The sequence below is a fragment of the Hymenobacter gummosus genome (assembly GCF_003970915.1).
GTDB classification, from domain to species: Bacteria; Bacteroidota; Bacteroidia; order Cytophagales; family Hymenobacteraceae; genus Solirubrum; species Solirubrum gummosum.
In genome coordinates this window covers 55,506-170,848 of the sequence record NZ_RXOF01000005.1, presented here as the reverse complement: position 1 = coordinate 170,848, position 115,343 = coordinate 55,506, and the positions used below count along the sequence as shown (strand labels likewise).

The 115,343-nt window shown below is 64.4% G+C and carries 88 protein-coding genes (2 of these 88 cut by a window edge); 34 read left to right on the top strand and 54 right to left on the bottom strand.

Features of this window, described 5'->3' with window-relative positions; all coding sequences use genetic code 11:
* Together mltG and EJV47_RS28395 are read right to left on the bottom strand one after the other, a co-directional pair.
* Positions 1-989: the 5' portion of an endolytic transglycosylase MltG gene (gene mltG / locus EJV47_RS10740; RefSeq protein WP_126693156.1), read on the bottom strand. Its footprint begins 82 nt before the window's first position; 989 of the gene's 1,071 nt are visible here — the first part of the coding sequence; it begins with the start codon at positions 987-989; the stop codon falls past the left edge of the window.
* A 155-nt stretch (positions 990-1,144) separates the two neighbouring features.
* Complete coding sequence (locus EJV47_RS28395; protein ID WP_207895876.1) at positions 1,145-2,623, bottom strand: helix-turn-helix domain-containing protein; 1,479 nt, start codon at positions 2,621-2,623, stop codon at positions 1,145-1,147.
* A gap of 204 nt (positions 2,624-2,827) precedes the next feature.
* Here EJV47_RS28395 and aceB point away from each other — a divergent pair, with 204 nt between their 5' ends.
* Entirely contained in the window at positions 2,828-4,456 is a 1,629-nt protein-coding gene (gene aceB / locus EJV47_RS10730) for a malate synthase A (protein ID WP_126693154.1), read from the top strand.
* A 255-nt stretch (positions 4,457-4,711) separates the two neighbouring features.
* Positions 4,712-6,010, top strand: coding sequence for an isocitrate lyase (gene aceA, locus EJV47_RS10725; RefSeq protein WP_126693153.1), 1,299 nt, complete (start codon positions 4,712-4,714; stop codon positions 6,008-6,010).
* Positions 6,011-6,324: 314 nt separating this feature from the next.
* On the opposite strand, the gene EJV47_RS10720 is transcribed toward aceA, so the two are convergent.
* Positions 6,325-7,512 (bottom strand): ribonuclease D, encoded by a 1,188-nt coding sequence (locus tag EJV47_RS10720; RefSeq protein ID WP_126693152.1) that lies wholly within the window; start codon positions 7,510-7,512, stop codon positions 6,325-6,327.
* Between the two features lie 414 nt (positions 7,513-7,926).
* On the opposite strand from EJV47_RS10720, the gene EJV47_RS10715 reads away from it, so the two are divergent.
* Together EJV47_RS10715 and EJV47_RS10710 are read left to right on the top strand one after the other, a co-directional pair.
* The gene (locus EJV47_RS10715) at positions 7,927-10,992 is read left to right on the top strand and encodes a SusC/RagA family TonB-linked outer membrane protein (RefSeq protein ID WP_126693151.1); all 3,066 of its coding nucleotides are present in this window, start codon (positions 7,927-7,929) and stop codon (positions 10,990-10,992) included.
* Positions 10,993-11,003: 11 nt separating this feature from the next.
* On the top strand, positions 11,004-12,407 hold the full coding sequence (locus tag EJV47_RS10710) for a RagB/SusD family nutrient uptake outer membrane protein (RefSeq protein ID WP_126693150.1): 1,404 nt from the start codon (positions 11,004-11,006) through the stop codon (positions 12,405-12,407).
* Between the two features lie 74 nt (positions 12,408-12,481).
* Here EJV47_RS10710 and EJV47_RS10705 read toward each other — a convergent pair whose 3' ends face one another.
* Complete coding sequence (locus EJV47_RS10705) at positions 12,482-12,952, bottom strand: hypothetical protein (RefSeq protein WP_126693149.1); 471 nt, start codon at positions 12,950-12,952, stop codon at positions 12,482-12,484.
* Positions 12,953-13,089: 137 nt separating this feature from the next.
* Between EJV47_RS10705 and EJV47_RS10700 the strand changes: the two genes are divergently transcribed.
* Both EJV47_RS10700 and EJV47_RS10695 read left to right on the top strand, forming a co-directional pair.
* Positions 13,090-13,350, top strand: a complete 261-nt coding sequence (locus tag EJV47_RS10700) for a hypothetical protein (RefSeq protein ID WP_126693148.1) — start codon at positions 13,090-13,092, stop codon at positions 13,348-13,350.
* A gap of 444 nt (positions 13,351-13,794) precedes the next feature.
* On the top strand, positions 13,795-16,374 hold the full coding sequence (locus tag EJV47_RS10695; RefSeq protein ID WP_126693147.1) for a M14 family metallopeptidase: 2,580 nt from the start codon (positions 13,795-13,797) through the stop codon (positions 16,372-16,374).
* 132 nt (positions 16,375-16,506) lie between these two features.
* On the opposite strand, the gene EJV47_RS10690 is transcribed toward EJV47_RS10695, so the two are convergent.
* The 4 genes from EJV47_RS10690 to EJV47_RS10675 all read right to left on the bottom strand — a co-directional run bounded on the left by EJV47_RS10690 (position 16,507) and on the right by EJV47_RS10675 (position 19,901).
* The gene (locus EJV47_RS10690) at positions 16,507-16,869 is read right to left on the bottom strand and encodes a hypothetical protein (RefSeq protein ID WP_126693146.1); all 363 of its coding nucleotides are present in this window, start codon (positions 16,867-16,869) and stop codon (positions 16,507-16,509) included.
* A 275-nt stretch (positions 16,870-17,144) separates the two neighbouring features.
* Positions 17,145-17,414, bottom strand: a complete 270-nt coding sequence (locus EJV47_RS10685; RefSeq protein WP_126693145.1) for a hypothetical protein — start codon at positions 17,412-17,414, stop codon at positions 17,145-17,147.
* 114 nt (positions 17,415-17,528) lie between these two features.
* Entirely contained in the window at positions 17,529-18,758 is a 1,230-nt protein-coding gene (locus EJV47_RS10680; RefSeq protein ID WP_126693144.1) for an S-adenosylmethionine:tRNA ribosyltransferase-isomerase, read from the bottom strand.
* Positions 18,759-19,118: 360 nt separating this feature from the next.
* Positions 19,119-19,901 (bottom strand): class I SAM-dependent methyltransferase, encoded by a 783-nt coding sequence (locus tag EJV47_RS10675; RefSeq protein ID WP_126693143.1) that lies wholly within the window; start codon positions 19,899-19,901, stop codon positions 19,119-19,121.
* A gap of 195 nt (positions 19,902-20,096) precedes the next feature.
* Here EJV47_RS10675 and EJV47_RS27990 point away from each other — a divergent pair, with 195 nt between their 5' ends.
* Positions 20,097-20,660, top strand: a complete 564-nt coding sequence (locus EJV47_RS27990) for a hypothetical protein (RefSeq protein WP_165903696.1) — start codon at positions 20,097-20,099, stop codon at positions 20,658-20,660.
* A 69-nt stretch (positions 20,661-20,729) separates the two neighbouring features.
* Here EJV47_RS27990 and EJV47_RS28660 read toward each other — a convergent pair whose 3' ends face one another.
* The 7 genes from EJV47_RS28660 to rpsF form a co-directional block, all read right to left on the bottom strand.
* A complete protein-coding gene (locus tag EJV47_RS28660) occupies positions 20,730-21,326 on the bottom strand; it encodes a TM2 domain-containing protein (RefSeq protein ID WP_243651108.1) in 597 nt (198 codons plus the stop codon).
* 270 nt (positions 21,327-21,596) lie between these two features.
* Entirely contained in the window at positions 21,597-24,164 is a 2,568-nt protein-coding gene (gene priA, locus EJV47_RS10655) for a replication restart helicase PriA (protein WP_126693140.1), read from the bottom strand.
* A gap of 159 nt (positions 24,165-24,323) precedes the next feature.
* Positions 24,324-26,387: a thioredoxin domain-containing protein gene (locus tag EJV47_RS10650; protein WP_126693139.1), complete on the bottom strand. Its 2,064-nt coding sequence runs from the start codon at positions 26,385-26,387 to the stop codon at positions 24,324-24,326.
* Positions 26,388-26,489: 102 nt separating this feature from the next.
* A complete protein-coding gene (locus EJV47_RS10645) occupies positions 26,490-28,676 on the bottom strand; it encodes a GSCFA domain-containing protein (protein WP_165903695.1) in 2,187 nt (728 codons plus the stop codon).
* 220 nt (positions 28,677-28,896) lie between these two features.
* Positions 28,897-29,340: a 50S ribosomal protein L9 gene (rplI, locus tag EJV47_RS10640; RefSeq protein ID WP_126693137.1), complete on the bottom strand. Its 444-nt coding sequence runs from the start codon at positions 29,338-29,340 to the stop codon at positions 28,897-28,899.
* A 29-nt stretch (positions 29,341-29,369) separates the two neighbouring features.
* Positions 29,370-29,621 (bottom strand): 30S ribosomal protein S18, encoded by a 252-nt coding sequence (gene rpsR / locus EJV47_RS10635; RefSeq protein WP_078012240.1) that lies wholly within the window; start codon positions 29,619-29,621, stop codon positions 29,370-29,372.
* A 4-nt stretch (positions 29,622-29,625) separates the two neighbouring features.
* Positions 29,626-30,000: a 30S ribosomal protein S6 gene (gene rpsF / locus EJV47_RS10630; protein WP_078012241.1), complete on the bottom strand. Its 375-nt coding sequence runs from the start codon at positions 29,998-30,000 to the stop codon at positions 29,626-29,628.
* A 391-nt stretch (positions 30,001-30,391) separates the two neighbouring features.
* Here rpsF and EJV47_RS10625 point away from each other — a divergent pair, with 391 nt between their 5' ends.
* From EJV47_RS10625 to EJV47_RS10605, 5 genes are all read left to right on the top strand, one after another.
* Positions 30,392-31,723, top strand: coding sequence for a cytochrome c3 family protein (locus EJV47_RS10625; RefSeq protein ID WP_126693136.1), 1,332 nt, complete (start codon positions 30,392-30,394; stop codon positions 31,721-31,723).
* Positions 31,724-31,885: 162 nt separating this feature from the next.
* Positions 31,886-34,936 carry a TAT-variant-translocated molybdopterin oxidoreductase gene (locus EJV47_RS10620; RefSeq protein WP_126693135.1) on the top strand — a complete coding sequence of 1,017 codons (3,051 nt, stop codon included), beginning with the start codon at positions 31,886-31,888 and terminating at the stop codon, positions 34,934-34,936.
* Positions 34,937-34,965: 29 nt separating this feature from the next.
* The gene (nrfD, locus tag EJV47_RS10615) at positions 34,966-36,420 is read left to right on the top strand and encodes an NrfD/PsrC family molybdoenzyme membrane anchor subunit (RefSeq protein ID WP_126693134.1); all 1,455 of its coding nucleotides are present in this window, start codon (positions 34,966-34,968) and stop codon (positions 36,418-36,420) included.
* Positions 36,413-36,937 carry a DUF3341 domain-containing protein gene (locus EJV47_RS10610; RefSeq protein WP_126693133.1) on the top strand — a complete coding sequence of 175 codons (525 nt, stop codon included), beginning with the start codon at positions 36,413-36,415 and terminating at the stop codon, positions 36,935-36,937. Before nrfD ends, EJV47_RS10610 begins: the two co-directional genes overlap by 8 nt.
* Positions 36,937-37,659 carry a c-type cytochrome gene (locus EJV47_RS10605; protein ID WP_126693132.1) on the top strand — a complete coding sequence of 241 codons (723 nt, stop codon included), beginning with the start codon at positions 36,937-36,939 and terminating at the stop codon, positions 37,657-37,659. Before EJV47_RS10610 ends, EJV47_RS10605 begins: the two co-directional genes overlap by 1 nt.
* Positions 37,660-37,712: 53 nt before the next feature.
* Here EJV47_RS10605 and EJV47_RS28655 read toward each other — a convergent pair whose 3' ends face one another.
* The gene (locus EJV47_RS28655; RefSeq protein WP_243651107.1) at positions 37,713-37,889 is read right to left on the bottom strand and encodes a hypothetical protein; all 177 of its coding nucleotides are present in this window, start codon (positions 37,887-37,889) and stop codon (positions 37,713-37,715) included.
* A gap of 12 nt (positions 37,890-37,901) precedes the next feature.
* Here EJV47_RS28655 and EJV47_RS10600 point away from each other — a divergent pair, with 12 nt between their 5' ends.
* The 16 genes from EJV47_RS10600 (at position 37,902) to EJV47_RS10525 (ending at position 59,909) form a co-directional block, all read left to right on the top strand.
* A complete protein-coding gene (locus tag EJV47_RS10600; protein ID WP_243651105.1) occupies positions 37,902-39,008 on the top strand; it encodes a quinol:cytochrome C oxidoreductase in 1,107 nt (368 codons plus the stop codon).
* Positions 39,009-39,051: 43 nt separating this feature from the next.
* Entirely contained in the window at positions 39,052-40,125 is a 1,074-nt protein-coding gene (locus tag EJV47_RS10595) for a cytochrome c oxidase subunit II (RefSeq protein ID WP_126693131.1), read from the top strand.
* Between the two features lie 24 nt (positions 40,126-40,149).
* The gene (locus EJV47_RS10590) at positions 40,150-42,012 is read left to right on the top strand and encodes a cytochrome c oxidase subunit I (RefSeq protein ID WP_126693130.1); all 1,863 of its coding nucleotides are present in this window, start codon (positions 40,150-40,152) and stop codon (positions 42,010-42,012) included.
* Positions 42,013-42,120: 108 nt separating this feature from the next.
* Positions 42,121-43,200, top strand: a complete 1,080-nt coding sequence (locus EJV47_RS10585; protein WP_126693129.1) for a COX15/CtaA family protein — start codon at positions 42,121-42,123, stop codon at positions 43,198-43,200.
* Positions 43,201-43,252: 52 nt separating this feature from the next.
* Positions 43,253-44,116 (top strand): heme o synthase, encoded by an 864-nt coding sequence (cyoE, locus tag EJV47_RS10580; RefSeq protein WP_126693128.1) that lies wholly within the window; start codon positions 43,253-43,255, stop codon positions 44,114-44,116.
* Between the two features lie 99 nt (positions 44,117-44,215).
* Positions 44,216-44,800 carry a cytochrome c oxidase subunit 3 gene (locus EJV47_RS10575; RefSeq protein WP_126693127.1) on the top strand — a complete coding sequence of 195 codons (585 nt, stop codon included), beginning with the start codon at positions 44,216-44,218 and terminating at the stop codon, positions 44,798-44,800.
* A 22-nt stretch (positions 44,801-44,822) separates the two neighbouring features.
* Positions 44,823-45,590, top strand: a complete 768-nt coding sequence (locus tag EJV47_RS10570) for a cytochrome c oxidase subunit 3 (RefSeq protein WP_165903694.1) — start codon at positions 44,823-44,825, stop codon at positions 45,588-45,590.
* Between the two features lie 91 nt (positions 45,591-45,681).
* Complete coding sequence (locus EJV47_RS10565) at positions 45,682-46,032, top strand: cytochrome C oxidase subunit IV family protein (protein ID WP_126693126.1); 351 nt, start codon at positions 45,682-45,684, stop codon at positions 46,030-46,032.
* Between the two features lie 45 nt (positions 46,033-46,077).
* Entirely contained in the window at positions 46,078-46,710 is a 633-nt protein-coding gene (locus EJV47_RS10560; protein ID WP_165903693.1) for an SCO family protein, read from the top strand.
* Positions 46,697-47,260 carry a DUF420 domain-containing protein gene (locus EJV47_RS10555; RefSeq protein ID WP_126693124.1) on the top strand — a complete coding sequence of 188 codons (564 nt, stop codon included), beginning with the start codon at positions 46,697-46,699 and terminating at the stop codon, positions 47,258-47,260. The genes EJV47_RS10560 and EJV47_RS10555 overlap by 14 nt, the downstream gene beginning before the upstream one ends.
* Before the next feature lie 47 nt (positions 47,261-47,307).
* Complete coding sequence (locus tag EJV47_RS10550) at positions 47,308-47,565, top strand: hypothetical protein (protein WP_126693123.1); 258 nt, start codon at positions 47,308-47,310, stop codon at positions 47,563-47,565.
* A 254-nt stretch (positions 47,566-47,819) separates the two neighbouring features.
* Positions 47,820-51,518, top strand: a complete 3,699-nt coding sequence (locus EJV47_RS10545) for a sensor histidine kinase (RefSeq protein ID WP_126693122.1) — start codon at positions 47,820-47,822, stop codon at positions 51,516-51,518.
* Between the two features lie 204 nt (positions 51,519-51,722).
* Positions 51,723-55,568 (top strand): hypothetical protein, encoded by a 3,846-nt coding sequence (locus EJV47_RS10540; protein ID WP_126693121.1) that lies wholly within the window; start codon positions 51,723-51,725, stop codon positions 55,566-55,568.
* A gap of 258 nt (positions 55,569-55,826) precedes the next feature.
* Positions 55,827-57,356, top strand: coding sequence for a hypothetical protein (locus tag EJV47_RS10535; protein WP_126693120.1), 1,530 nt, complete (start codon positions 55,827-55,829; stop codon positions 57,354-57,356).
* Between the two features lie 563 nt (positions 57,357-57,919).
* Positions 57,920-58,804 carry a hypothetical protein gene (locus EJV47_RS10530; RefSeq protein ID WP_126693119.1) on the top strand — a complete coding sequence of 295 codons (885 nt, stop codon included), beginning with the start codon at positions 57,920-57,922 and terminating at the stop codon, positions 58,802-58,804.
* Between the two features lie 367 nt (positions 58,805-59,171).
* A complete protein-coding gene (locus EJV47_RS10525; RefSeq protein ID WP_126693118.1) occupies positions 59,172-59,909 on the top strand; it encodes a hypothetical protein in 738 nt (245 codons plus the stop codon).
* A gap of 138 nt (positions 59,910-60,047) precedes the next feature.
* Here the strand turns inward: EJV47_RS10525 and EJV47_RS10520 are convergent, their stop codons facing one another.
* The 12 genes from EJV47_RS10520 to allB all read right to left on the bottom strand — a co-directional run bounded on the left by EJV47_RS10520 (position 60,048) and on the right by allB (position 71,813).
* Positions 60,048-60,800: an SDR family NAD(P)-dependent oxidoreductase gene (locus tag EJV47_RS10520; RefSeq protein WP_126693117.1), complete on the bottom strand. Its 753-nt coding sequence runs from the start codon at positions 60,798-60,800 to the stop codon at positions 60,048-60,050.
* A gap of 94 nt (positions 60,801-60,894) precedes the next feature.
* Positions 60,895-61,839: a helix-turn-helix domain-containing protein gene (locus EJV47_RS10515; RefSeq protein ID WP_126693116.1), complete on the bottom strand. Its 945-nt coding sequence runs from the start codon at positions 61,837-61,839 to the stop codon at positions 60,895-60,897.
* A gap of 70 nt (positions 61,840-61,909) precedes the next feature.
* Positions 61,910-62,362, bottom strand: a complete 453-nt coding sequence (locus EJV47_RS10510) for a hypothetical protein (protein ID WP_126693115.1) — start codon at positions 62,360-62,362, stop codon at positions 61,910-61,912.
* 30 nt (positions 62,363-62,392) lie between these two features.
* The gene (locus tag EJV47_RS10505; RefSeq protein ID WP_165903692.1) at positions 62,393-63,013 is read right to left on the bottom strand and encodes a 3'-5' exonuclease; all 621 of its coding nucleotides are present in this window, start codon (positions 63,011-63,013) and stop codon (positions 62,393-62,395) included.
* A 279-nt stretch (positions 63,014-63,292) separates the two neighbouring features.
* On the bottom strand, positions 63,293-64,582 hold the full coding sequence (locus EJV47_RS10500; protein WP_207895875.1) for a tetratricopeptide repeat protein: 1,290 nt from the start codon (positions 64,580-64,582) through the stop codon (positions 63,293-63,295).
* Positions 64,583-64,899: 317 nt separating this feature from the next.
* Complete coding sequence (locus EJV47_RS10495) at positions 64,900-65,448, bottom strand: hypothetical protein (protein WP_165903691.1); 549 nt, start codon at positions 65,446-65,448, stop codon at positions 64,900-64,902.
* Positions 65,449-65,648: 200 nt separating this feature from the next.
* Positions 65,649-67,091 carry a DUF6986 family protein gene (locus EJV47_RS10490; RefSeq protein WP_126693112.1) on the bottom strand — a complete coding sequence of 481 codons (1,443 nt, stop codon included), beginning with the start codon at positions 67,089-67,091 and terminating at the stop codon, positions 65,649-65,651.
* 141 nt (positions 67,092-67,232) lie between these two features.
* Positions 67,233-67,574 carry a hydroxyisourate hydrolase gene (gene uraH / locus EJV47_RS10485; RefSeq protein WP_126693111.1) on the bottom strand — a complete coding sequence of 114 codons (342 nt, stop codon included), beginning with the start codon at positions 67,572-67,574 and terminating at the stop codon, positions 67,233-67,235.
* Positions 67,575-67,684: 110 nt separating this feature from the next.
* Positions 67,685-68,188 carry a 2-oxo-4-hydroxy-4-carboxy-5-ureidoimidazoline decarboxylase gene (gene uraD, locus EJV47_RS10480; RefSeq protein WP_126693110.1) on the bottom strand — a complete coding sequence of 168 codons (504 nt, stop codon included), beginning with the start codon at positions 68,186-68,188 and terminating at the stop codon, positions 67,685-67,687.
* 148 nt (positions 68,189-68,336) lie between these two features.
* Entirely contained in the window at positions 68,337-69,083 is a 747-nt protein-coding gene (gene allE / locus EJV47_RS10475; protein ID WP_126693109.1) for a (S)-ureidoglycine aminohydrolase, read from the bottom strand.
* Positions 69,084-69,233: 150 nt separating this feature from the next.
* Entirely contained in the window at positions 69,234-70,478 is a 1,245-nt protein-coding gene (locus EJV47_RS10470) for an allantoate amidohydrolase (RefSeq protein WP_126693108.1), read from the bottom strand.
* A gap of 3 nt (positions 70,479-70,481) precedes the next feature.
* A complete protein-coding gene (allB, locus tag EJV47_RS10465) occupies positions 70,482-71,813 on the bottom strand; it encodes an allantoinase AllB (protein WP_126693107.1) in 1,332 nt (443 codons plus the stop codon).
* Between the two features lie 264 nt (positions 71,814-72,077).
* Here allB and EJV47_RS10460 point away from each other — a divergent pair, with 264 nt between their 5' ends.
* Positions 72,078-73,487, top strand: a complete 1,410-nt coding sequence (locus EJV47_RS10460; RefSeq protein ID WP_207895874.1) for a urate hydroxylase PuuD — start codon at positions 72,078-72,080, stop codon at positions 73,485-73,487.
* 227 nt (positions 73,488-73,714) lie between these two features.
* On the opposite strand, the gene EJV47_RS10455 is transcribed toward EJV47_RS10460, so the two are convergent.
* The 3 genes from EJV47_RS10455 to EJV47_RS10445 all read right to left on the bottom strand — a co-directional run bounded on the left by EJV47_RS10455 (position 73,715) and on the right by EJV47_RS10445 (position 77,755).
* On the bottom strand, positions 73,715-74,611 hold the full coding sequence (locus EJV47_RS10455) for a hypothetical protein (RefSeq protein ID WP_126693106.1): 897 nt from the start codon (positions 74,609-74,611) through the stop codon (positions 73,715-73,717).
* A 71-nt stretch (positions 74,612-74,682) separates the two neighbouring features.
* Positions 74,683-75,591 (bottom strand): hypothetical protein, encoded by a 909-nt coding sequence (locus EJV47_RS10450; protein ID WP_126693105.1) that lies wholly within the window; start codon positions 75,589-75,591, stop codon positions 74,683-74,685.
* Between the two features lie 88 nt (positions 75,592-75,679).
* Positions 75,680-77,755, bottom strand: a complete 2,076-nt coding sequence (locus EJV47_RS10445) for a beta-N-acetylhexosaminidase (RefSeq protein ID WP_126693104.1) — start codon at positions 77,753-77,755, stop codon at positions 75,680-75,682.
* Between the two features lie 341 nt (positions 77,756-78,096).
* Here EJV47_RS10445 and EJV47_RS10440 point away from each other — a divergent pair, with 341 nt between their 5' ends.
* On the top strand, positions 78,097-79,923 hold the full coding sequence (locus tag EJV47_RS10440; protein WP_126693103.1) for an ArnT family glycosyltransferase: 1,827 nt from the start codon (positions 78,097-78,099) through the stop codon (positions 79,921-79,923).
* A 270-nt stretch (positions 79,924-80,193) separates the two neighbouring features.
* On the opposite strand, the gene EJV47_RS10435 is transcribed toward EJV47_RS10440, so the two are convergent.
* The 7 genes from EJV47_RS10435 to EJV47_RS10405 form a co-directional block, all read right to left on the bottom strand.
* A complete protein-coding gene (locus tag EJV47_RS10435; RefSeq protein WP_126693102.1) occupies positions 80,194-81,546 on the bottom strand; it encodes a DUF58 domain-containing protein in 1,353 nt (450 codons plus the stop codon).
* A gap of 156 nt (positions 81,547-81,702) precedes the next feature.
* Positions 81,703-82,815, bottom strand: a complete 1,113-nt coding sequence (locus EJV47_RS10430) for an AAA family ATPase (RefSeq protein WP_126693101.1) — start codon at positions 82,813-82,815, stop codon at positions 81,703-81,705.
* A gap of 263 nt (positions 82,816-83,078) precedes the next feature.
* A complete protein-coding gene (locus EJV47_RS10425; protein WP_126693100.1) occupies positions 83,079-84,320 on the bottom strand; it encodes a DUF4350 domain-containing protein in 1,242 nt (413 codons plus the stop codon).
* Positions 84,320-85,141, bottom strand: coding sequence for a DUF4129 domain-containing protein (locus EJV47_RS10420; RefSeq protein ID WP_126693099.1), 822 nt, complete (start codon positions 85,139-85,141; stop codon positions 84,320-84,322). Before EJV47_RS10420 ends, EJV47_RS10425 begins: the two co-directional genes overlap by 1 nt.
* Positions 85,141-86,100 carry a hypothetical protein gene (locus tag EJV47_RS10415; RefSeq protein ID WP_126693098.1) on the bottom strand — a complete coding sequence of 320 codons (960 nt, stop codon included), beginning with the start codon at positions 86,098-86,100 and terminating at the stop codon, positions 85,141-85,143. Before EJV47_RS10415 ends, EJV47_RS10420 begins: the two co-directional genes overlap by 1 nt.
* Before the next feature lie 36 nt (positions 86,101-86,136).
* The gene (locus tag EJV47_RS10410) at positions 86,137-87,069 is read right to left on the bottom strand and encodes a hypothetical protein (protein ID WP_126693097.1); all 933 of its coding nucleotides are present in this window, start codon (positions 87,067-87,069) and stop codon (positions 86,137-86,139) included.
* A 10-nt stretch (positions 87,070-87,079) separates the two neighbouring features.
* Positions 87,080-88,069, bottom strand: coding sequence for a stage II sporulation protein M (locus EJV47_RS10405; protein WP_126693096.1), 990 nt, complete (start codon positions 88,067-88,069; stop codon positions 87,080-87,082).
* A gap of 90 nt (positions 88,070-88,159) precedes the next feature.
* On the opposite strand from EJV47_RS10405, the gene EJV47_RS10400 reads away from it, so the two are divergent.
* Together EJV47_RS10400 and EJV47_RS10395 are read left to right on the top strand one after the other, a co-directional pair.
* Positions 88,160-88,909 (top strand): RDD family protein, encoded by a 750-nt coding sequence (locus EJV47_RS10400; RefSeq protein WP_126693095.1) that lies wholly within the window; start codon positions 88,160-88,162, stop codon positions 88,907-88,909.
* A gap of 169 nt (positions 88,910-89,078) precedes the next feature.
* Positions 89,079-89,432: a hypothetical protein gene (locus EJV47_RS10395; RefSeq protein ID WP_126693094.1), complete on the top strand. Its 354-nt coding sequence runs from the start codon at positions 89,079-89,081 to the stop codon at positions 89,430-89,432.
* A gap of 181 nt (positions 89,433-89,613) precedes the next feature.
* Here the strand turns inward: EJV47_RS10395 and EJV47_RS10390 are convergent, their stop codons facing one another.
* The 5 genes from EJV47_RS10390 to EJV47_RS10370 all read right to left on the bottom strand — a co-directional run bounded on the left by EJV47_RS10390 (position 89,614) and on the right by EJV47_RS10370 (position 99,279).
* The gene (locus tag EJV47_RS10390; RefSeq protein ID WP_165903690.1) at positions 89,614-93,180 is read right to left on the bottom strand and encodes a M36 family metallopeptidase; all 3,567 of its coding nucleotides are present in this window, start codon (positions 93,178-93,180) and stop codon (positions 89,614-89,616) included.
* 146 nt (positions 93,181-93,326) lie between these two features.
* Positions 93,327-93,986, bottom strand: a complete 660-nt coding sequence (locus EJV47_RS10385) for an energy transducer TonB (protein ID WP_126693092.1) — start codon at positions 93,984-93,986, stop codon at positions 93,327-93,329.
* 78 nt (positions 93,987-94,064) lie between these two features.
* Complete coding sequence (locus EJV47_RS10380) at positions 94,065-95,816, bottom strand: bifunctional GNAT family N-acetyltransferase/carbon-nitrogen hydrolase family protein (RefSeq protein WP_126693091.1); 1,752 nt, start codon at positions 95,814-95,816, stop codon at positions 94,065-94,067.
* Positions 95,817-95,913: 97 nt separating this feature from the next.
* Positions 95,914-97,764, bottom strand: a complete 1,851-nt coding sequence (locus tag EJV47_RS10375; RefSeq protein WP_126693090.1) for a glycoside hydrolase family 43 protein — start codon at positions 97,762-97,764, stop codon at positions 95,914-95,916.
* Positions 97,765-98,178: 414 nt separating this feature from the next.
* Complete coding sequence (locus EJV47_RS10370; protein ID WP_126693089.1) at positions 98,179-99,279, bottom strand: hypothetical protein; 1,101 nt, start codon at positions 99,277-99,279, stop codon at positions 98,179-98,181.
* 170 nt (positions 99,280-99,449) lie between these two features.
* Here EJV47_RS10370 and EJV47_RS10365 point away from each other — a divergent pair, with 170 nt between their 5' ends.
* Both EJV47_RS10365 and EJV47_RS27985 read left to right on the top strand, forming a co-directional pair.
* Positions 99,450-102,869 (top strand): hypothetical protein, encoded by a 3,420-nt coding sequence (locus tag EJV47_RS10365; protein WP_126693088.1) that lies wholly within the window; start codon positions 99,450-99,452, stop codon positions 102,867-102,869.
* Positions 102,857-103,030, top strand: a complete 174-nt coding sequence (locus EJV47_RS27985; RefSeq protein WP_165903689.1) for a hypothetical protein — start codon at positions 102,857-102,859, stop codon at positions 103,028-103,030. Before EJV47_RS10365 ends, EJV47_RS27985 begins: the two co-directional genes overlap by 13 nt.
* An 83-nt stretch (positions 103,031-103,113) precedes the next feature.
* Here the strand turns inward: EJV47_RS27985 and EJV47_RS10360 are convergent, their stop codons facing one another.
* From EJV47_RS10360 to EJV47_RS10310, 11 genes are all read right to left on the bottom strand, one after another.
* Positions 103,114-103,773 carry a CoA transferase subunit B gene (locus tag EJV47_RS10360; RefSeq protein ID WP_126693087.1) on the bottom strand — a complete coding sequence of 220 codons (660 nt, stop codon included), beginning with the start codon at positions 103,771-103,773 and terminating at the stop codon, positions 103,114-103,116.
* A gap of 19 nt (positions 103,774-103,792) precedes the next feature.
* Complete coding sequence (locus tag EJV47_RS10355; protein ID WP_126693086.1) at positions 103,793-105,103, bottom strand: serine hydrolase domain-containing protein; 1,311 nt, start codon at positions 105,101-105,103, stop codon at positions 103,793-103,795.
* A gap of 25 nt (positions 105,104-105,128) precedes the next feature.
* The gene (locus EJV47_RS10350) at positions 105,129-105,830 is read right to left on the bottom strand and encodes a CoA transferase subunit A (RefSeq protein ID WP_126693085.1); all 702 of its coding nucleotides are present in this window, start codon (positions 105,828-105,830) and stop codon (positions 105,129-105,131) included.
* A 150-nt stretch (positions 105,831-105,980) separates the two neighbouring features.
* Entirely contained in the window at positions 105,981-107,249 is a 1,269-nt protein-coding gene (locus EJV47_RS10345) for a carboxypeptidase-like regulatory domain-containing protein (RefSeq protein WP_165903688.1), read from the bottom strand.
* A 142-nt stretch (positions 107,250-107,391) separates the two neighbouring features.
* Positions 107,392-108,345, bottom strand: coding sequence for a bifunctional riboflavin kinase/FAD synthetase (locus EJV47_RS10340; protein ID WP_126693083.1), 954 nt, complete (start codon positions 108,343-108,345; stop codon positions 107,392-107,394).
* Positions 108,346-108,712: 367 nt separating this feature from the next.
* Positions 108,713-109,558 carry a tRNA pseudouridine(55) synthase TruB gene (truB, locus tag EJV47_RS10335; RefSeq protein ID WP_126693082.1) on the bottom strand — a complete coding sequence of 282 codons (846 nt, stop codon included), beginning with the start codon at positions 109,556-109,558 and terminating at the stop codon, positions 108,713-108,715.
* Positions 109,555-110,385, bottom strand: coding sequence for an undecaprenyl-diphosphate phosphatase (locus EJV47_RS10330; protein WP_126693081.1), 831 nt, complete (start codon positions 110,383-110,385; stop codon positions 109,555-109,557). Before EJV47_RS10330 ends, truB begins: the two co-directional genes overlap by 4 nt.
* A 9-nt stretch (positions 110,386-110,394) precedes the next feature.
* Complete coding sequence (locus EJV47_RS10325) at positions 110,395-110,706, bottom strand: DUF3098 domain-containing protein (protein WP_126693080.1); 312 nt, start codon at positions 110,704-110,706, stop codon at positions 110,395-110,397.
* 18 nt (positions 110,707-110,724) lie between these two features.
* On the bottom strand, positions 110,725-111,081 hold the full coding sequence (locus EJV47_RS10320) for a four helix bundle protein (protein ID WP_243651103.1): 357 nt from the start codon (positions 111,079-111,081) through the stop codon (positions 110,725-110,727).
* A gap of 69 nt (positions 111,082-111,150) precedes the next feature.
* Complete coding sequence (locus tag EJV47_RS10315) at positions 111,151-112,044, bottom strand: cell division protein FtsX (protein ID WP_126693078.1); 894 nt, start codon at positions 112,042-112,044, stop codon at positions 111,151-111,153.
* A 101-nt stretch (positions 112,045-112,145) separates the two neighbouring features.
* A protein-coding gene (locus EJV47_RS10310; RefSeq protein ID WP_126693077.1) for a translocation/assembly module TamB domain-containing protein crosses the window boundary here: on the bottom strand, positions 112,146-115,343 show its 3' portion. It continues 1,380 nt past the right edge of the window; 3,198 of the gene's 4,578 nt are visible here — the last part of the coding sequence; its start codon lies beyond the right edge, outside the window; the stop codon is at positions 112,146-112,148.

Here is a 115,343-nt window from a genome sequence, read left to right as displayed (position 1 = left end):
TCGGAGTAGCCGGTGCCGCCGGGCTGGGCGCAGAAAAACAGGTAGTCGTGCTGGGCCGGTTTAAGCACCGCGTCCAGGCTCTGGCGGTTGGCGGAGGTAATGGGGCCGGGCGGCAAGCCCTTGTGTTTGTAGGTATTGTAGGGCGAGTCGACGAGCTTGTCCTTGTTCAGCACCCGCCGCACCCCGAAGTTGCCGATGGCCCAGAGCAGCGTCGGGTCGGCCTGCAGGCGCATGCCGCGGCGCAGGCGGTTCAGGTACACCCCGGCAATCAGCGGCTTGTCCTCTTTCTTGGCCGTTTCGCGCTGCACGATGCTGGCCAGCACGTGCACCTCGGTGGGCGTGAGCTGCAAAGAATCGGCCCGCTGGCGGCGCTGCTCCGTCCAGAACCGCCGGTGCTGGGCCGCCATGCTGTCGATAAAGCCCTGGGCCGAGGTGTTCCAGAGCAGGCGGTAGTGGCCGGGAATAAACAAGGTCAGCACGGCCGTGGTATCCACGCCGTAGCGCTGCTGCAGCCAGGCCGGCCGGTTCAGCAGCCGGCGCAGGGAGGTCGAGTCGGCTTCGAGCTGACGCTGCACCTGCCGGGCCAGCTGGGGCTTGTACTTGAAGGCGTCGAGGGTAAAATCCACCGTGTCCTGCTCCCCGCGCAGCAGCCGCCCGAGCAGGGCCTCGTTGCCCAGGTCGAAATCGAGGCGGTAGCGGCCGGGCTTCACCTGCTGCGGGTGGCCGCGCCGCCGGGCCAGCCAGTCGAAGGTTTCCGGCTCCCGCAGCAGCTCGAACTTTTGCAGCGTTAGCAGCACCTCCGGGTACGTCTCGCCGGTGCGGATAAACAGGTAGGCCGGCCCCTCCGGCGACTCCGATACGTTGGGCCGCCACAGCACCCGCCACGCCGCGTACAGGCCCATTGCGCCCACGATGAGCACGGCCAGCAACGTGAAGCCGAGGATGCGCGGCCAGCGGCTGCGCGGAGCAGGGGAGGAGGTGGTGGACAAGTACGCTACGCGGGTGGTGGAAAGGCGAAGATACGGCGCGGTAGGGCCACGGCTTCAAGGTTCTGACGCCACCGCGGTTGCTTCGTCCCATCAGCAGGCGTCGTTGGTGGCTTAAAAAAGTGGTGCCACGATTTTGGAGTCGAGGCACCTCGTGCTTACTGTCCCTGAATCAGCTGCTGTACCGCCGCGGCCAGCCGCTGCTGCTCGGCCCGCCGCTCGATTTCCACCGGCGGGGCGGCGCGCACCTCGCAGTCGGGGATGGAGCACCGCTCGCAGGTTTCGTTTACCCAGCGCACCGGGATGCTGGCGTCGTCCAGGAACTTCACCTTCTGGCGCAGGTTGTCGTCGACGGGCAACCCCACCGTCACGCTGCTGGCGTGGCCGTTGGCCTCGAAGCGGGCCACGGTGAGGCAGAGGTACTCGTCGGTGGTCTGCCAGTAGCGGCTGCGCTGGGCGGCCACGCGCAGGCCGGGGCTGCCCGAGTGCCGGGCCTGCTCCATCAGCCAGAGGCTCACCCAGCGGCGGCAGTAGTGCTCCTGCAACTCGTTGGCGTGCGGGTTGTGCAGCCGCGAGAGGTGCAGCTCCTTGGTCAGCTGGTAGGGCGCGCGGGCGTCGTGCTGATCGAAGCGCAGGAAGAACAGGCTGCCGATGCCGAAGTGCCGGGCCAGCAGGTTGGTCACGCGCTGCAGCAGCATCTCGGGCGTCACCTCGTAGCGGGTGAGCAAACCCAGCAGCAGGGCCGCGTTCCAGCGCGGGTACGAGAAAAAGGCCTGCAGATCGGCCACCAGCTGGCTTTCCTCCATCAGCAAAGCCACCGCGAAGTACGAAGCCCGGAAGTGGTTCAGCACCTGCTCGAAGGAGCCGGGCGTAGCGGCGGGCACGTTGGTGTAGGGCCGGTCTTTTAGCCCGAGGTAGTTGAAGGCCACCTCGCGGCCCAGAATAAATGCCTCCTGCGCCCGCGTCAGGCCCGGGCGCAGCAGCAGGCGCCGGGCCGCTGGCTGCAGCACCGAGCGCAGCCGGGCCAGCTCGGGGCGCGTGCCCAACTCGTGCCGGTCGATGAGGTAATGATATTCCTGGCCGAGCAAATCTTCGAGCTGGTGCAAATCGAATGGCGCGTCGGTGCCGAGGCGGAAGCGGGCCACGCAGCTGCGCACGGCGTCCTCAAGGTCGTCGAAGTAGTTGTCGTGCATCTCCTGGTAGGAGCGCAGCGCGGCCAGGTAAAAGTGCTCCTGTCGCACCTCGTAGTTGCGGGCCAGCTCCCAGAGCGTGCTGATAAAGGCCATAACCCGCGTGGGCGCGTCCGAAATCAGCTCGATAAGCCGGGCGGGGTCGAGCCCGAACAGCTCCAGCGGAAACTCCCGCAGCACCGGCGACTGCAGCAACTCCGACACCGGCGCCAGCTTTTTACCCAGGCTCAAGGAAATCAGCTCGTCGTAGCTCACGCCCAGCGCGCGGGCAAAAGCCAGAATCTTGTCGGCCTTAGGGTACTTCTTGCCCTTCTCAATCTCATTCAGGTACGACACTGATACGTCGACGGTCTGGGCCAGCGCGGCCGGGGTAAAGCCGCGTTCCTGCCGCAACTGGCGCAGCTTCAGGCCAAAAATCAGTCGGACGACCTGGGTGTGGGTAAGCATAGAGGCAACAAAGGTGGGTGCTGACCGGAGCAAAATGCCCCTGACGCCCTCGTCGGTAAAGAAAAGCATAATCGGTGAGCAGAAGTGAAAAACAGGGTTTGAGCTAATTTTTATGATTTAGCGAAAATTCGCTTGACATAAATTATTCGCTAGCGTATGTTTGGGCAAGTCGTTTCTGCTCCCACAACCAAAACCTGATTATCAATGGAAACCCGTGCAACGCCGCTTGGTGTGGCCAAACCAGAATACCGCTGCCCTGAGCGCGTGAAAGTGCTGGGCACCCACACCGAGTCCTTCGCCGATGTACTCACGCCCTCGGCCCTGGCTTTCATAGCCGAGCTGCACCGCCGTTTCGAGCCGCGCCGACGGGAACTGCTGCGGCAGCGGCAGCAGCGACAGGCCGAGTTTGCCGCCGGCCGCCGACCCGACTTTCTGCCCGAAACCGCCCAGCTGCGCGAAAGTGACTGGCAAGTGGCCCCGCTGCCCGCCGATTTGCTGGACCGCCGGGTGGAAATAACCGGTCCCACGGAGCGGAAAATGGTCATCAACGCCCTGAACTCCGGCGCCAGCACCTTCATGGCCGATTGCGAGGATTCCCTGGCGCCGACCTGGCCGAACGTGGTGCAAGGGCAGCTGAACCTGCGCGACGCCGTGCGCCGCTGCATCTCGCTCGAAACGCCCCAGAAAACCTACCGCCTCACCGAGCGCCCGGCCGTGCTACTGTTGCGGCCCCGCGGCTGGCACCTGAGCGAAAAGCACGTGCTCGTCGACGGCGAGGAAATCAGCGCGGCCCTGTTCGATTTCGGGCTGTATTTCTTCCACAACGCCCACGAGCTGCTGGCCCGCGGCAGCGGACCGTATTTCTACCTGCCCAAGCTGGAAAGCCACCTCGAAGCCCGGCTGTGGAACGAGGTGTTTGAGCTGGCGCAGTGGGCGCTGAAGATTCCCAAGGGCACCATCAAGGCGACCGGGCTCATCGAGACGCTGCCGGCCGTGTTCGAAACCCACGAAATCCTCTGGGAGCTGCGCCAGCACTCGGCCGGGTTGAACTGCGGCCGCTGGGACTACATCTTTTCCTACGTCAAGACCCTGGGTGCCCGCCCCGAATTTCGCCTCCCCGACCGCGCCCAGGTGACCATGACCGTGCCCAACATGGCCGCCTACGCCCGCTTGGTTATCGACACCTGCCACCGGCGCGGGGTGCACGCCCTGGGTGGTATGGCCGCCCAGATTCCCATCCGCGACAACCCCGCCGAAAACGCCATTGCCCTCGACAAAGTCCGCCTCGACAAGCTGCGCGAGGCCCGGCTCGGCCACGACGGCACCTGGGTGGCGCATCCCGCGCTGGTGTCCATTGCCCGGGAGGTGTTCGATGAGCTGATGCCCGGCGCCAATCAAATCGACAAGCCGCGCAGCCCGGAGCCGCAGCCCACCGCCGCCGAGCTGCTGCAGGCTCCCCAGGGCACCATCACCGAAGCCGGCCTGCGCCAGAACCTCGACGTGGCCCTGCGCTACCTCGGCGCCTGGCTGGGTGGCAACGGCTGCGTACCGCTCTACCACCTGATGGAGGACGCGGCCACCGCCGAAATTTCCCGCGTGCAGCTCTGGCAGTGGCTGCACACCCCCGAAACGGTGCTGGAAGACGGCCGCCCCGTCGCGCCCGAGCTGTACCGCCAGCTGCTGAGCGAAGTGGTAAACCAGCTGCGCCGCGAGGTCGGGGAGGAGCACTATGCCGCCCAGTACCGGCCCGCCCTGCAGCTGCTCGACCGCCTCGTGCTGGCCGACCAGTGCGCCGATTTTCTCACCCTGCCGGCCTACGAGCTGCTGCCGTGAAGTAGCATGAGCTTGAGCTTGTGCTGCGGCCAACGGCCGCACGGCGGAACAGCGCCCGGTGGAATATTTCGGTAGCGCACCGCCCAGTAGGGCTGCTAATCCGCTTCCCCCAAGCCTTCCTGACTTACGCGGCCTCGCATTGCCGCGTCCCGCGGCAGCATAAGCTAAACCGAAGGTCGGCGTAGCCAAGCTTATGTTACTCGCTACGCCATTGCCCTTTCTGTCCCCTTTTCCACAACCCAAAACCCAAGTACCATGAACCGCACCGACCGCGTCGCCGCTCTGGCCCACGACTGGCAAACCAACCCCCGCTGGCACGGCATCCAGCGCCCTTACTCACCCGACGACGTGGTGAAGCTGCAGGGCTCCGTGCAGATTGAATACTCCCTGGCCCGGCAGGGCGCCGCGCGGCTGTGGCAATTGCTGCACGAGCAGGAATACGTAGCTGGCCTCGGCGCCCTCACCGGCAACCAGGCCGTGCAGGAAGTACAGGCCGGGCTGCAGGCCATCTACCTCTCGGGCTGGCAAGTGGCCGCCGATGCCAACGGCGCGGGCCAGATGTACCCCGACCAGAGCCTGTACCCCGCCGACTCGGTGCCCGCCGTGGTGCGGCGCATCAACAACGCCCTGCTGCGCGCCGACCAGATTCAGCACCTCGAAAACCACGGCGGCGTGGCCGGCGGCCCGCACTGGCTGGCGCCCATCGTGGCCGACGCGGAGGCGGGCTTTGGCGGCAACCTGAACGCCTTCGAGCTGATGAAGATGATGATTGAGGCCGGGGCCGCCGGGGTGCATTTCGAGGACCAGCTGTCGTCGGCGAAGAAGTGCGGGCACCTGGGCGGCAAGGTGCTGGTGCCTACCCAGGAAGCCGTGCAGAAACTGGTGGCCGCCCGCCTCGCCGCCGACGTGCTGGGCGTACCCACGCTCCTCATTGCCCGCACCGACGCCGATGCCGCCGACCTGCTCACCGCCGACGTGGACGAGCGGGACCAGCCCTTTGTGCTGACGGAGGCCGGGCGCACCGCCGAGGGCTTCTACCGGGTGCGCTGCGGCGTGGAGGCCTGCATTGCCCGTGGGCTGGCCTACGCCCCCTACGCCGATTTACTCTGGATGGAAACCTCGCACCCCGATCTGGAGCAGGCCCGGCAGTTTGCCCAGGCCATTCACGCGCAGTACCCCGGCAAGCTGCTGGCCTACAACTGCTCCCCCTCGTTTAACTGGGCCGCCCGGCTCAGCGTAGAGCAGATGGAAACCTTCCGCGAGGAGCTGGCCGCCCTGGGCTACAAGTTCCAGTTTATCACCCTGGCCGGCTTCCATGCCCTCAATACCAGCATGTTCGAGCTGGCTCAGGCGTACCGGCAGCGGGGCATGGCCGGTTACTCCGAGCTGCAGCAGCGCGAGTTTGCCCTGCAGGCCCAGGGCTTCCGCGCCGTCCGGCACCAGAGCTTCGTCGGCACCGGCTACTTCGACGCGGTGCAGAGCGTGGTGTCGGCCGGGCAGGCCAGCACCGCCGCGCTGGTGGGTAGCACGGAGGAGGAGCAGTTCGGGCATTAGCGGGCGGCAGCACTGGCAGACGGCAGCACCGGCAGTCATTGCGAGGAGGCACGACATTCCGCGCATCAAGCGGCGTCAATCGGTCCTGTACAACGGGTTGCCGAGCCAATACCTGCCAACCGGAAAAATGGCATGGTAGCAACACGCTGTCCGGATCTGCCAGCCGAAGAGCCATTTAACCGAAAACGGCCCCGCCCGAAACTAGCAGTTTCGGGCGGGGCCGTTTTCGGTTTGTGCCAGTTAGGCCGTCTGCTCGTTGTACAGGACCGATTGCTTCGGCTTAGCGCCTCGCAATGACTGCCACCCGCGCCGTTTTACCGTTGCGTGGCCCAGGCAAAGGGCTGGGCAATGAAGCCGTAGTCCAAGCCCCGGTTCTGCGTCACTTCGCGCAGAATCTGCTGCTGCCAGGGGCGCAGGGCCGCGTCGGCACCCAGCTCGATAATGTCGGCAATGAGACGGTTGGAGAGGACCAGGTTGGCCACGTACGAATTCATGTCCTGCGACACGGCCGTTTTCAGGTTCATCAGAAACTGCTCGCGGGCGTCGGCCTGGGCGGCCTTTTCCCCGTTGAGGCGGCGCCGGAAGGGAAAGCGGCGGGCTTCGGCGGGCAGCGGTGGCTCGGGCACCGGCACGAAGTTGTCGGGCGAGAACTGCGCCAGCTGGTCGGCGTAAGGCGAACGTTTCAGTTCGGGGTGCAGGCCGCGGGCGGCGCGCCAGTCGCCGGCCGTACGCGGGGTGTCGCGCACCAGCTCGGCCAGCCGGTCGTTGCTGAACACCATGTAGGGCGGCCGGTCCAGTTCCTGGGCCACTTTGTCGCGCAGCAAATACAGGTCGCGGAACAAGGGCATTTCCTGGGGCATGATGCGGTATTTGCTGGCCATGCGCAGGTAGGGCCGCTCGTCGCGGGTGTAGCGCACGTCTTCCAGGGCCCGGTTTTCCTCGGCGGCCCAGTGCAGGCGGCCCAGGGCGGCCAGCTTGGCGGTGAGGCGGTCGGCCAGCTCCAGCAGGTAGAGCACGTCGTTAGCGGCGTAGATTTTCTGTGCCTCCGTCAGCGGCCGCTTCAGCCAGTTCGACTTCTGCTCCCCCTTATCGACTTCGATGCCCAGCTCACTCTGAATCAGGCGGCCCAGGGAAATGTTATTGTCCGACTCGGCCAGCAGCGTGTGCAGCACGCTGGTATCGGTGATGCGGCGCACGCGCACGTGGTACAGCTCGTCGAGCAGCAGAATATCGGACTTGCAGCTGTGGAACACCTTCTCCACCGCCTCGTCGCCCATCACGGCCCAGAGCGGGGCCAGCTCCTCGCCGGGGTTGGTCAGCGGCACCGGGTCGAGTAGAAACACGGTCTGCCCGTCGTAAATCTGAATCAGCGCGAGGTTGCGGCCGTAGTGGTGGCGCATGTCGTCGAATTCCAAATCGACGGCCAGACGGGGTTGGGTATGCAGCCAGGCCGCGGCCTCCTGTATAGCCGCCGGCGTGGTGAGGTATTGTATGTCAGCCATTAAAACTAAGGTTGGCCACGCAGGCGAGGCGCGGCCTAATGCCGCGGGCTGTCGTCTGGATTAGGTAAAGGTAGGCAGGAGCAGCGGCCAAATCCAACGGCCCGGCAATTCGACGGGCTCAAGGTGGAAATCGGACGGCTGCCCGGGTGTGGGCGCGGCCCGCGCCGAAATAATTTTCAGCGCGAAAAATAGGGTGTGAAATGGGGTAAAACCCTTAATCGGGCCTGCTGGCAGTAGCTAAGTATATGGCTACATGCCTAATAACTGGTTCATTCATCAGACATAATGCTTACTGTAAAGTCATTAATATCGGATTAAAAGCATTGCCAAACAGGCACTGACAACCGGAAAATTATTTCGAGGTCTAAATTTGCTTTATCACTCACCAACCAGGCCTTCAGCGGCCTATCCAACATGAAAAACCATTTACTACTCACGCTGGCCCTCGCGGCGCCGGTGATGGTGGTGGCCCAGACGCGCTCCGTAAGCGGCCGGGTAACCTCCGTCGCCGACGGCACCGGGCTACCGGGAACCACGGTGCTGGAAAAAGGCACCTCCAACGGCGCCAGCACCGATGCCGACGGCAACTTCCGCCTGACGGTGCAGCCAGGGGCCACGTTGGTTATCAGCTCCATCGGCTACGCCACCCAGGAAGTTCCGGTGGGTGACCAGACCAGCATCAACGTGAAGCTTACGGCCAGCGAGACGCTGCTGGGCGAAACGGTAGTCGTGGGCTACGGCACGCAGACCAAGCGCGAGCTGACCGGGGCCATTACGCAGCTGGGCAGCAAGGAAGTGGAGAACGTGCCCACCGTAAGCTTCGAGCAGGCCATTCAGGGCCGTACGCCGGGCGTGCAGATCAACCAGGGCACCGGCAAGCTGGGGGCCGGGGTGCAGATCCGGGTGCGCGGCTCTTCGTCGGTGACGGCCTCCAACCAGCCGCTGTACGTTATCGACGGCATCCCCGTCACTTCCACCGACGTGGGCAGCGTGGTAGCCGACGAGCCCATCAACCCCCTGGCCGACCTGAACCCGAACGACATCGAGAGCATTTCGATTCTGAAGGATGCGGCGGCCTCGGCCATCTACGGTTCGCGCGCTTCCAACGGGGTAATCCTGGTAACCACCAAGAAAGGCCGCCAGGGCCAGACGCGCGTCAACGTGGGCGCCTACTTCGGCACCAGCCGCGCCACCCGTATCCGCGAGTTCCTGAACGCAAGCGAGTACCGCGAGCTGTTCAACGAATCGGTGCAGAACGCGCTGGCCGACCCCAACAGCTTCCTGCGGACGGAGGTAGGCCTGCCGGCCAACACGCCGACGGCGGAGGTGTTCGAGCTGTTTTCGGGCAGCAACGACTTCAACTCCGAGTACGATACGCCCTGGAACGAGCTGGCCTTCCGCAAGGGAAAAGTGGCGCAGTACGACGCCAACGTGTCGGGCGGCGACGCCAAGACGCGCTTCTACATCTCGGCCAACTACGCCGACCAGACCGGCATCATCATCGGCAACCGCTACCGCCGGGGCTCGATGCGGGCCAACTTCGACCACTCCATCACGGAGAAGCTGAAAATCGGGTTCAACATCTCGGCCACGCGCGCCGTGAACGACCGCGTGCCCGACGACAATGCCTTTACCAACCCGGTGCAGCTGAACGCGCTGCCGCCCATGCAGACGCCCTACAACCCGGCCGACCCGACTGGTTTCAACCGCTCTCTGCTCTACGAAAACGCGCTGGTGGCGGTAAACCGCAACACCAACCGCTCCAGCAACTACCGCTCGTTCAGCAACGTGTCGCTGCAGTACCAGCCCATCCAGGGCCTGACGCTGCGCTCGGAAATCGGCGGCGACCTGCTGGCCCTGCGCGAAGACGTGTACTGGAGCCGCTTCACGGCCGATGCCGCTGGCCAAGGACAGGCCTTGAGCAACCAGATTCAGGCCGTCAACTACACCACTAACCAGACGGCCACCTACCTGCGCACCCTCGGCGCCGACCACACCGTGGAGGCCCTGGCCGGGTACTCCTACCAGCGCTTCGACAGCGAGCAGACGGCTGCCGTGGGCCGCGGCTTCCCCAGCGACCAGTTCCGCAAGGTGGCTTCGGCGGCGGTGTACTCGCCGGGCACCAGCAGCGCCGGCACGGGCTACGACTTCCAGTCGGTATTCGGCCGCGTGAATTACACCTTCCGCAACAAGTACCTGCTCTCGGGTAGCCTGCGCGCCGACTATTCCTCGCGCTTCGGCACGGTGAACCCCTGGGGCTACTTCCCGGCGGGTTCGGTGGGCTGGGTAATCACCGAGGAAGACTTCCTGCGCGAAAACAGCGTGGTGAGCCTGCTGAAGCTGCGCGCCAGCTACGGCCTGACCGGTAACGCCGAGGTCGACAACTTCGCCTCGCGCACCCTCTACAGCGGGGCGCAGTACGAGACGGAGCCGGGCATCGTGCCGGCCGCCCGCCTGGGCGACAACACCCTGACCTGGGAAAACACGGCCCAGGCGGACATCGGCCTGGAGTTCGGCTTCCTCAATGACCGCATTGCCGGTGAAGTGGACGTGTACCACAAGAAAACCACCGACCTGCTGCTCGACCAGCAGCTGCCCTACACCGGCGGCTACCAGCTGGTGCAGCGCAACCTGGGCACGCTCGTCAACAAGGGCATTGAGGTGTCGCTGAACACGCGCAACCTCGACGGGGCGTTCAAGTGGAACACCAACTTCAACATCTCCATCAACCGCAACAAGGTAACCGACTTGGCCGGGCAGGAGCTGATTTCGGGCTCCCGCAATCTGGGCCGCGTGCGCGAAGGCCAGCCCATTGGCGTGTTCTGGGGCCGCGAGTACGCCGGTGTCGACCCGGCCAACGGCGACGCGCTCTACTACCGCAATACGCCCAACGCCGACGGCACGGTGGACCGCTCCACCACCCCCAACCCCAACCAGGCCACCTTCGTGAAGCTGGGCGACCCGAACCCCAAGTTCACGGGTGGCTTCACCAACACGTTCTCGTACAAGGGCTTCGACCTGAGCCTGCTCACGCAGTTCACCTACGGCAACGACATCTACAACATTGCCGGGTTGTACCAGTCGGTCAACGGGGACTACTTCGACAACCAGACCCGCGACCAGCTGCGCCGCTGGCAGAAGCCCGGCGACGTGACCGACGTACCGCAGGCCCGCTTCTACGAGGGTAACGGCACGGCCGCTTCGTCGCGCTGGATTCAGGACGGCTCGTTCTTCCGCTTCAAAAATCTCACTGTGGGCTACACGCTGCCCAAGTCGTGGGCCGAAAAAGCCATGCTGCAGAGCGCCCGGATCTATATCACCGGTCAGAACCTGATAACCCTGACCGACTACGAAGGCTACGACCCCGAGGTAAACACCTCCGGCCTGAACACGGCCGCGGCCAATTACCTGCTGGGCCACGACTTCTACACGCCGCCGCTGGCCAAAACCTGGCTGGTGGGCTTCAACCTCGGTTTCTAAGCTTATAACCGATGCGTACTACCATGATCAAGATGTCTTCCCGCGCCCTGATGGCGGCGCTGCTACTCGGAGCCGGTTTGCTGACCTCGGCCTGCGAACAGGAAATCAACCCGGAGCAATCCATCGATACGGAAACGGCCCTCAGCGACGAGCAGGGGGTGCAGACGGCCGTGGTGGGCGCCTACTCGCGCCTGTACCAGCCGGCCCTCTACGGCACCAACCTGGTAATGATTCCCGACCTGCTGGCCTCGCCGGGCTACCTGTCGTGGCAGGGCTCGTTCCAGTCGTACCGCGAAATTTCCTCGGTGCAGATTACTACCGTCAACGCCGACGTGCAGCGCACCTGGCGCGACGCCTACCGCCTCATCAACATCAACAACCTCGTGCTGGAGGCCCTGCCCATCGTGCGCGACGCGGCCCGGCGCCAGCAGCTGCAGGGTGAGATGCAGCTGATGCGCGGCCTGATGTACTTCGAGCTGGTGCGCCTGTACGGGCAGCCCGCCCTGACGAGCACCTACGGCGTGCCGGTAGTGACGCGTGCCAACCGCACCGTGGAGGAAGCCTCGGCCCGCCTGCCGCGCAACACCGTGCAGCAGGTGTACGACCAGGTCCTGGCCGACATGCGCGCCGCCGAGCAGGCCCTGCCTACGCAGAACGAAGCCGGCCGCTTCGACCGTTACGATGCCAAGGCTCTGCTGGCCCGGGTGTACCTGCAGCTCGGTAACTACGCCCAGGCCCGCGACTTGGCCAACGAGGTTATCCAGAGCAGCGGCGCCACGCTGAATGCCTCGGTGACGGACGCTTTTACCAGCGACGGTTCAACCGAAGTGCTGTTTGAGGTGCTGCAAAACGAGCAGAACAACGCCGGCGCCGCCAACGACGGCCTGGCCACCTTCTACTCCGGCAAATCAGTGGGCTTTCAGGGGCGCGCCGACGTGGCTATTTCGGCTGCCTTCGCCGGGCAGTACGAGGCCTCGGATGAGCGCGGCGAGCAGGCCAGCATCGGCGACGGGCTGATTTACGTGGGCGACGCCGTGCGCACCGGGCAGCTGCGCTCCTTTAAGTGGAACGACTTCGCCCAGAACATTCCGGTGATTCGCCTGGCCGAAATGCACCTGATTCGGGCCGAGGCCAACCAGCGCCTGGGTACCACTACGGGGGCCACACCGCTAGCCGACATCAACGCCATCCGGCAGCGGGCCGGGGCCACGCCCCGCACCAGCGTCGCGCTGGCCGATATTCTGCTGGAGCGGGAGCTGGAGCTGGCCTTCGAAGGCTTCCGCATCCACGACTACCGCCGCACCGGCCGCAACCTCGGAACCAACCCCTCCACGGCTGATGCCCGCGTGCTGCCCATCCCGCAGTACGAAATCAACCTGGGCAACGCCACTCCGCAGACCCCGGGCTACCTGTAGTCTGGTGCTGACGCCAAAAAGCCGCTTCGGAAGCTTCCGAAGCGGCTTTTTTTATGGGGAAACAGGAACGGCGGCTAGTCCTCGTCGTCCTCGTGCGGGGCGTCGAAGTCCAGCTCGTCAACCAGCTCGGCGGCTTCCTGGATGACGGCGTCCATGGCGGGCATGGTGTCGGCGTCGAGGGTGCGCTCGAACAGGTGCAGCAGCTGCTCGCCCTCCTCGTTGACGTACAAATCGGTGTAGAGCCGCTCGAAATGCTTGGCTTCCTTGGTGATGGTGGCGTCGATTTGCTCGATGCTACGGGCCGTGAGGGCGCGCTGCAATACCTGCTGCACCTGCCGGCTTTCGTCATGGTCGCCCAGGTCGGCCAGGGCGCGCATCAGGCTCATGGCCACCAGCAGGCGCAGCCGCTCGAAGCGGAAGCCCTGCTCGCGCGGGGCCGCCCGCTCCAAATCCTGGTAGGCGTGCAAGTCGGCCGAGGCAACGGCGGTGGAGAGGTCCTGGCGGAAAGCGGCGTGCAGCAGCTGTTGGAATAAGGTGGCGGACATCGGCAGGGAAGGGCAGTAGGAAACGCAAAGGAACGCAAATACCGGCGCCCGGGGGTGAATCGGGGCGGCAGTTTTTGCCGTAGGCCTTAGCCCGGCCCGTGGCCGTCCCTGATTCTTCACCCCAACACGTTTTCCCGATGACGCACAAATCCAAATGGCTGTTGTTTGCCCCGGCAGGGCTGGTAGTAGTAGGTTTTGGCACCTGTCTGGTGCAGTGGGCCTCTGAAATGAAGCGCAACGGCGAGCCGACAACCCAGTGGGTGGCGGCCGGCACCCTGGCCCTGGGCGTGTTCAACGCCGGCCTGAGCTTGTTTGGCCGCGGCGTGGCCGAGAGCGTGCTGTATCAGCTCAAGGAAAAACCCGCCGAAACTCCCGCAGCGGAGTACCCGGCCGACTAAGGCCCCGGCAAGGCGGCAATAAATCGGGGGCGACCCCCGATTTCGATGGTTGAACCCTGGATTTCGAGATTTCGCAGGTCGAAATCCAGGGTTCGACTCCGATTTCGAACGTCAGAAGGGCAGTTTCAAGAGTCGGACCTTCGATTCCGGTGTTGTAAAGGGCAGTTTCGGCGTCGCGAGGTTTGATTTCGACGTTGCGAATACCAGTTTCGGTGGTGCAGGCTTGATTTCGGTGGTGCGAGTATTAATTTCCGTGGTGCGAATATAAATTTCGTAGGACACACTTCCGATTTCGGGGTTGCGAAGGTCAATTTCGCAGGTCTGACTCCCGAATTCGGGCCTGACGTAGCTGGGTATTGGGTAGGCAGATGTGGCCAAACCGGCGCCGGCATTACTTTAGCTGCGTCCTCGGCCGAGGGCCGCTTTTTCCGACCGTTCTTCCGCATGTTCCGACCCCTTCTGCGCCTGCTGCGGGCCACCACGCTGGCCTCCGGCCTGCTGGTGGCGCTGCCCGCCCTGGCCCAACCGGTTACTGCGCCCCTGCAGACGCCCGCTCAGTTTCTGGGCTACCCGCTCGGCAGCCGCTTCACTTACCACGCCGAGGTGCTCCGCTACGCCGACTACCTGGCCCGGCAGTACCCCGACCGCCTGCGCGTGCAGCCCTACGGCAAAACCTACGAAGGCCGGCCGCTGGAGGTGGTGCAGCTGGCTTCGGCCCGCAACCTGGCCCGCCTCGACGACATCCGCCAGAGCAACCTGCGCCGCACCGGCCTGCAGAGCGGTACGCCCGCCGCCGACCAGCCCGCCGTGGTGTGGCTCAGCTACAACGTGCACGGCAACGAGGCCGTGTCGTCGGAGGCCGTGATGCAGGTGCTCTACGACTTTGCCAACCCCCAGAACGCCGAGGCCCAGGCCCTGCTGGAGAAAGTGGTGCTGCTTATCGACCCCTGTGTGAACCCCGACGGGCGCGAGCGGTACGTGCAGTGGTACGGCCGCGTGGCCGCCGCGCCCACCAACGCCGGCCCGCTGAGCTGGGAACACCGCGAACCGTGGCCCGGCGGCCGCTACAACCACTACCTGTTCGACCTGAACCGCGACTGGGCCTGGCAGACGCAGGTGGAAAGCCGGCAGCGCATCCAGCTCTACAACCAGTGGCTGCCCCAGGTGCACGCCGACTTTCACGAGATGGGCCCCGACGCGCCCTACTACTTCTCGCCCGCGGCCAAACCCTTCCACGAGGACATTACCGCCTACCAGCGCCAGTTCCAGAACCGCATCGGCGACTACAACCGCCAGACCTTCGATAAGAACGGCTGGCTGTACTTCACCCGCGAAACTTACGACCTGTTTGCTCCCAGCTACGGCGACACCTGGCCCTCGTTCAACGGGGCCATCGGCATGACCTACGAGCAGGGCGGCTCGGGCCGGGCCGGGGTGCGCTACGTGAAGTCCGACGGTGACACGCTCACCCTCAGCCAGCGCATTGCCCACCACCACGCCGCCAGCTGGGCCACCATCCGCGCCGCCGCCGACCACCAGGCCGAGCTGCTGCGCGAATTCGGGAAATACTACGCCGATGCCCGCCAGAAACCCCGCGGCCGCTACAAAACCTTCGTGGTGAGCGGTCCGGCCGAGCGGCTGGCGCCGCTGGAAGACTACCTGAAGCAGCAGCAGATTCAGTTCGGCTACGCGGCTAAAAAGCGCACCACCCGAGCCTACAACTACGCCACCGGTCGGGAAGAAGCCGTGGAGCTGAAGCCCGAGGACCTGGTCGTCAGCATGTACCAGCCCAAGTCGACGCTGGTAAAGGTGCTGTTCGAGCCGCAGTCGGCCCTGGAAGACTCGCTGACCTACGACATTACCGCCTGGTCGCTGCCCTACGCCTACGGCCTGCAGGGCTACGCCCTGAAAGCTCAGCTGACCGGAGGGGAGTCGAAAACGGCGGCTGCCCGTCCGAACACTCCGCGAGCAACAACCAGCAACCAGCAGTCGACCACAGATACACCCTACGCCTACATTGCCCGCTGGAACTCCCTGCGCGACGCCCGGTTGCTGGCGGCCCTGCTGCAGCGGCAGGTGCGGGTGCGCGTGGCCTACCAGCCTTTTGAGGCCGGGGGGCGGCAGTTTCAGCCCGGCGCCCTCATTCTCACCCGCGGCAACAACGAAGGCCTGGGCCGCCGCTTCGACGCGGTGGTGCGGCAGCTGGCCGACTCGGTGGGCGCCGAGCTGACGGCCGTGCAGACGGGCTTCGCCACCAGCGGCTCCGACCTGGGTTCCAGCAACGTGCACGGCGTGGGCCGCCCCAACGTGGCCGTGCTGGCCGGCCCCGGCGTCGACGCCTCGGCCTTCGGGGAAGTCTGGCACTTCTTCGAGCAGCAACTGGGCTACCCCGTCACCGTGCTCGGCACCGACTACTTCGGCTCGGTGCCGCTGACCAAGTTCGACGTTATCATCCTGCCCGACGGCTACTACGGCGACGCCCTGCCCGAGCGGCAGCTGGACAACCTCAAAACCTGGGTGCGGGCCGGCGGCCGCCTCATTGCCCTGGAAGGCGCCATGAGCTTTCTGGCCGGCAAAAAGGACTTCGCGCTGAAAAACAAGCCCGCCGACACCACCCGCACCCGCAAGCCCGACCCCGCGCGCCTGCTGCGCCGCTACGCCGCCGCCGAGCGGGAATCCTTGCAGGAGCTGGTGCAGGGCAGCGTGTACCCCCTGCAGCTCGACAACTCGCACCCGCTGGCCTTCGGCTACGGCGCGACGTACTACGCCCTGGTGCGCAACCCGCTCAACTTCCAGTACCTCGGCGAAGGCAGCTGGAACGTGGGCGTGCTGCGCCGCGGGCAGGCCGCCGCGGGCTTCACCGGCAGCCAGGCCCGCCGCAAGCTGGGCGACACGGTGGTGCTGGGCGTGCAGGAAATGGGCCGCGGCCAGGTCATCTACCTCGGCGACAACCCGCTGTTCCGCGGCTTCTGGCACGCCGGCAAGCTGCTGTTCAGCAATGCGGTGTTCTTCGTAGGCCAGTAACGGCGCGCTCTGGTAGCCGGGGCAGAGCATCTGGGCAGCAGCCCCGGTCAAGCCGGCCCGCGCAAGCTGCGTAACCGAAAAAGCCCCGCCGGAGAGTGTCCGGCGGGGCTTTTTGCGACAGAGGAGCCGGGCTTAGTAGCCCGACTTCTTCGTGGTCTTTTTCGAGTCTTTCTTCATCGTCTGGCCGCTCCGCTGGCCCGAATTCCGGACCGGGCGGTTACCCGAGCGTACGCCGCGGCTGGTGCCCGTCGGGGAAGTCGGGTCGTGGTTGGTGCCGTTGTGCATATCCACCTCCGCCGACGACATGGAGCCGTTAGACGTGGTGCCCACGGTGCCGCCGCTGGTCGTGCTGGACGACGAGGAAGTGGTGGAGCCCGTCACGCTGCCCGAAGTCGTGCCCGAGGTGGTGGTGGACGAAGAAGTGGTGCCAGACTGGGCCAGGGCCGAAACGCTCGTCAGCGCCACGGCCGATAAGAGCAGGAGTATCTTTTTCATGGTAGAAGGCGGTGGTTGTGGGTTCTGTCCTACGCAAGCCCGCCACCAAGGATGCTAGTGACGAGCTTGGCCGCTGCCAAGGCAGAGGCCCCTAACGGCCACCATCAGCCCGCCGCGGCAGCGGGTTTACCACCGCTTGCTTTGCCCCAACCGCAGGCGTTTCGGACGGGCAGGGCGGCTGCCAGCGCCACCGCGCCGCTTGGCCAAAATCCACAACAAAGCCCCGCCGGACTGCTCCGGCGGGGCTTTGTTGGTTTTTCAGACCGGGCAGAAGGCTAGTCTACCACGTCCTCGGCTTTGTTACCGACTTTCTTGGCGCCTTTCTTCACGGCGTGGCCGGTTTTCTGGGCGCCGCGCTTCACGACGTGACCGGTTTTCTTGGCGCCGCGCTTCACGGCACTGCCGGTTTTCTCAGCGCCTCTTTCTACGCCCTGGGCGGTGGCATCCACGGCCCGGCCGGCTTTGGTTTGGGAAGGCGTATCCTGGGCCGAAGCCGTCAGGCTGGTCAGCGCTACGGCGGCCAGCAGCATCATTATCTTTTTCATGGAAGGAAGGTCAGGAGTTAATTGACTTGCCTTCTATACGCGCCGCTGCGCCGAAGGATGCTGCTGGCCGCGGCCAACAACGTGCGTTCAGGTAATCTTCACCCAGCGGGGGGCTCAGGGCAGCAGCAGCGAACTGTCGCCGTAGCTCAGGAAGCGGTAGTCGTGGCCGAGGGCGTGCTCGTACACACGGCGCCAGTCGGGGCCGAGCAGGGCGGCTACCAGCAGCAGCAGGGTACTTTCGGGCTGATGGAAGTTGGTGACCAGGCCCTGCACTACCTGAAACTGGTAGCCCGGCGCAATGAGCAGCTGGGTGCTGGCCTGCAGGGCGTCGTCGCCGCGGCGCTCCAGCTCGGTGAGCAGGGCCTGCAGGGCAGTGGCGGTGGGTACTTCTCCGGCGCCGGGCTGGTACGGGTCCCACTGCTGCACCTGGGCCGGCAGCTCGCCGGTGCGCACCAGCGCGGCACCCAGCCAATACAGGCTTTCGAGGGTGCGCAGGCTGGTGGTGCCCACGGCAATGACCGGCCGCGGCGCGTGCTCGAGCAGCTGGCGCAGCACCTGCCGCGTGGCGCTAATGGGCTCGGCGTGCATGGGGTGGTCGGCCATGCGCTCGGCTTTCACCGGCTGAAACGTGCCCGCGCCCACGTGCAGCGTCAGCTGCGCCGACTGAATGCCGCGCCCGGCCAGCTCGGCCAGCACGGCCGGGGTGAAGTGCAGGCCGGCCGTAGGAGCGGCCACGGCCCCGTCGTGGGCGGCGTACACGGTCTGGTACCGCTCGTCGTCTTCGCCGGTGGCCTCGCGGCCCAGGTAGGGCGGCAGCGGCAGTCGCCCGGCCCCGGCCAGCACCTGCGCGAAGGGCAGCTCGGCCGGCTGCCAGCGGAAGCGGATCAGGGAACTGCCTTCCTCCGCCGCCACCCGCTCGGCCTCCAGCGTAGCCGGCTGACCGTCGGGCGTGGTGAAGGTGGCTTGCACGGGGCCGGTTTTCCAGCGTTTGCCGTTGCCCACCAGGCAGCGCCACACGCACTCCGAGGTTTGCTGCATGGCCGGCTCGATGGCGCGCTGCGGGGCTACGGGCTCCAGGCAAAACAGCTCAATCTGCCCGCCGCTGGGCTTGTGCAGGTACAGCCGGGCCCGCACCACCTTGGTGTTGTTAAACACCAGCAGCGCGTCGGGCGGCAGCTGGGCCGGCAGCTCCCGGAACCCGTGGTCGGCAATCTGGCCCCGGCGGTATACCAGCAGGCGGGAGGCGTCGCGGTTGGGGAGGGGAGCCGGCGCAATGCGGCCGGCGGGCAGCTCGTAGGTGTAGTCCTGGATGGAAAGCAGGCGCGGGTCGACGGGGGTATTCATCAGCCGCAAAGGTAGACCGCAGATGGCAACGGATGCCCGAACGGATAGAGCAGGTGCAGCTGGCCGGGCAAGGGTAGCACCAGCCGTCTTTGCGCGCGGAGCGGAGGTCGACGGAGTCAAGCGCGGCACCCGCAGAAAGGCGTAGCTAACCGTTCCTCCAGTAGCACCACCGCTACAACGCTGACTCACCGAAAACAGCCCCGCCCGAAACGGCAGCTTCGGGCGGGGCTGTTTCAAGCTTCTGCTGGTTGGGCCGCGGTGCCGCGGGCGTAAGGCTTCATGCCGCTTGATGCGCAGAATGGCGTGCCTCCTCGCAATGACGGCTAGTGCTCCGTTGCGCAGTGCAGCTGTTGAGTGGTGTTAGCGCTGAAAAATCAGCAAGTGCTGCTGGGGCAGGGACTTGTTATTTTCCACGAAGCGGAGCCCCACGGCTTCCATTTCCCGGCGGGCCTGCTCCTCGCTCATGCGGTGAATGCGTTTGATGGGCACTTCGGAGTCTTCGGCGCGGTACTCCACCAGGGCCACGCGGCCGCCAGGCTTGAGGGCGTTGCGGACGTTGCGCATCATCTCGCGCGGGTGGTCAAATTCGTGGTAGGCATCCACGATGAGGACCAGATCGAGGGTGCCGACGGGCAGGTTGGGGTTGCGCACGGTGCCCTGCACGGGCTCCACGTTGGTGATTTTCCGCTCGGCACTGACGGCGCGGACCTTAGCCAGCATTTCGGGCTGAATGTCGACGGCCAGCACCCGGCCCTGGGGCACCAGGGGGCTCATCAGGAAAGTAAAATAGCCGGTGCCCGCGCCCAGATCGGCTACCACGTCGGTGGGTTTCAGGTGCAGGGCGCGCAGCAGCAGGTCGGTACCTTCCTGCTCTTGCCGGCCGGGGCGCTCCAGCCAGCCGGCCGCGTCGTGGCCCATTACGTGGGCAATCTGCCGGCCCATGTAGTACTTCCCGATGCCATTGGGGTCCTGCGGGGCCTTGCGCTGGTAGCCAGCCGAATCGGGGGCGGCCCCGAGGCGGCGCTGGGCTATCAGACCGGCGTTGCTTTCCACGATGGGCGTCTGGGTGCAGGCCGCCAGCAGAGCCGGCAGCAGCAACAGGCTTGGCAGGACAGGCAGGCGAAATCGGAGCGAAGTGAGCATAGATGGGTGCAAAGAAAGCGGCATTGGCCTAACAGTGCTGAGGCGGAGTACGTTCGTTGTCGGGCTTAACCCTGATTGGGCCGGGCGCGTATGGCTGCCAACGCCGCCTCTGCTGCGGTATTGACCAGCCGTTTTTATTTTGCGGCCGTAGGACCCTTAAATGCGACTTTCTTTTTTCACTAACTCCTTTTCCAAATGAAGCACGTTGCCAAACTGTTCAGCCAGCTTGCCAGCGCCGCGCTGGTAGCCGTGGCCCTGAGCGGCTGCAGCCGTGGCGAGTACGCCATGCTGCCCAAAACCAGCCCCTACCACGAGACGCACACGGCCGTAAAAACCGTGCCGACTCCGGCCGCTGCCGAAGCTACGGCTCCCGCCGCCGCTGCTCCCGCCGAGGCCGTAGCTGCCACGCCCGCCCCGGCGCCGGCCGCGGCCCCCGCCGCTGTCGAGCCGCAGGCCAAAGCCGTAGCTGCTGCCAAGCCCGCCCACAAGCCCAGCCTGGTAGAGCGGGCCCTGGTAAAGAAGATGATGCACAAAGCCGAGAAGATGACGGCCAAGGTGCAGGCGAAAAAGCACTACAACGCCGCCTCGGCCGAGCAGGTGCAAGCCCAGAGCCACCTGCGCCTGGGCATCATTCTGCTGGCCATCGGCCTCATTCTGGCCCTGTTTTCGAGCGTCAACGGCATCTTTGCCGTGTTGGGCACCATTGCCATCATCATCGGCATCGTATTGCTGGTACTCTGGCTGCTGGAGCAGGTGTAAGCCCGCCCAGCCAATAAAAAAGCCCCGGCCACAACTGGCCGGGGCTTTTTTATTGGGCAGAAGCCGCAATTACAGCGTCTTCTCGTAGGTGCCGTTCTTCGGCTGCAGGCTGCCGGTCAGGATGCGGATCAGGTCGATCAGTACCCAGATGAAGCCGATGATGAAGATGTTCAGCACGATTTGCAGGATGGCCAGGCCGGTGTAGCCCAGGTAGAAGCGGTGGATGCTCAGGCCGCCCAGGAAGAAGCAGAGCAGAGCAGCTACCAGCTGGCTTTTGCCGCTAGCGGCCGGAGCAGCAGCCTTGGCTTTCTTAGCGGCTTTGTGCATGGCCTTCACGGCTGCTTTGGCCTCTTTCACCTCGGCGCGCGTGGGGGCAGCCTTGGTTTCAGCCTTGGCTACCGAAGCCTTGCTGGCTTGGGCGTGGGCGGCGTAGGTGCGGGCAGCCTTGGGAGCAGCTACCGGGGCAGCTACGGTCGAGGCGGTCAGCTCGGGAGCCGTAGCTGCTTCGGCGGCCGGGGCAGCTTCCGTTACGGGCTCTACTTTGGTAGCGGCGGTGTAAGTGGTGCCGTACGGAGCCGAGCTACGGAAGGTGTAGCTTTCCTTGCTGCACGAGGCCAGGGTTACGACGGCCAGGGCCGTGGCGAAGAGGGAGGAGAACTTTCCCATGGATGTGGTTGGTAAAAGAAAGAAGAGAAATGAAGTAGAAGTAAACCCAGTTTAAACCGGCCGTTTTGCCAGAATTTGGCGGCAATATAGATGAATTATTGCTTGGTAAACGCTCTTACTTAATAAAGTTTTAACCACATAAAGGTGTGATTCGGCCGCGCAAAGCACAACAGTAACCTGCAAATATTACTAAAGGACGCAAACAAAAAGCCCCAGCAGTCAGGGCATCAGCCAACTGCCGGGGCAAGGGTGCAACTACGCGGGCCGCCGCTACATCGGGTCCACGTCGGCCACGAAGCGCGCCTGCCGGAAGTCCTTGTCGTCGCGCAGCAAGTTCAGCGACTCCAGAATCTGGGCCTTGGCGTGCTTGAGCACGGTATGCTCGCGGCTGAGCTTGATGGTAATTTCCTGCAGGTAGAAGTTGCGGATGCGGAAGATGTAGGGCGCTTCGGGCCCCAGCACCGCCTCACGGCCCAGGCGGTCGACCAGCTCCTGCGTCAGGCGCACGGCCGCTTCCAGGGCCACGCGCTCCTCCACGTGCTTCACGGTGAGCTTGATGACGCGGGCAAACGGCGGGTACATATGCTCGCGGCGCTGGGCAATTTCGTACTCGTAGAACTCGACGTAGTCATTGCGCATGACCTTGTCGAAAATCTGCTGCTGCGGGTCGCCGGTCTGGATGATGACCTTGCCCTTCTTGCCCTTGCGGCCCGCCCGCCCGCTCACCTGCACGAACATCTGGTAGGCCCGCTCGTGCGCCCGGAAATCGGGGTAGTGAATGATGGAATCGGCGTTGATGATGCCCACCAGGCTCACGTTGCCGAAGTCCAGTCCCTTCGTAACCATCTGCGTGCCGACGAGCACGTTGGTGCGCTGCTGCTCAAAGTCGCTGATGATCTGCTGGTAGGCGTTTTTGGCGCGGGTCGTGTCCAGATCCATGCGCTGCACCTGGGCCTCGGGCAGCATCAGCTTCAAATCGTCCTCGATGCGCTCGGTGCCGAAGCCCACGGCCTTGATGGCGCGGGAACCGCAGGCCGGGCACTCGCGCGGCATCTGGTCGTGGTGGCCGCAGTAGTGGCAGCGCAGCTCGTGGGCGTGCTTGTGGTAGCTCAGGCTCACCGCGCAGTTCTTGCACTTCGGAATCCAGGCGCAGTCGAGGCAGCTGATGAAGGGCGAGTAGCCGCGGCGGTTCTGAAACAGAATTACCTGCTCGCCCTGGGCCAGCTTGCCCTCGATGGCGGCCGTCAGCTCGGGCGTGAAGTGGTGGGTGGGCTTTTTCTGGCCCTGCTGCTGGTTGCGGCGGGTGTCAATCAGCTCGATGTCGGGCAGGCCAGCCTCGCCGAAGCGCTTGGTCAAAGACACCAGACCCCAGCGGCCGGCGCGGCACTGGTAGTAGGTTTCCACCGACGGCGTGGCCGAGCCCAGCAGCACCTTGGCGCCCTGAAACGTGCCCATCATCAGGGCCACCTCGCGGGCGTTGTAGCGCGGGGCCGGGTCGTACTGCTTGTAGCTGGATTCGTGCTCCTCGTCGACGATGATGAGCGAGAGGTTGTCGAAGGGCAGAAACACGGCGGAGCGCACGCCCACGACCACCTGGAAGCGGCCCGACAGCACGCCGTTCCACACTTCCACCCGCTCGTTGTCGGAGAACTTGGAGTGGTACACGCCCAGGCGCGAGCCGAACACGCGCATCAGGCGGGTCACAATCTGGGCGGTGAGGGCAATTTCGGGCAGCAGGTAGAGCACCTGCCCGCCGCCTTCCAGGGCCGAGCGAATCAGGTCGATGTAGATTTCCGTCTTGCCCGCTCCCGTCACGCCGTGCAGCAGGGTGATGTCCTTCTGCCCGAATAGCTCCATGATCTGGTTGCGGGCCGTGGTCTGCGCCTCGCTGAGCTGGAAGGGCATCTGCTTGGGGTCCTGCTCATCCAGCGGGAAGCGCGACACAATCTGGTCGAACTGCTCCAGCACGCCGTTTTTGATGAGCGTGTTGACGGCGGACGGGGAGAGGTGCGGGCTGCTGGTCAGCGCCGCTTTCTCCATGCCGTTGTGGTTAAGGTGCTCGTTCTGATACACCGGCACGCGCTGCAGGTAGCGCATGAGCACGTCCACCTGCTTGGGCTTGGAGGCCAGGTTCTCGAACAGACCTTCCAGCGCGTCCTGGGCCATGAAATGGTGGGCCAGACGCACCTTCTTCACCACCTTGGGCGCGTACTTGTCGGCAATGTGCTCAAACAGAAAGATGACGTCCTTCTGAATCAGGGACTTGATGACCTTGTGGAACGAGCTGATGCCCAGTACTTCCCCAACCTCCGAAAACGTCAGCGCCTTGCCGTCCACCTTGTCCTCGCCGCTGCTCAGGGCCGCCACAATTTTTTCCTCCTGCTCGGTGAGCGGGTAGGGCGTGCCCTCCGCCAGATACTGCGGGTGCAGCTGCACCCGGGACTCGGAGCTGAGCTTCAGCGCCGAGGGCAGGGCCGCGTTGATGACCTCGCCCAGGGTGCACATGTAGTAATCGGCAATCCAGCGGAACAGCTTCAGCTGCGGCTGCGTCACCACCGGCGCGTCGTCGATGAACTCCAAGATGTACTTGGCCTGGTAGTCCTTGGGCGGCGTCTCGTGCACGGCCGCCACGATGCAGCTCAGGGTCTTTTTCGCGCCGAACTGCACCAGCACCCGCCCACCGATGACGACCTGGTCGTTCAGCTCGAAGGGTACGCGGTAGGTGTAGAGCTTGGGCAGCGGCAAGGGCAGCACCACGTCGGCAAAGAGCGTGACGCGGTCGGCAGGCGCGGCCGTGGGCTCGTCGGCAGGAAGGGCAAAGAGGTGAGTCTGGGACACGGTAAGGCAGGCGGCGAACAGCAAAGATAGACCGCCGACGGGCTAAGATTGTTTGCCGATTGCCAAGATGCTGCTGAGTTGGGGTCGGCATGGAAGCATGGCTATTTCAGCATGTTGCGCCGAATCAAAGGGTTGGGCGGCGCCTTTTCAATCAGCGGTTTACCCGGGCAGCCCGGCCGCCTGCAGCTGCGCCAGCGCCTCCGCCACGCTGTGCACCGGCCGCTGGCAGGCGTGGTTGTAGCAGACGTAAATAGTAGTCTGGCCATTGAGGGCCGTGCGCCCCTGCAACAGCGGCAACTCACTCGCGTCGGCCGTACCCGTCAGCACGGCGTTGGGCAGCAGGTGGCGGCCCAGCTCCCGCCGAAACGCTTCGGCTTCCGGCCCGACAATGGCTACTTCGGCCAGCGGGGCCAGTACGCTCAGGTACAACGACGCCCAACCGGCCAGGTGCTGGGGCTCCTGCACCGCCAGCGGCTGGGCGGCGGCCAGCATGGCGGCGGCCCGCTCGCGCCAGTCGGGGCGGTCCAGCAGCGTGCCCAGGCGCAGCAGGTTGTGGGCCATGACGGAGTTGGAGCCGGGAATCACGTTGTCGAACAGCTCCTTTTTGCGGACAATCAGCGCTTCGGCGGTGGCGTCGGTGTAGAAGAAGTGCGGCTCAGTGGGGTCCGCGAAATTCAGCAGCACGTATTCCGTCAGCTCCCCGGCCCGCTGCAGCCAGCTTTCGGCGAAAGTAGCCTCGTAGAGCGCCGTGTACGCGTCGATGAGTAGGGCGTAGTCTTCGAGAAAGGCCGGAATGCTGGCGCGCCCGTGCTTGGTGGTGCGCCACAGCCCGCCACCGGCCCGGCGCAGGTTGTTTTCGATGAACTCCGCGTTCTGCAGGGCCAGCTGCAGGTACTCGGGCTGGCGAAAGGCGCGGTAGGCATCCACGAGGCCGCGCAACGCCAGGGCATTCCAGCCGGTCAGAATCTTGTCGTCGAGGCCGGGGCGCACGCGCTGACTGCGGTAGGCCAGGAGCCTGTCGCGCCAGCTTTCCACGAGGGCGGCGACGACGCCGGGCGTGAGCTGGTGAGCCTGGGCGAAATCGGCGTCGGTGTGGCGGCGGTGCAGGATGTTGCGGCCGTGCTCCCAGTTGCCGACGGCGGTGCCGCGGTAGTAGTCGGCGGCCAGCGGGGCTTCGTCGCCTAGGGCCTCGTGCAGCTCGTCGAGGGTGAAGACGTAGAATTTGCCCTCTTCGCCCTCACTATCGGCATCGAGCGAGGAGTAAAAGCCGCCTTCCGGACTCATCAGCTCCCGCCGCAGCCAGGCTACGGTCTGCTGCACCACGTCGCGGTACAGCTCATCCTGGCCCAGCTGGTAGGCTTCGGCGTACAAACTCAGCAACTGCCCGTTGTCGTAGAGCATTTTCTCGAAGTGCGGCACCAGCCATTGGGCGTCCACCGAGTAGCGGGCAAAACCGCCGCCGATTTGGTCATACAGCCCACCCCAGGCCATTTCGCGCAAGGTCAGCTCGGTCTGGGTACGAAGGGCGTGGTTGCCGGTCAGCACGCAGGCCCGCAGCAGAAAGCGCCAGACCACCGGCATCGGGAACTTCGGGGCTTTGCTCAGCCCGCCCAGGTGCGTATCGAAGCGCTTTTCCAGGTTGCCGAGCAGCTTCTGCAGTTCCCGCCGCGAGGTTGCCGCCGCGCTGGCTCGTACGCCGTACTTCTCCAGATCGTGGGCCCGCAGCACCCGCGCAAAGTCCTCGGCCGACTTATCCAGCGCCGGGCGGTGCTCGGCGGAAGCGTAGGCATTCGACACCTGCTGCAGCAGCTCAAACCACTGCCGCGGCGGGAAGTAGGTGCCGCCGTAGAAGGGCTTGGCCTCGGGCGTCAGAAACACGTTCAGCGGCCAGCCCCCGCCCACGCCCATGGCCTGAATGGCGTCCATGTATACCTGATCCACATCGGGGCGCTCCTCGCGGTCCACCTTGATGCACACGAACCGCTCGTTCATCATGCGCGCAATCTGCTCGTGTTCAAACGACTCGCGCTCCATCACGTGGCACCAGTGGCAGGCCGCGTACCCGATGCTGACCAGAATCGGCTTCTGCTCCTGCCGGGCCCGGCTCAGCGCTTCCTCGCCCCAGGGGTACCAGTCGACGGGATTATGAGCGTGCTGTAGCAGATAGGGGCTGGTTTCGTGAATCAGCCGGTTGGGGCGGGCGGTAGGAGCGGAGGAGGTCATGGGCAGCGAGGAATAAGACGGCGCGGCGGTTCTGGCTTGTACGGGCCAGCCGCCGGAAACAGCAAACCCGGCCACTAGGGACCGGGCTTGCTGTTTTACACATTAGCTGGCGGCCGGCTCGTCCGGCTTGCGGCGCGGGGGCCGGCTGCGCCGCTTCGGCGCCGCGGGAGTGGGCTCGGCAGCCGAAGCGGGCGGTTCCACCGGAGCCGGTTCCGGGGTCGGCGCCGGGGCAGCAGCTTTTGCAGTAGCGGCCGGCTTGCGCCGCGAGGCCGCACGCCGCTTCGGCGCCGGGGCAGCCGCCGGTTCGGGGGTAGCTGGTTCGATAACCGCCGGAGTAGCCGGCGCCGACACCAAAGCAGGCTGCTCTACGGGCGGCAGAACTGGCAATGCGGGCGTTTCCGGCAGCCGCGGTGCTTCCGCTGCCGCGTCGAGCGTGGAGCCTGGCTTGCTAGCCTTGCGCGGGGCCCGGCTGCGGCGACTTGGCGCTTGGGGTTTGTCAGCAGCCACGGGCTCGGTTGCCGGCGTTACGGCTTCCGCCGGAGCGGGCGCTGGGGCCAGATCTTCCATTACAGGCACCGTAACCAAGACTTCCTCCGGCGTGGTTTCGGGCTGCTCAGTAGCTACCTCCGCCACTTCAGGTTCCGGGGTAGGGGAGTGGGCGGGCAACTTCTCAGTCGGAGCCGTAGGCTGCTCGGCGTACAGCGCGGGCTTTTTCCGCTTCGGCCGGTTGCGCTTTTTGGCCGCTGTCGGCAGCGGCTCTTCGGCAGCGGGCTGTTCCACGGGCGGCAGCGCCGGCTCGGTGGGTACCACCAGTTCCGCCGGCTCGCCCGATTCCGTGGGCTCAGCTACCGGAGCTTCAGCCTTCATAGGCGCGGGCAGTCCGGCGTCAACCAACGGCGCCTCGGCTGCCCCTTCAGTGGCCGTGGGCCCGGCGGTTGCGGCCGCGCTGCTGACGGCATTCGGCGCTTCTACGCCGGCTGCGGCCACTTCCTCTTCGGTCGGGCGGTTCTTTTTCTTGTGTTTGCGGCCGCCGCGCTTGCGTTTGCGCCGCTTACCCGCCCCCGGCTCACCCGGCAGCGCCGCCCCGGCTTCGTTGGCCGTAGTCGGTTCCTCGGTTTCGTCGTCTTCTTCTTCCGGCTCGTCCGCCGACAGAATTTCCTCCCAGGTTGGCTCGGTGACTTTGGGCGCCGGAGTGGCTTCCGGCAGCGGCTTGGGCACGGCCGGCGTAATAACCGCGTCCTCGTAGCCGACATCGATGCGCTCTTCGCCATCGTCTACGTCCTCCGGCTGGGCAGACGGAGCGGGGACCGGAAGTGCGTCCAGCCGGTCCTGCACATCCAGCAGCTCTAAACGAACGTCTATGTTCCGGCTCAGCAACCGTTGCAGACGCTGTCGGGTCTGCTCCAAAAACTCGCGGTGCTCCGGGGCGCCTTCGTGGAGGGGGCGGTGCTGCAGGGCGCGCTGAATGCCTTCCCACTCCTGCACAAACTGCTTGAAGCCGGCGTCGAAGTACACCCCGGTAAATTTCTCCCACACGTACTGCTCCGCTACGTCCGAGGGATGCAGCATATCTGCGCCGTAGAAGCGGTAGTCGCGCAAATCGTCCAGCAGCAGCTCGTAGGCGGGGAAGTACGAGGCGCCGGGCAGCAACTCGCTCAGGTAGTGGCAGGCCACGCGCAGCACCGATTTGCTCACCGCGTTCAGCGGCAGCGTATCCTTGAGGTGGCGCACGGGGCTCACCGTCAGCACCAGCCGCAGCTTAGGGTTCTGCTGCCGCAGCAGGGCGTAAGCCTCCGTCACGGCCGATACGATTTCCTCGGCCGTCAGCAATTCCTTCTCGAAACGGTCGGCCGGCACCTTGTGACAGTTATTGACGACTTCACCGGTGTCGCGCAGGCGGTAGCCGTAAGCGGTGCCCAGCGTCCACACCAGCACGTCGGCGCGGCGGGCAAATTCGGCCGTCTCGCGCACGGTCTGCTCGATGCGCTCCAGCAGGGCCGGGGGCGAGTCGGCGCCCACGCTGGCGTGCAAATCGTAGCTCTGCCAGCGGCCCCGGGCCTCCACCAAGTGCTGTTGCCAGTCGGTATCCTCGCCGGCTACGGCGCGCAGCAGTCGGGCCGCCGCCAGAGGATTAAATACGGTGCCGAAGGGGTTGACCAGCGTGCGGACCTTGTGGCCGGCCAGCCGCTCCCCGATGACGTCCGAAAAACACGACCCGATGGTGAGGACGCGGGCGCTCTGGTTGAGCAGCTGGGCGGCGGGTCGAAGGGATAATTCAGTGCGAAACATTAGCAAAAACAGTCCTGGCGGCGGTAACCGAAAGGCCTCACCCGCCCAACGACGACTTGAGAGCCAAATACGACGCCGACGCGGCCCAAAGCCAGCGGCCCCGTAGGGGAAAGTTACCGGTAAGCAGCGTACGCGCTTCCGCCTACGCAAGCTAAGGCTTATACGACAAAAAAAGCCCTGCCGCGAGGCAGGGCTTTTCAAAAGCATGGTCAGTGGCCGATTACTCAGCTACTACGTTCACGCGGATTTTGTGCTTCACCTCGCGGTGCAGGTCGATGCTGGCGGTGTACTCGCCTACCGACGAGGGGTCCGAGTCGAGGCTGATGCGCTTGCGGTCCACGTCGAAGCCTTTGGCTTTCAGCGCGTCGGCAATCTGCAGCGTGGTTACGCGACCGAAGATCTTGCCCGAATCACCCACCTTGGCGGGGATGTCAATGCTCAGGTCGCCGATGTTGTTGGCCAGCGTCTGGGCGTCGGTTTTGATCTTCTCAGCCTTGTGCGACGCCTGGCGTACGTTCTCGGCTACGATTTTCTTGTTGGTTTTGTCGGCTACTACAGCCAGACCCTGGGGCAGCAGGTAATTGCGGCCGTAGCCGGGCTTTACCGTCACGACGTCGTTCTTGTAGCCCAGGCCTTTTACGTCGTCTTTCAGGATAACTTCCATCTTGCGGAGTCGTCGTTAAGGGTAATGGACTATTTCAGCTGGTCAGCCACGTAGGGCATCAGGGCCAGGTGACGGGCTTTTGCCACGGCCTGGGCCACTTTGCGCTGGAATTTCAGGCTGGTGCCCGTGATGCGGCGGGGCAGAATGCGGCCCTGCTCGTTCACGAACTTCAGCAGGAAGTCCGGGTTCTTGTAGTCGACGTAGCGGATGCCAGCCTTCTTGAAGCGGCAGTACTTGGTGCGCTGCTCCTGCTTGTGGATGCGTTCGTTAGCGAGGCTCATCGGATTACTGGGCTACGGCTTCGGTTTGTTTTGCTTTCTGCGAGTTCAGTTCGCCTTTGCGGCGACGCTCGTTGTAAGCCACGGCGTGCTTGTCGAGCACCGTGGTCAGGAAGCGGATTACCCGCTCGTCGCGGCGGTAAGCCAGTTCCAGCACGTCGATTGCGCCGGCGGGAGCGGTGAACTCAACCAGGTAGTAGTACCCGGTCGATTTTTTCTGAATCGGGTAGGCCAGCTTGCGCAAGCCCCAGTTTTCCGTATTCAGGAGGTCGGCGCCATTTTCCTTAAGCACCTGAGTGAACTTCTCGATCGTCTCTTGAACCTGCGCGTCGTTGAGGACGGGCGTCAGTACGAAGACGGTCTCATAGTTTCTGTTAGCCATTGCGGAACAGAGAAAAAGTAAGTGAGACGATGAATGGGTCGGCAAAGGTAGCAGTTTTACCGATTGAACCGACCAGTGGGCGACAAATATTTCCGGGGAACGGTTCGGCAAGCCGCTGAACCTCAGTCCGCAATTTGGGCCAGCAGCTGGTTGCAGCGCGGGCAGAATCGCCTTCCTCGGGGCCTGGGCGACCCTAAGTCAATTTGCACTCTGTGAGCGGCGCTTTAACTGAACTATATATAATAAGGTGTGCCAGAGCCTTTTTTAGAATCATTCTAAGTAGCTGGAATAGGCCGAAAATTAGGCAGGGCCGGTTTGTTCTCTGGCGTTCCTGGGCTACATTTGTGGCCCTAAAGCACCCTGCTTTTACGTTTTTCCAGCACGTTTTGCAATGAGTAGCTACCGACTACGCTCTTTCTCACACTGGCTTCTCGCTCTGTTCCTGACGTTTACTGCCGCCGGTCAACTGGCCGCGCAGGACGAGGCCAAAGTGAGCCAAGCCGGGGTGACGCCCGGGGCCGCGGCCGCTGCTGCCCCCGCGGCAGCCGCTGGCAGTGCCGCCGGCGCCGGCGACCCCGCCGTTATTCAGGCCGGCGACGCCCTGTTTAAAGCCAACTGCGCCCAGTGCCACGCCGTCAAAGACGTGGTCGTAGGCCCCGCCCTGGCCGGTATCGACAAACGTCGTCCGCTGCCCTGGATTGTCAAGTGGGTGCAGAACTCCAGCAAGATGGTAGCCAGCGGCGACGAGTACGCGGTGAAGATCTTCAACCAGTACCAGAAGCAGCAGATGCCCAGCTTCGCGCTGAGCGACGCCGAAATCACATCGATTGTAGCCTGGGTGAAATCGGAGGAGGGCAAGACCAACCCGCTAGGCGGTGGCGGCGAGCAGGTAGCTGGCAAAGAAACCGGTGGCCAAACTGCTGCTACAGATGAAGCTGGCGCCGGCAAGTACGTCAACGTAGTGCTCATCGTCCTGATTGTGGTGCTGATTGTGCTGGTGGTAACGCTGGTTATCATTGCCAACATCATGAAGGATGTGCTGCGGGGCCGCAAAGACCTCGACGGCCGCGACGTCGAAATCCTGGAGCAGAAGACCGACTGGATGAGCATCCTGAAGTCGGGCTGGTTCAAAGGCACTGTGGGCACGCTGTTCGTGCTGGTGGTGCTCTACGAATCCATCCAGGGTATTATGGCTGTGGGCCTCTCCCAGGGCTACCAGCCGGCGCAGCCCATTGCCTTCTCGCACAAGCTGCACGCCGGTGAGCATCAGATCAACTGCGCCTACTGCCACACCTCGGTGTACAAGAGCAAGTCGGCCAACATTCCGTCGGCTAACATCTGTATGAACTGCCACTCGCAGATCAAGACGACCTCGCCGGAAATCAAGAAAATCTACCGCGCTATTCAGCGTCAGCAGCCGATCCAGTGGGTGCGTATCCACAACCTGCCGGACCTGGCTTACTTCAACCACTCGCAGCACACGCAGGTGGGCGGCATCGAGTGCCAGACCTGCCACGGTCCCATCGAGAAGATGGACGTAGTGTACCAGTACTCGGCTCTGACCATGGGCTGGTGCATCAACTGCCACCGCGAGACGCCCCTGAACACCAAGGGCAACGGCTACTACGATAACCTGGTGAAGCTGCACAACGAAGCCAACGCCGGCGCCCCGTTCACCGTGTCGTCGAACGGCGGCACCGAATGCTCGAAGTGCCACTACTAATCGAATGTTAGGGTCTTGGGGGCTTGGGGTCGTGGTACCCCAACCGCTCCCAAGACTTTGGCCTGCGCAACCGCTGAAACTGAAAAAATACTAGGGAAAGGGTGAGGCCCGGTCGCCTGCGACCAAGACCCCAAGACCCCAAGACCCCAAGTCCCCATACAAATGCAAGAGTCGCCTAAGTACTGGAAGGGAATCGAGGAGCTCGAAAACTCGCCGGAGTTTCTGCATAACGCCCTGAGCGAGTTTGGTGCGCTGCCCATGAAGGAGGCCCACCCCTCGACGGACGATACGGTAGCCCCGCGCCGCGACTTCCTCAAGCTGATGGGCTTCGGTCTGGCCGCTGCCACGCTGGCCAGCTGCGAAGCGCCGGTGCGCAAAGCTATTCCGTACCTGAACAAGCCCGAGGAAGTTGATCCGGGCATTGCCAACTTCTACGCCTCGACCTACTTCAACGGTCAGGACTATAACAGCGTGCTCGTAAAGACGCGCGAAGGCCGTCCGATCAAAGTGGAGGGCAACCCCGAGTCGCCCATCACGCGCGGCGGTCTGTCGGCGCGCGGTCAGGCTTCGGTGCTGAGCCTGTACGACGGTGCCCGTCTGCAGGGCTTTGCCATCAAAGGTCAGCCCGCTGACAAGGATAAGGTCGACCAGGAAATCCGCACCAAGCTGGCTTCGGCTGGTCGCATTGCCATCGTGTCGCCCACGATTATCAGCCCGAGCACCAAGCGCGCCATTGCTGACTTCGCGGGCCGCTTTGGCAACGTGGAGCACGTGATGTACGATGCCGTGTCGGCTTCGGCCCTGCTGCGCGCCAACGGCGGCGTGGTACCGGGCTACGATTTCAGCAAGGCTTCGGTTATCGTCAGCCTCGCCGCCGATTTCTTGGGTACCTGGATTTCGCCGGTTGAGTACGCTGCGCAGTACATCGTCAACCGCAAAGTGTCGTCCGATAAGCGGACGATGTCGCGCCACTTCCAGTTCGAGTCGAACATGTCGCTGACCGGCTCCAACGCCGATGTGCGCGTGGCCGTGAAACCCTCGCAGCTGGGCCAGGTAGCGCAGGCTATCTACGCCGGCATCGTGGGCGGCGGCGCTGGCAGCTACTCGAACCCCGAGCTGACCAACGCTATCAACGAGCTGAAGGCAGCCGGCAGCGCCGGCCTCGTGGTATCGGGCTCGAACGATGCGAACGTGCAGGCCATGGTAACGGCTATCAACGCCGCCCTCGGTACGGCCGCTATCAACGCCGCTGCTCCCTCGTACCTGCGCCAAGGCGACGACCAGCGCATGGCCAACTTCGTGAGCGGCATCGGCAGCTACGGCGCGGTTATCTTCTACCACGCCAACCCGGTGTACGACCACCCGATGGGTGCTCAGCTGGCGGAAGGTCTGAAGCGGGCTAACCTGTTGTCCATATCCTTCAACGACCGCGCCGACGAAACCACCTCGCTCTGCCAGTACCAGTGCCCCGACCACCACTGGATGGAATCGTGGAACGACTACGAGCCGAAGCGCGGCTACCTCAGCCTCGCGCAGCCGGTAATTACGCCGCTGTTCAAGACGCGCCAGGCGCAGGAAAGCCTGCTGACCTGGGCCGGCAACCCCAACACTTACTACAACTACCTGCGCAACAACTGGCGCGGGGTGCTGGGCGGTAATTTCCAGGCCGGCTGGGACAAAGCTGTGCACGACGGTGTAGCTATGGGCGCTCTGCTGCCGGCTCCGGCCGCGCAGGTGGCTCCGGCTGGCCAGGCTTCGGCACCGGCCGCCAAAACGGGCGGGTACGAAGTTGCCTTCTACGAAAAAGTAGGCCTGGGCAACGGCGCCGACGCCAACAACCCCTGGCTGCAGGAACTGCCCGACCCGGTATCGAAAGCTACCTGGGGCAACTACGTATCGGTGCCGCAGTCGCTGGCCAAAGAGAAAGGCTGGGAGCAGGGCGACGTGATGAAAGTCAAAGTCGCCAACAAGGAAATCGAACTGCCCATCCTGATTCAGCCGGGCCAGGCCAAAGGCACCATCGGTATTGCGCTGGGCTACGGCCGCACCAAGGCCGGCATGGTAGCCCAGGAAGTAGGCCGCAACGCCTACCCGATGCTGACGTTGGTCAACGGTTCCTTGTCCTACGCCGATGTAGCCAGCCTGGAGCCGGCCGGTTCGCGCGAGCCGCTGGCCCAGACGCAGACGCACCACACCATCATGGACCGCAAGCCGGTGGTGCAGGAGGCGACGCTGGCGCAGTACATCAAGGATCCTAAGAAAGTCACGGAGTACGACAAGATTTCCACGCCGGAAGGTCTGGAGAAACCCAGCAAGGTGTCGCTCTGGCAAGACTACGAGTACAAAAACCACCACTGGGCTATGGCCATCGACCTGAACTCCTGCATTGGCTGCGGCTCGTGCGTGGTGGGTTGCCAGGTTGAGAACAACGTGCCGGTGGTGGGCAAGCAGGAGGTTATCAACCGCCGCGAAATGCACTGGCTGCGGATCGACCGTTACTACAGCTCGGACCACCACAAGAACGAGTTCGAGACGGAAGGTAAGCTCGGCACGTACGCCGCTATGGAAGATCCTTCGGACAACCCGCAGGTTATCTTCCAGCCCATGCTGTGCCAGCACTGCAACCACGCACCCTGCGAAACGGTGTGCCCGGTACTGGCTACCACCCACAGCACCGAAGGTCTGAACCAGATGACCTACAACCGTTGCGTGGGTACCCGTTACTGCGCCAACAACTGCCCGTACAAAGTGCGCCGCTTCAACTGGTTCTCGTACTACTCCAACGAGAAGTTCGAAACCGTCAACGGCCACATGTTCACCGACCTGGGCCGCATGGTGCTGAACCCGGACGTGATGGTGCGCGCCCGCGGCGTTATCGAAAAGTGCTCGTTCTGCGTGCAGCGCATTCAGCTCGGCAAGCTCGAAGCCAAGAAGCAGAAGCGCCGCCCGGTCGATGGCGAAGTGGTAACGGCTTGCGCCCAGTCCTGCCCCACGCAGGCCATCGTATTCGGCGACTTGAAAGACCCGAACTCGCGCGTAGCCCAGATCTGGCGCCGCGAAGACGGGGAGCGGGCCTTCAAAGTCCTGGACGCCATCAATACGCAGCCGAACATTACGTATCTGACCAAGATCCGTAACAGCAAGACGAGCAACTTCTTCGCCCCCGAAAAGGAGGAGAAGCACGCCGCCAAGGCTGAGCATCACAACGCCTAAGTCAACCCCGAACCAATTAACCAAACAATATGCAGCACGTTTCGCCTGTACGCATACCGCTAGTAACCGGCGGTAAAACGTACCACGACGTCACCCAGGACGTGTGCCGCCAGGTGGAGGCCAAGCCGAACGTCCGCTGGATGGCCGCGCTGGCAGTAGCCCTGTTTTTCCTGGGCGTTTTCATCTACTCGGTATACCGCACGCTCTGGTACGGTATCGGGGAGTGGGGTTTGAACAAAACCGTGGACTGGGCCTGGGACATCACCAACTTCGTGTGGTGGGTCGGTATCGGTCACGCTGGTACCCTGATTTCGGCCGTACTGCTGCTGTTCCGGCAGAAGTGGCGCACCTCGATCAACCGCGCAGCTGAGGCAATGACCATCTTCGCCGTAATCTGCGCCGCTATGTTCCCGGTACTGCACATGGGCCGTCCGTGGCTCGCGTTCTGGGTACTGCCCCTGCAGAACACGTACGGCTCGCTGTGGGCGAACTTCAATTCGCCGCTGCTCTGGGACGTATTCGCCATTTCGACCTACTTCTCCGTGTCGCTGGTGTTCTGGTACACCGGCCTGATTCCGGACTTCGCCACCATCCGCGACCGGGCCAAAGGTCCGATTGCCCGCCGCGCCTACGCCCTGCTGAGCTTCGGCTGGAAAGGCGGCGCCAAGCACTGGTCGCGCTACGAAACCGTGTCGCTGATTCTGGCCGGCGTATCGACCCCGCTGGTACTGTCGGTACACACCATCGTATCGATGGACTTTGCTACCTCGGTCGTACCGGGCTGGCACACCACCATCTTCCCGCCCTACTTCGTGGCCGGTGCTATCTTCTCCGGCTTCGCCATGGTACTCACGCTGATGCTCATCACCCGCGTGGTATTCAAGCTGGAAGACTACATCACGCTCGAGCACATCGCGCTGATGAACAAAATCATGATGATTACCGGCTCCATCGTAGGTGTAGCTTACATCACGGAGTTCTTCATCGCCTGGTACTCGCAGGTGGAATTTGAGCAGTACGCCTTCATCAACCGCGCTACCGGCCCGTACTGGTGGGCCTACTGGTCGATGATGACCTGCAACGTGATTTCGCCCCAGCTGGTGTGGATCCGTCGCATTCGCTACAGCATCCCGGCCACGTTCGTTCTCTCGATCATCGTGAACATCGGCATGTGGTTCGAGCGTTTCGTAATCATCGTCACCTCGCTGCACCGCGACTACCTGCCCTCGTCCTGGGCCATGTTCTCGCCCTCCATCATCGACATCGGCATCTACGTCGGCACGATCGGGCTGTTCTTCACCCTGTTCCTGCTCTTCGCCAAGTTCTTCCCGGTCATCAACATGGCCGAAGTGAAATCGATCCTGAAATACGGTGTGGACAACGGTCCGACCTACGGTGGCCCGAACACGGGTGCCCAACAGTCGACCTACCGCCCCACCGGTGCTCCTGCCTCCGCCCCCGTAAACTACAACAAGCATGACTAAGCGTTACGCGCTCGGCATCTTCGAGGACGAAGACGTGCTCCTGCACGCCATTGAGAACGTCCGTGCTGCCGGCGTAAAAATCTACGACGTTTTCTCGCCCTACCCGGTACACGGCATCGACGATGCCCTGGGTATCGAACGCTCCCGTCTGCCGATTGCCGCCTTCTTCTATGGGCTGTGCGGTCTGTCGTTTGCGCTGTGGATGCAGATTTACATGCTGGGTTTCGACTGGCCGATGATTATCGGTGGTAAGCCCCACATCGGTCTGCCCGCGTTTATTCCGGTATCCTTCGAATTGACGGTACTCTTCACCGCCCACGGCATGATGATTACCTTCTTCCTGATCAGCAAGCTGTGGCCCCGCTGGAAAGTGCCGGTCATGGACGTGCGCTCCACCGACGACAAGTTCGTCATGGCTATCGAGCTGAAGGAAGGCACCGACCTGGGCAACCTGACCCAGCTGCTCCGCGCCAACGGGGCTTCCGAAGTGAACGAGAAAGAAATGACCAAAGAATAATGACGCACTCCTTTAAATACGGCGTCCAGGCTTCGGCCATTCTGTTTGCTTCGGTGCTGACTACGGCCTGCCACGAAGCCAACGACCCCGGTCTGGAATACGCGCCGCAGATGTACGAGTCGCTCCCGTACGACCCGCTGCGCCAGGTTGATGCCAACACGGTCAACCCGATGGGCATTAACGAGCGTACCCCGGCCATTGGCACGGTGCCCCGCGGCAAGCTGAACTACTTCTCGCACGTCGGTAAAGACAGCGTGGGTATTGCGGAGCGCAAGCTGCGTAACCCGCTGCGCTACACCCTGGCCAACCTGGAGGAAGGCAAGGTGCTCTACACCCGCAACTGCCAACACTGCCACGGTGAGCAGGGCGACGGGCAGGGCCCGGTAGGAGCAAAGTTCAAAGGCGTACCGAATTACGCGACGGGGGCTTACGCCACCATGAACGAGGCCCACATCTACCACGTCATCCAGTGGGGCAAAGGCCGCATGATGCCCCACGGCTCGCAGGTCAACCCGGAGGAACGCTGGAAAATTGCCATGTACGTTCGCGTGCTACAGAAGGGCAAAGGCCCGGACGGCATGAGCGAAATGGCGCAGTCGGACCTCGACCCTTCGCAGAAAACCAATCCTGAAAACACCGCCCCGCTGGGTCAGGCTCAGGCCGATAAGGCTTCGGAAACTCCGGGTCAGGGCGACCAGGCTCGTAACGGCACGGCAGAGTAATTATGGCAGCATCGCATCATCATCATGAGCCTGTGACGGCCGAGTACCTGGAGCTACCCGCTTCGGCTCGTCGTCGGTTCATCCTGTTCATTGTCGCCGGCGTCGTTCTCCTGGTCGCCGGGCTGATCATGTCCGCTATGGGTATAGGTAGCGGGCACCACGAAGTAGCGGGTGCGGCGCACGGCGCAGCGGCTGAGCACGGCGCGGCCGGCGCCCACGGCGAAGGCCACGCGGCCGTTTGGTTGCGTCGCCTGTTTGCTTCGTTCTGGCAGAGCAACGTGTTCTTCCTCGGCGTTTCGGCCGTAGGCACGGTGTTCGTTGCCATCAACACGGTAGCCTACGCGGGCTGGTCTATTATGGTCCGCCGCATTGCCGAGGCGTTCAGCGCCTGGATTCTGCCCGGCGGTATTCTGCTGCTGGCCCTGTTCGTTGGCGCCGACCTGCTCGGTGGCGGGCACAACTTGCTGTTCCACTGGCGTACCGAAGGCATCATGGAGGAAGGCCACCCCAACTACGACGCCATTATTGCCGGCAAATCGGGCTTCCTGAACCTGGGCTTCTACATCGGCCGCATGATTGCCTTTGTGGGCATCTGGTGGTTCTTCTCGGAGCGCCTGCGCAAACTCTCGCTGGCTGAAGACCAAATGGGCGGCACCGGCTTCTGGGACAAGAGCATCAACGTCTCGGCCATGTTCCTGGTGCTGTACGCCGTGTCGTCCTCGATTTCGGCCTGGGACTGGGTGATGTCGATTGACACGCACTGGTTCTCGACCATGTTCGGCTGGTACGTTTTTGCTTCGTGGTGGGTATCGGGCATTGCCGGCATCCTGCTGACGGCCATCTACCTCAAGCAAGCCGGCTACCTGCGCTGGCTGAATGCCAACCACCTGCACGATCTGGGCAAGCTGATGTTCGGCTTCAGCATCTTCTGGACCTACGTATGGTTCTCGCAGTTCATGCTGATTTGGTACGCCAACCTGCCGGAAGAAGCCGTGTACTTCAACCAGCGCCTCGGCGGCTTCGACGGCAAGTATACCTGGCTGTTCTTCTTCAACCTGATCATCAACTTCGCCTTCCCCTTCCTGGTGCTGATGACCCGCGACGCCAAGCGTCAGATCATCATGCTGAAGATTGTGGCTATGGCAGTGCTGATCGGTCACTGGCTGGACTTCTATATGATGGTCATGCCCGGAACAATGCAAGGTGACAGCGGGTTTATCATTGAAATCGGCACGGGCCTGCTCTTCCTAGGTACTTTCCTGTGGTTGATGACCAGCCGTCTGGCTAAAGCCCCGCTGGTGCCGATTAACCACCCCTTCGTGGAGGAAAGCGTGCATCACACCACGTAAGCTTCGCGCTGTTCGGACCACTGACTTTCACAACGTACAACTAATGATTGCTCTCGGTATCCTTCTGGCGCTGGTGCTACTGCTGGTCGTGTTCGGCCTTCTGTTCCGGCTCCAGATTCTCACCTCCATTTTCTCGGGTAGCTACGTGCGCCAGATTGGCCTCAGCAACCGGGTAAATGCCATCCTGATGTTGGTGTTCTTGGTCGTTGGCATGGCTGCCTTCGCCTATTCGTTCATCGACAGCTTCGATAAGATGAACCCGCCGATTGCGTCGGTGCACGGCCTCCACACGGAGAGGCTGTTCTGGACTACGATGATTATCATCGGCATCGTGTTCGTCCTGACGCAAGTAGCCCTGTTCGTGTACTCGTACAAGTACCAGTACCGCGAAGGCCGCCGCGCGTTCTTCTACTCGCACAACAACAAAATCGAAGTTATCTGGACGGTTATCCCGGCCATCGTAATGTCGGGCCTGATCTTCGGTGGCTGGAAAGAGTGGACCAACATCATGGGCCCGGCTCCGAAAGAAGCGGTGGAGCTGGAAGTGATGGGCAAACAGTTCAACTTCCTCGTGCGCTACCCCGGCCGTGACAACAAGCTGGGCCGCATCAACTTCCGCTTGATCGATGCAGGCAATGACTTCGGCTTTGACCTGAACGATCAGAAGGCACTGGACGACTTCACCACTACGGAAATTCACATTCCGAAAGGCGTCCCCGTCCTGATGCACATCCGCTCGCGTGACGTGCTGCACGCCGTATACGCTCCGCACTTCCGCGTGCAGATGTACGCCGTGCCGGGTATGCCGACGAAGTTCTGGTTTATTCCGACCAAATCGACCGATGAAATGCGGGCGCAAACTGGTAATCCGAACTTCAACTACGAAATTGCCTGCAACCAAATCTGCGGCAAGAGCCACTACGCAATGAAGGCCACCATTATTGTGGATGAGCCGGACGACTACGTAGCTTGGTACTCGCAGCAGAAGTCGTTTGCCGAACAGAACCCCGACATTCTGGCCGCCTTCAAAAACAAGAAGACGCCGGTAATTGAAGAGGTGCCCGCCGCTACGTCGGCTGCGCCCGCTGCGACGGAAAAGGCTCAGGCCGCCCTCTAACGTAACCAAACGCACGCTTTTCTGATGGCTGCAACTAATATTCCGACGGGCGGTGCCCACGCGCAGGAAGCACCGCACGTGCAACACCACGCCACCGGTGACCACCACGACGAGCATCACGACCACCACGACCAGCACTGGCTGTCCAAGTACGTCTTTAGCCAAGACCACAAGTGGATTGCCAAGCAGTTCCTGATTTCGGGTATTGCCTGGGCGTTTATTGGTGCTACGCTCTCCACGCTTTTCCGTATTCAGCTCGGCTGGCCCGATGCCAATCTGAGCTGGCTGGAGCCCATCCTGGGCCGCTGGATTGATGCCGGTAAGCTCAACCCCGAGTTCTACCTCGCTCTCGTGACTATGCACGGCACCATCATGGTGTTCTTCGTGCTGACCGCGGGTCTGTCGGGTACGTTCTCGAACTTCCTGATTCCGCTGCAGGTAGGGGCCCGCGACATGGCTTCGGGCTTCATGAACATGCTCTCGTTCTGGTTCTTCTTCCTGGCCGGGATTGTAATGTTCATCTCATTGTTCCTCGAAACCGGCCCGGCCGCTGCCGGCTGGACCATTTACCCGCCGCTGTCGGCACTGCCCCAAGCCATTCCGGGCTCGGGCACCGGCCAAACGATGTGGCTGGTGTCGATGGCGCTGTTCATCGTGTCGCAGCTGCTGGGTGGTGTGAACTACATCACCACCGTAATCAACCTGCGCACGGCCGGCATGTCGATGGCCAAGCTGCCGCTGACCATCTGGTCGTTCTTCCTGACGGCTATTCTGGGTCTGCTCTCGTTCCCGGTGCTGTTCTCGGCTGCGCTGCTGCTGATCTTCGACCGTTCGTTCGGTACCTCGTTCTTCCTGTCGGACATCTACATCGGCGGTGAGGCCCTGAATCACGTGGGCGGTTCGCCCATCTTGTTCCAGCACTTGTTCTGGTTCCTGGGGCACCCCGAGGTGTACATCGTAATCATGCCCGCCATGGGTATCGTGTCCGAAGTACTGGCCACGAACGCCCGCAAGCCCATCTTCGGCTACCGTGCCATGATTGGCTCGCTGATTGGCATCTCGCTGCTGTCGTTCGTCGTGTGGGCTCACCACATGTTCGTAACGGGCATGAACCCCTTCCTCGGCTCGGTGTTCATGTTCCTGACGCTGATTATCGCCGTGCCGTCGGCCGTGAAGACCTTCAACTGGCTGGCGACGCTGTGGCGCGGTAACATCCGTTTCACTTCGGCTATGCTGTTCGCCATCGGCTTCGTGTCGCTGTTCGTATCGGGTGGTCTGACAGGTATCATCCTCGGCAACGCCGCGCTGGACATTCAGATGCACAACACCTACTTCGTGGTAGCTCACTTCCACTTGGTAATGGGTTCGTCGGCCTTCTTCGGCATGTTCGCCGGGGTGTACCACTGGTTCCCCAAGATGTTCGGCCGCATGATGGACGAGAAGCTGGGCTACGTGCACTTCTGGCTGACCATCCTGGCTGCTTACCTGGTGTTCATCCCGATGCACTACGTAGGTATTGCCGGCTTCCCGCGCCGCTACTACGCTTACACGGCTTACGAGACGTTCAACCAGTTCGGCAACCTGAACACGTTCATCTCGATTGCCGCCATCATGGCATTCTTCGCGCAGTTCATCTTCCTGTTCAACTTCGTGTACAGCATCTTCCGCGGCCGCCGCGCCACGGAAAACCCCTGGGGCTCGACCACGCTGGAATGGACTACGCCCATCGAGCCCGGCCACGGCAACTGGCCCGGCGCCATCCCGGCCGTGTACCGCTGGCCCTACGACTACAGCAAGCCCGGCGCTCCGGAAGACTTTATTCCGCAGCACGTACCGTACTCGCAGACGGTGTCGTCGAACCTGCCGTACGAAAAGGAAATGGAATAGTCCTAAGCGGCTAGACCAGAAGGAAGGAGCCCCAAAAATGGGGCTCCTTCTTCTTTTTCAACCGTTTCCATCGGACCTTTGCGGCGCGAAACGTTGTTGGAAATTCTGATGGAAATACCCGCTTTTGCCCGCCGCTTCCGCGCGACGGCGACGCTGACGGTGGTGGCCGTGTACGTGCTGATTCTAGTCGGCGGTATCGTGCGCAGCACCGGTTCCGGTATGGGCTGCCCCGACTGGCCCAAGTGCTTTGGACAATGGGTGCCACCGACTGATATCAGCCAGCTGCCGCCCAACTACAAGGAAGTGTATACGGCTCAGCGCGTGGCCAAAAACCAACGTTTGGCTAAGACGCTGAGCCGAATGGGCTTTGCGGAGGTGGCGGCCGACATTTTTGCCCACCCCACGCAGTACATCGAGACGGACTTCAACCCGACTAAAACCTGGATTGAGTACCTGAACCGGCTGACGGGCGTGCTGATTGGCGTATTCATCTTCGCCACGGTGCTGGCCGCCTGGCCTTACCGCCGCCGCGACCCGGCTATTTTCTGGGTTACGCTGCTGAGTTTCATTACCGTGGGCGTGCAAGGGTGGCTGGGCTCCTTGGTGGTGTCGACCAACCTGCTACCGGTGATGGTGACTATTCACATGGCCCTAGCGTTGGTGCTGGTAGCGCTGCTGATGTGGGCGCTGGTGCGAGCCGATAAGCAACTGCCGGCCGTGCCGGTGCAGCCCGCCGCCACGGGCCTAACCTGGGCCCTGGTGCTGCTGGTGGTGCTGACTTTCGGGCAAATTGTGCTGGGCACTCAGGTGCGAGAAAATATCGACATGGTGGCCTTTGGGCTCAATTACCTGCAGCGGGAGCAGTGGGTTGCCCAGCTAGGCGGCTCGTTTGAGCTGCACCGCATCTTCTCGGCCGTTCTGTTGCTGGTAAACCTGTTCGTGGCCCTGAAGCTGTACCAGGCGGGCGTAACGCGGCTCAGCCGCTTGGCTACGGCTTCCATGGTGGTTATCGGGCTGGAAATCCTGGCGGGGCTGGGGCTGGCGTACTTTGCTATGCCGGCAGCGCTGCAGCCCATTCACCTCACGCTGGGCACCCTGCTGTTTGGGGTGCAGTTTCTGGCCCTAGTGCGCTATCGGCAGGCGCTAAAAGCCAGCCGCACAGCCGCGTTTCCGGCCGTTGTTGCGTAACTTTGCGGCCCGATTTGGAGCCGAACGGCCGGCTTGATTGTTTTTGCTGCTGATGATAAAGGCCCGGGCCTACTTCCAATTACTCAAGTTCCGACTGTCGCTGACGGTAGCGTTTTCGGCGGCGGTGGGCTACATGCTGGGCCAGCACGAATTTGCCTGGCGTATCCACTGGGCCGGTGCGCTGCTGGTCATGCTGGGTGGGCTGCTCGTCACGGGCTCGGCCAACACCATCAACCAGATCTACGAGAAGGACCTCGACCGCCTGATGAAGCGCACGGCCAAACGGCCCCTGCCTACGGGCGTGCTTTCCGTGCGCGAAGCCTGGGCTTTCGTGTTCCTGACGGGCCTGGCCGGACTGCTGCTGCTGGGGCTGTACTTCAACCCGCTGACGGCCGCCATTTCGCTGATTTCGCTGATTTTATACGGCTTCATCTATACCCCACTCAAGCGCATTTCGCCCATCTGCGTGGCCGTGGGCGCCATTCCGGGCGGTTTGCCGCCCATGATTGGCTGGGTAGCCGCCACGGGCATGCTCACGGTGGAAGCCTGGATTCTGTTCGGCATTCAGTTCATGTGGCAGTTTCCGCACTTCTGGGCCATTGCCTGGGTGCTCGACGAGGACTACCACAAGGCCGGTTTCAAGATGCTGCCCACCGAGGGAGGGCGTGACTTGCGCACTGCTTTCCAGATCATGACATACACCTTGGTGCTGATTCCGCTGAGTTTGCTGCCGTTCTACTTCGGCATGACCAGCCACATCTACCCCATGGTGGCCGCCATCTGCGGCGTGCTGTTTCTGATGCAGACTTTCTACCTGATGCGCACCGTGAGCAAGAAGGCCGCTATGCGCATCATGTTTGGCTCCTTCCTGTATCTGCCCATCGTGCAGATTGCCCTCGTGCTCGACAAACTGTAATCAAATGGCTGAATGGTTTGCTGGTTAAATTGTTAGTCGTTCAGAAGATGGAGCGACAACCATTTGACCCTTTGACAATTCAGCATTCCCCTTTTCAATATGCACCCTTCCGAGTCTTTGAATAACAAGCAGGCCGGGGTTGGTACGCACCCGCTCCGGTTTATCCTGTGGCTGATGATTATCAGCAGCACCATGGCTTTTGCCGCTTTTACCAGCGCCTACATCGTGCGCCGGGGTGAGGGCAACTGGCTGGACGTCGATTTGCCGCAGAGCATGCTCATCAACACCATCGTGGTGCTGCTGAGCAGCGTGACCATGCAGCTGGCCTATTACTTCGCCCGCCGCGATGAAATCAGCCGGGTACGCATTTTTTTGATTGTCACCTTCCTCCTAGGCATCGTCTTTCTGATCGGCCAGTGGCATGTGTGGTCGGAGCTGGTGCTGGACAACGTCCATTTTGGCGGCGGCGCCAACCCGGCCGGCTCCTTTATCTACGTGCTGATGGGCTTCCACGGGGCCCACATCATTGCCGGCCTGATTTTCCTGGCCAAAACTTTCAATAAGACCCTGCAGTACAAGATTCACTCCCGCAGCATGCTGCCGATTGGCAACTGTACCATCTTCTGGCACTTCCTCGGCGGGCTTTGGTTGTACTTGTATTTGTTCCTACTTTTGAACCACTGATTTCGCCTTTTTTCCGCTCCTTATGGCCAACCCGACCACGACGCTGACCGGCTCAGCGTCCTACGAAGCTCCGCGTAGCGGCACCTGGGACGGCGGTAACGAACCCTTCAAAGCGAGCTACGGCAAGCTGATGATGTGGTTCTTCCTGCTGTCGGATGCTTTTACCTTCGCAGCGTTCCTGACCACCTACGGCATGGTGCGTCACCGTCACCTTGCCTACGTGGGTGAGGCTAAAGACTTCTTCTTTAGCACCATGCACTGGCCCATTCCCGAGAAGGTCTTCAACGCCTTCCCCGGCCTGCACGGCGTCGACATCCCGCTGGCCTTCGTGGCCCTGATGACGATGATTCTCATCGTGTCGTCGGTGACGATGGTACTGGCCGTAGAAGCCGGCCACCGCATGGACAAGGACGACGTGCAGAAGTGGCTGCTGTGGACGCTACTGTTCGGCGCAATGTTCCTGGGCTGCCAGGCCTGGGAGTGGACGCACTTTATCACCGGCTCGGACCACGGTCTGAAAATGGTGGACGGCTCGACGGTGTACGGGGCCAACCTGACGGTCAACGAATACGGCCCGGTGCTCTTCGCCGACCTGTTCTTCTTCATTACCGGCTTCCACGGCACCCACGTATTCTCGGGCCTCTGCCTGCTGACCTACGCCTTCATTGCCACCACCAACGGCACCTTCCACAAGCGCGGCCACTACGAGATGATCGAGAAAATCGGTCTGTACTGGCACTTTGTGGACTTGGTATGGGTGTTCGTTTTCACCTTCTTCTACCTGATTTAACTGCTAAATGGTCTGATGGCTAAATGGCTGGTCGTTCTGACAGCAGAACAATCAACCATTTAGCCATTCAACCATATAACCATTCCACGCAATGGCTCACCACGCTCCCGAACACGATTACAACGCCGAGGGCCACGCCGTCCACGGCAAGGCCAACGTCAAGCCGATTCTGAAGGCCCTGGCCTGGATTGTGGGCATCACCGCCTTCGAATTCCTGCTGGCCTTCACTATGGATGCCGGCTCCCTGCGCAACGCCATTTTCATCATCCTGACCATCTTCAAGGCCTTCTTCATCGTAGCCGAGTTCATGCACTTGCGCCACGAAACCAAGTCGTTGATCTGGACGATTCTGGTGCCGATGGCCCTGCTGATCTGGCTGTTGGTGGCCCTGATTGCCGAAGGTAGCGCCGTGGGCGAAGCCATTTTTGGCGCTGCACGCTAACGAATGAGGCCTCAGCAGGTTCTGATTCTAGGCCTCCTGCTCCTGGTGCCGGTTCTGGCTTTTCTGTTCCTGTTCGGCTTCGGCACCAACCATTTCGCGCTGCCCACTTACTATCCCGTCCGTGTCGACTCGACGCAGGTAGGGGGGAAGTGGCAGCGCGATACGGTTTTTCACCGGGTAGGTAATTTCCGGCTGCAGGACCAGCGCGGGCAGACGGTCAGCCAGCGCGACTTGAGCGGGAGCGTGTACGTAGCCAGCTTCTTCTTCGCTACCTGCCCGCAGGTGTGCCCCCGGCTGAATACCCAGCTGCAGCGGGTACAGGAGAAGTTTCGCAAGGAGGAGCGGTTGAAGCTGGTGTCCTACACCGTCGACCCGCAGCACGACTCGGTAGCGGTACTGGCCGACTACGGCCGGCAGTTCGGCGCCACGCCGGGCAAATGGTTTCTGCTCACTGGCTCCAAGGACAGCATCAACCGGCTGGCTGTGGAGCAGTACAAGGTGCTCACGCCCGGCCCCTCGATGCTGGCGGGCACCGTAGGCCTGATGCACAGCCAGCGCCTGTTGCTGGTCGACCGCGACCAGCATATCCGCGGCATGTACGACGGGCTCGACCCGAAGGAAATTGATCGGCTGATGACCGAAATCCGCATTTTGCTTTACACCTATGACCACCAATAACCCGGGGCTGAACGCGGCACCGGCCACGCCGCGCGGCTACAAAATTGGTATGCTGGCCCTCGGCGCTATCATTCCGGTAGCCGTGGCCGTGCTGTACTACTTCCCGAACGTGTTCCGCATCGAGGGCGCCGACGTGAGCTTTCTGCCGGCCGTCAACGCGGGCATCAACTCCCTCACGGCGCTGGCCTTGGTGCTGGGCTACTACTTCATCCGCCAGAAGGACGTCGCCAAGCACCGCGCCATGATGGGCACGGCTTTCGTGCTGGGCGCCCTGTTCCTGGTGTCGTATGTGGTGTACCACTCGCAGTCGGTTACCACGAAGTACGGCGGCGAAGGGCTGATGCGGGGGATTTACTACTTCCTGCTGCTGACGCACATTGTGCTGGCCGCCGTGACGGTGGGCCTGGTATTGTTCACGCTCTACTTCGCCCTCACCAACCAGTTCCAGCAACACCGCCGCATTGCGCGCTGGACCTTTCCCATCTGGCTGTACGTATCGGTAACGGGCGTTATCGTGTACTTCATGATTGCGCCGTACTACGCGCACTAACCCTTTCCCGTCGGAACTCTACCACCCCGAAGCTGTTGACAAGAGGTATGAAAAAGGTATTGACCACGCTGCTGCCCCTATTGTTGCTGCTCCTGCTGAGCGCCGCGCCCAGCCAGGCCCAGTGCACCATGTGTAAGTCGAACGTTGAGTCGGCGCGCACGGAAAAGGACGCCTACGACTTTTCCGGGCTGAACAAGGGCATTCTGTACATCATGGCTGCGCCCTACATCATCGGCGGCATCGTTGGCTACTTCTGGTACCGCAACGTGCGCCGCAACCGGCAGCAGCGGCCCTCGGCCGCCTAGTGAGGGCGAGGCGCCGAAACAGTCACGGCCTGCGCTGCTGCGGCTGTACTGCCGCCGCGGAGCCCTGCCTGCTGGGCTGCAACTCGTCGGTGTGCGTGAGGTGAGGCGCTGCCGCCAGGCTGCTCACGCCGTGACTGTTTTGCCGCACCCAATTTCTGAAATGCCGCCGCGTGGCGGCATTTTTGCTTGTTGCCTCGCCCACACCAATCCGCGGGGCGTTGAATCCACTGCTACCTGTCCGACCACGCTACTACGTGACCAAGCGTCTTCTCCCGCTTATCCTGCTGCTGCTGGCCATCGGCTGCTTTATCGGGGCCTACCTGAGCAACCAGCTGACCGCGCCCGGCGTGCTGGTGCGCACCGACGTGGCCCGGCTGCAGCAAACCCTGTCGGAGGCGGAGCGGCGGGCCGAGCAGGACGTGGAGACGCTGGCCGTGCAGCTGCTGCGCGGGCAGGGCAGCTTCGCTACGCTGCAGGCCTGCAAGTACCCCACCTTCGTGTTTCGGGGCGCGGAGCTGCTGTACTGGTCGGACCACACTATGCGGCCGGAGCCGACCAACGTGGCTCAGCCCTTCCGCGACAAGCTGGTGGACATGCGCTTCGGCAGCTTCCTGGCTATCCGCCGGCCGGTGGGCAAGTTCGTCATCCTGGCCTACGTGCCCCTGCGGCGGCAATACGGCATCACCAACCGCTACCTCAAGGAAGGCGGCGGCCGGGGCCTGTTCCGCGGCCTCGACGTGGAACTGGTAGCCGGAGCTGAAAAGAACGGCAGCCTGCCGCGGCTGTATTCGCACGACGGGCACTACCTGTTCTCCCTGCGCAGCCTGCAGCCCAACCCCGTCACGGGCAAGTACCTGCCGCTGAGCCTGCTGCTGCTGGGCACCGGGCTGTACGTGGCCGCTTGGCTCACCCTGGCCCGGCGCCTGTTTGGGCGCGGCAAGCCCTGGGCCGGGGCCGCCGCCGTGGTACTGCCGCTGTTGCTGTTCCGGGCCGTGCTGCTGCACTACAACCTGCCCTTCGCCTTTATTGAGCTGCCCCTGTTCGACCCCAAGCTGTACGCAGCGTCCTGGGTGTCGCCTTCGCTCGGCGACTTGCTCATCAACGCAGTGCTGCTGCTGGTGCTGGCCTGGTACGCCCTGCTGCTGTTTCGGCGCTACGGGGTGGTGCGCTACCTGCGCCGCGTTCCGGCGGGCCCGCCCCGGCTGGTGGCGGCCGGGGCAGCCTGTCTGACCTTTTTCGGGCTGCTACTGCTGCTCTACCACTTTTACCTCAGCTCCGTCAGCAACTCGCAGCTGGTGCTCGACGTGACGCAGAGCATCCAGTTTTCGGGCTTCAAGCTGCTGCTGGGCCTGGCCGTGGTGCTGCACACGGGCAGCTACCTCATCGGGTTCTGGCTGTGCACGCAGCTGTACCTGGCCGTGGTGCGCGACGAGCCCCAGCCGGTGCAGCTGCTGTTGCTGGGAGCCTCGGCCCTGCTGGTGCTGCCGGTGGGGCTGACGCTGGGCCAGATGCCGGTGGTGCTGCTGGGCCTGACGCTGGGCTTCTTTCTGGTGCTGCGCATAGCCGGGCTGCGACAGTTGGCGGGCGTGCTGCCGTTTCAGGGAGTAGTATTCCTGTTTCTGATGCTGGGTTTGAGCGCGGGCGTTGGTTCCCTGGCTTTGTACCAGAACTTCCGGGAGCAGTTGATCCAGGGCAAGCAGCGCCTGGCCGGCAATCTGCTCGTCGACAACGACCAGCAGGGCGAGTTTCTGCTGGTGGAGCGGGCCCACGACATTGCCGCCGACCCGCTCTTTCGCACCCGGCTGGCCAACGGCTTCGCCAACCAGGACGTGGTGCGCCAGAAAATCAAGAAGTACTACCTGCGCGGCTACTTCGATAAGTACGAGGTGCGGGTAGCGCTGTTCGACGGCAAGGGCCAACCCATGAACGACGCCGACGGGGTGCTGAGCCTGGCTGCCACCCGCGCCCAGCTGCTGCGCCAGGCCGTGCCTACTGATTTGCCCGACCTCTACCTGCTGCACAACGCCAATTCCTTCGACTCGCGGCGCTACCTGACCTTCGTGCCGGTGCCCACGGTAGCCGGCACCACCGCCACTGTGCTGCTGGAGCTGACCCTGAAGAAGCTCACCGCCAACAGCGTGGTGCCCGAGCTGCTGGTCGACCAGAAGTATTTCCAGTCTGGCCCGGGCAACGACCTGAGCTACGCCGGCTACGAAAACGGCCGCTTGGTGTACAGCGAGGGCGACTTCGACTACGTGAACGAGCTGCCTGCCTCGCTGCTGCGCGACGCCCGCCTCTACAGCACCGGCCTGACCCTGGGCGGGGTGCACCACCTCGGCGTGAAGGGCCCGCAGCAGCGCACCGTGGTGGTGACCACGCCCACCTACGCCGCGGCCGAGTGGCTGGCCAATTTCTCGTTCTGGTTTTTGCTGCACCTGCTGGGCGGCGGCTTCCTGGGGCTGCTCTTGCTGCTGCTGCGCAATCCGCGGCGGCGCTGGTTCCGCACCACGTTCTCGGCCAAAATTCAGGTGTTCATGACCGTGGGCATTCTGGCCACGCTGCTGGTGGTGAGTCTGGCCACGGCCAGCCTGTTTACCGACACCTACAAGCTGGATTTGCGCCGCAGCTACGAGCGGCGCGGCAAGCTGGCCCAGGAAAGCCTGCTGCGCTTCCGCTCCCTGCTGGCCGACTCCACCAGCCGCGGCCGCCTCGGCGAAGTGGCCGAAAACGTATCGACCCTCACCGAAACCGACCTCAACCTCTACGACGCCCGCGGCGAGCTGCTGGTGAGCAGCCAGCCGCTCATCTTCGAGGCCAACCTCATCAGCAACCTGATGAACCCCGAGGCGGTGGTGGCCCTGGCCGAGCGCGGGCAGCCGCGCATCCTGCTCACCGAGCGGGCCGGCTCCCTGTCGTTCAACACCCTGTATCTGCCGCTGCGAGCCACCTCGGCGGCGACGGGCGCGGGCAAGGTGGTGGGCTACGTGGGCATTCCGTTCTTCGACTCGCAGAAGGACCTGAATACCAAGCTCACGGAGCTGACCACGACCATTCTGAACATCTTCACGGTGATGTTCATCCTGTTTCTGGGCCTCACCTTCGTGGCGACGCGCGTGCTGACGCGGCCCCTGAAGCTCATCACCGAGAAGCTGCGCCACACCACGCTCACCGGCAACAACGAGCCGTTGAACTACGAGTCGAACGACGAGCTGGGGCTGCTGGTGCGCGAGTACAACACCATGCTGCACAAGCTGGAAGACAGCAAGCAGGAGCTGGCCATGCAGGAAAAGGAGGCCGCTTGGCGCGAAATGGCCCGGCAGGTGGCCCACGAAATCAAGAACCCGCTCACGCCGATGAAGCTCAGCCTGCAGTTCTTGCAGCGGGCCCTGGCCGAGAAGCGCGGCAACCTGGAGGAAATGATTGGCCGCATCTCGCAGACGCTCATCACCCAGATCGACGTGCTGACCGACATTGCCACTTCCTTCTCCAACTTCACCAACCTGCCGGCCATGCGCCCCGAGCGCCTGACCATTGCCCAGGTGCTGCGCCGCTGCGTGGCCCTGCACCAGCACGTGCAGCTGGAGGTAGCGCCCGGCGCCGAGGAAGCCGTGGTCTTCGCCGACGAGAACCTGCTGGTGCGCACCTTCAACAACCTGCTGCTAAACGCCCTGCAGGCCATTCCCAAGGACCGCGTGGCCGACGTGCACGCCCGCGTGGAGCTGCCCCAGCCCGGCACCGTGCGCATCAGCATCCAGGACAACGGCAGCGGCATCGACGAGGACGTGCGCGACAAGGTGTTCCGCCCCAACTTCACCACCAAGGAAACCGGCTCCGGCATCGGGCTGGCCGTGGCCAAGCGCGGCATCGAAAGCGCCGGCGGCAAAGTGTGGTTTGAAACAATAGTGGGGGAGGGCACCACCTTCTTCATCGAGCTGCCCCAGGCGCCGGGGTAAGGTTTAGGGTAAGAGGGTATGAGGGCAGGAGTTAGAAAGTTTAAGGGGGTATGCAAGTAGTAAGCGGTGAGTTGTCAACTGCTCAACGCCTAAACTCTTACCATCATACCCTCTTACCCTAAAGAGCGGGATTTTTCCGCCCGCGCACGACGTTAGCCCGGCTGGGCGTTATTTCGTCCGCTAAAACAACGACGGGCGCTTTCTATGCCGCATCCGCTACGCCTTGCCATTCGCCTGTTGCTGCTGCTCCTGCTGATGGGGGCCGGCGTGGGCGTGCGGGCGCAGCTGCGGCCAGGCGCGGTGCCCTCGTCGCGGCGCTGCGTGTGGGTGCGCGTGCCCGCCAGGCGCGACACCACTACCTTCCGCCTCAACGATACGTTGACGGTAGTGCCCTCCTCGGTTTCTACTGACGGGCGCAGCGTGGCCTACGACGCGCGCACCGACTTGTACCGCATCTACTGGCCCAGCAGCCGGGTGGAGTCGCCGGAGCCGGGGGAGCCGGACCTACGCCTGCCCACCAACCGGCCCGATTCGGTACTCATCTGCTACCGGGTGCTGCCGGTGCGGCTGGCGGCCCCGCGCTACCGCCGCCCGCGCAGCCTCATGGACTCGTCGAGCTTCCAGAGCCAGCCATTTCGGGGCTACGCCGATTTGGGGCGGCAGGAGCAGATTCTGTCCACGCCGGGCGTGAACAAGACCGGGAGCCTGACCCGCGGCATTTCCTTCGGTAATGCCCAAAACGTGTTCGTCAACTCGGCGCTAAACCTGCAGCTGGAGGGCAAACTCACCGACAAAATCAACCTGACGGCCGCCATCAGCGACCAGAACGTGCCCTTCCAGCCTGAGGGCAACACCCAGCAGCTGCAGGAGTTTGACCGCATCTTTATCACGCTCACCCACCCGCACTGGGCCCTGACGGCCGGCGACGTGGTGCTGCGCAACAAGCCCGACTACTTCCTGCGCTTCTACAAAAACGTGCAGGGCGCCGCCGGGGAGCTGTTTCTGGGCCAACAAGTCAATTCCAGCGTTGGGGCCGGGGCGCTGCTGCCGAGTCCGCTCACGCCCACCAACCCCGGCACCACCGGTCCGCAGCTGCCCGTGCCCAGCCCGCAGACCCTGGACCCGCGCTACCCGACGGAGCGCGGCGCCACCCGCTCGGCCACTGCCACCGCCACGCAGGCCGGTAGCTCCATCTTCGGCCCGTTGCGCAGCTCTACCACCGTGGCGGCGGGCGTGGCCAAGGGCAAGTTTGCCAGCACCACCGTCGAGCCCATCGAGAACGTGCAGGGGCCCTACCGCCTGCGCGGGCCCAACGGGGAGCAGTTCATCATCATCCTGGCCAACTCCGAGCGGGTGTACCTCGACGGCCGCCTGCTCACCCGGGGCTTCGACAACGACTACATCATCGACTACAACACGGCCGAGCTGACGTTTTCCTCGCGCCACCTGATTACCCGCAACTCCCGCCTGCGCGTCGACTACGAATACTCCGACTTCAACTACGCCCGCTCGCTCTACCACCTGAGCCACTACCAGGAGGCCGGCCGCCTGCAGGTACACGCCAACTACTACCGCGAAGCCGACAACCCCGACAACTCGCCCAACCTCGCCCTCGACGACGACGACCGGGCGCTGCTGCGCCGCATCGGCGACAACGTGAGCCTGGCCGTGGCCCCCGGCGCCGACTCGGTGGCCTACGACCGGCGGCAGGTGCTCTACAACCGGGTGCGCTTCACCGACCCGGTGACGCAGCAGACGCGCTGGATTTACACGCTGCTTACCGACTCCACCCGCGGGGCCTACAACGTGCGCTTTACCGACGTGGGCCAGGGCGCCGAGGGGGCCGACTACGTGCTGAGCACCGACCCGGCCAAGGCCAACGCCAACGGCCGCGTGTACGAGTACGTGGCGCCCAACGGGGGCGTGTCGCGGGGGCGCTACCGGCCCGAGCGCCTGCTGCCCACGCCCCTGGACAAGCAGGTCATTTCGGCCGGGGCCAGCTACCGCGTCGATTCCACGCTGACGGTATTCGTGGACCTGGCCTCATCCAAGCTCGATCTGAACCGCTTCTCGCCGGAGTCCTCGCAGGGTCAGGCCATGCGGGTGGGCTACGTGCTGGAGGGCCGCCCGCTGGGCGCCGACGTGCGCAGCTACCGCCTCGCCGACGGCCGCCCGGCCTACGCCCGGCGCACGGGCCTGGGCGGGCACTGGCAGGGCTACCGGCTGCGCTCCGCCCTCGACTACGAGTACACCAGCCGCTCCTTCGCGCCCATCGACCGGTACCGCGACATCGAGTTCGACCGCAACTGGAGCACCGGGGCCACCCAGCAGAGCAACGCCACCGGCGGCCGCATCTCGCGCGAGGACAACATCCTCAACTTCTCGGTGGGCGTGGCCAAGGACCCCAACAACGCCGTGAACTACCGCGTGAGCCGCCGCTACCGGGCCGGCGAGGTCAGCGGCATTCAGCACTGGCTCGACGGGGCGCAGAAGGTGGGCGACCTGGAAATGCGCGGCTCCCTGTTCATCCTCGGGGCCGATGCCGGCCGCCGCCGCAGCACCTGGACGCGCGGCGAGGCGGCCGTGCGCTACACCGGCGGCCCGGTGGTGCCCGGCTACGCCTACCGCTTCGATAAAAACCGGGTGCGCCTGCCCTCCGGCGACTCGCTCAGCTCAGCCAACTACTTCGACGAGCACGCCGTGTTCCTGACCAGCCAGGACAGCGCCAAAACCAAGTACCGCCTCGACTACACCTACCGCCGCGACCAGACGCCCACGGCCGATTTGCGCAGCCTGCAGCGCCGCGGCACCGCCCAGACCTGGCAGGGCCAGCTCACCACCCGCCTCGGCAAAAACCAGGACCTGAGCCTGCTGGCCACTTACCGCGACCTGGCCGCCCGCGACTCGGCCCGGCAGCGCACCGTGCTCGGGCAGGGCGCCTGGAACGTGTCTTTGTTGCAAGGGCAGCTGCGCTCCGAGCTGGCCTACAGCGTGGCCACCGGCCGGGAGCCCAAGCGTGACTACGTGTTCATCCCCGTGCCCAACGGGCAGCAGGGTCAGGGCACCCACTACTACGCCGGCGACCTGAACAACAACAACCGCCAGGACAAGGAAGAATTCCTGGAAGCGGCCACGCCCGACGCCGTGTACCGCACCCACATCAAGGTGTTCCTGTTCACCGACAGCTACGTGACGGCCTTTACCAACCGCTTCAGCTACCGCCTGAGCCTGGGCGCCCCCCGCAGCTGGCGCGACGCCAAGAACTGGCGCGCCACCCTGGCCCGCTTCAACGTCATCAACACCGTGACGCTGGACCGGCGCACCACCGACAAGGACCTGCTGGCCCGCCTGAACCCCTTCGCCTACCAGACCGCCGACGACCAGCTTTTGTCGCTGAGTAAGGTGCTGCGCTCCACCCTGTACTTCAACCGCTCCAACCCCATCTTTGGGGCCGAGCTGACGGTGCAGCAAAGCCAGCAGAAAACCCTGCTGGCCCAGGGCTCCGAAACGCGCAACCTCGCCAGCCAGAACGTGCTGCTGCGCCGCACCCTGGCCACGGCCCTTACCTCGCGCCTGGGCGCCACCCGCAGCATCCGCGAAAACCTGAGCTACCTGCCGCTGCGCAACTTCCGCCTGGAGCAGTACGAGCTGCAGCCCGAGCTGAGCTACCAGCCCTCGGGCGTTTGGCGCTTCACCGGCGCCTACCACCACACCACCAAGCGCAACACCCTGCAGCTCGACCCCAACGAGCCCCTGGCCCGCGGCGCCTTCGACGAGCTGAGCGTGGAAACGCGCATCAGCCAGGTGGGCAAGCGCACCCTCTCGGGCACGGCCAGCTACGTGCGTGTGGGCTTCAAGGGCGTCGAAAACTCGGTTATCGGCCTGGAAATTCTACAGGCCCTGCGCCCCGGCAACAACGTGACCTGGAACCTGAACGTGGAGCAGCGCCTCAGCAACGGCCTCAACATCACCCTCAGCTACGACGGCCGCAAACCCGACGGCCTGCGCGTGATTCACACCGGCCGGATGCAGGCGGCGGTGCTGTTTTAGGCTATAGTAATATGTAGCTCTATATTGCGTTGGTCTGATCCAATCCTTAATTCATTCAGCGTATGCGTAAAACATTTTCATTGGTGCGGTGGGTAGTAGCGTTGGCATTGTTGGTGGGCACGGCCCAGTCGTGCACAGAGGTGCCGGACGTATGTATTGGAGGAAAAGGCGCAGGCGGTCAGCAGCAATCTGCAGAGCCTGACCGTGGCTGAAGCCCGGGAATGGTACGACAAGCCCTCGGAACCGCCTTACCCGCGGATGCCGCTTGACCTACGCTGGGACGATGCCGCGGTGCTCAGCAACGAGCAAGGCGATTATGTAGTGGTGCCCATCGTGGAGTCGCTGATAGTGTTCAGCGGGGAGTACAAAGGTCACCGTCGGCTTATCATCAGCAAGGAGGGCGGTGAGGTAACGGGCCGCATCGTCGAGTTCTTGCTGAAAGGAGCAGAGCGCTCCGCCAACGAGGTAAACCTGCTCTGCCGCGACGTCTACCAGAGCCACCTGGCCGGCAATTGGTACAGTGGCAGCAGCCTCAACGGGTTGGTGGCCTTTTACAACAAGGACAACCTGTTCATGGCCGGTAAAAACTACGTGGACGGAGTCGTAGGGGAAGACGCCTGGATAAACTTTGAGCTGGATTCCGAAACACCTTATGGCAACCAGCAACGGCTTTCCTGCTTCAGGATGGTATTGCATATGACCACTTCCAGTACGGACCAAATGGTGGCGATGGTATGCTACGTTTACAATGATTCACCAGGTACTGCGGGTGATAACGGCGGAACTGGCTCTAACCCGGGAGGACAAAACCCGGGAGGCTATCCGGTTGGCGGTGGGCCCGGCTCACCCGCTAACCCCGGCACTGGCTACCCACCTGTTAGCACTGGAGGCGGTGGGTATGGCGGGAATAATCCGAATGCCCTAAAATTGCTAACAAACCGGTTACTGGCATCAAAAACTGCTCTTTTTGACAATTGTCCAATACAGCTTTGGTTGCCTCTTATAAATTTTCAAGCACCTCAGGCTGTTCTGGATAGATTAGATGCTTTGTCGCAACAAGAAAAGAACAGCATCGGCTTGGGGAACCTATCCCCTATTATCCAGCCTGATTGGGATTGGCAGCTACAAGCGCTTGAAGATGCTGCAGGTACCGTTTTGAATATGGATGAATTTTCAGTTATCGTGAATGCTATGCCGACTGTCAATAATCAGCAATTGACTCCAAGCCAGTTGTTGTCATATATCAGGTTGAACCTAAATAGTTTAGTGACTCCTAATACAACCAATTTTCAGCCACATCCTTCGCTGAATAATGAAAGTAGTAGATGGCTAAACAATCCATTTACCAGTATCGTTTCTATAGGTATATCTGCAGGTCCGCTACAAGACAATGGTTCTGTGATTGTCAGTGAATACACGAATAATCACTGGAATTTTTCTACCATAAGAGACCCGTACAACGCCCACCATCCGGTGAGCGGTACCAGGCAATTTGGGTATGAGCAGTTAGGGAGTGGTGCAATCAAGTTTTATGTACGTGGAGTAGACCGTGTAACGTTACCAGCTGACGAGTGGATAGCATTTGCTTCACAACAAGTCAACGGCGGGACCCCAATTCAATTTACTCAGGCAGATGCATTATGGCATCAATTTCAGCAAGGGTTAAAAAATTATGTTGATGCAAACGGAGGCAGTGCGACTGTTGTAAATACTGCGCCCCTAAGACCCAACTGGGCACAAGTGCTTAATGCGTTGCGAAACAATAGACAGTATGTGCCATGCCCATGAAGAGAATAATAAGGTTCTATGCCTTGGCATGGTTCATGTGCGCTCTAATAAACACATGTTCAGGAACATTGTGGTATGTATGGATAGATAAAAATAATAATTGGTTGCCATATCTAGTTGCTTTGTTTATCTATGAGGCGTTTTTCCTTATGCCGGCTTATTTGTTCGTTATTTATATTTATAGAGTGTTGGTTGAATTTTTGTCGAAAAAAGTGCTAGTACTAGGTGTATATATGTGTATTGTGGTTGCTTTGTTGACAATAGGACTATTAGTTATAATTGTGGCATTGCTGACTATTGGTCGGCAGCAAAATTATTTACGGATACTATTTGTTGTCTGTGCGCATCTTCCTTCAGGAGTAGTATTAGGTATACTGTATTACAGGAGCATGATAAAGAATTTAAGTAGATGAACGACAAAGTGAAGTGGTTAGATTATGGACTTTACCTCATCCGATTTAATGTACTAAAGCGGCTTTGACCGATTCCATTTACCCCCGAATTGGCACGAGTTAAGCTGCGCCGTATCGATATTATTCCAGCCCACAACCACTGCCCGCGTCATGTCCTTTGTAAGCAAAAGTCATTGGATATTGTTCCTGTTGTTAATATGCGGTTGGAATGCCAAAGCCCAACGACCACCCGCCGACCTTAGTGGCTACCTCGATATATCTGCCCTACCTGGCCGGAAGTTCTTGGTAGAATCAGAGGGCACCCGCTACCGGGTGCCGCGGCGCACCGTGCTGGTAAACGTGTTGGTGAGCTTGGCGGACATAAAGACGAAGTACGGCGTAGCCAGCCAATTACCGGTGCGCTACGACCGGGACTCACTGTTGCTGGTGTTTGCAGCCGTGGAAGGCAATCCTGGTTTCCCAACTCAGCAGCTCTGGATGCCCTACGAAGACCAGCCCTTGCTTAATCCGAAAACGTTCTTTACTGACTGCCTGGGGCGGCTGGACTTATACAAACGAGAAGGGTACAGCACCTACAATGATATAACCCGCTGCTTATACATCAAGCCGGTAGTAACAATAAAAGGGACAAGGCAGACCTTGGGTGGAATAGTGCTTACCGAGCCGTTTCTGGTTATGCCCATACCGTTCCTAGTATTTGGTCAGTCGGATAATGTCACTATAAACACACTTTCGCCAGCGCTGAGCGAGGCTCTAATGTATACGTCATTTGAAAATTATAATAAATATTATAATACCAATGCTGAAACGTTGAGGGGTATATTGCCATCTAAAATACTTTTACAACGCCTGGATAAAGGATTGTATTACTTTTGGGCCTATCCTCCTAATTTGATGGATGGCCCCAGCCACATTCATGGGGCCGAGAAATTCGTGTACCGACCCGGAGTAGGCATCCTCACCGGTACTTACTCCAACTTCACCGAAGCAGAGGGCCGTGATTTTAAAGTAACGCGCATTACCCGCCTGAAATAGCGGCTACCAGAGCAGCAAGGCAGTGCCGTAACTTACTCATCACGACGACCAGGGCCTTGCACCACTACAACGGCCTACTCGTCGCGACGACCAAGGCGTTGCACCACTACAAGGGCTTACTCGTCACGACGAGTAGGCCCTTGCAGCGTTACAAGGAGCTACTCGTCGCGACGAGTAAGGCGTTGCAGTGCTACAAGAGGCTACTCGTCGTGACGAGTGAGGCGTTGTAGCACTACAAGGGCCTACTCGTCGCGACGACCTGCGCGAATCAAAGATGATGGTATAATAAAAGGAAGAAAAGCCTTGCGAATGGGAAGCTAACCCGCTAACTATTAGGAACCAATTCACCTTTTCTTCCACTACCACCATGATTAGTCATTTCCTGACCAATCCCTTCGCCAATTCCGTGCTCGGCCACCGTCGCTTCGCCCAATACGCCCAGACGCACCTAGAGCGGCTGCGGGCCAAGGACGCCGCCGACGTGCTACTCGAGCCCACCGAAACCGCCCTCAAAGCCCTGCAGGCGGCCGTGAAAACCAACGCTACCTCCAAGGCCAAGGGCGGCAGCAAGCGCCTGAGCAACGACGAGGCCAAGGCCAAGCTGCAGAAGTTCATTGCCCGCAAGTCCGGCGTCATTGCCGATGCCTTCAGCCAGGACGGGGAGGTGCGCGGCGAGGATACGCCCGGCTACCACGCCTTTTATCCCCAGGGCGTGATGGAGTACACCCGCGCCAGCAAGGACAGCATCGAAACCCTGGCTGCCCGCTTCGCCAACGTCGCCGACGAGCACGCCGACACGGTGGGCGCCAAGCTCGCCAAGGACGTGCGCGCCCTGCTCAAGCAGGTGGAAGAGTCGCGGCAGGCCCAGCTGCTGGAAGGCGGCCTCACCAAGGACAGCAGCAGCCAGGGCGCCGCAGAGCGCGAGGAGCTGGCCGAGCAGCTGTTCGTGAACCTGCTCACCCTGCTGCTGCGCCACAAAGCTACCCCCGAAGCCGCCGGCGACTATTTCAACCAGGGCCTGCTGGCTTCCCGTAGCCACGGCGAGGGCGCCGCCGCGAAGTCGACTGCGGCGCTGCATGGCCTGCCCGCCCCGGCGGTGAATTAGCGCCTTCACGCACCCTAAAACGGCCGGGCCGTCGGGCTGCCGCACTTGCGGCACTCCGACGGCCCTTCTATTTGCTTGGCCCAGTCCGGTTCGCGCTACGACGCTTGCGGCGCGGGCGGACGCGGGCTGAAGCCCGCGCTACAGGGCCATGCCGCCGGTCAGCTCCAGGCGCTGGCCGTTCAGCCAGCGGGCGGCGTCGGTGCAGAGAAAGGCTACTACGCCGCCGATGTCCTCGGGCACGGCGGTGCGGCCCAGGGCGGTCATTTGGGCCACCCAGGCGCGGATTTCGGGCGTGTCGGTCATGGCCCCGCCGCCGAATACTGCGCCGGGCGCCACCACGTTGACGGCAATGCCGCGCGGGCCCAGCTCCAGGGCCAGGGAGCGGGTGAATACCTCCACCGCGCCCTTCATGCTGGCGTAAGCCGACACGCCCGCGAAGGAGCTGCGCGTCACCGCCGACGACACGTTGACGATGCGGCCCCCGTCGCGCAGCAGCGGCAGGGCGCGCTGCGTGAGGAAGTACACGCCCTTGAAGTGAATGTTGAGCATCTCGTCGAACTGCGCCTCGGTCATCTCGGCGAAGGGCGTGTTGAGGCTGGTGCTGGCGTTGTTGACGAGGAAGTCGAAGCGGTCGGTGCCGAAGGTGCCCTGCAAGGCCGCGGCCACCTGCTCGAAGAAGCCCGCGAAGGTGCTGATGTCGGCCGCGTCGAGGGGCAGGGCCACGGCCCGGCGGCCCAGAGCCTCGATGGCGGCCACCACGGCCTGGGCCTCGCCTTGCTGGCTGTGGTAGGTGAGGATAACGTCGATGCCCTGCTGGGCGATTTTGAGGGCCATGTCCTTGCCCAGGCCCCGGCTGCCGCCGGTAACGAGGGCTACTTTGGAAGTGCTCATGCGGAGTGCGTTTGTCGCGTTGAATTGAACACGACAAAGGTCCCGCGCCCCGCTGCCGGCCGCGTTGTAGGCGGCAATCAGCTTGTTGTACAAATCAAGCCGCGGCCATTTCCAGATTGCGGAAGGCACCGGGGCTCACGGCGGCGTGGCGGCGGAAGAAGTGGGAGAAGTGGGCCACGTCGACGAAGCCCAGGCAGTCGGCAATTTCCCAGAGCGTCCAGTCAGTCTGGCGCAGCAGCACCTTGGCTTCCTGCGCGAGGCGCCCGCCGATGAGGTCCGAGGTGGTGCGGCCGGTGCTGTCCTTGAGCACCTTGTTGAGGTGGTTGACGTGCACGGCCAGCCGGTCGGCAAAGTCCTTGGCCGTGCGCAGGGCCACGCGCTGCTGGGGCGAAGTCAGCGGAAACTGCCGCTCCAGCAGCTCCACAAAGCGCCCCGACAGCCGGGCCGCCGCCGACTGTACCGGGTGCGCCGGGGCGGCGGGCTGCCGCTTCTGGCCCAGGTGCAGCAGCTCCAGCACGTAGGCGCGCAGCAGGTCGTACTTGTGGGCGTAGTCGGAGGCCATTTCCTCGTGCATCCGCTCGAAAATGGCCGTGGCCCGCGCCGCCTCGACCGCGCTGAGCTGAAACACGGGGTAGCCGCTGCCCCGGAACAGCGGCAGCTCGTCGGGGGAGAGGCCGCCCAGGACCGGCAATAGAAACTCGGCCGTGAACAGGCAGAACTGCCCCTGCTGCGCCTCCACGGGCCACCACTGAAACGGCACCTTGGGCGTCGAAAACACCAGCGCGTCGGGCTCAATATGGATGGTCTGGCCCTGATACTCCGTGCGGCTGCGGCTGCGCAGCAAGCTGATTTTGTAGAAGGAGCGGCAGGGGTAGGGTACGCCGGTCGGCAGCTTGGTCGTCGCCCAGAAATCGGCCAGGTCGAACACGTTGAAGTGGCCGACTTCGCGCTGAATCTGTTGGGGCAGCAGCAGGCTCAAATCGGTGCCGATGCAGGGGGCCAGCTCCTGGTACAGGGCGGTCAGCGCGGTGGTGGTCATGGCGGCGGAAGCTTGTAGGATTCAACGCTCCCGAACCCGCGACGGGGCGGAAAGTTTGTCGAGCCAAGAGCTAACTGCTCAGTAACTGGCTTCTTAATTCTGTGAAAGCCTGACTGTATCCAACTCGATCAAAGACGAACGGGCCAACAGGTTCGTCGTCGGGCACATCTGGCTCGTCGTCGCCAAAATTCCAGCCGAAATCCTTCCAGATAACGGTGGTATCATGAATTTCAATGGTGGCTGTGATGGCACCGCACGCTAGGTTGCCGCATTCGGCGCACACATAAAAACACGTACGCTCCTGATTCAGCAGCGACTTTTCAACGCCCAAGAACAGCTTGATTACGTGTTCAAGAACCTTATCACTTCGGTGAGGATATAAAATGCTGGTCTTGTGCGCTTTTTCCAGCTGCAGTAACTGGCTGAGCGAATTGCCAGAGACGATAAAATCAAAATAGACCTGGGTGAGCGAAGCAGCCGTTGCCTCGTGAACTTCGGTCAGCGCAAAATGCAGCGTATCCATAAGCACTGGACGGACAAGTAACGCCCGCCGCTACCAGCGCCAGGACGTGCGCGCCGCCCGCGGCTTGTGGGCGCTGCCGATGCCCTTGGTCAGCTCCCGCTGCTTCCAGGCCCAATCGAAGGGGTGGCCGCTGCGCAGGGCGCGCAGGGTCAGCTCGGCGCAGGCCAGCGCGTCGGAGAGGCTGTCGTGGTGGTTGAGCGTCAGCTCGAAGCGCCGGGCCAGCTCGTTGAGGCGGTAGGAGTCGTAGCCGGGGTGGCTGGCGCGCATCAGCTTCACCGAGCACAGGCTGTGGAAGGCGGGCACCGGCAGGGCGTAGGCGCGCAGCGAGTGTTCGAGCACGCTCACGTCGAATGGCGCGTTGTGGGCCACTACCACCTGCTCCTCCACGAAGGGCCGCAGCAGGGGCCACAGCTCGGGCAGGGCGGGGGCCGGGCGCAGCTGCTCCAGGGAAATGCGGTGGACGGCGTAGTTCATGGGCGCCACCCGCAGCTCGAAGGGCCGGATCAGGTGCTGCTGCGTCTCCACAATCTGCCCGCCCTGCACCCGCACCAGCCCGATGGAGCAGGCGCTGTGCCGCTGCTCGGTGGCCGTTTCAAAGTCGATGGCCGTGAAGTTTAGCTCCTGGAGGTCCTGGCGTATTTTCTGCTGCATGGGGCGCGGGCAAAGGGGGCAAACGAAAAAAGCCCGGCAACCCGAAGGTAGCCGGACTCGAAAGGTACAAGCCCCGCGGCCGATGCGCCAAGCCGGGCCGCTCATTTGTCACCGCCGCGGCTCGGCAACGACGCAAAAAAGAACGTCATGTCGAGCGAAGCCGAGACATCTCGCGTGTTTAGCCGGATAGTAAAATCTTCGTTGAACGAGAATAATACTACCAGACGCCAGCACGCGAGATGTCTCGACAAGCTCGACATGACGGGCTGGCACGAAGGGCTACTTCTTCGCCTTGTGCACCTTCAGGTAGTTCTGGGCTTCCCGGTGGTTGGCCGATTTGCGGTCGGCAATGTCCAGCACTTCCTCGTAGTAGCGGCGGGCGGTTTTGATGTCGTTATCCTTATCGGCCATGCGGGCCAGGTTCAGGTTGGCGTAGAGGTAGAAGCCGCCGTGGGTGTCGTCGGTGCTTTCGGCAAAGACGATGCAGCGCTGGTAAAAGTCCTTGGCCTTGGCCAGGTCCTTGTACTTGTTCTGCATCAGCCAGCCCAGGAAATAGGTGGCGTAGCGGCCGCTGATGCCCTCGTAGCCGGGGTAGCCGCGGTTGATTTTGTCAAGGATTTCGCGGCTCACCCGCTCACAGTCGCGAAACTCGCCCTCGTTGAAGCAGAGCAGGGCGTAAAAGCGCTGGAAGTAGCCGTTGTCGGGAAATTTGGCGGCCAGGTTGCGCGCAATGGGCATGGCCTGGGCGGGGTTGCCCTCCTCGTTGTTGAGGATGCGCATCAGAAACACCTTGGCCTCGGGGCCCACGTACACGCCGTTGTCGGCCACGTTGCGCAGCTGCTGCAGGCCCAGCTGCTTGTCGCCCTTGGGGAAGAGCAGCAGCACGGGCTTAAGCAGGGGGTAGTTATCGGGAATCCAGACGGCGTAGTAGTTGAACAGCGCCTGCCCGAACAGAAACTCCGGGCTCAGGCCGTTGGCTTCCTGGCTTAGCTCCAGGTACTTCAGGGCCCGCCGGGCGCTGACGGTGGCCTTGGGCCAGCTGCCGCGCTCGGCCTGCAGGCGGCCGGCAAAGCCATAGGCGGCGGAGAGGAAAAAGCAGGCTTCGTAGTTTTTCTCGTCCTTCTCGTACAGGGCCTCCGCCTTGGCAATGGTGGTGTCCATGTAGGCGTAGAAAGGCTTGTCGTAGAGCTTGCTCTGCACGTTGGTCGGCACGATTTTCCACCAAGTGCTCAGGCCCATCAGGAAGTAGGGCATGGGGTGGTTGGGGTAGCGCCGCCGCAGGGAGCGGAATTGCTTTTCGGCCTTGTCGTACTTGAAGTTGTAGAGGTTCTGCACGGCCCCCTCCAGCTCCAGGGCAATGTCCTGGTTGAGCAGCAGCCAGCCCTTGGTATCCAGGGCGTCCGGGGCCACGTCGATGTTCTCCAGGTCGATGTTGCGGATGGGCTGCCCCGACTCGCTGCGCCGCGTGGTATCGGGGGTTTGGGCGTGCGCGCCGCCGGCTAGCAGCAGCAACCAACAGAGCAGCAGCCCTGTCCAATTGCCGGGCACAAGACGACGAAGGCGGTTCATGCGGTTCAAAATTGTATTCTACCGGCGGGTATTGACTCTACTCGTACGTAAAACTACGTTATCCGATTCAGTTCGCCCCCGACATATTCGCGGAAGCCCAAATACGGCCCAATTCCTTTCTGCGGCAGCCCTTCAGCGAAATCGTATCAGTTCCAAGAGGTACCACCGGCTTGTTGGCATAAGTCCGCAAATGGGCCGCAGGTTCCGGGTTGGGCTTATTTACTCCTGATAATGCGTATAACTGATTAGTAATATGTTGTTTACTAACGAACGTTTTTGCACTTAGCGCAGGGCCGCGCACCGTCTTTGAGCGGCGGCTAGGGCTGACAGAACGCATCGGCCGGCAGCTCGCCGCGGCGTTCCAGGGGCTTGCCGGTAAAGGCGGCAATGGCCTGGCCCACGGCCAGGTCCTTGGGCGCCGCCAGCCCTTCCCCGATGAGCAGGCGGCCCTTGGCGGGCGTGGTCAGGTAGAGCAGGTAGCCGCGGAAATGGTCCTCGGTATCGTGCACGGCCTCCAGCACCACGCCCTGCAGTTCATCAAAGGAGCAGAAGGGCGCATCGTTCAGGCGCACCACGGCCCGGGCCCGGTCGAACACCACCTGGTCGCGCACGAGCAGCTGCCGGCGCAGGCGCCGCAGCAAGCCCGAGAGCAGGGCCAGCACTACCGCCCCCAACCCTACGGCCCCGAGGCTGAGGTAGTCGGGCGTCGGCTCGCGCAGCAGCACCACGAACTCCACCACCAGGCAGACGGCCGCCAGCAGCAGGGCCAGGGCCAGCCACAGCACGTCGCGGCGCAAGGACTTCTTGGTGCGCCCGATGGCCAGCGAGGAATCCGGGCTGCTCAGGATTTTGATGCGGCGAATCATGGGGGAGAAGAGCTGGAAGTAAGGAAGTAGCATCAGGTTTAGCTGGTGCTGCGGCCATCGGCCGCAAGGCGGAGCCGCGTCGTTTTAGAAACCAGCCATCAACCAAACGGCCCGGTCCCGCATTGGCGCGTGCCGCGCCAGCACAAGCTAAACCGAAGGTCGACGCAGTCAAGCTTATGCTACTTCCACGGCCGCGGCGGTTATGCCGGCTGCTGTTGCTGCCGGCGGCCTTGCAGAATGCGGTAGAACGAGCGGGACTGAATTTCCTCGGTGGTCAGGCCGGTGGCCAGCACTTCTTCCTCCGTAATGGCCCCGCAGTTCAGGGCCCGCAGGAAGAAGTTGAGCAGGCCCTGGCCGGTGGCCGCGTCGTCGAAAATGTCGCCGGTGAGGGTGCTGATGGCGGCCCGCTCTACGAAGGTGCGCAGCCGGTGTAGGGCGTCGGCGTAAGAGCTGAGGAAGAAGGTGTAGGTAGCTGCGTAGCGCATGGGCAGCTGGGCCGGGTTCAGGTCCCAGCCCTGGTAGAGGCCGTTGATGAGCGAATGGGTGGTGTGCGCGAAGCCCTGCCGCCAGGCGTTGTGCACCGATTCGCGGTTTTCGCGCAGCTGCTCGTAGGTCAGGGCCTCGCCGCGGTGCGGCCCGATGGGCATCACGTTGGTGGCTCCGTCGGAAAGGAAGATGCCGGTGCCGCCCAGCGCCACCTTGGTCATGTGGTGGGCAAAGTCGCAGACGGGGTGGGCCATGGTCTGGTACCGGGCCGTAATGCCGGCCGAGGCGGTGTAGTCGTAGGTGCCGAAGTGGGCGGCCACGCAGCGCCCCTCACTGGCGCGGATGATGCGCATGAGCGGGTTGCGGCCCTCGTCGTCCATGATAATCTGGGTGGCCTCCACCATCGTCTCCATGCGCAAGGTGCCGGGAGCCAGGTCGTTGGCTTTTTCCAGCAGCTCAAACAGCCGCACCATTGTGGTCATCTGCTCGGGGATGGTCACCTTGGGCAGCATCACCACGAAGTTGTCGGGCAGGCGGCCGCCGGTTTCGCGCAGCAGGGTGCTCAGGAAGATGTCGAGCGTGCGTACGCCGCGCTGCTTCAGGTCCTCGGTGAAGGGCTTGATGCGGATGCCGATAAACGGCGACACGCTGCCCTGCTGCAGGCCCCGGGCCAGCTCCTTGGCCGCCTGCACGGCGGTGGCGTCCTCCTCCTCGTCGGGGCGGTTGCCGAACCCGTCCTCGAAGTCGATGCGGAAGTCTTCCACGGCCTCGGTGCGCAGCTTGCGGATGACTTTGTTGTACACCGAGTACGCCAGCCAGGCCGGCTCCCGTTTGCGCTCCGCCTCGCTCATGGCGTCGAGGCGGGCGGTGAGGTCGGCTATGTCGGCGCTGAGCACGGGCAGGTGCTCGTGGCCTTCCAGGCGCAGCACCCGGGCCAGCTCGGCGAAGTTGGGGGCGTAGGTCTGCAGGCTATTGAGGGCAATGTCGCCCATGCGCTGGCAGGTGTCGGCCTTGAACAGGTTCGCCCCGCCGTAGACGGTGTGCACGGGCTGCCGGTCGGGCCGGTCGCCGGGGTAGGTCTGCTGGAATCGGCGGTTGGCTACGCCGAGCTGCTCCAGCAGCTGGTTTTTATCGGATTCGGGGAGGCTGAGGTGCATGTGTGGGAAGGAAAAGCTGGAAGTTAGGGGCTGGCAGGGCTGTCCTGTCGAGCATTCTGCGCATCAAGCAGAGATGAGACATCTGGGGGAACACGTCAGGCGGCCTGCCTCAGATGTCGCGCATGGCTCGACAGGACAGGGCTAGCTGCCCCGGTAGGTGCTGTAGCCGTAGGGCGTGAGCAGCAGCGGCACGTGGTAGTGCGCGGCGTCGGTGACGGTAAAGGTGATTTCCACGAAGGGGTAGAACGTGGTGGTGGCGGCGCGGTCGAAATACTCCTGGGTGAAGAATTTCAGCTTGTACATGCCCACGGGCAGGCGCAGGCCGGGGGAAAGCAAATCCGGAATGCGGCCGTCGTGGTTGGTCACGCCGCGGGTCATTTCCAGCCACCCGTCGCCGGGCAGCGGGGTGTAGAGCACCACCGTCACGTCGGCGGCGGGGCGGCCCTTGGTGGTATCGAGGATGTGGGTGGTCAGCTGACTCATTGTTAGGGGCTTGGGGGCTTAGGGTCTTGGGAGCTTGGGGGATATGGTGGATTTTGAGGCTTAATTCGTCCAAACGCCCCCAAGACCCTAAGTCCCCAAGCTCCTGAATTCTAACTCAATAGCTTTTCCAGCCGCAGCCGGGTGATTTTGCGCTGCTCATCGGCGGCCACGCGGATTTCTTCGTCGGCATCGTTCAGCAGGCGGGCCTGCAGCAGGTGCAGCATCTGCTCCGCCGATTTGCCGGTGGCGCAGACGATGAAGATGTAGCCGAACTTCTGCTCGTAGTCGGTATTGCCCCGGGCCAGGGCTTGCAGGGTTTCGTCCGGGGCCTGAGCTACGCTGCCTTGCTCGCCGGCGGCCCAGGCGCTGGTGCTGGCGAATTTCACCCGTAGCGCATTCAAATCACCGATTTTGGGGTGGTGGGTGAAGGCTTCGCGGTAGTCGGCGGGCGCGAGGTGGTTCCAGATGCGGTCGGCGTGGTCAAGCAGGGCTTCCCGGTCGGCCACGGGGAAGATGTCGAGCATCTGCTCCACCCAGCGCGTGGCACCGCAGCACTTGCGCAGCTGCTCGGCCCGGGCCGGCCGGTCGAGGTGGTTGAGTTCGTGGAGGGTCATGGCGTAGTGCAGGAGTGTCAAAAGGCCGTCATGTCGAGCTTGTCGAGACATCTCGCGTGCTGACTCCTGGCAGTAAGCTTGTTGTTCAACGAGGGAATTACTATCGAGCGAGATGTCTCGACAAGCTCGACATGACGTTCGGGAATCGTCAGATTACCGTCGGGAAGCGGTTCACGTTCTTGTAATATATGTACACCGAGGGCTCTTTGCCCATGGCCGTGGCCCACTGCTGGCAGTAGGGCCCCATCCAGATGGCGTCGCCCTTCTTCACCGGGTACCATTCGTGGTCGAGCATGTAAATGGCCTGGCCCTGCAGATACAGCAGGCCGTGTTCCATGATGTGCGTTTCCACCATGGGCAGGTGCCCGCCGATGTCGTAGGTGAAGATGTTGACGGCCATATCGAAGCCCGGCTCGTTGGGCAGCAGCTCCTGAATGCGCAGGGCCTCGTCGTTCATAAATATGGGTGCCTTGCTCAAATCCCGCTCCCCGAAGTAGACGCCCGGCGTGGCGTGGCCCGGCAGCGGCTCGTACACCTTGTGAAACGTCAGCACCTGGGTGCCCTCCGTGGGCTCGGTGAACAGGTAATCCGTGCCGATGGGGGCGTACACGTACTGATCCGCCCGGAGCGTACGGGCCTCGCCGCCGACCTCGGCCTGCAGCTGCCCGCTCACCACGTAGAAGAAAATCTGCGCGGCCTCGGTGCGGCCCCGCAGCTGCCCACCCGCGCGCAGAGTGACGAGCGTTTGGCACAGGCGGGCGCCCATCTGCTCGTTGATGAGGACGTTGACGGTGCAGTCGGTCCAGCCCGGTACGTTGCTGTTCACGTAGCCATCGGGGGCAATGACGGCGTGGTTGCGCTTGACGACGGAGCGGGTAAGAGCGGAAATTTCCATGAGAGGCGGAAGGTGGGAAAGAAGAACTGTCCTGTCGAGCATTCTGCGCATCAAGCAGAGACGAAGCAGCTGGGTGAAGACGTCCAACGAAATCAACCCGGGTGTCTCGCGTGGCGCGGCATGACAAGGGAATCGTAACAAGTAAGCGGTTTAGCCGGCAGAAACCAGCAGGGTCAGAAACTCCTCGGCCACCTGTAGGGCGGCGGCCAGGTCCTCGGGCTCCACGTTTTCCAGCGGGTTGTGACTGATGCCGCGGTAGCAGCGCACAAACAGCATGGTAGCCGGGGCTACCTGCGCAACGGGCACCGCGTCGTGGCCGGCCCCGCTGACCAGGGCAATGACCTCGTGGCCCGCCGCGGCAATGGCCTGGCTGAGCGGCTGGTTCAGGGCCGCGTCGCAGGCGACGGGCGCGGTTTGCTGGATGAGCTGCCAATCGAGCGTGAGGCCGCGGCGGGCCGCCAGAGCTTCGGCTTGCTGCTGCAGCGCGGCGTAGGCGGCGGCCAGCTCCGTTTCGTCGGGGCTGCGCAAATCCAGGCTGCAGCTGACTTCGCCGGGAATCACGTTGCTGGCCGCGTGCGGCAGCTGCAGCTTGCCCACGGTAGCCACCAGGCCGCGGCCGTGCTTGGTAGCCAGCTGCTCGGCCGCCAGCACAAACTCGGCGGCCCCGGCCAGGGCGTCCTGGCGCATGGGCATGGGCACGGTGCCCGCGTGGCCGGCCATGCCGCGGAAGGTCAGCTCTACCCGGCGCTGCCCGGCAATGGCCGTCACCAGCGCCACCGGCACCTGCCGCTCCCACAGCACCGGCCCCTGCTCGATGTGCACCTCGAAGTAGCCCCGCCACGCCGCGGCGGGCAGCGCGTCGGCGGGCAGCCCGGCCGGGTCGCCGCCCTGCTGCCGGATGGCCTCGGCCAGCGGCACGCCGGTGGCATCGGGGCGCAGCAGCAGCGCCGGCTCGAAGGCCCCGGTCAGCACCTTGCTGCCCAGGTAGGTGGTATGAAACCGCACGCCCTCCTCGTCGCTGAAGGCCAGCAGCTCCAGGTGAAACGGCAGCTCCGTTTGCCGGGCTTGCAGCTGCGCCAGCAAATCCAGCCCCAGCAGCACGCCCAGCGGCCCGTCGAAGCGCCCGGCGTTGACCACGGTATCGATGTGGGAGCCGATGACGAAGGTCTGCGCCCCGGGGCGGGGGCTGCGCAACCGGCCGCGCAGGTTGCCGATGTTGTCGATGCGGGTTTCCAGGCCGGCCTGCTGCATCCACTGCTGCACCAGCGCCCGGCCCCGTACAAAGGCCGGCGTGCCGAAGGTGCGCGTCACCACACCGGGCGTTTCGCTGATGGCGGCCAACTCATGGATGCGCTGCATGATGTCGGCGGCGCGCTGCGCGTAAGTGGTCGGCATAAGTCAGCGGGTGATAAGGCGGCCCTGATTCAGCTGCACGAACTCCGGGCGCTGCCAGGCCAGGCGGCCGGCCAGGTAAGTCTGCTCCACCACGCCGTGCAGCGTCTCGCCCACGTAGGGCGACACTTTGTGGCGGTGCTGCAGCTGGTCTTCGCGCACGGTGAAAGCGGCGTTGGCATCGAGCACTAGCAAATCGGCGTCGTAGCCGGCCTGGATGCGACCCTTGCGCCCAGCCTGCCCAATGAGCCGGGCCGGATTTTCGCTCAGCCAGCGGGCCAGGTCGGGCAGGGTAGCGCCGCGCTGTCGGGCGGGCGTCCAGAGGGCGGGCAGGGCCAGCTGCAGCGAGGCAATGCCGCCCCAGGCCGTGGTGAAGTCGCCGGAGTCCAGCTGCTTGAGCGCGGGCGGGGCGGGGGAGTGGTCGGTGGCCACGAAGTCGATAAGGCCCGCCTGCAGGGCCTGCCAGAGCAGCTCGTTGTTGGCCCGCTCCCGGATGGGCGGGGCGCACTTGTAGCTGGTCCGCGCGTCGGGCAAATCCTCGGCGCAGAAATAGAGGTAGTGCTGCCCGGTTTCCACCGTCAGCGGCAGCCCTTCGGCCTTGGCGGCGGCAATCTGAGCCAGCGAGTCGGCCGACGACAGGTGCACGATGTGCACGGGGCAGCCGGTTTCGCGGCACAGCCGGATCATCAGGGCTACGGCCTCGTCTTCCCAGCGTTTGGGGCGCGAGGCGAGGTAGTTGGGGTAGGATTGTTTGTTGCCCTGCTTCCAGCTGTCGTCGTCCTGGCTCAACTCGCAGTGCACCAGCAGGGGCCGGCCGTGGCGGGCGAGGATGGGCATGACGGCGCGCAAATCCGCTTCGGAGGCGTTCGGAAACTCATCGATGCCGGAGTGGGTGAGAAAGGCCTTGAAGCCGAGCACCCCGCGGGCCATGAGCGGCTCCACCTCGGCCGCGTTGCCGGGCACGATGCCGCCCCAGAAGCCGCAGTTGACGTGCAGCTGCCCCGCGGTGGCGGCCAGCTTCTGCTCGAAGGCCGCCACCGACGTCGTGACGGGCGAGGAGTTCAGGGGCATGTCCACCAGCGTGGTCAGCCCGCCGGCCAGGGCGGCGCGGGTGCCCGTGTCGAAACCTTCCCAGTCGCGGCCGGGCTCGTTCAGGTGCACGTGCGGGTCGATGAGGCCGGGCAGCAGGGCCCGCGTGCCTACATCCGTCACGGGAACGTCGAGGGGCTCGTTTTCGGGCAATACGGCAGCAATGCGCCCGCCTTCGATGCGCACCACGCCGGGCCGGATGCCCGTCGGAGTGACGATATTTTTACTTTTTATTGCGAAATCTGGCATGAAGGCAGGTGTACTGTGCTACAAAATGAGAATATTTCAAACACGAAGTGCTGCTTTACCCCAGTTCTTCACGCGGAAAAGATGAAATTGAGCGGCACGGCCACCAAACCGGCTGATTGTTAGCTGTTCACCTGTTTTTCGCCCTGGCCGTGCCCGGCCCCGTTCAGCCCGGCCTTTCGTCGGCAGGGGCTGCGCGAGGACCTGCTGCCCGATATTCCTTTCAGTACCAGGCCCCGCGCTACGCCGGGCCAAGCTTACGCGTTCATGGTCGATTTACTTTTTTGGGTGGTGGTGCTGGCGGTGTTCCTGATCATCCTGGGCTTGAGCGCCTTTCTGCACCGCCTGGCCCGCGCCCACAGCCGCGGCGGGGAACTGGGCAACGGGGGCCTCACGCTGCAGGGCTTCGGCTACACGCTCACGGTGCTGGCGGTGGTGTTTGCGCTGGCCGTGGGCTACAACTTCGCCGCCGGCTCGGCCTGGGAGGGGCACCTGATGGAGTGGCTCAACATCGTGGTGCGGCTCATGCACGTCACCTTCGGCATTGCCTGGATCGGGGCCTCGTTCTACTTCGTGTTCCTGGAAAACGCCCTGAACCGCACCGACAACGTGCGCGAGGAACTGGCCGGCAACCTCTGGGCCGTGCACGGCGGGGGCTTCTACTACCTGGAGAAGTACAAGCTGGCACCCAGGCAGATACCCAAAGCCCTGCACTGGTTTAAGTACGAGGCCTACTTCACCTGGCTTACCGGCCTGAGTTTGCTGTTCGTGGTGTACTACTTCAACCCCACGGCCATGCTCATCGACCCGCAGGTGCTCGATATCAGCCCGCTGGCCGCGGTGGGCATTGGGCTGGGCTCCTTCGCGGTGGCCTGGGGGCTGTACCACCTGCTCTGCCGCACGCCGCTGGTCAAAAACGGTCCGCTGATGGCCGTGCTGGGTTTGCTGATCTGCACCGGGTTTGCCTGGTTTTACTGCCAGGTATTCAGCGCCCGGGCGGCCTATTTGCACTTCGGGGCCATGCTGGGCACGCTGATGGTGGGCAACGTCTTCTTCATCATCATTCCCTCGCAGAAGGCCATGGTGCGGGCCGCCACCGAAGGCCTGCCGCTCAACCCCGAGCTGGGCAAGCACGCCGGGCTGCGCTCCTTGCACAACAACTACTTCACCCTGCCGGTGCTCTTCGTGATGGTCAGCAACCACTTCCCGAGCACCTTCGGCCACAGCCAGCCCTGGCTGGTGCTGGCCGCCATTGCCCTGGGCACGGCCGGCATCAAGCACTGGCTGAACCTGCGCGAAAAGCACCAGGCCACCGGCGTGGTGTTCCCGCTGGCCGCGGGGCTGCTGCTGGCCGTGGCCTTCGTGACGGCCCCCAAAACCGGCGCCGACAGCTCGGGCGCGAACTGTACGCCGAATGTAAGCATGGCCCAGGTGCAGGCCGTCGTGCAGCAGCGCTGCGTGCAGTGCCACTCCGCCGCCCCCACCGACGACGTGTTCAAAACCGCTCCTAACGGCGTGGTCTACGACCGGCCCCAGGATATCATCCGCCTCAAGGACAAGATCATGCAGCGCGTGGTGCTGACCAAAACCATGCCCCAGAACAATAAAACCGACATGACGGAGGAGGAGCGGGAGCTGATTCGCTGCTGGATCGAGCAGGGCGCGAAGGCGGAGTGAGGAAGCTACCGCGGGGCAGTAATGCCCAGCTACAGAACCGTCCCCAGCCGCGTAGCGGCGGCACGTCAATAGTAGAACGGATAGACAGAATGCCTGAACTCCGTAGGAGCGGCACCTTGACTGCGCAGTCAAGGTGCCGCTCCTACGGAGCTCAGGTTCATTCAGCTAAGGCGGATGCTATTGCCGTGCCGCCGCTCTGCGGCTGGGGTTCCACGGCGGCCGAAGCCTCAGCGGCGGCGCACCAGGGTGTAATGCAGGCGGGCCGGGGCTAAGTCGATGTGATTAGAATCGGAGCGGAGGGCGAACAGACGCAGGGTGTCGCCACTGAAACGATAGGTGAAGCTGCGCTGCTGCTTGGTGTAGGAGTTAAAAGTGAGGTCGTCGAGGTTGTTTTCAGGGCCGGCGCCAAAATCGGTACCAACGTAGTACGTTTTGAAGCCGGCCAGTCCGGAAACTTTGCCGTCGGGCGTAAAGCGCGCCGATACTGCCCGGCCCACGGAGTCGCGGCCGGTGTAGCGGCCAGCCATCAGCAAGCGGTTGACTTCGTACTGCAGGCCTGCGCTGAGGTCGTCCGCTTGAGCCAGGAGCGGCATCCGGGCGCGGCGGTAAGCTACTGACGACATCAGCTTGCCGCCGCGGTTGCGAAGATTGAGCCGTAGCAGGGAGTCGCGCCCGAGCATAGCGTAGCTCAGCTCGTAGTAGTTGCTGGGCTGCTCATAATCGGGATGGTGCAATGGCAAAGCCTGCGGATGCCGGGCCGGCCGCAGGTACAAGGCAGCCTCACCGCCTTCGTGGTTGCCCAGGCTGAGGCCCACCAGCAGACTGTCGGCGGTGAGCTTGCCGGGCAGGATAAGCAGTTCCGCAATATGACTAATGCTATCCTGCACCCGGTAGGGAGATTTGGTGCGCACCACGGCATCCAGGTACGACTGCTGCACCCAATGACCGGCCAATTGCGGCAGCAGTTGCTGGGTGTTAATACTGCCAATGGCATCGGCGCCCACTGCCGTCGAATCGGCCGCAATAGCCTGGGTGGTCGGGTTACGCTCGGTATCGGGTTGGCCGGCTTGGCAGGCGCCTAAAAGACTGAGGGCCGCCAAGACCGGGAGGGAGGAGAAGCGCATAAACGGAAATAGAACGGGGCAAAACAGGGAAACGCCGGCTGCCGCTAGCTACAGAAGCGCCAACCCAAACCTTATCGGCGGCGCACCAAAGTGTATATCAGGCGGTACAAGTAAGGCTGTTCGATGCTGTCCTTACGCAGTGAAAACAGACGCAGCGTGTCGGCTGAAAACCGGTAGCCCAGGGTCTGACGACGTTTACTGGCGTTGAGGTCAAAAAACACCATATCCTCCCCGGTGCTCGGGCCGCCGTTGAAGTCAATATGGACCTCGTAAGCGCGGAACTGGCCTAATCCTCTTACCTGGCCGTCAGGGGTGAAAGTAGCCTGAACGCTGCGTCCGGCAGAATCGACACCGCCGTAGCGGCCGGCTATCAGGGCCTCGTGCACCGCCTGTTGCAGCCCTTCGCCCAACGCGTCTCGTGAATCCGAGGATACTATGTAACGAAATCGGACGCGCCGATAAGCAACTGCTTGGATTAAGCGGCCGCGCCGGTTGTACGTATTGAGGGTAAGTGAGGTGTCCTGGCCACGGAAGGAGTAGGCCAGTTCAAGCTTACCGTTGTCTTCCCCGTAGCTGATAAACTCCAGGCCCTGTGGATGGCCAGTATTGCGGAAGACCAACTGGTCTTCACCGCCTTCGTGGTTGTTCAGGATGGTATAGACCATCAACCTGTCGCCGCGAAGCTGCCGGGGCTCAATCACAAAGGCCGTAATGCCTTCATCCAGGTTCTGTTCGGATTCGCTGACCATTTGGGCCGAACGGGCACGCGCCAGTGCATCTACATAAGCTGCCTTCACCCATACTCCGCGGATAGCCGGACCGATTTGGGTAGCCAGCGAGGTGCCAGCAGCTGCGCCGCCTACAGCTGAGCTGTCCGTCACGGTTGCCGACGATGGTTGCCGCTCCGAATCGGGCTGCCCGGTCTGGCAGGCGCTGAAGATGCTAAGGGCCGCCAGGGCCGGGAGGGGGGAAAGACGCATGGGGGAGGAGCCGCCGCAAACGGAAAGCGCGCCGGCCGCCGCAAGCTACGGCAGTCGGCGCGTTTCCGTTCGGGCGCGGGCGGCGGAATCAGGGCTGCGCCCACACCAGCTTGTCCAGCTTGGTGGCCAATGCCAGTTCGGCCTGCCCGGCCGGCTGCTTGGCCGCTTCCAGCTGCTTTTGCGCCCCGGCCAGCCACTCCGCCGCGGCTTTTTCACCCTTCTCCAGCTGCTCCAGGCGCTGCAGCAGCAGGGTCGATACCACCGTGAGCTGGGTGGACAGCGGGGCGTACTCGCGCAGCTCAGGGTTGAGCTGCAACAGCGGCTGCACGCGGGCGTCGTTCTGCTGCCAGGCTTTCAGCTGGGCGCGCAGGGTGCGCAGCTGCCGCTGGATGGCGGGCGTGCGGGGCAGCTCGGTGGTCTTGGCCCGCGGCGCCCGCAGCAGCGAGTCCAGCGTGGCGTGGAACACCCGCGCCGCCTCCGATTCGGCCGGGGCGGCGTCGACGAGGCGGTTCAGGGGCATGAGCGGGGTGTAGGTGCGGCCCTGGAAGTGGCGCTTGTATTCCTTCACCGGCTCCAGCACGGCCGCCAGCGTCTGCACGGGCTCCACTTTCTGCCCGGCGGCCATCATGTTCAGCAGCTGCTGCGGGGCCTGGCGGTGCTGCAGGCCCAAGGTTTCGAGCTGCGCCGACACCAGCCCGAGGCGGCGGTACATGTCGGGCACGTCCGTCACCGTGGCGGCCGACCAGAGCCGCTCGGCCACGGCGGCGGCCCGGGGCCAGATGCGCGAATCGACCACCACGGAATCGGCAAACTCGTTCCACATCGTGGCCTCGCCGCCCAGGATGCGCTTTTTCTCCGCCTCGGTCAGCGGGGCGTCGGCGGGCAATGGGTCGGGGGCGTAGTAGGAGGCGGCGGTGAAGTACAGATCGAGGTAGTAGCCGTGGGAAAGCAGGGCCGAGTGACCGGCCTTCACCGCGTCGTAGAGGCCCTTTTTGCCGCGCCAACTCTGAATGACGGCGTCGGCGGGCAGGCCGGGCCCCAAGATTTCGTCCCAGCCCACCATCTTCTTCTGGTACTTCGTCACGATGCCCAGCACCCGGCGGCTGAAGGCAATCTGCAGCAGGTGCTTGTCCACCGTGCCGTCGCGCTTTACCATGCTGCTGTCGCGCATGTACTTGGCAATGCGCGGGTTGCGCCGCCACTGCCGCCCGTCGTTTTCGTCGCCGCCGATGTGGAAGTAGGGGTCGGGAAACAGCGCGGTCATTTCCCGGAACAGGGAGTCGATAAAGGTGTAGGTGCCGGGCTTGGTGGGGTCTAGGGCAATGTTGGAGGTGCGGAAGCTCTGGTAGGGCGGGTAAATCGTGTCGAGGGAGGCCAGGCGCGGGTAAGCCACCTGCCAGGCCGTGGTGTGCGAGGGCACGTCGAACTCGGGCAGCACCCGGATGCCCCGGGCCCGGGCGTAGGCCAGCACGTCCTTGATCTGGGCGGCGGTGTAGAAGCCCGGCGTGGTGTTGCCGGCCCGGTGCAGGCGCGGAAACACCTTGCTTTCCACCCGGAAGGCCTGGTCGTCGGAGAGGTGCCAGTGCAGCACGTTCAGCTTCACCGCCGCCATGGCGTCGAGGTTGCGCTTAATCACGGCCACTGGCATGAAGTGCCGGGCCGCGTCGATGAGCAGCCCGCGCCACACGAAGCGCGGCTGGTCCTGAATTTCGACTTCGGGGAAATAATACCGCTTGCCGTCCTTGGTAAACAGCTGCTGCAGCGTGGCCAGGGCGCGCAGGGCCCCGAGGCTGGTGGGCGCGTCGATGGTAATGCCGGCGGGCGTCACGCGCAGGCTGTAGCGCTCCTCGTCGAAGGCCTCCATGCGCCCCAGGCGGCCGTAGCGAATCTGCAGGCTGCCCGCCTGGCTGTACACGTCGGGGTGGCCGGCCTGCTGGCCCAGCCGGCGCAGGGTGCGCTCGGCGGCCTGCTGCACGGCCGGGTCGTCTTGGCGGTTGATGGTCAGGTGCAGCTGGCCTTTCCACGGCAGCCGGCTTTTGCCCCAGCTGACGGAAGTCGGTACGGGCAGGAGCTGGCGGGTATCGGGCGGGGCAGGGGTGGGGGAGGGCACCTGGGCCAGGGCTGCCAGCGGCAGGGCCAATAGCAGGAAGAGTAAGCGGAGCATGGGGCGAGTTTACGGGGAATCTGCCCGAGCCGTGGCAATTTCTTTGCCGGGAGCAAGCCAGCACGCGCACGAGCCGCAGCTCACAACTTTTTCCTCACAGTTTTTTTGGTGAGGGAAAAGTGGTGACAGGAGTGCTCACACAAATACCCGCACAGGATTTTTTGTGAGAGAGAAGTTGTGAGACAGTTCGTGGGAAGCCAGGACGGCGCCTGGTGGGGTTGAGCAGCTTACGAGAGCCGCTGAACAGACTCCCCCGCAGTATTTCGCGCCGGCCGCGGGGCCAACTGGCGGATTTTGGAATAATTTGCCGGGCCATTCCGCCGGCTTATTCTTCTCCGCTGATGCCTCTGCGCAACTCTCTTTCCTTCTGGACGCTGCTGTTCTGCTCGGCCTTCGTGCTGCTGACCTCGTTCGTGTACTATCCCAAGTGGAACAAGCCCCAGACCGAAGCCCTCATCAGCTGGGATGCCTCGGGCTACTACATGTACCTGCCGGCCGCCTTTATCTACCACGATTTGAAGCAGGTCGGCTTTCTGCCCGAAGTCACCCGGAAGTACAACCCCGACCCCGGCCAGAACCAGGCCCACCTCGACTCGCTCAGCGGCAACCGGGTGATGAAGTACCCGGTGGGCCTGGCCGTGCAGAGCCTGCCCTTCTTCGTGGCCGGCCACCTCGCCGCCAAGGCTTTGGGCTACCCCGCCGACGGCTTTTCGGCCCCTTACCAGCTCAGCCTGCAGCTGGGCTGCGAGCTGATGGCCGTGCTGGGCCTGTGGCTGGTGTGGCTGGCCCTGCGCCGCCGCTTCGGCGAAACGGCCACGGCCCTCACCCTGGTGGTGCTCACGCTGGGCTCCAACTACCTCAACTACGCCGCCATCGACGCGGCCATGACCCACAGCTGGCTGTTCACGCTCTACGCCGCGCTGCTGCTCGTCACGCCCGCCTTTTACCGCCGGCCCACGCTGCTGCGGGCCCTGGGCATCGGCCTGCTGTGCGGGCTGATGGCCCTCACGCGCCCTACCGACATCCTGGCCGTGCTGCTGCCCATTCTGTGGGGCCTGGCACCCCGGCGGGCGGTACTCGTGGAGCGGCTGAGCTTCTGGCGGCAGCACTGGCCCAAGCTGCTGGTGGCCGTGCTGGCCACCGGGGCGGTGGGCAGCCTGCAGCTGCTGTACTGGCACTACGTGACGGGCCGCTGGCTGGTGTATAGCTACGAGGATCAGGGCTTTAGCTGGCTGCGTCCCCACCTATGGGATGGCATCTTCAGCTTCCGCAGCGGCTGGCTGATTTATTCCCCATTGTTGGTACTGCCGCTGCTGGGTTTCGGCCCGCTACGGCGCCGGGCGCCCGAGGCGTTCTGGGCCATGCTGGCGTTTACCGTGCTGTTCATCTACGTCACCTTCGCCTGGGACATCTGGTGGTACGGCGGCTCGTTGGGCGCCCGGGCGCTGGTGCAGGGCTACGCCGTGCTGGCCTGGCCGCTGGCGGCGGCCCTGCAGTGGGTGCTGGCCCGGCGCAGCTGGACGGTGGCCTTCGCCGCGTTCCTGGCCTTCGGCATCTACTACAACCTCTGGCTCACCCACCAGGCCCACCGCGGCAGCGGGCTGCTGGCCGCCGGCGACATGAATAAGGAGTACTTCTGGGCCGTGGCGCTGCGCAACGCCGTGCCGGTGCCGACGCGCTGGATGCTCGACAACGGTGACCAGCTGGTGGACGACTCGGGCCGCAAAAACGTGCGCGAGCTGTGGCACACCGACTTCGAGCAGGATACCACCGGCGGCGCGGGCTGCGGCCGGCCCGCCCTGCAGGGCCGCTGCTCCCTGCTGCTCGACAAAGACCACCAGAGCAGCCCCGAGTACCGCGTGAATGTGAAGCCGGAGGAGGTGCCGTGGGTACGCGTGCGCTGCCGGGCCCGCTGCGTGCAGAAGGAGTGGGACGTGTGGAAGATGACCCAGCTCATCGTCAGCTTCCGCCGCGGCGACGAGAAGGTGAAGGAGCGCGTCATCCGCCTGCAGCGCGTGGTCGACCAGGACTGGCCCGCCGAGGTCTACCTCGATTTGCAGGCGCCCAAGGGCGAAACCTACGACAACGTGCGCGTGGCCCTCTGGAACGGCGACAGTCCCCAGGGCATCCTCATCGACGAGCTGCGCGTGGAGGCGTTTGAGAAGTAGGAGCAGGTAAATCGGCTGTCATCCTGAGCAGAGCGAACCGAAGGAAGGCGCAGCCAAGGACCTTCCTCGAACCTCGCACCGCCGCCAGTGCCAATGTGAAGGTGCAGGGCATCAAGTTCTTCACGCCGTCAAAAAGCGCCGCCCCCAACATCAGGTTATTGGGGGCGGCGCTTTTATCGTTCTGGGCAATTACTTCTGTACTTCGTAGTCAGCGGCGGTGCGGGGTTCGAGGAAGGTCCTTCGCTGCGCTCAGGATGACGTTTTTGTAACCTATATCAGCCCCCGCGCCTTGAATTCCAGGTAGCGGTTGATGGTATTGGCCGTCAGGTTCTGGGGGGCGGTGAGCAGGGCGTGGATGCCGTAGCGCTGCAGCTCCAGCACCATGCGGCGCTTGTCCTGCCCGATTTTGTCGGCTACGGTCTGCACGTACAGGTCGTCGGTGGTTTCGGCGGGCGTTTCCAGCACGCTGCGCAACTCGGTGTTTTCGAAGAACACCACCAGCAGCAGGTGGCGGGCGGCGAGGCGGCGCAGGTAGGGCAATTGGCGCTGCAGGCCGTGCAGGCTCTCGAAGTTGGTGAACAAGACCAGCAGGCTGCGCTGCTTTACCTGCCGCTGCACCAGCGCCGCCAGCCGCTCGTAGTCTGATTCCAGAAAGCGCGTCTGCTGGCGGTACAGCACTTCGAGCAGGCGCGGCAGCTGTCCGCGGCGGCGGTCGGCGGGCACCACGTCGCCGGGCTCGTGAGCGAAGGTGATGAGGCCGGCCCGGTCGTGCTTGAGCAGGGCAATGTTGCTGAGCACCAAGGAGGCGTTGATGGCGTAGTCGAGCAGGGCCAGCTGGGCGAAGGGCATGCGCATCACCCGGCCCTTGTCGATGACGCAGTACACCTGCTGGGCGCGCTCGTCCTCGAAGTGGTTCACCAGCAGGTTGTCGTCGCCGGGGCGGCGGGCGGTGGCTTTCCAGTTGATGCTGCGTGGGTCGTCGCCGAGGGCGTAGGGGCGGATGTGGTCGAACTCCAGGCTCTGCCCGATGCGGCGGATGCGCTTCACGCCCACCTCCGTCAGCCGGTTCGAGAGGGCCAGCAGCTCGTAGCGCCGCATCTGCAGAAACGACGGGTACACGGCCGCCACTTCGTCCTTATCGCCGAAGCGGAAGCGGCGCTGCACCAGCCCCAGCGGGGAGCGGACGAGCACGTTGGTCTGCCCGAACACGTACTCGCCCCGGCGGGTGGGGCGCAGCTGGTAGCGCAGCGTGGTGGTGAGCCCGGCGCCCAGCGGCACCGGAAACAGCAGGTCGCGGCGCTGAAACTGCACCGGCACGTCGTCGACCACGTCGAGGCGGGCGCGGAAGGGGTAGCGGTTTTCGAGGATGATCTGGATGTCGTTGTCGTCGCCGTTGGAGAGGCGGCGGCTCATCACGCGGCGCGCAAACACCCCGCCGCGCTGGCCCAGCCCGAACAGCAGCACCGCGTCGAGCAGCGTGAGCAGGGCCAGCAGCAACGCCAGCACCTGGGCCGGGGCCAGCAGCACCCGCCAGAAGTGGGCCGTAATCAGTAGCACCATCACCACCGCCAGCGCCACAAACAGGCGCGGCGGCAGCAGCAGGGCGCGGAAAAACTCTTTCATAATTGAGTGACACGTAACACGTGACAGGTATAGGTGAGGTAACGGTTGACACGTGACTGGTCAGTGAGTGTACGGGCAGCCAGGCGCAGGCATAAACCTGTCACCTGTTACTTGTCAGTTCCAAAAGCATGTCACGTGTTACGGGTCACCAGTCACCTAACGAGGTACTTCCACCTGCTGGATGAGCTGGCGCACCACGTCGTCGGGGCCGAGGCCTTCCAGCTCACGCTCGGGGGTGAGCTGAATGCGGTGGCGCAGCACCGGGGCGGCCAGCTGCTGCACGTCCTCGGGCGTCACGAAGTCGCGGCCGCGCAGGGCGGCCAGGGCCTTGGCGCCGTTCAGCAAAGCCAGCGAAGCGCGGGGCGAGGCGCCTAGGTACAGCGACTTGTGCGTGCGCGTAAGGCCGACAAGCTTGGCTACGTACTCGAACAGGCGGGGCTCCACGTGTTGCTTCTGCACCTGCTGGCGCAGCTCCTTCAGCTGCGGGGCCGACAGCACCGGCTTCACGTCTTCGAGGGGCAGGCCGCCGGGGCCACTGTGGTGGCCCTGCAGGATAAGCACTTCCTCGGCCTCGGTGGGGTAGGGCACCAGCACTTTGAAGAGGAATCGGTCGAGCTGGGCTTCGGGCAGGCGATAGGTGCCTTCCTGCTCCACCGGGTTCTGAGTGGCCAGCACCAGGAAGGGTGCTTCCAGCGCGTAGGTCACGCCGTCGTAGGTGACGTGGCGCTCCTCCATCACCTCAAACAGGGCCGACTGCGTCTTGGCCGGGGCGCGGTTGATTTCGTCGATGAGGACGATGTTGGAGAAGATGGGGCCCTGGCGGAACTCGAAGGCGCCGCGGGCGGGCACGTACACCGAGGTGCCGAGCACGTCGGAGGGCATCAGATCGGGGGTAAACTGGATGCGGCCGAAGGGCACGTCGAGGGTGCGGGCGAGCAGCTTGGCGGTAAGCGTCTTGGCCACGCCGGGCACGCCTTCGAGCAGCACGTGGCCATCGGCCAGCAGGGCTACCAGCAGCAGCTCTACCAGGTTGCCCTGGCCGACCAGTACGCGGCCCACCTCGCGGCGCACGGCCTCGGTAGCGCCGGCCAGCTGGCGCAAATCAGTGCGCTGGCCCAGGCCGAGGGTGTCGTTGGACGAGGCCGGCTGCGGAGCCGGCGCCGCGTCGGCATCCGGGCTGAGGGCCGAAGCCGCGGCGTCGGCGGAGCCCTGCGGGTAGCGGGGCTGCGGATTGGTATCGGGGGTGTGGTCGGGAGTAGTAGGTTCCATGCGAAGAGAAGAAGCCTGCAATTCAGCCGCGAGTAGGCGGACGGTCAGGCAACAAGGTAAAAGGCAGTAAGTAGAGGGTTGACTGGCTGGTTATCGTAGGTGGCCTCTGTCGGCGGTGCTACTATTAGGACGGCTTAGCGGCTCCTTCTTGCGTCGCGTTGCTGTCAATGGCTACCGCCCGCACCGTCGGTTGAATCGTCTACAGAATCCGTGAACCGCAGGAAGGCGGAGCCAAATCCGAAAAATCCGCACAAATCCGTGCTTCAGCTTTCCGCCCGCTTTCGGAACGCGTCCAGCAGGCGTTGCAGCTCGTGCAGCTCGGTTTCGGCCACAAACTCGGCGTCGAGGTAGCCGTGCAGGCGGGCCAGCAGCGTGGTTACTTCGGGCTGCGGAATGCCGGTGCGCAGGCTGAGGCGGCGCGGGTAGTCGGCGTCAATCGAGGCGGGCACGGGCTCCTGGAAGCGGGTGCGCAGGTAGTCGAAGAACAGGCGGATGCGCAGGGCGGCCAGGGGCTGGTGGTTGCGGCCGCGGCGGTAGAGGCCGGCCACGGTGCGGGCAAACAACAGGCTGGTATTGGGCAGGGGCCGGATGGTGGGCACCGGGCGCTGCCGCCGCCGCGCCCCGAGCAGCGCAAACAGCAGCCCGCCCAGCAGCAGCGTGTACCAGGCCCAGCGCAGGGCCGGGCTGTTCATCACCACCCGAAGGGACGAATCGTCGCCGCCGCGGCCTTGCTTGTAGAACTCGTCCCAGAGCAGCGGTCCGGCGGGCAGATACGACAGCATGCCGGCGGCGAAGCGGGCGTTCTGGCGGTGCAGCACGCCGTAGTTGCTCAGCAGGTAAGGCGCCGAGCACCACAGCAGCTGCCCGCGGCCCATGGGCAGGCGCACCAGCACCGGGTGCTGCTCGTGGTCGGAGGCCAGCACCACGGCGCCGCGCAGCGGCTGGGTGGAGTCGGGGCCGGTGGCAAACACCAGCTGCCCGAGCGAGTCCCGGTCGAAGAAGTCGTAGTTGGCCCGGCCGGGCATGCGGGCCTGGCGGCTGCGCAGCAGGGGCGCCGTCAGGCGGAAGGTGAACGTATCGGTGGGGCGCAAGCCCAGGTAGCCCAAGGGGTCGAGGGAAGGCAGCTGCCAGAGGCTGTCCTGGCCGTCGGGCAGCTCAATGGACGAAGCCGCCACCCACACCGTGCCGCCGCGCCGCATGTAGCGGTGCAGGGCGCGGGCGTCGGCCGGGCCGGGCCGAAACCCGTTCGAGAGGAAAAAATAGGTGGCCGGGGCGTCGGTGGAATCCTCCAGCACCTCGTAGGGCGACTGGCGGGTGGTATTCACCGCGCTGCCCGCCGTGGTGGGCAGCAGCCGGAACAGGGCGTAGGTGTCGAGCGGGTTCTTGTAGTCGTTGCGGTAGGTGGGCGCCCAGTCGATTTCCTTGGGCGCATTCAGGGCTACCAGCACCCAGACGACGGTCAGCACGGCCAGTACCCCGAGGGGCCAGCGAATGGAGCGGAGCATCAGGCGGCGCGGTTGGTGGCAAGGTCAGTGAGAAAGGCGCGGCGCTCGGCCCGGATTTGCTCGTACTGGGCGGCCGTAAGCGGAAACTCGCCGTACCACACGTACTCAAACTGCCAGGTGAGCGTGCCGAAGGTGGCGGCCCGGCGCGGGGCGCGCTGCCGCAGCTCGGCGTCGTAGTGGTGATTGGTTTTTTCGGGGCGCCAGTCAATCAGGCCTACGTCGGTGAGGCCCTTGAGCACCAGCAGGTAGCCCAGGCGCGTGGCCAGGCGCCACTGCCCGGCTTCCTCGGCCTGGCGCAGGCGCTCGGGCAGGGTGGCCTCGTGCACGTTGTCCTCGGTCACGTCGTAGGGCACGGCCACGCGGCGGTTGCGGCCGCGCAGCCACTCGCCGGGCTGCAGGCCCAGCAGCTGCATGATGACCAGCACCAGCGCCGTCAGGGCCAGGCCGTAGCCCAGGATTTTCCAGTAGATGGCCGATTCGCCGGAGAAAACCTTGCCGAACAGCTTCTGCATCAGCCGCCGCCACCAGCGGGCCAGCGGGTTGTCGGCCGGGGGCGCCTCTTGGTACTGCAAGTCATCGTCCTGGCGCAGGCGGCGCAGCTCAGCGGCGCCGAACTCGCGCACGGCGGCCGGGTTGGGCCCGGGCGGGATGGGGCGCAGGGCCTTGGCCTTGCCGCTGCGGGCCCGGGCAGCTTTGGCCGCGGCCACCACCCGGCGCTGCACCGAGGTGGGCGCCTGCTGGGCCTCGGCCGGGCCAGTCAGCAGCAGGGCCGCCATCAGCCAAGGTCCGAGGCGCCGGAAAAAAACGGAGCGGAAGCGCATCAGAGGGATTGGTCGCCGTAGCTGGGGCGGAACAGGTTGTCGTCGGGAGCAGCGGCGGCTTGGGCGGCGGCGGGCGTCTGGCCCAGCTGCTCGGCCCGCCACTGCAGGCTCACATGGTCGCGGCGCTCCACCAGGTTGAAATATTGGAACAGCAGCAGCAGGTTGAAGAGCGGGGCCAGCAGCAGCTGCACCACCAGCTGTACCAGCTGGGCCACGGCCAGTGCCACCTTGCTGGCGAAGCCGCCCCCGGCCACCACCGCCACGGCGGCGCCCTGGCTGAACAAGGAAAGCGGAACGGTGATGATGCCCAGGGCCATGCTGCCGACGACAATCAGGCCGAACGTCGACCACCACTTGCCGCTCATCAGGGAGAAGCTGCGGCTGATGCTCCGGCCCAGGCCGGCGTCTTCGAACACTACTATTGGCAGCAGCATGCTAAACACCACGCCCACGTAGATGCCGGGCAGAAACAGAAACATCATGGCCAGCAGCACCAGCACCACGGCCACGAAGGCGTAGCCCATCAAAGGCAGCACGTAGCCGCGGGCGTGGGCCCATACCTCCTGCGGCGTGAGCTTGGCAGTGGGGTCGGGCTGGTACATGCGCAGCTTCACGAAGCTGTAGAACATGGCGTACAGCACCATGTACACCGTCAGGCTCAGAATTATAACGGCGCCCAAGCCCGGCCCCGAAGAGGCCAGCACCGCCCGCCAGTCGCCCGGGTCGACCTGGGTCGGCCGGTTCAGAATCTGAAACAGGCTCACGGCCAGCATGGGCACCACCGCCAGCAGGGCCGGTATCAGCAGCACGCGGTACATGTTCAGCCCGTGCTTGCGCACGAAGGCAATGGTGGCCTCGAACTTCTGGCCGAAGTCGCGCAGGCGGTAAAACTCCTGGGGCGTGGTGAAGCTGTACTGCGTCTCGGGCTGGTACTGGTATACGGGGCGGGGAGTTTCCATCAGGGAAGGCCGGTGGAGAAGAAGAAAAGAGTCGGATTAGTAGAGCGGAACGTAGCGCGAATCGTCGGGCGTAGGGGCGGGGGGCGCCGGCTGCTGGCCCAGAATCAGGGCGCGCCAGGCCAGGCCGGTGCTTTCCCGGGCTTCCACGAGGCTGAAGTAGTGAAAGCCTTGCATCACATCGATGGCGGGGTGCAACACCAACTCCACCAGCACCAGGGCAGCGCGCAGCCCGTACACCCACAGCGGCGAGGTAGGCAGCACCTCCTGGCCGACGAGCCGGGAAATCAGCAGCTGGGGCAGCCACAGAAACGCCAGGCTGACGCCGATGGGAATCAGCGCCACCCCTAGCGTCGACCAGGAGGCGCCTTTCATCAGCTCGAAAGCCCGCCCCAGCCCGCGCCGCTCGAAGCTGAGCACGCCCGGCAGCAGAACGGAGGCGGCCAGCACGTACAGCCCCGGAAACAGCAGCAATAGCAAGCCCAGCATCAGCAATAGGCTGGCCCCCAGGCTTTGTAGCAGGTAGCGGCCCAGCGGCGCGGCGCGCCAGATGTCCCGTACGCTGGGTTGCACGGGCTCCCTGGCTTCGGCGGCGGCCAGCAGCTGGCGCAGCAGTCCGTACACCAGACTGGTGGCCAGGGTGCCGGCCAGCAAGCGCAAGGCCAGCCCGGCGTAGGCCACGCCCATATACATCCAAGTGGCCCGGCTGAAGGAGCTAACGGGTTGTGGGTTATCTGTCCAGTTTTTGAGGAAACTGACTCCGTAGGTCTGAACAATAAGGCTCAGCAGCAGCAGCGGCAGCACGAAGCAGAGCAGGGCCAGCAGCAGCGGCCGGCCGTGGCGGCGCAGCAGCTGAGCCGCGGCCTCCCACTTCTGCCCAAAGTCGCGCACTTGGTAGAAGTCGGCCGGGTGGTCGAAGGCGGGGGCGGGCGGGGCGGCGGGGGCGCTCAGGGGGGCGGCAAAATCGGCCATGGTGCGCTGATTAGGGAGCTTCCGCGTCGGCGTCGGGCAGGGCGTAGCCCTGGCGGGCGGCCCGGCGGTGCAGCCACCAGGGGTACACCACGAAGTAGCCCACGATGAGCGCCGCCGAGAGCAGAATGCAGGGCAGCCCCACGCTCAGCGGGTGGCGCTGGGCCCAGCGCGTAACGAAGCCCTCCAGGAAGGCGGCCAGGATGATAAGCGGAATCAGGCCGGCCATGAGCTTCATGCCGTCCTGGGCGGCGCGGCGCAGGGCCTCGGCCCGGGGGTAGCTGCCGGGGAACAGCAGGCCGTTGCCCAGTACCAGCCCGGCCCCCGAGGCCAGCACCAGCGTGCTGATTTCGATGGTGCCGTGCACCCAGATGGCCAGGGCCGAGCGGATGCCCACGCCCTGCTCCACGAACATGTACTGAAAGGCGCCCAGCATCACCGAGTTGCGAAACAGCATGTACAGGGTGCCCGCCCCGCCCACCGTGCCCAGCGCGAAGGTGGCCAGGGCCACGCGCACGTTGTTCAGGGCAATGTAGAGGAACATCTGCAGCTCGGAGGAGTTGCCGTACACGTCGGTAGGGCGGCCGCGCTTGATGTTCTCCAGGGTCATGTTCACGTACCCGTCGCCCAGAATCAGCCGCACGAAGGTGTCGTCTTCGGCCGTCGACAGCACGCCCAGCCCGGTGAAGAGCCCAAACAGCACCAGCGCCGTGAGCATGGGTTTCCAGTGCCGGGCCATCAGCAGGGGCAGCTCCGTCAGCCAGAAGTAACCCAGGCGCTTTTTCTGCGCCATCGGCCGCCGGTACAACTGCTCGTGGAAGCGGCTGGCCAGCTGGTTGAGGTGCTGGGTGACGGGCGAGTCGGGGTAGAAGGTCCGGGCGTAGGCCAAATCGTCGGTGAGGGCCACAAACCGCTCCGCTACCTCGTCGGGTGTGGCCGCGGGCTCGTGCTCGTAGGAATGCCACCGCTCCTGGTTGCGGCGGATGAATACTGCTTCGCGCATAGAAAAACGCCCGGCGGATAAAAGTGGGCGCAAAACGTGCCCGGAAGATGGTAATTTTGACAGGATTCTGCAATTCTTTCCGCGCCCGGTATGGCCCTGTTACGCATCCCGACTACCCAAAACGTTACGCTGGAGTACGAAACCGCTTCCGTCGGGGAGCGGATTGCCGCCACCCTTATCGACGGGGTGGTGGTCATTGGCTGGGCCATTCTTTGGTCGCTGGTGCTGTTTGCCTGGCTGAAGCTGGGCGACCGGGGCTACGAAAATGCCTCCTTCGTGCTGGCTATGGCCCTGATTGCCCTGCCCTGGTTCCTGTACGATTTGCTGTGCGAGGTCTTTTTCCACGGCCAGACCATCGGCAAGCGCGCCATGCAGATTCGCGTCATCAGCCTCAACGGCGCGCCCCCGCGCTTCACCCAGTACCTGCTGCGCTGGGTGCTGCGCCTCGTCGACGTAAGCCTGATGTACGGAGTCGTGGCCATGGCCTGCATCCTGGGCGGGGGCCGCGGGCAGCGCCTCGGCGATATGGCCGCCGGTACCGCCGTGGTGCGCGTGAAGCGCCGCGAAGTGGCCGCCAACCCCATGCTGTTCGGCTCCGACCACGACCCGCACTACCGCGTGACCTTCCCGGAAGTCGCCAACCTGGCCGACCACGACGTGCGCCTGATTCAGGAGCTGGTGACGCAGAGCGAGCAGCGCGGCGCCTACCACATCCTCGCCGACGTGGCCGAGCGCGTGCGCACGCTCACCGGCATCCGCACGGCCATGCCCGACCACGAGTTCCTGCTGGTGGTGCTGCGCGATTACGGCCACCTGGCCGCCCAAGAAGCCGCCCGGTAAGGCGCAAACATAATCCGCGGGGCGCTGCAGGCGCCCAGGAAGCGGGAGCCCGGCTGCGGCCCCGGTAGCGCGAGAGTAATTTCGGCGCTGCCGGGGCCGTCTAACTTCCGTCCGGGGCCTGCGTACTGCTTAGGGCCGGGAGAGGCGCATTCCGCCCGGCCTACGCCCCATGAACAACGAATCGAGCTTCCGCCAAAACCCCGACGAATTTCACGGCCTCCACGCCGACAACCCCGAGAACCAGCAGCGCGGTAAAGACGCGCTGAAAAAACACCCCGAAGAAGGCCAAACCGGCCCGGCCACCATCGGCCACGGCCCGAAAAGCCCCAACTACGGCGAGTTCGGCAAGCCCGAAGGCGCTGCAGCCAGCACCGCGCCGGAAGGCTTCGAGCCGCGCTACGGCCAGGAAGACCAGCCCGCCCCCGACCAGACCCACCACGGCGACGACCGGTTCCGCCAGAGCGGCACCCGCAACTGGGATACCAACGAGCCCGCCAATCCCCACCACGGCCAGGAAAGCTAGACCGGTACTTGGTAGCGGGTAGTCGGGATTGGGTAATCTGACCATTGACGACGCCTGCTTTGCCGCGCCGGCATTGCCCACTTCTAAGTGGATAGCACAAAAAAGCCCGCTGATAACTCAGCGGGCTTTTTTTGTGGGCAGGTTAGGTACCTAATATCGACTACGAAGTACCCGTTACCATTTACTCTTTTACCACGCGCAGCACGGTGCTGCTGCCGTCAGCGAGCTGGGCGCGCACCAGGTAGAGGCCGGCGGGCAGCTGGGCCGTTTCGGGCCAGCGCAGGGAGCTGCTGCCGCTGCTCAGGCGCTCGGCCGGGCGGCGCAGCAGCACGCGGCCGGCTACGTCGTAGAGGCTGAGCGTGAGCGTGCCGGGGGCCGTCGGGGCCGTCAGCGTGAGCTGCAGGCCGGCGGCACCGAAGGGGTTGGGCTGAGCCGAAAGCTGCAGTTGGGCCGCCTGGGCGCCGTGCTGGGCCAGCGGCCCTACCAGGTAGGTAATGATGCTGCCCGAGCCGGCCAGGGCGCCAGCGCCGTCGCGCAGCTCCACCAGCTGCCGGCCGCCGCAGCCGTTCATCACCTGGATGTCGTCGATAAACCAGCCCTCGAAGGTGGCGGGGCTGCCCTGGTCGGTGCGCATGCGGAAGCGCAGGCGCAGCGGCGTACCGGCAAAGCTGCTCAGGTTTACCAGCGTGCGGATAAAGGTGTTGGTGGGGCCCGTTACGCCGCGGCCCGAGAAGCAGCCCTGGTTCGGCGCCGTGGTGGTGGCGTCGAAGGTGCTGTTGTAGCCGTTGGCCACGAAGTACGGACCGGCATCAAGCCAGGTCGCGCCGTTGTCGGTCGACAGCTCCACGGTGCCGCCGTCGAAGCCGCCTTCCGTGTTGAAGTAGTGGTAGAACGAGAGCGTGGACAGGCCCGTGGGCGTAAACGGCGCCGAGGTCAGCACGAAGTCGGCGGGCACGGTGGGCGGAATGGCCCGCCAGGCGCGGGTGGGGCTGTAAGCCAGCACCGAGCTGGGGTTCCAGGTATTGATGGTGCCGGTGAGGGCCTGGCTGCTGAAGCTGCCCAGCGTGCTGCCGTCCTGGTTGTCGTCTACAGGCATCAGGATGGGGCAGAGGGAGCCCGGAGCCGCGGCGGCCCGGAAGCGTAGCGTCTGCACCTGCCCGTTGGCGGTAAAGGTCAGGTTGGAGAAAGTCACTTTGTTGCCGACCAGCGTGCCCCCCGAGCCGGGTACGTGCTGCAGGCCCGCGGGCAGCTCGGTGGTGAGCGTGTAGGGCGTGCCGGGCACGGCGCAGTTGCAGTTGGCGCGCAGCGTCACGTCGAAGGTGCTGCCGCTCAGCAGGGTGGCGGTTTTCTGCAGCGTTACGGGCGGGGGCATGTCGGAGGCGGCTACCTGGTCGGTGCCGCTGTTCGAGGAGCCCTGCACGGCGCTGTAGCCCATGCCGCGGCGGGCAAAGGCGCGCCAGATGGTGCAGTGGTACTGCCCGTTGTAGAGCAGGGAGTCGGCCCGCAGGATGGCGTCGCGCGCGTCGAGGAAGCCGGGCTGGCAGGGCTGCAGCTTCATGCCTTGCATTACCAGCTGCAGGGCCACGGTGTTGCCGCCGGTGCTGGCGCCGTTGTACAGGTTGGGCTCGATGCGGTTCTGCTGCTCAATGATGGCCCAGGTCATGTCCCAGAGCGTGGCGCACCAGATTTCACCGATGGCGTGCACCTGCGGGTTGGCGGCCACGTTGGCGTAGGTCAGCGGCTGCACGCTCAGCGAGGTGGAGTAGGGGTAGCGGCGGATACCGCGGCCGGTGTTGGCCTGGCCGGCGGCGTAGGTGCCCATGGGCCGGGCCAGGGGGCCATCGGTCAGCTGGGCGGTGCTCCAGTCGGTGTTCAGCATCAGCGAGAGGTAGTCGCTCCAGCCTTCGCCGCCCTGCTCCACGTTGCCCAGGCAGCTGGCCGAGGCCGTGCCGCCGGTCAGGCGGTTCGACACGCCGTGGCCGTACTCGTGCACCACGATGCCGTTGTCGAAGTCGCCGTCGAGCTGGGGCCGCACGCGCGACAGCGTCACCTGCACCGGCGTGCCGAAGTCCAGCTGGTTGGTGATGCGCAACGCGTCGGTGCGCGACACCATCACGGCCGGGATGGTGATGGTATTGTCGCTGCCGGTCATCGTTATCGGGTTGCCGGTCAGGTTATTGGCTACCACCACGCCGATGGCGCCGGCGGTCTGGGCGTTTTTCACCTGGGCCGCGAAGCCGCAGGCCCCGCCACGGGTAATCAGCGCGATTTTGCCGGTCAGCACGTTGGCCGGCGTGGTGCAGGCCAGGTTGGTGGCCGGGCTGCTGCCCGCGTCCACGTAGCGCACGATTTCGCCCGACACCGGGCCCAGCACGCTGAGCTTGTTGTTGGCGCTGAGGTTGCCCTCCACCATGGTGTACGAGCCGGCAATGGCAGCCGGCGAGGTCACGACCAGGGGCGCGGGGGCGGCGCTGTTCCACAGGAACATCTGCATGCGGCCGCTGCTGCCGTCGGGCGGGGTGCTGAAGTTGGCGTTGTTGGTGCCGGCCCCGTCCTGGGCTTCGGCGCGCACGTAGTCGTTGCCGCGGCCGCCGCGGCCGAGGTTGTCGGCCTGGAAGTTGCCGGCCGCCTCGGTAAAGCCGAACTGGTAGAGGACGTCGTGGATGATGTTGTTCCAGTAGAACAGGTTCACCACGGCCGCGTTGCGGTTGGCCACCGTGCTCGGGGCACTGTTGAAGTCCGGCGTGAAGTTGAAGCTCAGCGCCGGGGAGGCCGTCTGCGAAGTGGCGAAGTTGCCGGGCGCGTTCTGGTTGGCCGCGTCGTCGTAGGCCGACACGTTGTTGCCGCGGGTGGTGAGGTAGTCGGTAGTGCCGTCGTAGTGCCAGCCGTGGGTGGTGGCGTTGTTGCCGGCGCCGGCTTTCAGCCACGGGTCGGTTTCCAGGCGCAGGCTGGCGTGGTTGGGGCTCAGGCTGGGGTAGGGCAGCACCAGGTAGGCGGCCGTGCCGGCGCTGGGCGGGGGCGGCGGCAGGTAAGCCGCGGCGTAGGGGTTACGGGCCGGCGCCGCGGCCGGGGCCGCCAGGTGCGTCTCGGCGCAGGCGTCGGTGGCCACGTCGGCCGTCCAGCTGTCCTGCCCGATGATGGCCCCGCTGGCGGCGTCGATGCGCACGTTGGCCCAGTTTTCCACGTGGCGCAAGTCCACGTTCACGTTCCAGGCCAGGCGCGGGCGGCCGGTGTCGGTGGCCCACACCAGGCGCGCCTCGATGTCGCGGCGCGCGACGCCGGGGGCGGCGAAGGTCTGCCGGGCTTCGGCGCCCCCTTCATTGCTGACGAGCGAAGCATCGGCGGCGTGGCTGGCGTCGAGGTGCTGCAGGGCCTTGCGCACGGCCGTGGCGGCGGGTACGCCGGGGGCCACGGCCAGGTCGGCCAGCTGCTTGCTGGGCACGAAAACGCCGGCGTGGGAAGCCAGGCGGCCACCTTTAAAGGCGAGGGATAGGATCTGATTGTACACCGGAATGCCGCGGTGCACCTGCTGCACGTACACGTGCTGCAGGCCGTTGGCTTCGGCGTAGGCGCTGCTCAGGCGCATGTCGTCGGCCGAGAAGCCGGGGCCGGCCCACTGCGAGCGGGTCTGCAGGGCTTGCTGGTAGGCGCCCTGGTCGGGGGCCGATTGGGCGTGCAGCGGAGCGAAGGGCAGCAGCAGGCCCAGCGCGAGCAGGCCCAGCCGTTGGCGGGTAGAGGTTTTCCTCACGGGCAGGATAATTCGGGGAAAAGGAATGATCGGAATGGACGCCGGGTGAAACAACCCGCCGCATTGGTCCTTAAAAATACAACACATCAGTGCTACTTACCGCGGCGGCGCCGAAAATAGCTGCGGAACAAGCCCCCGGCCGGAACTCAGCGCGAGCCGTGGGCCGCTATGACCAGCTCGCCGAGGAAGTGGCCGTACTCGGGCGCCGGGGGTGGGGCCGGCGGCAGCGCGGCCTGGCCGATGCGAAACGTGAACTGCATGTAGAACTTGGCCGCCACCGGCCGGCCCAGGTGCACGGCCGGAATCCAGTAGTCGAAGTTCTGGCTCAGCACCCGCCACGCTTCCCGGTCGCACTCGGGCGAGAGGCTGCGCTCCACCAGAAAGTCCCGGGGCTGGCCGTCGGGGCCAACGACGAAGGTAATCAGCACGCTGCCCTGGCGCCGCTCGCGCAAGGCCTGAATGGGGTAGCGCATGGTGGTGCCCAGCCGGTACATGTCGCGGCCGCGGCTGCCCAGCAGGCGCGGGGGGCGGGCCGGGCGCAGCAGCTGCCAGCCGCTGGCCGTTTGCAGCCAGTAGCGGCCGGTGTCGGGCTGCACGAACACGATGCGGCTGGAGTCGTAGTCGAAGGTCAGCTCGGGCCGGCCGTCCTCATCAAAATACTCCCAGCGGCCCACCGGCCGCCCCTCGCGCAGCTGGCCGCGCTCGTACTTGTTGTTGCCCGGCTTGAGCGCGGGCGGAGCGCTTTGCGCCCGCACGGCGGCCGGAACCAGCAGGCCCAGCAACAGGGCTATTGTTTGATAGCGCATCAGAAAATAGGGGTAAAAACGAAGTGCCACCCAAAACTACGGTTTGGGTGGCACTCCACTAAGCAGCCGGGGCCGGAATTACCCCGCCGTGTGCTGCAGCTTGTTTTTGCGGCCGATGCGGCCAGCGGTGCGGTCTTCGCCCTGGGCCAGCAGCTCGTCGTCGCGCTCGGTTTTCTTCACCCAGCTCACCGAATACAGGTCCTTGCGCCGGTCGCGCAGGTTGCGCACGGCCCCGGAGGTGTTCAGGTCCTTGAGCAAATCCAGGTCGAGGTCGGCAATGAGCGTCATCTCGGTGTTGGGCGTAGCCTCGGCCACGATGGCGTCGTGGGGGAAGGCGAAGTCGGAGGGGCTGAACACCGCACTCTGCGAGTACTGAATGTCCATGTTCTCGACGCGCGGCAGGTTGCCCACCGAGCCGGTAATGGCCACGTAGCACTCGTTCTCGATGGCCCGGGCCTGGGCGCAGAGGCGCACGCGCTGGTAGGCGTTCTTGGTGTCGGTCCAGAACGGCACGAACAGAATCTTCATACCCTCGTCCGACAGCATGCGCGAGAGTTCCGGGAATTCCACGTCGTAGCAGATCAGGATGCCGATTTTGCCGAAGTCCGTGTTGAAGCACTGCAGCTTGTTGCCGCCGCGCATGCCCCAGTACGAGGCCTCGTCGGGCGTCACGTGCAGCTTGTACTGCTCGTCCACGGTGCCGTCGCGGCGGCAGAGGTAGGCCACGTTGTGCAGCTTGCCGTCCTCGTAGAGCGGCATGGAGCCGGCCACGATGTTGATGTTGTAGCTCACGGCCAGCTCCATGAACTTGGCCTTGAGCGGCTCGGTGAAGGCGGCCATGGCGCGGATGGCCACCGAGGGCGAGTCCTCGTTGGTCAGGGCCATCAGCGGGGCGTTGTAGAACTCCGGGAACAGCACGCAGTCGGCCTTGTAGCCCGAGACGGTGTCGACGAAGAACTCGATCTGCTGAAACAGGTCCTCCAGGCTCTTGGTGGCCCGCATCTGCCACTGCACGATGCCGATGCGCACGTTGGACTTCTGGTTGCCGATGAGCTTCTCGGAGTCCTCGTCGTAGTACACGTTGATCCACTCCAGCAGGGTGGCGTAGGCCTTGGAGTCACCGTCGTAGGGCAGGTAGCCCCGAATCATCTTGCGGACGTAGAAGTCGTTGGCCAGCTGGAAGGTGAGGATGGGGTCGGTCAGCTCCTTGTTGCGCACCATCTCCACGTACTTCTGCGGGGTCATTTCGTCGGCGTACTTGGCGTAGCCGGGGATGCGGCCGCCGGCCACCATGGCGCGCAGGTTCAGGTTTTCGCATAGCTCCTTGCGCGCGTCGTAGAGGCGGCGGCCCAGGCGCAGGTTGCGGTACTCCGGGTCCACGAACACGTCGACGCCGTAGAGCGTGTCGCCGTCGGGGTTGTGGGTGTTGAACTTGCCGTTGCCGGTAATCTTGGCGTAGGTGTGCCGGTCGCCGAAGTCGCTGTACTGCACGATGATGGCCAGGGCGGCGGCCACCACGCGGCCGTTGTCCTCGATGCAGATCTGGCCCTCGGGGAATTTCTTGAGCAGGTTGTTGTACTCGTCCTGCTCCCAGGCGCCCTCCATGTTGGAGTACACTTGGTCCATGATGTCGCGCACGGCCTTGTAGTCGGAGCGGCGCAGGGTGCGCAGCACCAGCTTGTGGGCCGCGGCGGCGGGGTTGGCGGGGCTTTCGGCGGGCGGGGCCGCGGCCGAAAGCGTGGCTACGGTGGTAGCCCCCGTTTTCTTGTCGGTTTTATCGGCGGCCTTTTTGGCCTGGCCGTTGGATTTGGCGGAGGAAGTCGATGCCATGAATGCGGAAGGTGAAACGCGCCGGGCAAAGGTACGCGGCCGGCGGGCGCAGTCTACAGCAACGTTGGGCGGGGCGCAGGTGTTCCGCTGCCCCGGCTTATTCGCCGGCTGGGCGCGGCAGCGGGGTGTTGGTGGGCACCGGCTGGCCGAACACGGGCAGGCCGCTGGCGTCCCAGGTAAACTTCTGCATCATGGGGTAGCGGTTGCCGGGGCAGTCCAGGTTGGGCTGCACGCGGGCGTGGTAAATCAGCCAGTTTTCCGAGCCATCACGCGAGGTAAAAAAGCCGTTGTGGCCGGGGCCGTACACGTTGCTGCTGGCTAGCTGGCTGAACACGGGGTTGGGCAGCTTGGTCCAGGAGGCGGCCAGCAGCGGGTCGGCCGTGCGGGTGCACCAGAGCAGGCCCAGGGAGTAGCCGTCGTGGCAATAAGAGCTGCCGGAAAACGTGAGAAAGGTTTTGCTGCCGTGCTGAATGATTTCCGGGCCCTCGTTCACGTCCCACTTCTGCGCTTCCCAGGGGTACTGGGGCCGGCTCAGCTCGGTATAGCTGCCCGTGAGCGTCCAGGGGTTGCTTAGCTGGCCGATGTAGATGCGCTGGGAAATGCGCGTCGGGTCGCCCTCCCGGCCCGACCACACCAGGTAGCGGTTGCCGTTCTGCTCAAACACCGTCCCGTCGATGGCCCACATGTCGCCGTTCGGAATGATGATCTGGCCCTTGTCGGTCCAGGTGCCGATGAGCGGGTCGGGGCCAGCGTTTTCGAGCACGCGCAGGTGCAGGTAGCCGTCGGCGCCCGCCCCGGCCGTGTAGTACACGTACCACTTGCCGTCGAGAAAGTGCAGCTCCGGGGCCCACAGCGAGGAAGAGTTCAGCCCCGTGGCGGGCTTGGTCCACACGGTGGCCCACTGCCCGCTGCTAACCTCGCTCATGCGCTCGGTGCGGGTGATGGTCACGTTCTGGTTGTTGGTGGCCAGGTAATAGTAGTAGCCGTCTTTCTGCAGCACCCAGGGGTCGGGGCCGCCGCCGCTCACCAGCGGGTTGGTGTAGGTGGTAGGCGCCGGCGCGGGCGCGGCCAAGGTAAACGAGCAGGTATTGCCGGCCGCCAGCGCCAGCGTATAGGTGGCGGGCACGGCCGCCTGCGGGGTGCCCACGGCTTGCAGATCCAGGCCCTGCCAGCCCGTACCCGTAAACGTGCCGCTGGCCGCGAAGTACAACCCGTTGACGGTGTTGGTGGTGAAGCTGTAGGCCCCGGGCGTGCTCACGCTCACGGCCATAAACTTGCGGCCGTTGGTCACGGGCCGGCCCACGGTGTAGGTGCCGCGCGCCGCCGCGCCGGGGTTGCAGTCGAAGCCCGTGAAGCCCACCGCATTGCTGGGGTAGCTTACCGTGAAGGTGCAGGTTTCGCCCGCGGGCAGGCTGGGGCTGCTAAGGGTGTAGTTGAAGGTGCCGCTGCCGGCGGGCATGCCCGAGGCCGTGAGCATGAGCGAGGCCTCGCCGGGCGCCAGCGTACCCTGCCCCGCAAAGCTCACGCCGTTCTGCTGATCGGTGCTGGCCGTCCAGGGGCCGGCGCTGCTCACCGTCACGTTCACCTGCTTGGTGTTGGCCGCCGTCAGGGCCGTGCCGGGGGCGTAGGCGCCGGCCAGCGGCCCGGCGCAGTTCAGCGAGCCGCGCCCGAAGCCGGCCGCCGCACCCGCGCCGCACAGACTTTGCCATCCGGTGCCGTTGTACACCTCCAGGCAGCCGGTGGTGGTGTTGAAGATAAGCAGGCCGGCGGCCGGGCTGCTGATGGCCGCACGCTGGGCCGTGGTCAGGCGCGGCGGGAGCAGGCCCTGGTTGGCGGTGGGACTAGCCACTTCCAGGGCAGCTGAGGGGTGAGGCGTGCGGGTACCCACCCCCACCTGCGCGCGGGCTACGGGCGCGACCAGCAGCAGCAAGGCAGCAAAGGTTTTCATGGTATTGGCTTTTTCGGGGTTGGGTGGAATCGGTGCGGCCCGTTTAGCTGGCGAATATGGTTGAGCTTCGTGCCTCCAGGCGCTAGGGTCAGCCGAAAGAGCTTCTCAATATATGTAATATTTCCAAGTGCATAGACTATAAGCAAGCCGGCCGCCCGGGCTGCTGCCCGGGCGGCCGGGGACGCGCGAAATCTGCTCAAAGAAGCCAGTCCGATGCATGGTAGCCGGTAGCACCAGGCACCACCCCCTGCGGCCCCCCCCAGCCAACGCACCGGGCAGTCGGCGCTCCTCCACGCCCTTGCTTACCGGCAATCAGTGCTCGGGGCCGTCGGGCCGGCAGCTGTCGCCCCCGGTGGCGCACGCCCGGCCGGGCAGCGGCCCGCCTGCTGGCGCAGCGGCCCCGCCGGTCAGGGCCTAGTAGCGCACCACCCTGCCCACGGCCGTAGCAGCGCCGGCGGGTTGCACGCGCAGCAGCAAAGTGCCCTGCCAGCGCGGGCTGAGCGGTAGCACCGACACGCCAGCGGGCTGGCGGAAGCGGCCCAGCAGGCGGCCGGTGAGGTCGGTCACCGTCACGTCGGCGGCGGCGGGCAGCTGGAGCTGCGCGGCGGTACCAGCCGGGGCGGCGGTAGGCCAGGCGGCCAGCGGGGTGGCTTGGGCGGCGGCCGTGGCGGTGGGCAGCTGCAGGCGGCGGTAGATGTCGCGGTACTCCACGTTGGTTACCACTTCCTGCCCGCCCACCAGGTTGGTGGTAATCGTCAGCACCGGCACGTGAATGGTCTTGGCCAGCCACTTGTACTCCCGGCGCACCGGCAGCGTCTGGCCAGTGCCGGCCCCGGTGCCCACGGCCACGCTGTCGTGGTCCTGGATGCGCGTCACCACCCGCACCGTCTGGAAGGTGCCGAAGGGCGTGACGAGCGTACCCCAGCCGTCGACGCGGTTCACGCGCTTGCGCCGCTGCGAGAGGAAGCCCGTGCCCGGCACGCTGATCTGGAAGTAGGAGTTGCTCGAATCGGCCGGGGAGCTGAAGCTGACGGGAAAGCGGTAGATGATGTCCTGCAGGGCCTGGCTCTGGTAAGTGGCCGGCAGGCCGATGCCGCCGACGGTGGCCCCGAAGCCCACCGAGCGGAAGTCGGCGTTGCTCAGGTTGTAGAACTCCACCGCGTCGGAAATCGGGACGGGCAGGTTGCCGGGCAGCGTCTGCGGCGACACCAGCGTGGCCCGGTTGACCCCGCCCAGCGGCCCGAAGGTGAACTGCAGCAGCGGGGCGGTGGTGTTGATGTTGCGGTAGCTTTCCACCCGCTGGCGCAGGGGCGTCAGGGCGCTGTAGTTCCAGGTCTGGTTGGCGCCGCGGCGCGTCAGGGGCGGGGCGGAAGTGGGCAGTACGGGCGCGGCCACGCTCAGCCGCAGCGTGTCGCCGATGACGGGCATGTCGGTGCGGTCGATGCTGGGCGAAGTCTGGGCCAGGGCGGCCGGGGCGGCCAGCAGCAGGGAAACGAGCGGGTAGAGGTGGCGCATAGGCGGAGGGCGGGTTATCAACCAGCAAGATAGGCAGTAAGCCCGGCGCGGCGGGCGTCAATTCCCGCCGTGGGGAAAAAATGACCCGGCCACCCGGCGACGCACCGGGGAATAGGGGCGGGGTCGTACATTCGACCCCGGTATTTTTTCCGTCCTGTTATTTTCCCGGTATGGTCCGACTTTACGGATTATTCTGCCTGCTGAGCAGCTGGCTGCTGGCCCTCACGGCGCAGGCCCAAACCAACGGCTACCTCTTCCAGGCCCAGAGCGGCACCTACGTGCCGCTGCCCGCCACTGCCACCCGCGTACCGGCCCTCGAAGTCGACGACGCGCTGGTCACCAACATTCCGCTGGGCTTCGTCTTCACCGGCAACCGCGCCTTCGGCAGCACGGTGAGCGTGTCGACCAACGGCTGGCTGACGCTGGGCCCCAACAACCCCAACTACAGCAACCCCTACGGCTACCCCGTCTTCTCCCCGGCGGGCAGCTGGATGGCGGCCCCGCTGTGGGCCCGGCTGAGCGGGGTGGGCGGCACGGCCCGCTACCAGACCACCGGCACGGCGCCCAACCGGGTGTTTGCCTTCGAGTGGCGCGACTGGCGCTGGGACGAGCAGGCCACCCAGCCGGTGCTGTCGTTTCAGGTGCGCCTCTACGAGGGCAGCAACCACGTGGAGTTTCAGTACCAGCCCGGGCCGGGCAGCGTCAGCCAGTCCTCCACGCTGGCCCGCGCGTCCATCGGGGTGCTCTGGTCGCCGGTGCAGACGGCCCCCCACGACGTGCTGCTGAGCGACGCCGGCCCCGCGCCCACGCTCAACCCGGCCAACCGGGCCCCCATCGTCAGCAAGCCCGCCGCCGGGCAGCTGTACCGCTTCACGCCCTCGCCCAACACCCTGGCGACCTGCCCCACGCTCACGGCCCCGACCATCGACGTGGTGCGGCGCGACTACGTGCGGGTGCGCGTCACCGGCATCAATTCCGGCGGCATTGTGCGGCTGCACTACGGCCCGCGCGGCTTCGTGCGCGGCAGCGCCGCCGACCAGAGCGTGGTGTGCAGCACGGCCGACAGCGTGCACCTGCTGCTGCCGCCCAACCTGGAGTACGACGCGCTGCTGGAACTGGAGTGCGGCCCTGGGTCCGGCCCTACCTATTCGCTGCGGGTGACGTTCCTGAGCGGCCTCACGCCCACCAACGACCAGCCCGACCGGGCCCGCTGGCTGTCGGTGAAAAACAACCTGAACCTCAACAATCTGGTGTCCGGCAACGCCCAGTACGCCACGCCCTGGACCTCGGCCCCGCTGGCCACCTGCGGCACCACGCCCGCCCCGCCCCCCGGCGGCGCCCGCGACGTGTGGTACGCTTTCCGGGCCACCGGCAGCACCCACGCCATTGGGCTGGAAGGCATGACTACCTCGATGGTCATGGAGTTGCGCACCGGCACGGGCGCCGCCTCGGTGGCCCTGGGCTGCCGGCGCACCAACCGCCTCGGCGGGCGCGATACGCTGATGGTCAGCGGGCTGCAGGCCGGTCAGGCCTACTTTGTGCGGGTGTACCCAACCACCGCCCTCAGCCACGCCAACTTCTCCAGCACGCTGGACGGCTTCTCGATAGGGGTGATGGAGGCCCTGCCCGCGCCGCTGGCCAACGGCAGCTGCGCCCAGGCCCGGACGCTGCCGGTGAGCAGCTACCCCGGCGCCGCCACGGCCGCCACGCTGGCCGGCGCGCCCGCCCGCGCCGACACCACGCCCGGGGCCTGCGCCGTCGACCAGTCGCGCCCGTCGGCGTCGGCGTGGTACGAATTTACCAGCCCCGGCCCCACGGTGGTGCTGGGCTTCGAGCCGAAGTTTGACGGGGTGGTAGAGCTGCAAAACGGCTGCTCGGGTCCGCTCATCTACCCGCCGGTGTGCCTGGTGGTGAAGGCCGGCCGCATCGGGCAGCAGGCCCTGACGGGGCTGACCCCCGGCCAGCAGTACCGGCTGCGCGTGTACCGCGCCTGGGAGCTGAAGGCGGAGGACGACTTGCGCTACGAGCTGCGCCTGACCACGCCCGCCCCGGCCCCGGCCAACGACGACTGCGCCCAGGCCCAGCCGCTGCCCGTGACGCCCCGCGGGCAGGCGGGCGCCAGTGGCACGTTGGCTGGCGCCAGCAGCTCGGGCCTGGCCCCGGCTACGGGCAGCTGCACCTGGCTGAACGGCAACAACCCGCCGGCCCCGGCGCCGCCGGCCACCGCCCAGGACGTGTGGTTTAGCTTCACGGCCACGGCCGCCACCCACGTCGTCACGCTCAACTCCGGTACCGATGCCGTGCTGGAAATACTTGCCGCCGGCGCCGGGGGCGCTTCGCCCTGCGCCGCGGCGCCCACGCGCCTGGGCTGCACCTACGCCCACGGCACCGACTGGGCCAATCCGCGCCAGCGCCTGCCCGGCCGGTTGCTGCTGACGGGCCTCACGCCGGGGCAGCAGTACTGGGCCCGCGTGTACGGGGTGGCGGGCAGCTCCCCGGCCCTGCCCACCGGCACGCCCGATTTCGAGCTGAGCCTGCACGAGTGGCTGGTGCCGGCCAACGACGAGCCGGCCCAGGCCCTGCCGCTGGTCTTGTCGCCCACGGCCGAGCCCTGCACCACGCCCGCCACCTTCACCCTGGACGGGGCCACTCCGAGCCTGCCGGCCACGGGCGGTGCCCCCACCGTGCGCGACGTGTGGTTCACCTTCGTGGCACCGGCGGCGGTGGCCCCCGCTACGTCGTCGGGCGTGGCGCTGCGCTTCAACTATTCCACCCCGCTTATGCAGGGGCCGATTGAAGTGCGCGAAGGTCCCGGCGCATCCGACCGGGTGCTGACGATGATTGGCACCTCGGCCAGCATCCGCACCACGGGCTACTCCGGGCTGGTAGCCCGCGGACTGACGCCGGGCCGCACCTACTACGTGCGCTTCGGCAGCAGCCTGGCCACACCCGAGCCCAGCAGCAGCTTCAGCCTGTGCCTGGCCCCGCTGGTGGCCAACGACGAGCCCTGCGGCGCCATCACCCTGCCCCTCGACGCCAGCGGGCAGTGCGCCTCGCCGGTGCGCGGCACCACCTACGGGGCCGGCCCGAGCCAGATTAACCAGGGCGTGGTGCTGCGCGTCGGCAACTGCAACAGCAGCACCAGCCTGTTCGACGTGTGGTACCGCGTGGTGCCCACCGGCAATGCCTTCCGGCTGCGCTGCGACGATCTGACTATCGATTTGGCCCGCTTGTACGAGCCGACGTCGGCGGACGGCTGCGGCGGCGAGCTGCGGCTGGTGAACTGCCAGGCCAGTGAGGGCGGCAACCGGCTGGCCTCCTGGCCGCTGGGCGACGTGCTGTTCGACAACCTCACCGCGGGCCAGACCTACTACCTGGCCGTGTCCCGGCAGCTAGCCAACAATGCCGGCAACCACGAATTCACGCTCTGCGCGCAATCGGCCGCGGCGCTGCCCACGCGCGGCGGCGCGGCCGGTGCGCCCGGGCTGACGCTGTGGCCCAACCCGGTAGCCGCCGGGGAGCCGCTCCGCGCCCAGCTCAGCTACCCGCCGATCTGCCCGCGGGCAGCCGCCTGCGGGTGGAGTGGCTGACCGCCGTAGGCCAGCGTGTGGGCTCGGTGCAGGAGGCAACGGTGCCCGCGGCCGGGGCCGTCGCGTTGCCCACTGCCGGGCGCACCCCGGGCCTGTACCTGCTGCGCCTGTGGCGGCCCGATGGCCAGCCGCTGCCGGTGCGCCGGGTGCTGCTGCAGTAACGACGCCGCGCCGCCAACGCCAAACGGCCCGCCGTACCTCAGTGGTACGGCGGGCCGTTCAGTTTAACGAGAATCCCGATGGACTACACGCCAGCCATTTCGGGCACGCCGGCGGCGGGGATGACCAGCTTGCCGGCGGTAGCCTGCTGAATCTGCTCCACCGATACGCCCGGGGCCCGTTCGCGCAGCACGAAGCCGTCGGGCGTCACCTCCAGCACGGCCAGCTCGGTCACGATTTTCTTCACGCAGCGCAGGCCGGTAATGGGCAGGGTGCAGTCGGTGAGCAGCTTCGAAGAGCCGTCCTTGGCTACGTGCTGCATGGCCACGATGATGTTCTTGGCCGAGGCCACCAGGTCCATGGCGCCGCCCATGCCCTTCACCATCTTGCCGGGGATTTTCCAGTTGGCAATGTCGCCGCGCTCCGACACTTCCATGGCCCCGAGGATGGTCAAATCCACGTGCTCCCCGCGAATCATGCCGAACGACTCGGCCGAGGAGAAGATGCTGGAGCCGGGCAGGGTCGTCACCGTCTGCTTGCCGGCGTTGATCAGGTCGGGGTCGACCTCCGCTTCGGTGGGGAAGGGGCCCATGCCCAGCAGGCCGTTCTCGGACTGTAGCACCACGTTGATGCCCTGCGGAATATAATTGGCCACCAGCGTGGGAATGCCGATGCCGAGGTTGACGTAGTAGCCGTCTTTTACTTCTTGGGCGATGCGCCGGGCAATGCCGTGTTTGTCGAGCATAAGGGTGGGAGCGGGGAAGTTAGTTGGACGAAGGGGCCGGGGCGGCCGTTACCGCCTGCCGCACCTGCTGCTTGAACTTGGCGGGCAGGTCGCGGGCGGTGGTGTTGGGGTATTTCTGGGTGTAAAGCAGGGCCACCACCTTCAGCTTGGGGTCGACCCAGTACGTGGTGCCGAAGATGCCGCCCCATTCGTAGCTGCCCTCCGAGAGGCCCGAAGCCGGGGCCTGCCCGGCCGTCATAATGCCGAAGCCCAGGCCGAACTTGTTGCCGCCCTGCTCCAGCGCCCCGATTTGATTCGTGGTCATCAGCTGCACGGTAGCGGGCTTGAGCAGGCGCCGCCCGCCGTACTCGCCCCCGTTGAGCAGCATCTGCAGAAACGCGGCGTAGTCGTCGATGGTGGAGGAGAGGCCCGCCCCGCCCGAAAAGTAGGTACCGGCGGCTTTGGGGTAGTCGGGCGTCATGCCGCCCTGGGGCGGCGTGGGCGTCAGGGCCTGGCTCTGCGCCGCTTCGGTGTAGAGCGGCACCAGGCGGCTGTGCTTGGCGGCGGGCAGGTAGAAGTAAGTGTCGCGCATGCCCAGGGGCTCAAACAGGCGCCGGCGCAGGAACTCGTCCAGCGGCTGCCCGCTCAGCACTTCCACGAGCCGCCCCACCACATCCACGCTCAGCCCGTAGGTAAACCGCTCCCCGGGCTGGTGCAGCAGCGGCAGCCGGCCGAGCTTGTCCATGGACGTGGCCAGCAGCCCACCGGGCGTGCCGATGCCGCTCGGAATACCGGCTTTGGCGTAGATGGCGCGGGCTTCCTTGCTGCCGATAACCGGGTAGCCCAGGCCGGAGGTGTGGGTGAGCAGCTGCCGGATGGTAATTTCCGACTTGGCCGGCACCGTGGTGTAGCTGCTGTCCTGGGGGTTGAACGTGGCCAGCACCTGCGCATTCTTGAACGCCGGCAGGTACTTGCCCACCGGGTCGTCGAGCTGAAACTTGCCCTCGTCGTAGAGCAGCATCAGGCCCACGCTGGCCACGGCCTTGGTCTGGGAGGCAATGCGGAAAATGGCCTCGGGCTGCAGGGGTGTGCGGGCCGCCACGTCGGCGTAGCCGAAGGCCTTGCGGTAGATAATCTTGCCGTCCTGGGCCACCAGGGCAATGGCGCCCGGCTGCTTGCCAGCCTCCACGTACTCCCGCAGCAGCTGGTCGAGGGCGGGCTGGGCGGTGGGCCGGGCCACCAGCGTATGGGCCGCCGGACGGGCCGCTTTTCGGGCGGGGGCGGCGGTCTGGGCGGCAGCGCCGTGGCTGAGCGCCAGCGCAAGCAGTAGAGCGGAAGCGGCCTGTTTCATCGGGGCGAAGGAATGGGGGCGGGGCTTACTGGGCGGCGCGCACGGTGCGCTGCTCGATGCGCTTCTCGTAGTCTTTGCCCTGGAAAATGCGCTGCACGTAGATGCCGGGCGTGTGAATCTGGTTGGGGTCCAGCTCACCGGCGGGCACCAGCTCCTCCACCTCGGCCACCGTGATTTTGCCGGCCGTGGCCATCATCGGGTTGAAATTGCGGGCCGTGCCCTTGTAGATAAGGTTGCCGGCCGTGTCGCCCTTCCAGGCTTTCACAAGGGCATAATCGGCGTGCAGGGCGGTTTCGAGCAGGTACATCTTGCCGTTGAACTCGCGGCTTTCCTTGCCCTCGCCCACCTCGGTGCCGTAGCCGGCCGGGGTGTAAAAGGCCGGAATGCCCGCCCCGCCCGCGCGGCAGCGCTCGGCCAGGGTGCCCTGCGGAATCAGCTCCACTTCCAGCTCGCCCGAGAGCAGCTGCCGCTCAAACTCGGCGTTTTCGCCCACGTAGCTGGAAATCATCTTCCGCACCTGCCGCTGCTGCAAGAGCAGCCCGATGCCGAAGTCGTCGACGCCGGCGTTGTTCGAAATGCAGGTGAGGTTTTTCACGCCCAGGCGCAGAATTTCCTGGATAGCGTTTTCGGGAATGCCGCACAGGCCGAAGCCACCCAGCATCAAGGTCATGCCGTCGGTGAGGCCCTGCAGCGCGGCCTGGGCGTCGGCCACTACTTTGTTGATCATACGTCGGAATTGGGGGAATTGGGCCGGCAAGTTATCAATCTGCCCTGAAGCCGCGCGCCCTCCGAACGCAGCGCGCCCCTGACCGGGGAAGTCAGGGGCGCGAACGGAACAAGTCAGACCGCCGGAGCAGGAGCAGGAGGTGCGCTCCGCCTATTTATTACGGCCGGGCGGGGTCGCCGGGGCCGTCAGCACAGGCTTCACCGCGGCGGTGGGCTGGTAGTCGAAGGGCAGAAACTCGCCGATTTTCTCGAAGCCCCAGTACTCACCCACCGATACGTCCAGCGGGTTCAGCAGGGAGCCGTCGGCCTGAATTTCGGCCTGCCTGCGCTGCAGCCGCAGCCGCGACACTTGCCGCGGATTGGGGAACGAGGCCCGCGGCGGCCCCAGCGGCGACATGGCGCGCTTGTACTGCGGGTCGGGTATTTCGCCGAAGTAGGCCACCTGCAGCTCCCCGGTGAAACGCAGGAACACGCGCTTGCCGCCCGGCCCGACGCGGCGGATGCTGTCGATGGGCAGGGCGGCCTGGTTCAGGGTGGCGTACACCGGGGCCGAGCGGCTCCACAGCGAGAGGGAGTCTTTTTCGGCCTTGGTCAGGTCGCTGCCGTCGGGGTGGCGCTCCAGCAGCACCTGGCGCAGGCTGTCGGTCTGCCCGAAGCGCTTGTTCACCGTCACCTTGATCTGCTGGGCCATGAAGTTCTCGGTGCGCAGGCGGCCCTGGTACACGCTGCGCAGAAAGTGCATGAACGAGCCCTGGTAGGCCTTCAGGCGGTTGGCCGCCCACAGCTTCTGCTGCTGCTCGTCCTTGGGCTTCATTTCCTCGAACACCGGCTCGCCGTAGTACGACACGGCCCCGTCCTCGGGGTCGAAGCTGAACTCCAGGCCGAAGTACTTCAGGCGGTAGCCCAGCGCCTCGTTGTCGACCTGCAGGTACTCCTTGGCCCGGGCCCGCAACAGCTTGTCTTCCTCGTCGAAGAAGACGCGGATGGCGTCGGGGTTGCTGATGCGGCACTGATTCGAGAAGGTGGTGCCGCCGAGGAACATCTGCGAGAATTTCTCATACTCCTCGGGCTTGTTGGGCTCGGGCTTGATGACGACCTCACCCAGGCTGTTGCCGACGGGCGTGAGCTGCAGGGTAAACTGCTGCGAAGAGCCGCTGACCGTCACGCTCTGCTTGCTCAGGCGGTAGCCCACGTAGGAGCACACCATGTCGTAGGTGCCGTTGGGCACGCGGTTGATTTCGAACTTGCCCTGGTCGTTGGTGGAGGAGCCGAAAGTGGTGTTGGCCAAAAACACGCTGGCAAAGGCCAGCGGCTCGCGCGTCACCGAATCGACGACGGTGCCGCTGAGTTTGCTTTGGGCCTGGGCGGCCGCGCCAAGGAGCAGGCAGCAGCCCAGTAATATCATGCGCAGATAAGTCATGCCGAGAGGAGGTAGGGTGCAAAAACGAGGGCCGGGACTGCGGCCCGGCCCTCGTTTCGCAAATTTAACGCCCATTCTGCCGTTAGCGTATCCGGCCGGGCAACCGCGGGCCGTCGGCCGGAGGTTTTTCGGGGGCCGCGGCTCAGCCGCCGACCAGGTGGGCCCGGGCCGCGTCGGCGTCCTTGGCCAGTTGTTCTTTCAGCGCCTCAAGGCCGCTGAACTTCTGCTCGTCGCGCAGGCGGGCCACAAACTGCACCTTCAGCGGCTGGTCGTACAGGTCGCCGTCGAAGTCGAGCAGGTGGGCTTCCACGGTTTCCTGCGGGTCGCCGCCCACGGTGGGCCGCACGCCGATGTTGAGCATGGCCGGGTGCCGGGTGCCGGCCGCCGTGGTGGCCATCACGGCGTACACCCCGCGGCCGGGCACCAGCTTCAGCGGCTCCTCGCAGCGGATGTTGGCCGTGGGGTAGCCGATGGTGCGCCCGAGCTGCTGCCCGCGCACCACCGTGCCCGTGAAGGGGTAGTCGTAGCCCAGGTATCGGCTGGCCGTAGCCACGTCGCCGGCTTCCAGGGCCCGGCGGATGCGGGTGCTGCTCACGCCCACCGCGTCCACGTCCTCGCGCGGAATTTCCTCCACCTCCAGCCCATACTCCGCGGCGTGCTGCTGCAGGTACTCGAAGCTGCCCTCCCGGTTTTTGCCGAAGCGGTGGTCGTAGCCGATGACCAGCTTGCTGGTACCGACTTTATCGAGCAGCAGCTCGCGGATGTACTGCTCGGAGGTCCACTCGGCGAATTCGCGGGTGAAGGGCACGATGAGCAGGTAATCCACCCCGTAGCCTTCCAGCTTTTCGATGCGCTCCTCCAGGGTATTGAGCAGGTGCAGGGGCTTGGGGTCGGGGTGGGCGGGGGGCGGGGCCAGCACCAGGCGCGGGTGCGGCCAGTAGGTAATGACCACGCTCGGGCCGCCCGACTGCCGGGCTACTTCCTGCAGGCGCTGCAGAATCTTGTGGTGGCCCAGGTGCACCCCGTCGAAGGTGCCGCTGGTAACCACGGCGTTGGTCTGGCGCGGAAATTCGGCAGGGTCGCGGACTACGTGCATCGCTGATTAAAACTGATTACGCTGATTACGCTGATTCGGGGGAGCAGGTGGTCAGCCGAGCGGAAAAGAACCGGAAGCGGGTCCGGCGGCGCGAAAGTAGCTACGCCCCCGGCAAAAGCCGCACCCGCCGTTCCGAAACGCCGCCGGTGGGCTGCTTTGGGCGGCCCGAAGAAATGGCCTAACCGTTCGGTACCCCAGCCGCGTAGCGGCGCCACGTCAATAGAAACAGATGCGCAAGAACGACCCGAGCTCCGTAGGAGCGGCACCATCTCCGCGCGGATTTAGGTGCCGCTCCTACGGAGCTCGGATTCATTTCTTCCAACCCTTATGCTATTGACGTGGCGCCGCTACGCGGCTGGCAGGTAGTTTATTCGGGGTCGGAAGAAGATGCCGGTTCGCCGCTCGGGGCGTCAGTGGCGGCTTGCTGCTGGGCGTCGAAGTACTCCAGGCCGGCGCGGCGCTCCTGGCGCTGGGGCCGCTCCCGGCGGGGCCGTTCGGCTTCTCCTTCGGGCCGCGGCAGGCGGCGGGCTTCGATGTCGGCCATCGTCAGGGCGTTTTCCAGGCGGTATTCGCCGATGCGGGTGCGCACCAGCTGGGTGAGGTGGGCGCCGCAGCCCAGCAGCTCGCCAAAGTCGCGGGCCAGGCTGCGGATGTAGGTGCCCTTGGAGCACACGATGCGGAAATGCACGTCGGGGCCGTCAATGAGCGGCAGCTCGAAGGCCTTGATGTCGACCTGCTTGCTCTTGATTTCGGCCGTGTCGCCGCGACGGGCTACCTCGTAGGCCCGCTCGCCGTTCACCTTTACCGCCGAAAACAGCGGGGGCGTCTGCTCGATCAGGCCGGTGAGCTGGGCGGCGGCGGCCTGCAGGTCCTCTGGCGTCAGGTGCTGCCAGGGCCGCTCCGCGTCCACGGCCGTTTCCAGGTCGAAGGACGGGGTGGTCTGGCCGAGGCGGAAGATGCCGGTGTACTCTTTTTCCTGGGCCTGAATCTGGTCGATGGACTTAGTTTTCTTGCCCGTGCACAGGATGAGCAAACCGGTAGCCAGCGGGTCCAGGGTGCCGGCGTGGCCGATTTTGCGGGGCTTGAGGGCGTACTTCACCTTCTTCACCACGTCGAAGGACGTCCAGCGCAGGGGCTTGTCGACGAGCAGCACTTCGCCCGGCTCGGGCTCCGGCTCGGGGCGCGGCGGACGGCGGTGTTGGGGCTGACTCATAGCAGGGCGAGGGGAATGTCGAGGGCCAGCATGAGCAGCAGCAGGCCGCCCACGATGATGCGGTAAAGACCAAAGGCGCGGAAACCGTAGCGGGAGACGAAATCCACGAACAGGCGAATGGCCAGCAGCGCCACCACGAAAGCTACCACGTTGCCCAGGGCCAGCAGCTTCAGCTCCTGAGCCGAAAACAGGTTCCCCAGCTCCACGCCGTGCGCGTGAGCTTCCTGGTAATAGTCGAGCAGGGCCTTGGCCGAGGCGGCGGCCATGGTGGGCATGGCCAGGAAGAAGGCAAACTCGGCGGCGGCGCGGCGGGTGAGCTTCTGCGAGAGGCCCCCGATGATGGTGGCCGCCGAGCGGCTCACCCCGGGAATCACGGCAATGCACTGAAACACGCCGATGGTAAAGGCCTGCCGCCAGCCGGGGTTGGTGACGGGGTGGCCGCCCTGCTGCGGGTCTTCCTGCGGAAACAGCCGGTCGATGAAGATGAGCACAATGCCGCCCAGCAGCAGCCCTACGCCCACCATCAGCACCGATTCGAGCAGCAGGTCGATGTACTTCTTCAAAAAGGCGCCCACCAGCACGATGGGCAGAAAAGCCACCAGCAGCTTGAGGTAAAAGTCGAAGCTCTGGAAAAAGCGCCGCCAGTACACCACCAGCACCGACAGGATGGCGCCGAGCTGAATGACGACCAGGTAGAGCTTGGTAAACGCCGTCGGGGCAATGCCCAGCAGCGCGGAGGTAATAATCATGTGCCCGGTGCTCGACACGGGCAAAAACTCAGTCAGCCCCTCGACGATGGCCAGGAGCACGGCTTGCCAGTAATTCATCCGGTACGCTTAGCGGCGCTGGTACGTGGGCGGGGTCGTCGGAGCGGCGGGGGCTACGGGAGCTGCCGGGCTGCCCGGGGTGGCGGTGGGCGTGGCAGTCGGCTGGCCCGCTACCGGCGCATCGCCCGACTTGGCCATGATGGCGAAAAACTCCACCACAAAGCCCGCAGCCAGCAACAGCGGCCCGAGCGTGAGGCCGAGGAAACCTTCCCCGTACTGCTCGCCATCGAGCTTCATGGTGATAAAACCGGCGGCCAGCAGGCCCAGCCCGACGAACATCAGGCGGTAGTTGCGCGGCCCGAAGGCGAAACGATTGTTCATGGCTAAATGGTCAAATGGCTAAATGGTCAAATGGCTGTTGGTGTACTTCACCAGCGCGTTGATCATTTTAGGCAGTTGTTGGAGTTCTTGAAAAACGTGTGAGTACTGAGCAAGAGAAATCAGCTGGCGGACTTTGGCTTTTTCATTCCAGTCCAAGGCTTCAAACAAAGAACCGTTGGCAATCCGGTAGAATTTAATCTTGTCCTTCTTGCCATAGCGCCCAAAGCCTTCCGCAATGTTGGCCGAAATACTGTCGACGGCCCGGATGAACTGTTCCCCTACGGTGCGCTGCGCCAGTCCTGACCAGCCGTTCACTTCGTGCCAGACGACATTACTGAGTGCAAAGCTAACGCAGTAGCATTCGATGTCACCCAAGCGCAGATACTTTGGAGCGGATGAAGGTTGCCCAGCCATTTAACAATTCAACCATTTAACCATAAAACTCTAATACAGCTCGTCCAAGGACATGCGCAGGTACTTGCGCACGGCGCGGTAGGAGCTGAAAAAGCCGATGACGCCGCCCAGCACCAGCAGGGTCGCCAGCACGGCGCCGATGAGCCGCTCGTCGCGCAGCAGGGCCAGGTCGTCGAATTCGTAGTAGGCGTACTGCATCAGGGCCAGCAGGAGCAGGGCCGCGAGGAAGCCGCTCATCACGCCCTGCCAGGTAGCGCGGCGCAGAAAGGGCTTCTGGATAAACCAGGAGGTAGCGCCCACCAGCTGCATGGAGCGGATGAGAAAGCGCTGCGAGAACAGGGCCAGCTTGATGGTATTGTTGATGAGCACGGCCACCACCACCAGCAGAACCACCGCGAAGCCCAGCAGCACCAGGCTGATTTTGCGGATGTTCTCGTTGACGGAGGTAATCAGGGTCTGCGGGTAAGTCACCTCAAACACGCCCTGCTGCTCGCGCAAGTCCTGGCTGATGCGCCGCAGCTGAGCCGAATCGGCGTACGCTGGGTTCAGGCGCAGGATGTAGGCGTCGCGCAGGGGGTTGTCGCCCAGCAGCTCCACCGGGTTTTCGCCGGTGCGGTCGGTAAACTGCTGCAGGCCTTCTTCCTTCGACAGAAAGCGCACCTGCGGCTGGTTCTGGCGGTAGGCTATATAAGGCTTCTGGCTCAGGGTGCGTTGCAGGCGCAGCAGCTGCGTCTCGGGCAGGCCGCGCTCCAGAAACACCTGCACCTCCAGATTCTCCTTCACCACGCCCGAAATCTTGTGGGCGTGCACCAGCAGCAGCCCGAACAGCCCCACCACCAGCAAGGCCATCGTGATGCTGAACACCACCATGGTATACGGGTAGGAGCCAAGCTTCTTCTTGCGGGCGGGGCGGAACTGGGGCATTGGGGCAAAAGTAATGAATGGTTAAATGGCTGAATGGTTAAATGGTTGATTGTTCTGCTGACAGAACGACCAGCCATTTAACCATTCAGCCATTTGACCATTTACAACGCAGTGCGCGGATCGTCGTCGATGATGAGCTGCTCGCGGGCTTTGCGGCGGGCCTCTTCGCGGCGGCGCAGGCGTTTGCGGGCAAACAGCTCCCGGAAGCTGTCGAACTGCTCGGTGTGCACCACTGAAATGCCGGCCCGGGCCTGGTTGGGCACGCCGATGTCGCGCGGGGTGGTTTCGTAGCGCAGCCGCACGCGGAACTTGCCATCCTGGCGCAGGAAATACTCCAGGCCGATGTCGCCGATGAGCGAGGTCTGGGTGGGCGTGCCGCCGGGCGTGTTGGTGGTGGCGTTGGAGCTGATGCCGCCGAAGCGCGTCACGCGCAGGCGCCCCTGCAGGAGGCTGTAGCTCAGGCGCACCTGCAGGTTTTTTAGCTCCTCCTCGGTCACGCCGTCGAGGTTGAAGGCAATTTCCAGGTTCTGGTCAATCTGCGAGGTAAGCAGGCCCAGCTGCGTCGACAGGATCTGACCCAGGCTGTTCTGCACCGCCCCGCCGCCGCTGGTCAGGGCCGTGTTGCCGAACTGGCCCACCGTGGAGAGCTGGCGGAACAGCAGCAGCGAGAAAACCTGCCGGTTCAGCTCCTGCTCGTCGTTGCGGATGTTCGACAGGAAGGAGGTCAGCTCGCCCTCCACCGACGAAGGCGCGTCGTTAAACTCCAGCCCGAGCTGAATGCGGGGCAGCAGCATGTCGCCGGTCAGGTGCATCACGGCCGTCACGCTGGCGTAGGCGTTGGTGGTTTCGCCGTCGCCTCCGCCGGCCCCGCCACCCAGGATGGGGGCCAGCGAGGTGCGCTGGGTGTAGGCGGCCGTCACGTCCATCTGGCCCTGCATCGGGTCGCCGTTGAAGGTGAGCGTGCCGCCGGGGCGCACCTGGAACTCCTTGTTCACCAGGCCCTGCAGGGTGAAGTTGTAGGCCCCGCGCACCACCTCCAGCTGCCCGTACATGTTGAATTCGCCGCGGGTGTCGATGTTCATGCGCAGCTGCCCGGTGGCCGAGCCGCGAATCACGTCGCCGGTCGTCTCGTCCAGAATCACCTCCATGTAGGCGTCGGGCGTCACGTCGAAGGTGGCGTTGAGCAGGATGCCCGACAAATCCACCGGCGGCTTGGCGGCCGCGGCTACCTTGGCGGTGTCGGGCAGGTTGCGGTTCACGAACTTGATGTAGCTGGCCTGCTGCACGGTGGTGGCGTTGTCGAGCGGCAGCGAGAGGCGGGTGCCCGATTCGCTGCGGGCCCGCACGTCGATAACCAGGTTGTCGACGGGGCCGGTGACGGTGGCCTCGCCGGTGGCGTAGGCCGTGCCGAAGTACAGCTCGTTCTGGCGGCGGGTGGTGTTGAGCACCTGCATGCGGCGGAAGTTGGCCTTCAGCGCCAGGCGCATGTTGTCGAAGCCCTTGTGGTAGATGTTGCCGTCGAGGGTGCCCTGGTTGCCCAGCGGGTCGCGCAGCTTAATGTTGCGGAACACCATACGGTCCTCGAAGAAGCGGATGCGGTCCTCGAAGGTGTAAGTGGTGTTCAGGTAGGCAAACGTCAGCTGGCCCTTGCTCACGGCCACGTCGCCGCGCAGGCTGGGGGCCGAGAAGGGGCCAGTCAGGCGCAGGGTACCGCGGCCGGTGCCGCCAAGGTTGGTCAGCACCCCGGCCAGGAAAGGCTCGGCCAGCTTGATGGGCGCGTCGTTGAGGGCGCCGGTCAGGTTCAGCTGGTCCTCGGGGGCGCCGGTCGGGGCGATGGTGCCGGCCACGCTCAGCACGTTCTGCCCGTCGCGCATCACCGAGAGGTTAGTGCCCAGGCGGCGGGCGTCGTTGTCCCAGTTGGCCACGCCCGATACGTTGCCAATCAGCGTGTTGTCGAAGTACAGAGAGTCCACCGTGAGGCGGGCGGCCGTCACCAGCTGCCCGAACACCCCGCGCACGTCGCCGGTGGCGTTGACGCGCCCGCGCATATTCTGCCGGGTCAGCGGGGAGAGGGTGGCCAGCTCCAAGTCCTTCACCTCCAGGTGCAGGGTGCGCGAGGGGTCCTCCGACACTTCGCCGGTGGCCAGGATGAGCTGCCGGCCGTTGGAGAGCGAGAAGTTGGGCACCGTTATTTCGTGCCCGCCGCCGGCAATGACGATGGCGTTGTCTTGGGCAATAATCCACTCGCGCCCCAGCAGGTTTACCCCCGACTTGCGGAACACAATCTGCACCGCGTTGGGCAGAAAATCCAGCGCTCCGTTGATCTGGGCGCGGTTGGTGGTGCCGGTCTGGGCCAGGGAGGAGGAGAAGTTGATTTTGTCCTGGTCCCACACGCCTTCCACGTAGAACTGCTCGGTGCGGCCCAGCCCGGGCAGGCGCTGCCGGGTGCTGGTCACGCTGGCCTGGGCCAGCACGTCGGGGGCGTAGGGCAGCTTCGAGGTCAAGAGGTCAAACGACACCTGCTCGGCCCGAATGCTGTCGTACTGCACGGCCGCGGCCTTGCCGCCGAGCTGCAGAATGGAGGTGGCCCCGTTGCGGAACGAGCCCTCGATGTGGGTGGAGTCGCTGAGGCTGAGCTGGGGCACGAACACGTGCAGCAGCGGGTTGGGCCGCTTCAGGTCCAGCGTCAGGTCGATGTGGTAGTCGGGCGTGGCCTGGCGGCGCTTGCGGCGGTAGTAGGCCTCGGTGGCGCGGGCGTCGCCGGCGAAATTCAGGCGGTACTCCTCGATGAGCTGCTGCACGTCGCCGATGGCCTGGGAAAACTGGTAGTTGCCGCGGGCCCGCAGGCGGAAGGCTTCGGAGCGCATGGCCAGCAGCCGGTCCCCGTCGCGGCGGGTAGCCAGCAAGTCCAGCGTGTCGAGATGCACGGAGCGGTCCTGCAGCGTGAGGCGGGTGTCGCGCAGGTGGATGCGCCCCAGCAGCTCGTCCAGCGTCAGGCCCTGGAAGCGCACGTCGGCCTGGGTGCTGACGACCAGCGGCTGGTCGATAATGCCCAGGGCCCGCAGGTCGGCGCGGCGGATGTCGCCCACCAGGTCGAAAGCCTGCCGGCCGCGGCCCCAGTTCACGGTGCCCTCGCCCGCGGCCTGCAGGTTGGGGTCGTTGATGTTGAAGCGGCCGTCAAACTCCTGCTTGGTCACGCGGCCGTTGATGACCTCGATGTTGCGGTAGCGGTAGCCGTTCACCCACACCGAGGCAATATTGGCCGTGGCGTTGATGCGGGCCGCATCGAGGTCGAAGCC

Bases quoted from the DNA above. Each gene is read 5' to 3' on its own strand.
- EJV47_RS28395 (WP_207895876.1), bottom strand. From the start codon at position 2,623: ATGCTTACCCACACCCAGGTCGTCCGACTGATTTTTGGCCTGAAGCTG.
- aceB (WP_126693154.1), top strand. From the start codon at position 2,828: ATGGAAACCCGTGCAACGCCGCTTGGTGTGGCCAAACCAGAATACCGC.
- aceA (WP_126693153.1), top strand. From the start codon at position 4,712: ATGAACCGCACCGACCGCGTCGCCGCTCTGGCCCACGACTGGCAAACC.
- EJV47_RS10720 (WP_126693152.1), bottom strand. From the start codon at position 7,512: ATGGCTGACATACAATACCTCACCACGCCGGCGGCTATACAGGAGGCC.
- EJV47_RS10715 (WP_126693151.1), top strand. From the start codon at position 7,927: ATGAAAAACCATTTACTACTCACGCTGGCCCTCGCGGCGCCGGTGATG.
- EJV47_RS10710 (WP_126693150.1), top strand. From the start codon at position 11,004: ATGCGTACTACCATGATCAAGATGTCTTCCCGCGCCCTGATGGCGGCG.
- EJV47_RS10705 (WP_126693149.1), bottom strand. From the start codon at position 12,952: ATGTCCGCCACCTTATTCCAACAGCTGCTGCACGCCGCTTTCCGCCAG.
- EJV47_RS10700 (WP_126693148.1), top strand. From the start codon at position 13,090: ATGACGCACAAATCCAAATGGCTGTTGTTTGCCCCGGCAGGGCTGGTA.
- EJV47_RS10695 (WP_126693147.1), top strand. From the start codon at position 13,795: ATGTTCCGACCCCTTCTGCGCCTGCTGCGGGCCACCACGCTGGCCTCC.
- EJV47_RS10690 (WP_126693146.1), bottom strand. From the start codon at position 16,869: ATGAAAAAGATACTCCTGCTCTTATCGGCCGTGGCGCTGACGAGCGTT.
- EJV47_RS10685 (WP_126693145.1), bottom strand. From the start codon at position 17,414: ATGAAAAAGATAATGATGCTGCTGGCCGCCGTAGCGCTGACCAGCCTG.
- EJV47_RS10680 (WP_126693144.1), bottom strand. From the start codon at position 18,758: ATGAATACCCCCGTCGACCCGCGCCTGCTTTCCATCCAGGACTACACC.
- EJV47_RS10675 (WP_126693143.1), bottom strand. From the start codon at position 19,901: ATGCTCACTTCGCTCCGATTTCGCCTGCCTGTCCTGCCAAGCCTGTTG.
- EJV47_RS27990 (WP_165903696.1), top strand. From the start codon at position 20,097: ATGAAGCACGTTGCCAAACTGTTCAGCCAGCTTGCCAGCGCCGCGCTG.
- EJV47_RS28660 (WP_243651108.1), bottom strand. From the start codon at position 21,326: ATGGGAAAGTTCTCCTCCCTCTTCGCCACGGCCCTGGCCGTCGTAACC.
- EJV47_RS10650 (WP_126693139.1), bottom strand. From the start codon at position 26,387: ATGACCTCCTCCGCTCCTACCGCCCGCCCCAACCGGCTGATTCACGAA.
- EJV47_RS10645 (WP_165903695.1), bottom strand. From the start codon at position 28,676: ATGTTTCGCACTGAATTATCCCTTCGACCCGCCGCCCAGCTGCTCAAC.
- rplI (WP_126693137.1), bottom strand. From the start codon at position 29,340: ATGGAAGTTATCCTGAAAGACGACGTAAAAGGCCTGGGCTACAAGAAC.
- rpsR (WP_078012240.1), bottom strand. From the start codon at position 29,621: ATGAGCCTCGCTAACGAACGCATCCACAAGCAGGAGCAGCGCACCAAG.
- rpsF (WP_078012241.1), bottom strand. From the start codon at position 30,000: ATGGCTAACAGAAACTATGAGACCGTCTTCGTACTGACGCCCGTCCTC.
- EJV47_RS10625 (WP_126693136.1), top strand. From the start codon at position 30,392: ATGAGTAGCTACCGACTACGCTCTTTCTCACACTGGCTTCTCGCTCTG.
- EJV47_RS10620 (WP_126693135.1), top strand. From the start codon at position 31,886: ATGCAAGAGTCGCCTAAGTACTGGAAGGGAATCGAGGAGCTCGAAAAC.
- nrfD (WP_126693134.1), top strand. From the start codon at position 34,966: ATGCAGCACGTTTCGCCTGTACGCATACCGCTAGTAACCGGCGGTAAA.
- EJV47_RS10610 (WP_126693133.1), top strand. From the start codon at position 36,413: ATGACTAAGCGTTACGCGCTCGGCATCTTCGAGGACGAAGACGTGCTC.
- EJV47_RS10605 (WP_126693132.1), top strand. From the start codon at position 36,937: ATGACGCACTCCTTTAAATACGGCGTCCAGGCTTCGGCCATTCTGTTT.
- EJV47_RS10595 (WP_126693131.1), top strand. From the start codon at position 39,052: ATGATTGCTCTCGGTATCCTTCTGGCGCTGGTGCTACTGCTGGTCGTG.
- EJV47_RS10590 (WP_126693130.1), top strand. From the start codon at position 40,150: ATGGCTGCAACTAATATTCCGACGGGCGGTGCCCACGCGCAGGAAGCA.
- EJV47_RS10585 (WP_126693129.1), top strand. From the start codon at position 42,121: ATGGAAATACCCGCTTTTGCCCGCCGCTTCCGCGCGACGGCGACGCTG.
- cyoE (WP_126693128.1), top strand. From the start codon at position 43,253: ATGATAAAGGCCCGGGCCTACTTCCAATTACTCAAGTTCCGACTGTCG.
- EJV47_RS10575 (WP_126693127.1), top strand. From the start codon at position 44,216: ATGCACCCTTCCGAGTCTTTGAATAACAAGCAGGCCGGGGTTGGTACG.
- EJV47_RS10570 (WP_165903694.1), top strand. From the start codon at position 44,823: ATGGCCAACCCGACCACGACGCTGACCGGCTCAGCGTCCTACGAAGCT.
- EJV47_RS10565 (WP_126693126.1), top strand. From the start codon at position 45,682: ATGGCTCACCACGCTCCCGAACACGATTACAACGCCGAGGGCCACGCC.
- EJV47_RS10555 (WP_126693124.1), top strand. From the start codon at position 46,697: ATGACCACCAATAACCCGGGGCTGAACGCGGCACCGGCCACGCCGCGC.
- EJV47_RS10550 (WP_126693123.1), top strand. From the start codon at position 47,308: ATGAAAAAGGTATTGACCACGCTGCTGCCCCTATTGTTGCTGCTCCTG.
- EJV47_RS10540 (WP_126693121.1), top strand. From the start codon at position 51,723: ATGCCGCATCCGCTACGCCTTGCCATTCGCCTGTTGCTGCTGCTCCTG.
- EJV47_RS10535 (WP_126693120.1), top strand. From the start codon at position 55,827: ATGCCGCTTGACCTACGCTGGGACGATGCCGCGGTGCTCAGCAACGAG.
- EJV47_RS10530 (WP_126693119.1), top strand. From the start codon at position 57,920: ATGTCCTTTGTAAGCAAAAGTCATTGGATATTGTTCCTGTTGTTAATA.
- EJV47_RS10525 (WP_126693118.1), top strand. From the start codon at position 59,172: ATGATTAGTCATTTCCTGACCAATCCCTTCGCCAATTCCGTGCTCGGC.
- EJV47_RS10520 (WP_126693117.1), bottom strand. From the start codon at position 60,800: ATGAGCACTTCCAAAGTAGCCCTCGTTACCGGCGGCAGCCGGGGCCTG.
- EJV47_RS10515 (WP_126693116.1), bottom strand. From the start codon at position 61,839: ATGACCACCACCGCGCTGACCGCCCTGTACCAGGAGCTGGCCCCCTGC.
- EJV47_RS10510 (WP_126693115.1), bottom strand. From the start codon at position 62,362: ATGGATACGCTGCATTTTGCGCTGACCGAAGTTCACGAGGCAACGGCT.
- EJV47_RS10505 (WP_165903692.1), bottom strand. From the start codon at position 63,013: ATGCAGCAGAAAATACGCCAGGACCTCCAGGAGCTAAACTTCACGGCC.
- EJV47_RS10500 (WP_207895875.1), bottom strand. From the start codon at position 64,582: ATGAACCGCCTTCGTCGTCTTGTGCCCGGCAATTGGACAGGGCTGCTG.
- EJV47_RS10495 (WP_165903691.1), bottom strand. From the start codon at position 65,448: ATGATTCGCCGCATCAAAATCCTGAGCAGCCCGGATTCCTCGCTGGCC.
- EJV47_RS10490 (WP_126693112.1), bottom strand. From the start codon at position 67,091: ATGCACCTCAGCCTCCCCGAATCCGATAAAAACCAGCTGCTGGAGCAG.
- uraH (WP_126693111.1), bottom strand. From the start codon at position 67,574: ATGAGTCAGCTGACCACCCACATCCTCGATACCACCAAGGGCCGCCCC.
- uraD (WP_126693110.1), bottom strand. From the start codon at position 68,188: ATGACCCTCCACGAACTCAACCACCTCGACCGGCCGGCCCGGGCCGAG.
- allE (WP_126693109.1), bottom strand. From the start codon at position 69,083: ATGGAAATTTCCGCTCTTACCCGCTCCGTCGTCAAGCGCAACCACGCC.
- EJV47_RS10470 (WP_126693108.1), bottom strand. From the start codon at position 70,478: ATGCCGACCACTTACGCGCAGCGCGCCGCCGACATCATGCAGCGCATC.
- allB (WP_126693107.1), bottom strand. From the start codon at position 71,813: ATGCCAGATTTCGCAATAAAAAGTAAAAATATCGTCACTCCGACGGGC.
- EJV47_RS10460 (WP_207895874.1), top strand. From the start codon at position 72,078: ATGGTCGATTTACTTTTTTGGGTGGTGGTGCTGGCGGTGTTCCTGATC.
- EJV47_RS10455 (WP_126693106.1), bottom strand. From the start codon at position 74,611: ATGCGCTTCTCCTCCCTCCCGGTCTTGGCGGCCCTCAGTCTTTTAGGC.
- EJV47_RS10450 (WP_126693105.1), bottom strand. From the start codon at position 75,591: ATGCGTCTTTCCCCCCTCCCGGCCCTGGCGGCCCTTAGCATCTTCAGC.
- EJV47_RS10445 (WP_126693104.1), bottom strand. From the start codon at position 77,755: ATGCTCCGCTTACTCTTCCTGCTATTGGCCCTGCCGCTGGCAGCCCTG.
- EJV47_RS10440 (WP_126693103.1), top strand. From the start codon at position 78,097: ATGCCTCTGCGCAACTCTCTTTCCTTCTGGACGCTGCTGTTCTGCTCG.
- EJV47_RS10435 (WP_126693102.1), bottom strand. From the start codon at position 81,546: ATGAAAGAGTTTTTCCGCGCCCTGCTGCTGCCGCCGCGCCTGTTTGTG.
- EJV47_RS10430 (WP_126693101.1), bottom strand. From the start codon at position 82,815: ATGGAACCTACTACTCCCGACCACACCCCCGATACCAATCCGCAGCCC.
- EJV47_RS10425 (WP_126693100.1), bottom strand. From the start codon at position 84,320: ATGCTCCGCTCCATTCGCTGGCCCCTCGGGGTACTGGCCGTGCTGACC.
- EJV47_RS10420 (WP_126693099.1), bottom strand. From the start codon at position 85,141: ATGCGCTTCCGCTCCGTTTTTTTCCGGCGCCTCGGACCTTGGCTGATG.
- EJV47_RS10415 (WP_126693098.1), bottom strand. From the start codon at position 86,100: ATGGAAACTCCCCGCCCCGTATACCAGTACCAGCCCGAGACGCAGTAC.
- EJV47_RS10410 (WP_126693097.1), bottom strand. From the start codon at position 87,069: ATGGCCGATTTTGCCGCCCCCCTGAGCGCCCCCGCCGCCCCGCCCGCC.
- EJV47_RS10405 (WP_126693096.1), bottom strand. From the start codon at position 88,069: ATGCGCGAAGCAGTATTCATCCGCCGCAACCAGGAGCGGTGGCATTCC.
- EJV47_RS10400 (WP_126693095.1), top strand. From the start codon at position 88,160: ATGGCCCTGTTACGCATCCCGACTACCCAAAACGTTACGCTGGAGTAC.
- EJV47_RS10395 (WP_126693094.1), top strand. From the start codon at position 89,079: ATGAACAACGAATCGAGCTTCCGCCAAAACCCCGACGAATTTCACGGC.
- EJV47_RS10385 (WP_126693092.1), bottom strand. From the start codon at position 93,986: ATGCGCTATCAAACAATAGCCCTGTTGCTGGGCCTGCTGGTTCCGGCC.
- EJV47_RS10380 (WP_126693091.1), bottom strand. From the start codon at position 95,816: ATGGCATCGACTTCCTCCGCCAAATCCAACGGCCAGGCCAAAAAGGCC.
- EJV47_RS10375 (WP_126693090.1), bottom strand. From the start codon at position 97,764: ATGAAAACCTTTGCTGCCTTGCTGCTGCTGGTCGCGCCCGTAGCCCGC.
- EJV47_RS10370 (WP_126693089.1), bottom strand. From the start codon at position 99,279: ATGCGCCACCTCTACCCGCTCGTTTCCCTGCTGCTGGCCGCCCCGGCC.
- EJV47_RS10365 (WP_126693088.1), top strand. From the start codon at position 99,450: ATGGTCCGACTTTACGGATTATTCTGCCTGCTGAGCAGCTGGCTGCTG.
- EJV47_RS10360 (WP_126693087.1), bottom strand. From the start codon at position 103,773: ATGCTCGACAAACACGGCATTGCCCGGCGCATCGCCCAAGAAGTAAAA.
- EJV47_RS10355 (WP_126693086.1), bottom strand. From the start codon at position 105,103: ATGAAACAGGCCGCTTCCGCTCTACTGCTTGCGCTGGCGCTCAGCCAC.
- EJV47_RS10350 (WP_126693085.1), bottom strand. From the start codon at position 105,830: ATGATCAACAAAGTAGTGGCCGACGCCCAGGCCGCGCTGCAGGGCCTC.
- EJV47_RS10345 (WP_165903688.1), bottom strand. From the start codon at position 107,249: ATGACTTATCTGCGCATGATATTACTGGGCTGCTGCCTGCTCCTTGGC.
- EJV47_RS10340 (WP_126693083.1), bottom strand. From the start codon at position 108,345: ATGCACGTAGTCCGCGACCCTGCCGAATTTCCGCGCCAGACCAACGCC.
- truB (WP_126693082.1), bottom strand. From the start codon at position 109,558: ATGAGTCAGCCCCAACACCGCCGTCCGCCGCGCCCCGAGCCGGAGCCC.
- EJV47_RS10330 (WP_126693081.1), bottom strand. From the start codon at position 110,385: ATGAATTACTGGCAAGCCGTGCTCCTGGCCATCGTCGAGGGGCTGACT.
- EJV47_RS10325 (WP_126693080.1), bottom strand. From the start codon at position 110,706: ATGAACAATCGTTTCGCCTTCGGGCCGCGCAACTACCGCCTGATGTTC.
- EJV47_RS10315 (WP_126693078.1), bottom strand. From the start codon at position 112,044: ATGCCCCAGTTCCGCCCCGCCCGCAAGAAGAAGCTTGGCTCCTACCCG.